The sequence below is a fragment of the Aeromonas sp. Y311-2 genome (assembly GCF_027706025.1).
Lineage (GTDB): Bacteria > Pseudomonadota > Gammaproteobacteria > Enterobacterales > Aeromonadaceae > Aeromonas > Aeromonas veronii.
Genome location: NZ_JAPDCL010000002.1, coordinates 171,105 through 286,447, shown reverse-complemented (window position 1 = coordinate 286,447; position 115,343 = coordinate 171,105). Strand labels below are relative to the sequence as shown.

Sequence of the window (115,343 nt, the reverse complement as noted above, 5' to 3'; positions counted from 1 at the left end):
GGGCCTGAGTCGTCATGACGGGCTGGGAAACAGATCCGGAAGTTAACATCGGTTGGCGCACCCCAATCGTCTTCAGAATCGGGCCTTAACTATCAGGCCTTCGAGATCAAGAAGATGGCGCAAGGCCAAGACAAGCGGGGTCAGACGGGCAGTGTAGCAGACCGCCCCCCCGCCCGAACAGGGACTATTTGTGTCGTTTTTACCGACTTTGGCACGCAAACCGTCCTGCATATTCAAACGCCTGACCAATTTTCAGCCATGCGAGGTAACAAAGGGGCTATTTGCCCCGTTGCTGCGGACTTTGCCTGTCCAGTTCATGGAGGTAATCGAGCTTCTGGCCAATCTGCTTTTCAAGGCCGCGATCGGTGGGCTGGTAGTACTGCTTGCCCGCCAGCTCGGGCGGAAAATACTGCTCGCCAGCGGCATAGGCGCCCGGCTCGTCATGGGCATAGCGATACTCGGCGCCATAGCCCAGATCGCTCATCAGCTTGGTCGGCGCATTGCGCAGGTGTACCGGCACCTCGAAGTCAGGGAGGTTTTTGGCATCATGAAGCGCCGCCTTCCAGGCGGTATAGACCGCATTGCTTTTCGGGGCGCAGGCGAGATAGACGATCGCCTGGGCGATAGCCCGCTCCCCTTCCGCCGGCCCAATCCGATGGAAACAATCCCAGGCCGACAGGGCGACCTGCATGGCACGGGGATCGGCATTGCCCACATCTTCCGAGGCAATCGCCAGCAAGCGGCGGGCAATATAGAGGGGATCGCAACCGGCGCTCACCATACGGGCGTACCAATAGAGCGCCGCATCCGGCGCCGAGCCGCGAATGGATTTGTGCACCGCCGAGATGAGGTCGTAGAAGTGATCGCCCCCCTTGTCGAAGCGGGCCACATGCTCCCCCACCACGGCGGCGAGCAGGGCACTGTCGATCACCCGCGCCCCTGTACTGTCGGTTTCGGCCATGTCGGCCAACAGCTCCAGATAGTTGAGGGATTTACGCCCGTCCCCATCCACCGCCTTGGCCAGCGCCTCTTTGACGCCGGGGGCGAAGGTGAGTGCCGGATCATTGAGACCACGGGGATCGGTCATCGCCTGATCGAGCATGGCGAGAATATCGCTCTCCTCCAGTCGCTTGAGCAGATAGACCCGGGCTCGTGAGAGCAGTGCGTTGTTGAGTTCGAACGAGGGGTTTTCAGTGGTGGCACCGATAAAGGTGATGGTGCCATCTTCGATGTGAGGCAGGAACACATCCTGCTGGCTCTTGTTGAAGCGGTGCACCTCATCCACGAACAGAATGGTGCGCACTCCGCGCCAGCTGTTCTCTTTGGCCTTGTCGATGGCGGCGCGGATCTCCTTGATGCCGGAGGTGACCGCAGAGAGTCGCTCCACTTCCGCCTGACAGTAGTGAGCCATCAACTCCGCCAGCGTAGTCTTGCCGGTACCGGGCGGTCCCCACAGGATCATCGAGTGGCAGTGACCAGCCAGAATGGCTTTGCGCAGGGGCTTGTCAGCCCCCAGGATATGTTGCTGACCGATATACTGGTCGAGGTTTTGCGGCCGCATCCGGGCCGCCAGCGGACGAAAGTCCGACGAGAAATCCAGCGACAAGTTACTCATCTGTATTGACCACCCAGCGTCACGCCACTCGCCTTTGACTGGCGCGGTGGCGAGCAATCCAACGACCGCTTGCTCATTAGCGCTGGTCGTCCAGCTCTACCCCCTTCGGGATCTTGAAAACAAATTCGTTGCCCTTGAGCACCGGCTTGCGGTTGAAGCTGCTCAGGGTGAATTCACTCCACTGCCCTTGCGCCTCTTTCACATCGAAACGACTGATGTTGTCTTGTCTGTCGAAGGTGACACGGAAGGAGGCGATCAGCTCATCCTTGTTGCGGCTGGTGACGGTGTAGACATCGCCCTGCTGGGTCACGTCATAGTTCTTCCAGAACTTGTCGTCATTACCGGCGATCAAGATAAAGGGGGTGTTGAGCACCGCATCTTTCAGCTTGAGGGCAGTGACCTGCTCGACGAAGGGATCATAGACCCAGACATCCTGACCATCTGCCACGATCAGGCTCTCGTCCGGCGAGGTAGTGTGCCAGTTGAAACGGTTTGGCCGCTGCACCAGCAGGTCGCCGCTGGCCTTTTGCAGCTCCTTGCCCTTGCTGTCATAGACGGTCTGGGCAAATTTGGCGGAGAAGAGGCTCACCCCCGCCAGCTTCTGTTTGAGATCGCTGGCCGCATCGGCCCACACCTGGCTGCTGGCCATCAGCAGCACGGTACCCATCAACAGTTGTTTTTTCATCACGCTCTTCATAAAGACGCTCTCGATAAAAGGCCACGCCCACGGAGGGCATGGCCAGGGATAGTATGAAACGGTGAGGCTTAGTCCCGCACCGGCGGCGGTGCCAACACGTCGCGCTGACCATTGCCACCCGGTGAGCTAACGATGCCCTGATTCTCCATCTGCTCGATGAGACGGGCTGCCCGGTTGTAACCAATCTTGAACTTGCGCTGGACGCTGGAGGTCGAGCCACGGCGGGACTCCACCACGAAAGCAACCGCTTCGTCGAACAGGGGGTCGAGCTCTTCATCGCCACCACTGCCATATTCGCCGCTGCCACCTTCGCCACCCGACTCACCGGAGAGGATCTCCTCGATGTAGTTCGGCTCGCCGCGCAGTTTCCAGTCCGCCACCACCTTGTGCACTTCGTGATCATCGACGAACGCACCGTGTACGCGGGTCGGGTTGGAGGTCCCAGCCGGCATGTAGAGCATGTCGCCCATACCGAGCAGAGATTCGGCGCCGCCCTGATCGATGATGGTGCGCGAGTCGATCTTGCTCGACACCTGGAACGAAATACGGGTCGGGATGTTGGCCTTGATAAGACCGGTAATGACATCCACCGACGGGCGCTGGGTCGCCAGAATGAGGTGAATACCGGCGGCCCGCGCCTTCTGGGCGATACGGGCGATCAGCTCTTCCACCTTCTTGCCGACGATCATCATCATGTCGGCAAATTCGTCCACCACCACCACGATGTGGGGCAGCTTCTCCAGCTCCGGCGGCATCTGATCCATGGAGTCACCCGGGCGCCACAACGGATCCAGCAGGGGTTCTCCCTCCTCGATGGCGGCCAGTACCTTGTCGTTGTAGCCCTTGAGGTTACGCACCCCGACCGCCGACATCAGCTTGTAACGGCGCTCCATCTCGCCCACACACCAGCGCAGGGCGTTGGCGGCGTCCTTCATGTCGGTCACCACCTCGGTCAGCAGATGCGGGATCCCTTCGTAGACCGAGAGTTCCAGCATCTTGGGGTCGATCATGATGAAGCGCAGATCATCGGGGGATGACTTGTAGAGCATCGAGATGATCATGGTGTTGACCCCCACCGACTTACCTGAACCTGTGGTACCGGCCACCAGCAGGTGCGGCATCTTGGCCAGGTTCACCACCACCGGCTCGCCGGCGATGTCCTGACCCAGGCCCATGGTGAGCGGGTTGCGGCTATCGCGGAAAGCATCGCAGTCAAGGGTTTCGCGCAGATAAACGGTCTGACGCACCCGGTTGGGCAGCTCGATCCCCACATAAGTCTTGCCCGGGATCACCTCAACCACCCGCACGCTGCTTGCAGACAAGGAGCGGGCCAGATCGCGCGAGAGGTTGGTGATCTTGCTCGCCTTCATGCCCGGCGCCAGATCCAGCTCGAAACGAGTAATGACCGGGCCCGGATAGACACCGACCACCTTGGCCTGCACGTTGTAGTCGGCAAGCTTGGCCTCCACCAGACGCCCCATGCGATCCAGCTCATCCTTGCTCATCATCTGGGTCTTGGCTGGCGGTCTGTCCAGCAGTTCGATACTCGGCAACGGCGGCATTGTTGACTGCGGACGACGCTTGGGCTTGGTTGGTGCGACGACTACCGGCGCGGCGACCTCGTCGTCCCCTTCGGCCCACGGCAGATCCAGATCGTCCTCATCATCGTCGTCGGCCACAGCCAGTACCGGCTGGCGGCGACCATTGGCGGCCGCCACCGCACGTTTCGGCTTGGCAGCCGGAGTCGGCTCGTCCTCTTCATCATCAAACTGTGGGTCGAACTCGAAGGTATCGTCGTCGAGTTCCGGCAGCCACTCTTCGGCGGCAGCCTTCTGATTCTTGGCCTTGGGCTTGCGAGTCCAGCTGGTGTGCGGCTCATCTTCCTCATCATCAAACGCGATGGCCCCTACCCCGCCTTCCAACAAGGGATCCGGCCCCTCGTTGCGAGGTTGACGCCAGCCACCGGTCAGCCAGCGGCCGAGGGTGGTCGGGAAGTGGTAAACAGCGCTGACCGAACCGGTACAGGCCGCGCCGATCTGCTCGACGATGGTGAGCCAGGACCAGCCGGTAAACAGGGTGATGCCGGTTGCCACGAAGCAGAGCAGCATCAGGTTGGCCCCGACGCCGCCAAACAGCGGCACCACTGCAGAAGCGATCACATCCCCCACCAGACCACCGGCGGAGAAGTTTTGCATATCGTTGAAGTTCATGCTGGCAATTGCCGACATGCCGAGCACGGTCAGGATAAAGCCGATGATCCGCACCCCCAGGGTGAGGTAATCCACATCGAGCAGACGGCTCGGGCGCCAGAACAGACTCCAGCCCAGCAGCACCACCAGCGGCGGCACCAGATAGGAGAAGGCACCAAAGGTAAACATGGTGATATCGGCGAGCCAGGCACCGGCACTACCGGCGAGGTTCTTCACCTCCCCTTGCCAGGAGGTCTGGGACCAGCCGGGATCAGCGGGATGATAGGACAACAGGGCAAGCAGAAGATAAGCAGCCATCAGGGTGATGGCGATCAAGACGGCTTCGAAGATCCGTTGTATACCTGATAAAGGAGTAAACAGCTTTTTATCGGCCAAACTCCGGCTCCTTTCTGAAAACATGTAATGCAGGAAATAAGGGGGCCTAGTATCCCCGAAAAGCCCATCGATTGTCAGCCAGAGCCTGATGGGACGGGGCCATATTTGCAATTATCTTTACAAGAAGAAACGAGCGGACCGGCCGCTCGTTTCTGACTGTCATGGTGTCTCATATGGAAAAGACACCACGGCATAACCTGCTTTATCGGGTGTTGATCACCAGACGACTGCTCTGCTTGACCTCTTCCATCACCACATAGGTGCGGGTGTCATTGACACCGGGCAGACGCAGCAGGGTTTCCCCCAACAGACGGCGGTAAGCCGACATGTCGCTGACTCGGGTCTTGAGCAGATAGTCGAAGTCACCGGAAACCAGATGACACTCCTGGATCTCTTCGAGTACCTGAACAGCCTTGTTGAACTGTTCAAACACATCAGGCGCCCCGCGATTGAGGGTTATCTCTACAAACACCAGCAGAGATGCGTCCAGATAATGAGGGTTCAGAATAGCGGCATATCCTTCGATATAACCTTGTCGCTCGAGGCGACGAACCCGTTCCAGACACGGTGTAGGACTCAGGCCAACTCGCTTGGACAACTCAACATTCGAAATCCTGCCATCCTTTTGCAGTTCATTAAGAATGTTGCGGTCAATCCTGTCCAAATCCTTTAGCCGACTCTTAGCTTCCATCATTTTATTCCATCCTTTGGCTATTTTTTGGTAAGAATCACCAGTCATTTTATAATTATGGTCACAAATCCTGTCAATACCTGAATATACTAGGCGCAAATGTTGGTTAACATTTTGGCAACATGAAACACCAATCTATAGACGAGGGATAGCATGATTATCGGTGTACCTAAAGAGATAAAAAACCATGAATACCGCGTAGGCATGGTTCCGGCCAGTGTACGTGAACTGACAGCACGAAACCATACTGTTTTCGTCCAAAGCGGTGCCGGAAACGGCATTGGCTTCAGCGATGCAGATTATATCGCTGTTGGCGCCGAAATTTTGGCCTCTGCAGCAGAGGTTTTCGCCAAAGCCGAGATGATCGTCAAGGTCAAGGAACCTCAGCCTGTCGAATGTGCCATGCTGCGTCCGGGTCAAACCCTGTTCACCTATCTGCATCTGGCGCCAGACTTGCCCCAGACCGAAGCCCTGCTGAAAAGCGGCGCCATCTGTATCGCCTATGAAACCGTCACCGACGGCCGTGGCGGCCTGCCCCTGCTGGCCCCCATGTCGGAAGTCGCAGGTCGCATGTCTATTCAGGCGGGTGCCCAAGCGCTGGAAAAATCGCGCGGTGGTAGCGGTGTGCTGCTCGGCGGCGTACCCGGTGTCGAACCGGCCAAGGTGGTGATCATCGGTGGCGGCGTGGTCGGCTCCAATGCGGCCCGCATGGCCATTGGCCTGCGCGCGGATGTCACCATCCTCGATAACAACGTCGATACCCTGCGCCGTCTCGATAACGAGTTCCAGGGAGCGGCCAAGGTGGTCTACTCCAACAGCGAGACGCTGGAGCGCCATCTGCTGGCGGCCGATCTGGTCATCGGTGGCGTGCTGGTACCGGGTGCCACTGCGCCAAAACTTGTCCGCCGTGACCACATTGCGCGCATGAAGCCGGGTTCTGCCATCGTCGATGTGGCCATCGATCAGGGCGGCTGTGTGGAAACCTCCCACGCCACCACCCACCAGGATCCGACCTATATTGTCGATGAAGTGGTGCACTACTGTGTCGCCAACATGCCGGGGGCGGTGGCCCGCACCTCGACCGTGGCGCTCAACAATGCCACCCTCCCCTTTATCATCAAGCTGGCCCAGCAAGGGTATCGTCAGGCACTGCTGAGCGACCCCAACCTGTTGCACGGGCTCAACGTGATGGAGGGCAAGCTCACCTGCAAGGAAGTGGCCGTGGCACATGGCCTTGCCTACACGGATCCCCTGACCCTGCTGAACTGATCTGCGCTGGCCTGCGCCAGTTGGAGATGAGTGAAAATCCGCCCGCGATGGGCGGTTTTTTTATTCCTTTATTTTGCATGTCACCCCTTGTGAACACGATTAGTGCAATCGACTCACCAGCCTTTGACCCCGGATCACGAATTACCTACAATCGCGCAAACTCATCACATCCCGGAAATGACATCATGAGCCAAGTCACTCACAGCAAATTGCTGATCTTAGGGTCAGGCCCGGCCGGTTACACCGCGGCCGTCTACGCCGCCCGCGCCAACCTCAATCCACTGCTCATCACCGGCATGCAGCAAGGGGGTCAGCTGACCACCACCACCGAAGTGGAGAACTGGCCAGGTGATCCGGAAGGGCTGACCGGCCCTGCCCTGATGGAGCGCATGAAAGAGCATGCAGAGAAGTTCGACACCCGCATCCTGTTTGATCACATCAACAGTGTCGAACTGACTCAGCGCCCGTTCCGCCTCAAAGGGGACAACGGCGAATACACCTGCGATGCCCTGATCATTGCGACCGGCGCCTCCGCCAAGTATCTGGGCCTGCCCTCCGAAGAGGCCTTCAAGGGGCGCGGCGTCTCCGCCTGTGCCACCTGTGACGGTTTCTTCTACCGCAATCAGGAAGTGGCGGTGATCGGCGGCGGCAACACCGCTGTTGAAGAGGCCTTGTATCTGGCCAACATCGCCAAAAAGGTGCACCTGATCCACCGCCGCGACGAGTTCCGTGCCGAGAAGATCCTGATCAAGCGTCTGCACGACAAAGTCGCGAGCGGCAACATCGTGCTGCACACCCACCAGACCCTGGACGAAGTGCTGGGCGATCAGATGGGGGTCACCGGTGTGCGCCTGCGCAACACTCAGGACAACAGCACCAGCGAGCTGCCGCTGATGGGCGTCTTCATCGCCATCGGCCATCAGCCCAATACCCAGATCTTCGATGGCCAGCTGGAGATGCAAAACGGTTATCTGAAGGTACGTGGCGGCCTCGACGGTTTTGCCACCCAGACCAGCATTGAAGGTGTCTTCGCTGCCGGCGACGTGGCCGACCACAACTACCGTCAGGCGATCACCTCTGCCGGTACCGGCTGCATGGCAGCCCTCGATGCCGAACGCTACCTCGACGCGCAATAAACAAGCGCAGATGTGATATAAGGCATACCAGTCGGTATGCCTTTTTTATTTAAAGGAGTCTAATGAAACAGAAGATATTGATTGTCGAAGATAGCCTGACCATCCGCCGTATGCTGACTCAGGCCATTGCCCAGCAGACAGGCCTCGAGATTGACGCCTTCGATACCCTCGAAGGTGCCCGTCACTGCCGGGGCGAGGAGTATGTGGTCGCGCTGGTGGACCTGACCTTGCCGGATGCGCCCCGTGGCGAAGCGGTCAACGAGCTGCTGGCTCGAGGTTTGCCGGTGGTGATCCTCACTGCCGACATCAGCGAGGATAAACGTGCCGCCTGGCTGGAAACCGGCGTGCTGGACTATGTGATGAAGGATTCGCGCCACTCGCTGCAATATGCCGTCAGTCTGGTGCACCGCCTCTATCTCAACCAGTCGATCGAAGTGCTGGTAGTCGACGACTCACGCACCTCCCGTCACCGCACCATGGCCCAGTTGCGCAAGCAGTTGTTGCAGGTGCATGAGGCCAGTCATGCCCGTGAAGCGATGGCGATGCTGGAGCAACACCCGGACATCCGGCTGGCACTGGTCGACTACTATATGCCGGATATCGATGGCATCAGTCTGGTGCGGATGCTGAGAGAGCGTTACAGCAAGCAGCAGCTCGCGATTATCGGGATCTCGGTCTCGGACAAGCGCGGTCTCTCTGCTCGCTATCTCAAGCAGGGCGCCAACGACTTTCTCAACCAGCCGTTCGAGCCGGAAGAACTGCAGTGTCGGGTCAGCCACAATCTGGAAGCGCTCGAGCAGTTCAACAGCATTCAGGAGTCAGCCAATCGTGACTACCTGACCGGTCTCTACAATCGGCGCTACTGGTTCAACGAAGGGCAAAAATGGTTTGAAGAATATCAGCGCCAGCAGACGCCTCTTGCACTCTGTGTGCTCGATGTGGATCACTTCAAGCAGGTCAACGATCACTGGGGCCATGCCATCGGCGATCAACTGCTCTGCCATCTGACCCGGCTACTGACCCAGTTCTTCCCCGATGCCATGATCGCCCGGTTTGGCGGAGAGGAGTTTGCCATGATGGTGCCTCACTGTACCGTCCCCGTGTTGATCAAGCGTCTTGAAGGGCTGCGTCAGCAGCTGCGCCAGCAACCCTTGTCACCGGAAACCCCGCTCTTTGTTCGCGCCAGTTACGGCGTGATCAGCGTCGGGCGGATATCCATGGACGAGGCGCTGAGCGTAGCGGATCGGCTGCTCTATCAGGCAAAGAACACCGGTCGCGATAAGATAGTCTCTCAAGAGACAGCTATCTGAATCCTCAGGGCATCAGTCCCGTGTATTACCGCCCGACAGACTTTCCGACAGGAGAGTCTGCGGGTTCCTTCCCTGCCACAGTCTCCCCATCACCATGACTATCGAAAGTCAGTAAGTCTTGTCGACCCGCACCCCATCATCGAAGTAGAGAATGCGCACCTTGTCCCCATTGGCAAAGACCATGGCGGGATCATAATCCTGGATCACGTTGATAAGGGCATTTTGCTCGTTGCGGATCAGCAGCTCCACCAACTTGTTTTCCACCACGGTTCCCTCGGACTGGTATTGCTGCGCAGCTGCAGCCCCCGCAAGCGCGCCGACGGCGGTGGCGATTTCACGGCCATGACCGCCGCCAAACTGGTTGCCCAGCAGACCGCCCAACACGGCACCACCAAGCGTCTTCCAGCCAGAGTGCTCGGACTCCAGGATCTGGCGCTGGGTAATATTGCGCACCGTTTCGACCTGACCAAACACCACCTGATTGACCGGCCGCGCGGTATTGCGCTGGTAGACCTCCGCCCCGGCGGGCGCCGTGACAAAGCAGAGCAAGCTGGATACTATCAGGATAATGGCCTTCATCTATGAACCTCGTTGCCTTATGTCTCGCTATCTTACCCAACTGGATGATGAGCTTTGCTGGTTTCCCGACCCCAGCCATGCGCTGGAAGAGCCCAACGGCTTGCTGGCGATCGGCGGGGATCTCTCCCCGGCCAGATTGCTGGCAGCTTATCACAAGGGGATCTTTCCGTGGAATGAACCCCACCAACCGACCCTGTGGTGGTCACCGGATCCCCGCGGGGTGATCCGTCCCGACCAACTCCATGTGGGGCGGACACTGCAGAAGATTATCCGCCGAACCCCATTCGATATTTCCGTCAATCGCGCCTTTAATGAAGTCATTACTGCCTGCGCCGCCCCTCGTCGCACTGCCGATGGCACCTGGATCAGCCAACCCATGATCGATGCCTACCAGCAGTTGCACCGGCTGGGTCATGCCCACTCTATCGAGATCTGGCAGGAGGGAGAGCTGCAAGCGGGACTGTATGGCCTCTCTATCGGCCGACTGTTTTGCGGTGAATCCATGTTCAGCCGGATTGATAACGGTGCCAAACTTGCCATGGTGGCACTCTGTCGCCACTTCGCCCGCCATCACGGCGCCCTCATCGATTGCCAGATGCAAAACCCGTTTCTGGCGACCCTGGGTATCGAGGAGTGGCCACGGGCCCGTTTTCTGGCTGAGCTCGCGCGCCTTGGCCATCAACCACTATTGGCTTCCTGCTGGCAAGAGGGGGAGATCAGCTTATGACTGAAGAAGTGATCCTCAAAGTAGGGCTGACCCCCAAGCATCCCTGCAGTTATCTGGACCATGAACAGGAGCAGTTGCTGGTGCTGATGGATCACAATCTGCTCAACGCCAACGGTTACGAACGATTGTTGACTGCCGGTTTTCGCCGCAGTGGCAACGACATCTATCGTCCCCACTGCCCGGCGTGCCATGCCTGCCAATCCCTTCGTATTCACAGTGAACACTTTCGTCCCAGCCGCGGCCAGAAGCGGATCCGCCAGCTCAACAGGGATATCGAGATCGTCCTGAGCTACGATGACAAACCCGAGTATTACCTGCTCTACGAACGCTATATCCGCGAACGCCACCACGATGGCAGCATGTATCCCCCCAACCGCAGCCAGTATCGCGGTTTTCTCCATTGTGACTGGATGCCGCCACTCTATCTGGAGATGCGCAAGGAGGGCCGTCTTATCGGCGTGGCCACCACAGACCTGCTACCCCACTCCTTGAGCGCCATGTACACCTTCTTCGATCCGGATTATGCCGATCGCTCCCTGGGCACCTTTGCCATCCTTTGCCAGCTCGATCTGGCCAGGCGAACCGGGCGAAGCTGGCTCTATCTTGGCTATCTGGTAGAGGCGTGTCGCAAGATGAATTACAAACGCAATTACCTCCCTCATGAGCTGTTAATTCAGGGGGAATGGAAAAATATCGACACCAAGCCCGAGTAAACTTTACACATAGCCTTAAATCCGGCATGATCCAGCGGTTTTTTGTTGTGGCTTATCAAGAGGATTCAATGGCTAAAGAAGACAGTATTGAGATGCAGGGCACTATTCTCGAAACCCTGCCCAATACCATGTTCCGTGTGGAACTGGAGAATGGTCACGTGGTTATCGCTCATATTTCAGGCAAGATGCGCAAAAACTACATTCGTATCCTGACTGGAGACAAAGTAACGGTAGCACTGACTCCCTACGATCTCTCCAAGGGACGTATTGTTTTCCGCTCTCGCTAAGCCAGGAATTCAGCAAAAAACCCCAACCTTTCGGTTGGGGTTTTTTGTCGTTTTCTGATCACTGACGCTTAGTGGGAAACAGCTTCAACATTGACCTGAAAATCAAAGCTGAGGCTGTCATTTACCAACTCAACCTTCACTATTCCCCCGTCAACCAGTGAACCGAACAGGATCTCGTTGGCCAGGGGTTTCTTGAGGTGCTCCTGGATTACCCGACCCATCGGTCTGGCGCCCATGGCTCTGTCATACCCCTTCTCCGCCAACCAGTGGCGAGCACGCTCGGACACCTCGAGAGAAACTCCCTTCGCATCCAGTTGAACCTGCAATTCGACAATGAACTTGTCGACCACCTGATGGATCACCGTCATATCCAGATGGTTGAACCAGATGGTGTGATCAAGCCGGTTGCGAAACTCCGGACTGAAGGTCTTGTTGATCACCGCCATGGCATCGTGGCTCAAATCCTGTTGCTGGAAGCCAATCGATTTACGCTGAGTCTCCTGCACACCTGCGTTGGTAGTCATGACCAAAATCACGTTACGGAAATCCGCCTTGCGCCCGTTGTTGTCGGTCAGGGTGCCGTTGTCCATCACCTGCAACAGCAGATTGAATACGTCCGGGTGAGCTTTCTCAATTTCGTCAAGCAACACGACGGAATGAGGATGCTTGATCACCGCATCAGTCAGCAGACCACCCTGCTCAAAACCGACATAGCCGGGAGGCGCACCAATCAGACGAGAGACGGTGTGACGCTCCATGTACTCGGACATATCAAAGCGCAGCATCTCGACACCCAGCGCCTTACCAAGCTGCTGGGTGACCTCGGTCTTGCCCACCCCGGTCGGACCAGCGAAGAGGAAGCACCCTACCGGGCGACGCTCGTTACCCAAACCTGAACGAGAGAGGCGAATCGCATCGGTCAGCACCTCGATGGCTTTATCCTGACCAAAAACCACCATCTTGAGATTGCGCTCCAGGTTCTTTAGCACCTCTTTATCCGAGGAAGAAACTGATTTCTCAGGAATGCGGGCGATCTTGGCTACGATGGACTCAATTTCTTGCACATTGATCACTTTCTTGCGCTTGCTCGCCGGCAGCAACCGCTGACCGGCACCCGCTTCGTCGATCACGTCGATCGCCTTGTCGGGTAAATGACGATCATTGATGTACTTGGCAGAGAGCTCGGCAGCTGCACGGATCGCCTTGGCGGTATAGCGCACGCCGTGGTGGGCTTCGTAGCGACTCTTGAGCCCCATCAGGATGCGCGTGGTGTCATCGATAGTCGGCTCAACAATATCGATCTTCTGGAAGCGACGGGCCAACGCACGGTCTTTCTCGAAGATCTGGGCGTACTCCTGATAAGTGGTGGATCCCACACAGCGGAGCAAACCATTGGAGAGCAGCGGCTTGATCAGGTTGGCCGCATCCAGCTGACCACCGGATGCCGCACCGGCACCAATGATGGTATGTATCTCGTCGATAAAGAGAATGGCCCCTTCCTGACGCTCAATCTGCTTGAGCAGTACCTTGAGGCGCTTCTCGAAATCACCACGGTATTTGGTGCCCGCCAGCAGAGACCCCATATCCAGCGAATAGATGGTACTGCCCGCAATCACCTCGGGGACATCCCCCTTGACGATTCGATAGGCCAGACCTTCGGCAATGGCGGTTTTACCCACGCCTGCTTCACCCACCAGCAGCGGGTTGTTCTTGCGACGGCGGCAGAGCACCTGAATGGTACGATTGAGCTCCTGATCACGGCCAATCAGCGGATCGATGCGCCCTTCCAGCACCAGCTGATTCAGGTTGGTGGCAAAGCTCTCTATCTGGGCGGCCGAAACATCATCATCAGACTCGGGATTGTTATTGCTGCCGAGATCCGGCTTGCTGTCCTTGCGAACCCCGTGGGAGAGGAAATTGACGACGTCGAGACGGCTGATCTCGGCTTTTTTCAGGAAATAGGCAGCTTGTGACTCCTGCTCACTGAAGATAGCGACCAGCACGTTGGCGCCGCTGACTTCGGTATTGCCGGAGGATTGCACATGGAAGACGGCACGCTGCAACACACGCTGGAAGCCCAGTGTCGGCTGGGTTTCACGATCTTCATCATCGCGCGGTATGAGCGGAGTAGTTTGGGTGATGAATGCGCGGATCTCCTTGCGCATCTGCTCAACATCGGCACCACAAGAGCTCAGCGCCTCATGGGCTGAACTGTTATCCAGAAGGGCTAACAACAGGTGCTCGACGGTCATGAATTCGTGGCGCTCGTCACGGGCCAGTTTGAAAGCCTCGTTCAGCGTCTTTTCTAGATCTTTATTCAACATAGGCACCTCCCCTAGTACAGCTACAATGTGGTGTCACACTCGCCATCAAGTCATCAGATTCAAGCCTTTTCCATAGTACAGAGCAGTGGATGTTCGTTGTTACGTGCATAGGTGTTGACCTGGACGACCTTGGTTTCGGCGATCTCTGCGGTAAACATGCCGCAGACACCCTTACCACTATAATGCACACTCAGCATGACCTGAGTCGCCTTGTCCAAATCCATACCAAAGAACTTTTGCAGCACCTCCACCACAAACTCCATGGGCGTGTAGTCATCGTTGTTCAACACAACCTTATACATGGGTGGCGGCTGCAGCTTTGTTTTCTCTGCTTCTGCAATCTCTTCATTAGCAAAGAGTTCTTTCTGCTTGCTCATAATCGCGCTTTGGTACCTCTAGATTACTACCGTCTAACACAAGGTTGTCAATAGACTTGTTAACCAGATCACATCAGCTGTTAACAACTTCTTGACTCGCTCAAAAGTTAGACTAGATTGGTTACTTGCTAATCTGTGCCCGTCTGCTATGGGCCCATGTCCCTAGTTATAAAGGGCTGGCGCAGGTTACTCAACGACTTCTGGGTAATCAATAAAAGGATGTAGAAGTATGGCAACCGGCACAGTTAAGTGGTTTAACAACGCAAAAGGATTTGGGTTTATCTGTCCGGAAGGGGGCGGTGAGGATATCTTCGCTCACTACTCCACGATTCAAATGGAGGGCTACAAGACCCTGAAAGCGGGTCAGGCTGTCAATTTTGAACTGCAACAGGGGCCGAAAGGAAATCACGCCTCTGTGATTGTGCCAAACGAAGCACAAAATATGTAAATAACGCCCGTTGGATAAATAAAAAACCGGTTCCTCTCTGAGCAACCGGTTTTTTATTGTCAGATTTCTGGCGAATCCTGCCTCCTCACGGGATCACAGGGTTATCACCAGCCATGATCAGTCGTGATATTCACTACAGGCGATCAGGGTATTTTCCATCAGGCTGGCGACCGTCATTGGGCCGACGCCACCGGGTACCGGGGTAATGAAGGCGGCATGGCTGCGCGCCGTCTCAAACTCCACATCCCCGACCAACGAGCCATCAGCCAAGCGATTGATGCCCACATCGATTACCAGTGCCCCCGGTTTGATCCACTCGCCAGGAATGAAGTTGGGCTTGCCGACAGCAACAACCAGCAGATCGGCACGGCGAACCTGCTCTTCCAGATCCCGCGTAAAACGGTGACAGGTCGTGGTTGTGCAGCCCGCCAGCAACAATTCGAGGGTCATGGGACGCCCCACTATGTTGGACGCTCCCACCACGACCGCATGCAGACCGTGCGTCTTCACGCCGGTGGTCTCGATCAGCGTCATGATCCCTTTCGGAGTGCAGGGGCGCAGCGCCGGAATACGTTGTGCCAGACGGCCGACGTTATACGGGTGGAATCCATCTACATCCTTGTCAGGCTGGATCCGCTCCAGCACCTGAGTGGTATCAAAGTGATCCGGCAACGGCAACTGAACCAAAATGCCATCTACGTGGCTATCCGCATTCAGCTGATCAATCAGCGCCAGCAGCTCTTCCTGACTGGCAGTGGCACTCAGGTCATAGGAGCGGGAGAGAAAACCCACCTCCTCACATGCCCGGCGTTTGCTGCCGACATAGACCTGAGAGGCGGGATCCGCCCCCACCAGAATGACTGCCAGCCCTGGAGCCCGTTTCCCTGCCGCCAACCGCTGTTGGACTTGCGCCGCGACCTGGCTGCGAATCGTTTGCGCAACCTGTTTTCCATCTATGATTTTGGCAGACATCGTTCTCCACTCACCATGTGTTCAACTGCCGCGCATTGTCGCATTTTTTTAGCCGGGATGTTAGCGGCAGACGCACACCAGACCTGTAGCGGGCAATAAGTAGGCACTTGAATTTACTGGGGGAAAAAGTCGTTGACGCTGCCCCTTACGCTTGGCTATGATGCCCGCCCGTTGCCCAGTACGACTCTTGTCGATATGCTGGTCAGGGATTTTCGGTGATTAGCGCAGTCCGGTAGCGCATCTGGTTTGGGACCAGAGGGTCAAAGGTTCGAATCCTTTATCACCGACCATGTTCATCGACTCGTCCCTAAGACGTGTTGATACAAAGCGCCCTTAGCTCAGTTGGATAGAGCAACGGCCTTCTAAGCCGTGGGTCGCAGGTTCGAATCCTGCAGGGCGCGCCATTGATACTCTCCTTTTCTTCTGGATTGGCGAGTGTTGATGAAGATTTTAGTGGTGGCTGTAGCTCAGTTGGTAGAGTCCCGGATTGTGATTCCGGTTGTCGTGGGTTCGAGCCCCATCAGCCACCCCATTATTCTGTCGATAATCGCCGCAAGGTGATGTCCATCGACCTGGTGCAGTGACTTCTGGTCTGCTCCACGAAAAACCGGCCTTGGCCGGTTTTTTTGTTTTGCGCTCCACAGCGCCTTGCCTTGTCTGCAAGGTCATCCTCCAGCTCGATAAACGCGGCTCCGCCCATTTGTCACGATGGCTTCTCCCCATCGATGACACAGCCACGCTCCCCCGCACATCAGCCTGCCCGGTTCTTTTTCTGTATTTCCCAAGCGCCATTGATATGCTGATCGCTCTTCTTCTCTCCTGCTTTCCGTTGGAGCTTTTCTATGCAACGCATTCTTTTTGTCGAAGATGATCCCGAGATTGGCCAGCTCATCAGCAGTTGGCTCGGTCGCCACGATATGGACGTGATCCTCGAGCCCAGAGGGGACATGGCGCTGGCCCGGGTCGAGGCCGAACAGCCCGATCTGGTGCTGCTCGATATCATGCTGCCAGGGCAAGATGGCATGTCCCTCTGTCGGGATCTGCGGCCGCGCTTCGACGGCCCCATCGTGATGCTCACCTCGCTTGATAGCGACATGAACCAGATCCTGAGTCTGGAGCTGGGTGCCAACGACTACATCCTTAAAACCACCCCGCCCCCCGTGCTGCTGGCCCGACTTCGGGTGCAGTTTCGTCAGCACCAGCAAACATCAACTCAACCTGCCGCCACCAGCAGTGCTCCCCAGCAGCTGCAATTTGGTCGGCTGCGGGTGGATGGTCCGGGACGAGATGTGCGCCTCGATGGCGAGAGCATTGCCCTCTCGACCGCCGACTTTGATCTGCTGTGGGAACTCGCTTGTCACGCGGGCCAAATCTTGAGTCGGGAAGCCCTCTTTCGCAGCTTGCGCGGCCGGGAGTACGACGGTCAGGATCGCAGCATGGATGTGGCCATCTCCCGCCTGCGCCGCAAACTGGGTGATAACCCCGACAACCCGGCCCGGATCAAGACAGTGCGTCAGAAAGGCTACCTCTTCGTCCCCCACGCCTGGGAATAACCCTCTTTCGGGAGCACCGCCATGCGCCGTCTCTTTATCCAGTTCTATCTGTTGCTGATAGGCTGCTTCACCCTCGCCATCCTGCTGGTGGGTGTGGTCTATCAGGTGACCGCCGAACGGGCGGGTGATCGCTATCTCGAACGCATGATGCAGGGATCCCTTGGCCTGTTGACCGGCGAGTTGGCAAGAACCCCGCCCGAGCGCTGGCCCGCTCGTCTGGCCGAGCAGAGCAGTCAGTTTACCCTCCCCCTCAAGATCGGCGAGCTGGTGCGCCAGCCCCTGACCAGCGAGGATCAGGCCTTTCTGGCCGCCGGCAATATTGTCATCGTCGAGGAGGATGACACCTTCCTGCAGCGCATCCCCGATACCGATCGGGTGCTGATTGTCGGCCCTGTACCCTACCTCTCTTACCTGCACGAGCTGCACTGGGTCGATATAGGGCTGTTGCTGGTGATCGGCCTATCCCTCGGACTGCCCATTCTGCTCTGGTTGCGTCCCCACTGGCGGGGTTTGCAGCAGTTGGAGCAGACCGCCCGTCGCGTAGGCGATGGGGATCTCTCCTGCCGAACCAATCTGCCACCGGGCAGTAGTCTGGCCCGGGTGGGACGCACCTTCGATCAAATGGCGACCCAATTGCAGGCCATGATTGCCAGCCGCAAGCAACTGACCGATGCCATCGCACACGAGTTGCGCACCCCGCTGGTCCGGTTGCGCTATCGGCTTGCCATGCTCGATCCTGCCCCTGCCGAGCAGGAGCAGCAGGCGCTGGAGCGAGATCTGGGAGTGCTGGACGCCCTGATCGAAGAGATGCTCACCTACGCTAAGCTGGATAGACCCGAGCTGCCGTTGCAGCGCGACGAGCTGGAGCTCAGTCACTGGGCACAAGCGCATCTTGGCGACTGGCAAGCGCTGGCCCCCGAGAAGAGGCTCACCCTCGATCTGCCGCCACGTCACATGCCCTGGTGCGGCGATCAGCGTCTGCTGACGCGCGCGGTGGAGAACCTGATCGGCAATGCTCTGCGCTACGCCGAGAGCGAGGTCACCCTCTCCATCTCGCGGCTACAGGAGAACTATCTGCTGGAGGTGAGCGACGATGGGCCGGGGATCGATCCGGCGCTGGCGCCCCAGATCTTCGAACCGTTCGTGCGCCTTGATCAGAGCCGGGATCGTCGCACCGGCGGCACCGGGTTGGGACTGGCCATCGTGCGCAGCATTGCCCGTCATCACGGGGGGGATGTGGCGTTGCTGGCCAGTGACCACGGCGCCCGCTTCTGCCTCACCCTGCCTGTACATTTGGATACAAACCGTCACCAACCGCTCACTGAAGGGCCGCAGCAACCGTCATAGGATGACTGTCATGGAGAACGCTCCATAACATCAACCCGAATAAGGAAATTGAACATGAAAAAGATCATTCCCCTGACCCTGGCTGCCGTCTTCGCCCTCACCTCCGGTTTCACCATGGCGGCCACCCCGACCAAGACAGCCACACCGCAAGCGACCCAGACCAAGGTGGTGAAAAAACACCATAAAACCACCCACGCCAAGACCCCTGCCGTCAAAGTCGCGCCGAAAACCAAGTGATCCAACCGGTCACTGGATAACACAGAGGGAGGCTGACGCCTCCCTTTCCATCTCTTCCCGAAATTTTCCTGACGAGCGCCTCCCTCGTCCAAACCGGATCCACGACCCGGCCCCCTTTGCGGGAAACGGTCAATGACCACAGGAACATGGCATGTGGCGTCATCTGCTTAAATGGCTCGGCCCCGTGTGCAGCTTGCTGCTGCTCGGCACCGCACTGACCGTGCTGTATCACCTGACTCAGGCATGGCACTGGCACGATATTCGTGTGGCCATCTGGTCCCAACCCCTGCCGCGACTGGCGGGCGCCCTGTTGCTGACCCTGCTCAGTTATGGTTGCCTCTGCAGCTATGACATGCTGGCGCTCCATGCGCTGGGCAAGCGCCTTCCCTGGCAACAGGTCAGCATCACCTCCTTTATCGCCTACACCTTCTCCAACACCCTGGGATTTGCCCTGCTGACCGGCACCTCGGTACGCTATCGCCTCTACTCTGCACTGGGGCTCGCCACCGGAGAAGTGGCCCGCGTGGTGCTGTTCTGCTCCATCACCTTTTTCCTCGGCCTGTTGGCGTGGGGAGGTGGCGCCCTACTGACCTGCGATGTATCACAGTTGCTGCCTGACTGGCCGCAATGGGCAGATACCCTGCTCAGGCTAGCGGGCGTCATGGCGCTGCTGTTGGTGGCCTGCTACCTCTGCTGGCCCGCCCCACGTCTCTCCTGGCGAATACACACCCTGACCCTGCCGGGCTTTCGGATACGTCTGTTGCAACTGTTGGCCGCGCTGGCCGACTGGATGGCCGCCGCCGCAGTGCTGTTTGTGCTGTTGCCTGCCGATAGTGTCCCCTACCCCGTGCTGCTCAGTGCCTTCGTGCTGGCCAGCTTCCTCGGGGTACTGGCCCACGTGCCGGGTGGGATCGGCGTGTTCGAAGCGAGCATGAGCCTGCTGTTGGCCAACTACCTGCCGGCCGACAAGCTGCTAGCCTCGCTGCTGCTCTACCGGTGTATCTATTACGTGCTGCCTTTCCTCTGCGCCCTGCTGCTCTTTACCAGTCAGGAGATGTTGCAACAGAAGGCTCGCTGGCAGCGGTTGCAGGGGATCATGAGCGCCATTCAGGAGTTTCTGCCCGCCCTTATCAGCGTCGGTACCTTCGCCGCCGGCAGCCTGCTGCTCTGCTCGGGCATGATCCCGACCATGCGCAGCCACATCGAAGTGTGGCTGCAGGTGTTGCCTCTCCACCTACTGGAGCTCTCCCACGTGCTCGGCAGCGTGAGCGGTATCCTCCTGATCCTGCTGGCGCGCAGCCTCTATCGCCGTCACGACGCCGCGTTTCGCATCACCCAGCTGCTGCTGGCTCTGGGTATCGCCTTCTCCCTGCTCAAGGGGGGGGACTGGGAGTCAGCCCTGCTGCTTGGCAGCTTTCTACTCATCATGACCCCCTGCCGCTCCCTCTTCTATCGCAAGGGGTCGCTGCTCTATCCCCAGTACACCCCAGGCTGGCTCATTTCAGTCGGCGCCGTGTTGCTGGGAGCGCTGTGGCTGCTGCTCTTCTCCTACCGTCAGGTGGAGTATGACCACGCCCTCTGGTTCCACTTCTCGCCCCACGGCGGGGCTGCCCGCGGCCTGCGCGCCATGGGGAGCGTGGTGGCCGTGCTGGCCGTGGCCGGGGTTGCCCAGCTGCTTGCGCCGCTGCGCATGGTCGGTGAAAAACCGGACAAGGAGACGCTGGCGCGCGCTCACGAGCTGGTGGTGCGCGAAGGGGGGATCCACGGCTATCTGGCCCAGCTGCAGGACAAGTCCCTGCTGTTCCACCCCGCCGGCGACGCCTTCCTGATGTATGGCATCGAGGGCAACAGCTGGATTGTGATGGGGGATCCGGTCGGCCGCCCCGATCAGATCGAAGAGCTGCTCTGGCAATTTCGCGAGCGGTGCGACGAGCACGACGCCAACCCGGTCTTTTATCAGGTCTCGGCCCGCTATCTTCCGCTCTATCTGGAGCTGGGGCTGATCCCCTTCAAGCTCGGTGAAGAGGCGATGGTCGATCTGGCCACCTTCGATCTGGCGGGCAGCCGGCTGCGCAACCTGCGCCAGAGCCACGCCAAGGGCAAGCGGGAAGGGTTGACCTTCGAGGTGGTCGAGGCAAGTGCCGTGGCCCCCCTGCTGCCCAGATTGCAGACCGTCTCCGATACCTGGCTGCAGAGCAAGATGGGCAAGGAGAAGGGCTTCTCGGTCGGCCGCTTCGAGCCTGACTACCTGACCTTGAGCCCGGCTGCGCTGGTGTGGCACGAGGGGCAGATTGTCGGCTTTGCCAACCTCTGGGTGAGCGACAACAAGGAGACCCTCTCCATCGATCTGATGCGCTACAGCCTGGATACCGGCACCGCCCCCATCATGGATTTTCTCTTTGTCGAGCTGCTGCTGTGGGGTAAGGCGCAGGGGTACGCCAGCTTCAATCTGGGGATGGCCCCCATGTCCGGCTTCAACGATCATCCGCTCAACAGCTATTGGGCCCGCCTTAGCAATACCCTATTTGTGCGTGGCAGCCGTTTTTACAACTTTCAGGGGCTCAGACGCTACAAGGAAAAATTTTCGCCCCGCTGGGAACCCCGCTACCTGCTCTGCAGCAGCAAGCTGGTACTGCCCAGAACCCTGACTCACCTGATCACCCTGATTAGCCGCGGCCCGTTGGGGCTGATCAAGAAATAGGAGCATGGCCAATGAGAGCCTTGATATTGCTGTTACTCAGTCTCGTACTGCCCGTTTCATCTTTTGCGGCGCACGCCGCCCCGGTCAAGGATGACCTGAGCCTGATTGAGCTGCCGGTCAAGCAGCCCTCCGACGCCCCCATGGTGATCTTTCTCAGCGGCGATGGTGGCTGGGCAGCCCTCGACAAGGGGTTGAGCACCCAGTTTCAGCTGCACGGCATGCCGGTCGTGGGCTGGAGCTCCCTCACCTACTACTGGAAGAAAAAAAACCCGGAGCAGGTGACCGCCGATCTGGAGCGGATCCTCGACGATTATCAGGCCCGCTGGCAGCGCCCCCGCTGGCTGCTGGTCGGTTTCTCGTTTGGTGCAGAGATTGCCCCCTTCGTCATCAACCGGTTGCCGGAGCACTATCGTCAGGGGCTGGTCGGGGCCGTGATGCTCTCCCCCTCTACCAGCTCGGACTTCGAGATCCATGTCAGCGACATGCTGACCCACAAGGCCCGCAGCTACCCGACCGAGCCGCAGGTGAAGACCATCCGGGATCTGCCGATGCTCTGCCTGCAAGGAGCCGATGACGATGACGGCGACCGCCTCTGCCCCCGTCTCAACCAACCCAATGTCACCAGCATCACCCTACCGGGAGGACACCATTTTGACGATAACTACCCCCAGCTCTATCAGGCCATCACCAAGCAGCTGAACGTGCCCTGAATCAGCAGCCTGTAGAGCATTAACCGGTATCACCACGGAATGCCTTTTAAGTACCGAGCAGGGCAAATCAGCGAGCAATAAAAAGGGCCTCTCTTGCGAGAGGCCCTTTAACTGAATTCGACAGCAAGTTTGACAGGATTAGGCTTGGGTTCGGCAGCAAGATCACTGCGGCTGTTCACTCCAATTGGCCAATCGGCTCAGCCAGATGCTGGGCTATCAACAATGAGGATTTGCAGTCCTATGCTGACAACCGCTCGGGATTGCGTCATAAAACAAAAGCCCTGATGTTTCCATCAGGGCTTTGCAATTTGGCGGTGAGGGAGGGATTCGAACCCTCGATACGTTGCCGTATACACACTTTCCAGGCGTGCTCCTTCAGCCACTCGGACACCTCACCAAATTTTTGCTCACTGCTTTATGTGCTTGAGCTGCACATTCGCTGGCGGACCATGCCGCGGCGACGGGGCGTAATGTAAGGGATACGATGGCTTTTGGTCAATGCAATTTTTTACTTTTTGCGTTCGTTTGCTCAATATCCGAACCAAGTGACCAAAAATATGCCGTTTCGTATCCCTTTCAATCAATTTACTGCCGCTTCGTGCAAATGTTCACCTTTGAGCGCCTCTTCCAGCGAGCCGTAAAATTCCAGCTTGCCGGGCTGCGGCCGCACCTTGGCACGGGCCAGGGTCTTGAGCGGTTGGAACTGCAACTCGGCCACCCGCAACTCGACACCGGCTTTAGCCATCTGCTTGCCAAAGTGGAGGAAGGCAGACAGGCCGCCCGCATCGAGGATGGAAACCGCCTCCATCTGCAACACCAGCACCTTGTGTCCTTTCACTTGTGATTCCAGCTCGGCAAAGACCCGTTCGGCCGCTGCGAAGAAGAGCGGGCCGTTGATCTTGTAGAGCAGGCCGTTGTCCGGCACCTCATGGGCATAGCGCTTGTGCTCGGCCAAATCATGCAGTTTGGTCATCTTGGCGATTTCGCGCATAAAGAGCAGGGAAGCCAGGATCACCCCGAAAGTGATGGCGATGACCATGTCGAAAATGACGGTGAGCGACAGGCAGACCAGCAGTACCAGCACATCGGATTTGGGCGCGCGACGGATCAGCTCCACCACCTTGTGCGCTTCACTCATGTTCCAGGCCACGATGAGCAGCAAGGCAGCCATGGCCGAGAGCGGCAACCAGGAGAGCCAAGGGGCCAGCACCAGAATGGCGGCCAGCACCACCAGCGCATGGACGATCCCCGAGACGGGGGACGTAGCGCCGGCACGCACGTTGGCGGCAGAGCGGGCGATGGCTGCGGTAGCGGTAATACCGCCAAAGAAGGGGGCGAAGATGTTGCCAAGCCCCTGCCCCACCAGTTCGGCGTTGGAGCTGTGTTTGCGACCGGTCATCCCATCGAGTACCACGGCGCAGAGCAGCGATTCGATCGCCCCCAGCATCGCCATGGAGAAGGCGGCAGGCAGCAGCCGCTCAACAGCCGCCAGGTTCCATTCAACTGGCAAGCCATCCGGTCCGGGCAAGGCCCAGGGCATCACCAGGGTCGGTGCGATGGGCGGGATCCCCATCCCTTGAGTGCCATCGGCCAGGGTATAGCTGAACTTGCTGCCGATGGTGGCCACATCCACCCCGAAGTAATGGAGGCCAAAACCCAGACCTACCCCGACCAGCACCGCGGGCAAGTGGCCGGGCACAGGCAGACGCAGGCGCGGCCAGAGTAGCAGCACGGCCAGCGTTGCGACCCCCACCAGGGTATCGCCCCACTGCCAGCTTGGCAGGGCGGCGGCCAGCGCCTCGACCTTGCCCAGATAGGTTTCCGGCATCTCGGGCACGCTCAGGCCGAAGAAGTCCTTGATCTGCAAGGTGGCGATCACGATGGCGATACCACCGGTAAAGCCCAGCGTCACTGACGGGGGAATGTACTCGATAAGGCGGCCAAGACGGGCCATCCCCATCGCCACCAGAAAGAGGCCGGAGATGAGCGTTGCCATCAACAGACCACCGACCCCGAACTGCTGGGCGACCGGATAGAGGATCACCACAAAGGCAGCGGTCGGGCCGGAGATGGAGTAGCGGGAGCCACCGGTCACTGCGATCACGATACCGGCAATGATGGCGGTATAGAGACCGTGTTGCGGCGGTACACCGCTGGCGATGGCCAGTGCCATGGCGAGCGGGATGGCGATGATGCCCACCGTCACACCGGCGATAAGATCACGGCCGAAGCGGGCCATGCTGTAGGGTTCATCAATACAGGACTGGCGTAAGGCTATGGCGAGCTTCACGCTATTTAAAGAGGCTTGCTTGTGCATGTATATCGTAATACCAGAAGAGGGAGATAAAGGCCGGAGAGATCCGGCGCCCGATCATCATCAAGGGCCGGCAGGGCTGTCGACGCGGCGATGGTATCCTGCGTAACCTTACTCCAGACGGGCCATTTTTTCGATGGGCAGGATCAATGAAACGCGCGCTCACCCATTATTTGGCCTATTTGCCGCCAAATCGCCGATCTTGGCTCCTGCTCTCCCCCTTTTTGCCACAAAGATTACCATTTGAGCCTCATCGAGTTGCCAGCACGTTCGCGACATCATGCTGTCATCATCAGGTTGATGCGAACCGAACCAATGCCCCCTGCGCCGGTTGGGGGGAGCGATGGCAAGGGACTGATTGTGCTGAAAATAAACCGCAAAGCGCAACTTTTGGGCAAACAGTCCGAAAATCCGGTTTTCGGGAAATTCGCGGGTTGACACCCGCCGCCCTGGTCATTAATATTCGCCCCGTCTTGACGAGACAGGCAATTCCTCCTTAGTTCAGTCGGTAGAACGGCGGACTGTTAATCCGTATGTCACTGGTTCAAGTCCAGTAGGAGGAGCCACTTTTCCCTCGTAGTTCAGTCGGTAGAACGGCGGACTGTTAATCCGTATGTCACAGGTTCAAGTCCTGTCGAGGGAGCCAAATTCTAAAGCCCAGCCTTTTGGCTGGGCTTTTTCGTATCTGCCTCAGAAGAGCCTAGAGAAGCCTGGATTACTCATCCCCACACTGGGGGCTGTCACGTCCACAAACAGGTCAATACCACGCCACAACCGAGCATGCTCACGGAGTGCTTGCTGATAGGCCCAAGTAGCGATGGCAGTAGAACGCTCGGCATCGACGCTGACCAGAGGGGCCAGCTCGTCCGTGAGGTACGCCCCATGGGTCAGGATATTCTGCTCGTACCAAGCATCCCTGTGCTCGGGAGCGGCAAGAAAATCCCGTTTGCTCCGATTACAGTTGGCGTGTGCCAGTACGAAGTTGTGACCCAAATCGATTGGATAACGACGCCAGGGGATGAAATGGTCTACCTCACCACTCCCGTGTATCGCCTTGTTACAGTAAAAACAGGTTCCCCCCTGCAAGTCCCTCAATACCTCTCCTACTCGCCCCAGCGCCTGACGGCTTGAACCAAATAGAAAATTCTCCAACCCCACACTGGGGCCAATCAGTGGCTGATTACCCTTGATGTCGCAGATAAGCTGTAACCAATGCTGTCGGGAGAGGGAGACCACCAGATCGTAAAAGCGGTGGAGACAGTAGAGAATGCCGGGGTTAAGGCAGATATGATCCGCGCCCCTTTGGTGCGGATAGAGGTGGCACTCCTCTCGCCCACCCAGGATCTGCAGACGCCACAAGGGTCCCTCAACAAGGATGCGCCGAACTCGGGCAAGAAGAGGCCGCCAGGCGTCGTGACGACGCAGTGCAGTCACCGAGCGGACACCCTCTTCACGCAGCCGCGACAACTCCGTCAGCATGATGACCTGACGACCGCTGCTCTGTTTGAGCAAGGTAGCCGTTTCTCCCGTCGCCGAGTAGGGCAGACTGTGCTGCCAATAAAGCTCCACAAACTTGGTGGCCAGTTCGTCCAGCGTAATAGTGCGCGCCGCAGTCAGATCATGGGTCTCGGTACTGCGCTCAATCGCGATATCTGCAATCCCGTGGAGCAAGGCGCACTTGTAAGTGGCCACAAAATCGCCTTCGGTAAAGATGCGTTGCAGATAGGCAATAAAAGCGAGTTGTTGCTCAGGGGAGGCGTGCATGTTCACCCCCAAGGATCAGACTCTGCCAACTCAAGCCGCTACGCGCCAAGGCATCCTCCTGTGGTTCTGACACATGGAGCAGTGTCATCCCCTCCTCCAATGCAAGCCGCTCCACCTCATCGACAGCTACCGGATACATGGCTCGCTCCCGCATCTCCTGCTCCGAGATAACCAGACGAAGACTCAGTACCAGATAACCATCTGGTGAGAGCAGCTCATGAAGACGTGCCAGCGCCAAGGGACGAGACTCCGGGGGTAGATGCATCCAGACAGCACTGAGCAAAATCAGATCAAAAGTACCGGTCACGCGAGAGAGAGCCGGCATAGCATCATTGACCCACGCCACCGCAGCCTCACAGGTATGACATTGCCCCTGCGCAACAAGTGCCTGACATGGCTCGACAGCGACCACCATGTTGCCCTGATGGAGCCCCGCTAAAAACGCGGCATCACGACCACTGCCGGCCCCTACATCGAGTAACCTGCGCGGTGCAGCAAGGAGCCAAGGCTCCAGCAGTGTGAGCCAGTCGCCGTGAACGGCGCGCGCAGATACCTGTTGGTAACGAGTCGCCAATTCGGTGGCATGGCACTGGTAGTAGTCGAGGGACACAATGCGTTCCGAACGGAGAAGGAAGTAAAATAATCTCACAAGATCAGTTAGTTGGCCATGGCTAGAATGACACTTTCCCAACATGAACGATTAATCGGGCAGCGGCATTTACAAAACCGGGTGTCCGCCAAAAGAACCGCGGCCAGAGGGCTCTGAATGATGCCATCATTCAACATTTCGGGTAATATTCGGCCAACTCACTGATCTCTTGGCACTTATTATCGCCATGAGAGGTCAACGCCAGATGGAGATGGCTATTAATGAACTCGACTGATGTCGTGACCCTGTTTGGGGATGACAAGATTCTTTCCTTTGACCTTGAACTGACCCGGGACGAAAAACTCCGTCATCTGGGGGCGCTCCTGGCTGGTCGTGAACTCAATCTCAAGGGCCCGCAGGATCTCGCACTCAAGGAGTTAAATGCGCTGGCACAAGGGGCGGATGTGATCCTTGGTCACAATATTCTCGATTTTGATCTCCCTTGGTTGGCCAAACAGGCTGTACGCCCTCAGTTACTTCTCGAAAAGCCGGTAATAGATACCCTCTATCTATCTCCCCTTGCCTTTCCCAAAAACCCCTATCACCGCTTGGTCAAGGATTACAAACTGGTTCGGGATACCCTCAATGATCCGGTCGCGGATGCAAGGCTCGCATTGCAGATTTTCTCGGAACAGCTGATAGCACTACAAGCCTTACCCCTGTCCCAATTGCAGCTTTATCAATATCTGTTCGACCAGGGAGTCATGGCGCAATTTAACACTCAGGGTCTGTCACTGGTGTTTGCAAGGCTTACGGGCCGTCCTCCAGTAAGGGTCTCCGAGCTACCCACCCTGATCAAGAGCATTGCCCATGAGAAGGCTTGCCCCAATCAGCTCAACCGAGTGATTGGCGATGCCCTGCGTCAACCTATGCTGCTGTTACCGTTGGCTTATGCCTGCGCCTGGTTGCCCGTTTCCGGCGGCAACTCTGTGCTGCCCCCCTGGATTTGGCGCCGCTTCCCCCAGACCGCAGAAATCATTCACACAGTTCGTGAACGTCACTGCGGTCATGCTGACTGCAGCTATTGTCAGGAGAACCACGACGCACGCCGCCATCTGCAGCGAATTTTCGAGCTCGACAACTTTCGCAACCTGCCTGATGGGACACCATTGCAGAAGACCTTGATCGAGGAGGCCATGGCTGGCGTCGCACTGCTCGGCATACTCCCTACCAGCGGCGGCAAGTCGCTCTGCTACCAGCTCCCGGCACTGGTGCGCAACCAGCGCAGTGGTGCGCTAACTGTGGTGATCTCCCCTCTGCAGGCACTGATGAAGGATCAGGTGGACAACCTTAAACACAAGGCCGGTATTGAAGGGGTTGCCGCTATCTCGGGGCTGCTGACGCTACCAGAGCGAGGCGCGATTCTTGAACAGATCCGCATGGGGGATATCGCCTTGCTCTATATCTCCCCCGAGCAGTTGCGCAACCGCACAGTCAAACAAGCAATACGACAACGTCAAATCGGTGGCTGGGTATTTGACGAAGCGCACTGCCTGTCGAAATGGGGACATGATTTTCGCCCTGACTATCTCTACTGCGCCAAGGCCATCGCCACAATTGCCAAGGAACAGCAGGTCCCCATGCCTCCTGTCTTCTGCTATACCGCGACCGCCAAACCGGATGTGATTGAGGATATTTGCGCCCAGTTTCTCGATAAACAGCCCCGACCTCTTCTCAGACTGGAAGGCGGGGTTGAACGTACCAACCTCGAATATGCCGTCGTTGAGTGTCCCGGCCTCAATAAACAGGGCCATATCCTTAACCTGCTCGAGCAGTTCTTTGGTGAGGAAAAGCCTGGATCCTGCGTTATCTACTGCGCAACGAAGCGCAGCGTGGACGAGCTGGCCGATTTCCTCGGTCAGCAACAATCCCTCCCTGTCTCACGCTTTTACGCCCGCATGGACAGTGCCCAGAAGAAAACCACCCTCGAACAATTTATCAATGGCGAGATCCGGGTCATCTGCGCGACCAATGCCTTCGGGATGGGGATCGACAAGGATGATGTGCGTTTGGTGATCCATGCCGATATCCCCGGCTCCCTCGAAAACTATCTACAGGAAGCGGGACGAGCTGGCCGCGATACAGCACAAGCCCACTGCGTACTGCTGTTTGATGAACAGGATATCGAGAAACAGTTCCAGCTCGAGGCCATGAGTGAAGTCAGCCTGCGCGATATCAAACAGATCCTGCGCGGAATAAGGCTCAGGGCCAGCAAAGGTGGCAAGCAGGATAACAACTTGCCACTGGTCGCCACCAGTGCAGAACTTATCAACCAGCCAGAGGTGGAAACCAGCTTCGCTGCCGATGACAGCAATGCGGATACCAAGGTCAAGACAGCTATTGCCTGGCTCGAACGAGCGGGCTATCTGGAACGTAGTGACAACATCACTCAGGTATTTCAGGGTCGTCCCCTGTTTGCCTCCACAGAAGAGGCAATGAAAAGGGTAGACAGTCTGAAACTGGCTCCCAAGGCCAAAGCCATCTGGCAAGCTGTTATCCAGGCGCTGATGAGTGCTGCCGATGATGATGGTCTCAGTGCCGATGCCATTGCCGAAGAGGCAGGCCAATACATGGCAGACAAAGGAAGTGGTGTTCAGGCCAGTGAAGTGATGCGGGTACTCACCCAGATGGCGGATGTCGGTCTTCTCTCTCAGGGGATGTTACTGACTACCTGGCTTCGCCCCAAAGGAAGAGACAATGCCCGGGTGCTCTGCGGGCAAGTACACAGCATTGAAAAGGCGATGCTGGACACCTTGCGTGAAAAAGAACCCGAACCTGATACAGGGCAAGGGCTGATCTTTAACATTCGACTGGTCAATCAGGCCATCAAAGATCTGGGGCATGAGCGGTGTAACCCTGGCTTGCTGCGCAATTTGCTGACCAGCTGGGCCCAGGATGGTCGCTCGGGGGGCGAGAAAGGCTCCATTGATGTCAAATATCTCTCTCGGGATCTTTACCAACTCACCTTCAACCGAACCTGGTCCCAGATTGAGCAGACAATTGATCAACGCCATCGCGTCACTGGCGCCACCCTCGATTTTCTCTACACCCTGTTGGCAAGCAGCGAAGAGAGTGTCCAGCGCCAGGTGATGCTGTCATTTGCCCTGGAGCAACTGGTCAAATACCTGCGAGAAGACATGGATGTGGCTCAGCTCATGAACAAGCGGGAGGCAAGCAGCCAGCAGGAGTGGTTGCTCAAAGGGGCAGAGCGGGCACTGCTCTACCTGCATGAGCAACACGCCATCGTGCTGCAAAATGGTCTTGCAGTGTTCCGAAGCGCCATGACCCTCACTCTGACGGCTGAGCGGCAGCAACAATACAACAAGGCAGACTATCAGCCGCTTGAGCATCACTATCGCCAGAAGGTGATTCAGATCCATGTGATGAATGAATACGCCCGCATCAGCCTGGAACACTTCAAGAAAGCCAAAAAGCTGGTGACAGACTACTTCTCCATGGAAGCTGACAAGTTCCTCGGTCACTACTTCAAAGGGCGCAACAAAATCCTGGAGCTGGCGACCAGCGAACACTCCTGGAAGCGCATTGTCGAAGATCTTCACAACCGTGCCCAGGAGCAGATCGTTCAGGCACCGCCCGAGCAAAACTTGCTGGTACTGGCAGGCCCGGGTTCAGGCAAGAGCAAGGTGATTATCCACCGCTGCGCCTACCTGATGCGGGTCAAGCAAATCTCCCCATCGCGGATCATGTTGCTCTGTTACAACCATAATGCGGCGATGTCCCTGCGCCGACGCCTGACCGAGTTGCTGGGGCGTGACGGAGCACGGGTCTCGGTATTCACCTTTCACGGTCTCGCGATGAGCCTGACAGGCAATGCGGTGCAAAACCGGACATCCGACGATATCGACTTTACCACCATCATTGATGACGCTATCAAGCTGCTCCGGGGAGAGCAGAACCAGCTCGGTCTCGAATTGGAAGAGCAGCGGGAAAAGCTGCTCGGTGGACTGCAATTTCTGCTCGTCGACGAGTATCAGGACATTGATGAACAACAGTACCAGCTTATCGCGGCACTGGTGGGCAAAAGCGAAGAGGATGAGGAGGCCCGACTGCATCTGATGGCTGTGGGTGATGATGACCAATCGATCTACGCCTTTCGCGACGCGAACGTCAGCTTTATTCGCCGCTTCGAGCAAGACTACAACGCCCAGACTCACTTCCTGACCTGGAACTATCGTTCCACCGCCCACATCATCGAGACCTCCAACCACCTGATTGAGCACAATCAGGATCGCATGAAGCGTACACACCCCATCGAGATTGACGACAGGCGCAAGATGGAAGTGGCTGGGGGACACTGGGAGGGGATGGAGACAGCACAGGGTCGCGTCATCATCCAGCAGTGCCAGGATGCAGCCCAACAGGCAGCCGAGGTCGTGAGACATATCGCGCTTATCCGTGAGAAGACTCCCACTTGCCCGCTGGAATCTATCGCCGTGCTGGCCCGTAATGGGCTGGAGAAGGAGGAACTGGCCTGGGTACGCTCGGCACTGGCAGATGCTGATATTCCCTATCGTTTTACTCTGGATAAAGAGAACGGTTTTCCTGTGCATCGCTGCCGTGAAATCTTGCGCTATCAGAATTGGCTACAACAGCAAGGTCATGCCCTGCTGACAGCGGAGCAACTTGCAGCCCCTCTCCCTCCACTCTCACTGGCCAACCGTTGGGAGGAGCTACTGCACGATCTGATTGCTCAGTGGCAAGCCAGCCAGGGAGAGCATGCTCTTTCTGCCCACCACTTCCTGATGTTCCTCTACGAGTATTTGAGCGAGCAAAAGCGCCAGATCCGCTTCGGTAAAGGGGTATTGTTAAGTACGGTACATGGGGTTAAGGGGGAGGAGTATCGCCATGTGATACTTCTCGACGGCGGCTGGCAACGCGCGGCGGAGCTATCGACCAGTAACCTGGAAGAAGATCGGCGCCTCTTCTATGTGGGGATGACACGTGCTATCGAAAGGCTGGTTCTCATGGCTCGCCACGATCAACGTAATCCCCATATTCCACTGATCGCCTCCCACTGCTACGTGCAGAGACCTAACGCAACCCGACCGGACAGACAACGTCGTTTCGCCATGATGGGTATGTCGCAACTGGTGTTGGGATATGCGGGTCACAGTGATGAAGGCCAGACTATTCACAATGAACTGAGAGCGTTGAAAGTAGGCGATGCCGTACGCATTGCCCCCGACAAACAGGACAGGCTCCATGTCTATCACCGCAGTCACAAGATCGCTCGCCTCTCCCTACAGGGAGAAGAAACCTGGAAATTCGATGTGAATACAATCCGCGAAGCCAGAGTGATCGCCTTGGTAGAGCGGCGTAAAGAGCAGGAAAAGGATGAGTATCAACCCAAGATGCGCAGCGAACGTTGGGAGATCCCCATAATCGAGCTGGAGTTATGAACCAAACTGGTAGCCCCCATGCTACCGGGATAGACCTTCACGACTTGCAGCACCAGCTGTGCCAGTACTGCAGTAGGTGATAGTGAAAGCTTGGTGACTTGACGACACGTCGCTGCCAATAGCCTCAATTCAGGTCATAATCACCCAGCTTCCCTTACCTTGGAGTTTTTATGCGTCGATTCAATTTCATGCTCAATGGCAGCAGATTGATGATGTTCCCCTTCTACATTGGCATTCTCATCTGCGTGGTATTGCTGATGGTGAAGTTTGCCATGCAGCTCTATCAGCTTTCTGTAAACATTTTCGAGATCCCCTATCTGGATCTCATTACCGGCGTGCTGACCCTGGTGGACTTTATACTGGTGGCCCAGATGCTGATCCTGGTTGCTATCTGTGGCTATGTGCAATTTATCCAGACGGAAGAGCAGCGCGCTTCCCTTAGCAGCAACTGGCTTAGCAAGATCAACTTTGCCTCCCTCAAGCTCATCGTCATCAACTCGCTGGTGACCATCGCCGGAGTGGAGGTGCTCAAGGCATTTCTCGAAGATGGCATCATCAATGAAGTCGATATGAAGTGGTCCGTGGTGGTGTTTCTCGCCTTCTCGCTGGCCGCGCTCATCTATGCGGTGACCGAGCGGATGGCGGAGCATAAATAGTCGAGTTTGATCACTGTGCTTGTTCAGCCTTGATTCACCAGCAATACAATTGATAACACTTTTCATTACTCTTACTGCGTTATAAACTTGGTCCCCCCGGGCTGCCCCACCGCCCGGGTGCTGGAGCCTTTATGACAAGCCTTTCTCTCTCACCCCGACAATTCTGGCAGTGGCTGGCCTACCACCATCAGGCCGCCGAGGGCACCCTCTATATGATGTTCTTCTCCGGCCTGCTGCTGTGGGAACCGCTGACCCCGCTCTGGTCGCTGGCACGCTGGAATCTGTTTTTGCATGTGATGCTCTCGCTCACCCTGTTTCCGCTGCTGTTTGGCGCCTTCTGGCTCTCCCATCGCAGCCTGCTGAGCAAAAGCCGCAAGCCATTCTTGCGCACCACCGGCCGCATCATCGAAGCCTTGCTGTTTATCTGTCTGGCCAGCGGCCTGCTGCTGGTGCTGCACGGCACCCCGGGCGATGCCATGGGCAACCTCGCCAGCTGGGCCCACTGGCTGAGCGCGTTGGCGTTAACTCCTCTGGTGCTGCGCCACGCCTGGCGCTGGACCATCTTGAAATGGCGCTCCTGATCCCATGTTGAAGTCATCGTTCTCTGCATATTTGTCACCCCTGCTGGCCCTCGTCCTGCTGCTGGCCAGCCCCTTTGCGTTGGCCCAGCAGATGGGCGCCGGGATGCTTGCCTATGAGGAGGGGCAAAGCCCGCGCCTCGTCACCGCCAACCTGAGCGCTGGCTCGGTCACCCTGCTTGAGCGCGATAGCGGCAAGCGCCTAAAAGAGGTGCCGCTGGGGGGCGATCTGCGCCAGCTGGCCCGCGCCGATGATGGCACCCTGCTGGTCACCGACTACAGCGGCGATCGCCTGCTGCTGCTGGATGATGATCTCGATCTGGAAAAGACGATCCCCACCGGCCACCGCCCCTATGGGGTCATCTTCGATGCCAAGCGGCAGTGGTTCTGGGTCACGCTGTTCGAATCCGCTCGCCTGCAAGCCTACGACACCGCGGGCAACCTCAAGCTGGATGCAGAAACCGCCGAGACCCCGCGCGGGCTGGCCCTGACCGACAACGATCGCCTGCTGCTCACCCACGCCATGACAGGCCAGCTCGCCATCTATGATCTCGCCAAGCTTGGCCACGGCGCCAAGGGATCTTCGCTTCCCAAGCCCAAGCTCATTACCCTGGCCGAGACCCACAGCGACACACCAAGTGACTCCCAGGGATTGCCGCGCCTGCTCGATGGCATCGCCCTCTCCTCCGATGGCAGCGAGGCCTGGCTGCCCCATGTACTGTGGAGCTTCAGCCACCCCTTCCAGTTTCAGAGCACCGTCTTTCCTGCCGTCTCCATCATCGATCTCGATGAGGAGAAAGAGCGGGTCGATGAAAGAAAACAGCTCTTTTTGCAGATCAACCTGCCAAGCGTCGGCAACCGCAGCCAGATTGTCTCCAACCCGTTTGCGGCGCGCTTCGCCGCCGACGGCAAGCGAGTCTATCTGACCCTGGCTGGCTCGGAAGATCTGCTGGTGTTCGATCTCTCCCGCAGCGGCAAATCCAACAACAACCGCCATCGCCGCAAGAAGTTTCAGGGGGGCGCCAAGGCGACCCAGCTCTTGCGCCACCTGCCGGGCCAGAATCCGCGGGATCTGCTGATCGACGGTGACCATATTCTGGTGCACAACGCCATGGGACAGGATCTCACCCGCCTCAATAGCGGCGGCAGCGGCCCGTTTGCCCGAGTCACCGTCGATGTGCCCCACTTCACCAAGCTGGTAGAGACGGATCCGCGCCCCGAACCGCTTCAGCGCGGCGAGCGGCTATTCAACCTTGGTAACACAGCGGCCAACTCACGCTTCCCCATGGCGGGGGACAACTGGATGAGCTGCAACTCCTGCCATCTGGACGGGTTCAACTTCACCAACCGCTATCTGATGGCTGCCCATCGCCAGAAGAGCGGCGACAACGCCATCAACGGCCACGCCAACCTCACCAACATGGTGGCGGGGGATTTTGTCGGCGAATACCTGCGCATGACCCAGCAGACCCAGGGCGGTATGGGCCATGACACCCGCGATGGGGCCGAGGCAGTTGACCCCGCCCAGCCTCAGCCCGAGGTGAAGGCGATGATGGAAGATCTGCACGCCTTCGTCACCGCCGATGGCAACCTCCCCTATCTTGCCAACTGGCTGCGGCTCGATGCCCCGCGCACAGATCCCGCCAAGGCGCCGACCACTCACCCGAAAGAGTGGCTCAACTCCGCCTCCTGCCAGAACTGCCACCAACAGGCGTTCAAGGACTGGAGCGAGAGCAACCACCGGCTGATGGGCAACTCCCACCCCTACTACAAGGTGGTGCAGGCGCTGGCCCGCGAAACCGAAGGGGAAGCGTTCGGCCAGTGGTGTCAGGGCTGCCACATGCCTCAGCAGGTGATGACAGGCCAGCTGGATCTGCCCAAGGGCTCCCACATGTTCGAGCAGGGGGGCGCCTCGCTGATTGCCGCCCACAAAGCGGGCGAACCTGTGGTGGAGGAAGGGACCGGCTGCGTGCTCTGTCATCGCATCTCCAAGGTAGAAGACGCGGGCGGCAACAGCGCCTTTACCGTGAATCTGAAAGACCGCGAGAGCTATGTGTTCGAGGATGCCGCGGGCGGCAGCCTCCAGCACTGGCTGGCCGAGCGGCAGATCAACGCCCGTCCGGCAGCCCACAAAGCCTCCTATCAGAAGGATTTCTACCGCGACGCGGCTCTGTGCAAGTCGTGCCACAACGAGTTTGCCCCCGGCACCGGCGCCAACATCGTCAACACCTGGGACGAGTGGGAAAAATCCAGCTTCGCGAACGCGGAGGATCCTGCCAAGCGGCGCACCTGTATCGACTGCCATATGAACCCGGAGCCGGGCAATGGCGGCGCGCCGGTGGCGGGCAAGTCCACCGAAAACGGCACCATGAAAACGCGGCTCTATCGCCACAACTTTACCGGCGCCCAGCACCAGCTGGTGGGGCTGCGCAACCCCGACCTTGAACAGGAGAGTCTGGCGCTGCTGCGCTCCAGCGCTACCCTCTCCGCCCGTATCGAACAGGCTGCAGATAAGAACCAACAACTGGTGGTGCGGGTCGCCAATACCGGCGCAGGCCATGCCCTGCCCACCGGGGTAGCCGATTTTCGTGAACTCTGGCTGGAGCTGACCGTCACCGACGCCAGCGGCAAGGTGGTGCTTGCCAGTGGCCAGCCGGTGGATGGTGCAGTCCCTGAGGATGCGCGACTGTTTAGAAAAGTGTTCGGCGATGCCGAGGGCAAGCCGGTAGGGCTCAAGTTCTGGCGTTACGCCAAGCTCTTGGAAGATACCCGCATTCCGGCCGATGGCTGGCGCGATGAAGCCTGGCCGCTGCCTGCAGATGCCCAAGGGCCCTTCAAGGCCGATATCAAACTCAATTTCCGCACCTACCCCAAGTGGGTCAATGATGCGGTGCGCGCCGCCGAGCCCAGCTTGCCGGAGCCACCCATAGTGCAGCTAAATCGGTTGCAACTGACCTTGCAGCCTCTCCCCGTCACGCCCGCTACGGAGCCTCAATCCTGATGTTTGCAAGTTTTCTGATTACCCTGCGCGAGGGGCTGGAAGCCTTCCTGCTGGTCGGCATCTGCCTCTCCTACCTCGCCAAGCTGGGGGCGAGCCGCTACAACAAGTTCATCTATCTGGGGGTGGGGCTTGGCCTTGTCGCCTCCCTTGTGGTCGCCTTCCTGTTCCAGGTGGTGGTGAGCCAGTTCGAGAGCGAGCGCTACAACCACCTGTTGATGGCGGGGATCCTGATGTTTGCCACTCTGGTGCTCACCTATATGGCGATCTGGATGCAAAAGCAGGCCAAATCCCAGGTAGGGGCCATGACGGCGCGTATCGATGCGGCCATCGATGGCGGCAACCTGTTTGGTCTGGTGCTGCTCGCCTTCCTTGCTGTGATGCGCGAAGGGTTTGAAACCGTGCTCTTCTTCTCCGCCCTGCTCTATTCCGGCCAAGGGGTCGATCTGCAATCCGGCCTGATGGGCGCGCTGGCGGGTCTGCTGGTCTCCATCGCGCTGGTGTGGGGGCTGCTGCGCTCCACCCGCAAGGTGGCGCTGGCCCCCTTCTTCCGCTGGACCGGCCTGCTTATCATCATCATTGCCGCAGGTCTGCTCTCGTCCGCCGTCAACATGTTGCAGGCGGCAGATATCATCACCTTCTGGACCACGCCGGTGTTCGACATCAGCCACATTCTCGACGATCAGGGGGTATTTGGTACCTTCCTGCGCGCCCTGTTTGGCTACAATGCCTCACCCGCTGGCTTGCAGCTGCTGACCTGGGCCCTCTATCTGGCGATCTTCGTTACCCTCTGGCAGCGCAGCTATCGCCCGCAGGTGAGCGCCGCATCCAGCAAGGGCTGAGCCCGCACGCCCTGTAGCAACAAGGGCACGGGGTAACAACATCATTCGGGAGCCGCGCCTTGGCGCGGTTCCCTTATCTATCAAGCAGTTTCGGAATAGGTCATGAGCGATAACAACAAGAAAAGCATTGCAGTGCTGGGCGCTGGCCCCGCCGGTTTGATGGCGGCCTGGCGCCTGCGCCGCGCCGGTTTTGCCGTCACCCTGTTCGAGCAGGAGCCGGTGGTCGGCGGCATGTGCGCCACCCAGACCTTCAAGGGACGCGATGGGGAGTATCGCTTCGACTACGGCGGCCACCGCTTTATCACCAAGAACCCCGAGCTGCTCGCCTTTATCGACGAGCTGATGGGGGACGACCTGCTCCACGCCGAGCGCAAGAGCGTGATCCGCTTTGGTGGGCGCACCTATGACTACCCATTGAACCTGCCCAACTTGCTCAAGACGGCGCCGCTCGCCCTGATGGCCGGTGCGGTGAAAGACTTGCTGCTGTTGCCCTTTGCCAAGAAGCCGGATGATTTTGCCAAGGCGAGCTTTGCCGAGTGGATCCAGAGCCACTTTGGTCGCACCCTCTACCGCCAGTTTTTCGAGGGCTACACCAGCAAGCTGTGGGGCATCAACCCGGACAAGCTCTCCGCCGACTGGGCCGGTCAGCGCATCAGTCTGATCGATCTCAAAGATGTGGCGCGCCGCCTGCTGCCAAGACGTAATGGCAGCATTTCGGTGCGCACCTATGCCCGCAAATACCGCTACCCGAAATATGGCTTCGGCCAAATTTTCACTACTCTGGGGGAGCGACTGGTGGCAGAGGGCGTTGAGCTCAAAACCGGCGCCACCATCACCCGCCTTGAGCAGGCCGATGGCCACATTGAACGGGTTTATTGGAAACAAGATGACGTTGAGCAGAGTGCCGCCTTCGATCAGGTGATCTCCACCCTGCCGCTGCCACTCACCTGCCAGCATCTTGGCTTGCCGTGCGATCTGCACTACCGGTCGCTTCGCTTCGTCAATATGCCGCTCAAGCAGGAGAACCTGTCGGACAACACCTGGCAGTACCTCTCCGACCCCCATATTCTGGCCACCCGCTTGCAGGAGCCGCGCCGCCGCAGCCCCTTTATGGCTCCCCAAGGCCAGACCTCGGTGATGCTGGAGATCCCCTGCAATCCGGGGGATGCCACCTGGCAGGCGCCGCTCTCTGATCTGCGCGGTCGGGTCACCGCCGATCTGGCGAGCCTCGGCGTCGATACCGCCAAGCTTGGCGATGAGACCTTCGAAGCGCGCAGTGAATACGCCTATCCGCTGATGGATCTCGGCTATCAGACACGCCGCAACGAAGCCATCAAGGCGCTGATGCCCATCACCAACCTCATCATGACCGGCCGTCAGGGGACATTCCGCTACATCTTCACTGACACCGCCATGGAGATGGGGATGATGGCTGCCGACATGGTGATCGACGGGGTGGACCGACGCCACGCCATCTTTAACCATCGCAATGAAAACACCGTGATCGAAACCCAGAGCGTGGCGTGAGGCTTGTCGGTGTCGAACAGGTAGACAGACGCCACGCCATCTTTAACCATCGCAACGAAAACACCGTGATTGAAACCCAGAGCGTGGCCTGAGTGCCAACCTCTTGGCATTAAGTAAGGAGAACAGGATGACCATTCGCCCGGGTTTACTCGCCCTCACCCTGCTGCTGACCCTGAGCGGGCAGGCACAAGCTTACTCCTACGCCGCCGCCGGCAAGGAGCCACTGATCGACGCCCGCGAGGCACTGCTGGGCGCCGCCACTGGCGGCAAGGATGCCAGCGCCACCTTGAGCGAGATTGCCGACGAACTGACCTATCTGGAGCAGCACCACAAGGTGGAGCTGCAAGGGCCGCTGGCCGCCGCCATCAAGGCCCAAGATGCCGCAGCCACCGCCGCCCTGCTCAACCGCGCCTACAAGGCGGAGATCGAGCGCCGCCTCGAAGGGGCCAGCCAGAATCTTGGCGACTACCAGACCGCCAAGGTGCTGGTGGTCAAGAGCAAGCGCTTCCTCGATTTGATCCTCCCCTCCCTCAGTGAAGGGGATCGCAAGGCGGCCGAACAGGCGCTGGCCAAGGTGCTGGATGCCATCGGCAACCCGGGGGTATTCGGGGTGGGCGCCAAGCCCGCCGATGCCGCCGCCTTTAGCGATGCAGAAAAAACGCTGATGGCCGTGCTGGCACCGCTTTGATGGCAACCTGCCAATCATTGCGCCATCTCGCTGTGACAAACGGTGGGTTTCGCTGCGCTCTACCCACCCTACGCACGGCCTACCGATAGATGCACCCGGACGCCGGTTTGCCCCCTTCTCCCCTTGCGGGAGAAGGGCTGGAGATGAGGGGGAAGGCAACGTATCGGCGTTGGCCTTCCCCCTGCTCCACCACCATTTGGCTGCTTATTCTGCTGCAACTGGCCTGGCTCGGCTGGCTGCTGGCCTTCCCGGTGGCCCTCGATTCCGATGATGCCCTCAATTTCGCCCACGGGGTGACGCACTTTAGCGTGCTGGAGTTCTCCCCCCACTTTCCGGGCTACCCCGCCTTTATCTGGCTGGCACGGCTGATCAATCTGGCGGTGGACGATCCGGCCCGCGCGGTGCAGTGGGCAAGTCTGCTCGGTAGCAGTTTGCTGGCGCCGCTCGCCGCCTTGCTGGCGGTCAGATTGTGGCAACGGCCAAGCCTGCTCGCCACAGTCTGGCTGCTGGTGCTGGCACTGCCGCTCACCCCGACGCTCGCCCTCTCCGGCCTTTCGGATGGGCCGGCGCTCGCCGCCTGGCTCGGGACGCTACTGGCCTTGCAGCAGCGCAGAATTGCGCTGGCGGGTCTGCTGCTAGGCCTTATGCTGGCACTGCGCCCCTCCTACTTCGTGTTGGCGCTGCTGCCCCTGTGGCTCGGGCTGGCGCAGCAGGGCACGCGCGTCAGGTTTGTGCTCCCCATATTGCTGGTGGGGCTTATCAGCCTGCTGTTTGTCTGGCAGGCCGATGGCTGGGCCTACTTCAGCGAGGGGCGCCGCTTTACCGACGGCCACTTTACCCTGTGGGGCAACACGGCGGCGGCCCATGGCGATCGGCTGCTGAGCTGGGCGAGCACCTTCAACGATCAGCTCACCCCGCTCTGGCCGCTGTTGATGGCGGCTTTGCTGGTACTGCCGCTTTGGCAAAGAGCAAAAAACCACCCTGCCGCCCTCTCCCCACTCTGGACACTCTACTGGCTCGCCCTGCTGCTCTGGACCCTGTTTGGCCAGAACCCCGACAATCCCCGCCATCTGGCCCCCATCACCCTGCTCGGTCTCGTGCTGCTGGCGGGTTGGCTGCCGCGCCGTGCTGAGTGGGTGGCCGCGGTGGCCGGATTGCTGCTGCTCGGCGCGACCTTCACCCTGCCCCGTCCGCCCGCCATGGTGCAGGCAGCAAGGCTGGCAGAAACAACGTGCCCGGCGCTGGTGACCCAGTGGGGGGTAAAATTGCTGCGGGAGACCACGGCACTGCCGGTCACGGACGGCTGGTACAAGGGGGATGCGGCGCTGGCGCTCTCTCGGGGAGCCTGCCGCCTCAGTCGCCGCCCCATTGCCGCAAGCGAAATGCCCACTGCGGTGCGCCAGCACTGGTTTGCCCCGCGCTTTGCCGCCGAGCCCGGACTCTGGCTCGCCATACCGGATCCATCGCCGCGACAAAACTGATAGACTGCTTTTTTCGCGCTTTTCAACCCGACGTTTCGCATCAACTGGACACCCTATGCCCCAATCGCCAACAGCTCAGGCTGCCGCCCTCTCCCCCCGTTTCCTGTTTATCCTGCTGGGTGCTCTGGCGGGTCTGACCCCGCTGGCGGTGGATATGTATCTGCCCGCTATTCCGGCCATCGCCCGGGATCTGGCCACCAGCATCGACGGCGCCCAGCTCACCATCAGCGCCTTTTTGGGCGGCTTTGCCATCGGCCAGCTCTTCTACGGCCCGCTGGCCGACAGCTATGGCCGCAAGCCGGTGATCCTGGCGGGGCTGGTGATGTTTGCCATCGCCTCGGTGGGCTGTGCCATGGCGGACTCCCTGCCTGAATTGCTGGCCTATCGGATGTTGCAGGCGGCGGGCGGCGCGGCGGGCTCTGTGGTGGTCAATGCCCTGCTGCGCGATCTGTTCGAGAAGGATGCGTTTTCTCGCGCCATGTCGTTCGTCATTCTGGTGATGACCCTGGCGCCGCTGGTGGCCCCTGTGGTGGGCGGCTATATCAGCGCCCACGCCGACTGGCGGGTGATCTTCTGGCTGCTGGTGGGGATCAGCCTGCTGATCTGTCTGGTGATGCAGTGGAAAATTCAGGAGACCCTGAAACCGGAGCACCGTCAGCCGCTTAATCTGGGCCAGATCCTCAAGAACTACTGGGGGGTGCTCTCCCATCGCGGCGCCATGGGTTATGTGCTGTGCGGCTCCCTCTCCAGCTCCGGCATGTTCGCTTTCTTAAGCGGCTCCCCTTACGTCTATATCGAGTACTTCAAGGTGCCGACCGAGCACTACGGCTGGCTGTTTGGCCTCAATATTCTGCTGATGATAGTGGTCACCTTCGTCAACAGCCGACTGGTGAAAGGGGTGGGCGCCGAGCGGATGCTGCAATACGGTCTGCTGGTGCTGCCCTGCGCGGGCGCTCTGCTGGTCTACAACGCCTGGAGCCAGACCGGCGGCCTGTGGGGCATCGTCATTCCGGTGGTGCTGTTTGTCGGCCATATCAGTCTGGTGGGCGCCAACGCCATGACCGGCCTGATGGGCCACTTCCCCCAATCTGCGGGCACCGCATCGGCACTGGCAGGCACCCTGCGCTTTGGTATCGGCGCCCTGGTCGGTATTCTGGTCAACCTCAATCCGCCCCACTCGCCGCTGCCCATGGCCATCGCCATCGCCTGCTGCGGCGTGGGTTCAACCCTGAGTTACTGGCTGCTGACCGGCAAGCGAGGCGATTGATCCCCCTCCCTCCTGTCAGGAAAACGAAAGAGGCTTCCGTCAACGGAAGCCTCTTTCGTACTGGCGCCCGGACGTTCAGAACTGGGCACTGTTGAGCCAGAGGTGCGCCCCTATGCTCACCAGATAACCGAGCAAGATGGCAGGCAGCCACTTCAGGTGGCCAAAGAAGGTATACATGCCGTGGGCCTGTCCCATCAGGGCCACCCCGGCCGCAGAGCCGATGGAGAGCAGGCTGCCGCCCACTCCGGCGGTCAGGGTCACCAGCAGCCACTGCCCCAGCGCCATATCCGGGTTCATCGAGAGCACGGCAAACATCACGGGAATGTTGTCGATGACGGAGGACAAGACCCCAATGAAGATGTTGGCCATGGTGGGATCCCCAGCGTCATACAACCAGTGTGAGACCAGCTCCAGATACCCCATAAAGCCCAGCCCACCGACACACATCACCACCCCGTAGAAAAAGAGCAGGGTATCCCACTCCGCCTTGGCTACCTTGTTGAACACGTCAAATGGCACCACAGAACCCAGACTGCGCAACCGCACCTCATCGCCATTGCGTTCATAGAGCGCACGCTTGCGGGCAAGGGATCGCGGCAGCGACTTGCGCAAATAGAAGCCGAAAAACTGCAGATAACCGAGCCCCAGCATCATGCCCAGCACGGGTGGCAGGTGGAGGAAACTGTGGCATAGCACCGCCGTGATGATTGTCAGCAAGAACAGCGCGACGATGCGACGGGCCCCCCGCTTGAGATCGACCACTTCGTTATCAGCCTCCGGCACATGGCGCGGCACCATCAGGCTCATCAGGATGGCCGGGACCAGAAAATTGAGCAGAGAGGGAATAAGCAGAGTGAAGAACTGGCCAAATTGCACCTTGCCCGCCTGCCACACCATCAGGGTGGTGATATCGCCAAAGGGACTGAACGCCCCTCCGGCGTTGGCGGCGATCACTATGTTGATGCAGGCAAGATTGACAAAACGCCGATCACCGTTGGCCACCTTCAACACCACAGCACACATCAAGAGCGCTGTGGTCAGGTTGTCTGCCACCGGCGAAATACAGAAGGCAAGCCCGCCGGTCAACCAGAACAGGGTGCGCAAGTGAAAGCCGGATCGCACCAGCCAGGCACGCAGGGCATCGAACAGCCGCCGATCCTCCATGGCGTTGATATAGGTCATCGCCACCAGCAGGAACAGCATCAGCTCGGCATATTCCAGCAGGGTATGGCGGAAGGCCTGCTCGGCGACAGGGCTCATCCCCTGCTGTGCATAGGCGATACCGATCAGGATCCAGATCACCCCGGCGGCCACCAGCACGGGTTTGGACTTGCGCAGTTGCAGATACTCTTCAGCCATCACCAGGGCGTAGGCCAACACAAACAATCCGACACAAAAAAGTCCGATGGCGGAGGATGTCAACAGAACAGGGCCACTACTGGCATGGGCGGGAGGGATAAACAGGGACAGCAGCAAAATAACAGGGGTGAGCGCAGACATGGTCTCTTCCTTTTAGAACCGTCTGGCAATGATGCTAGCACCTGGATGAAAAGAAAAATTCATCCAGGTCAATTAACGCTTAATTGGTTTGCTGTCGAAACGCGGGATTATTTCTTGCCGAAACCCGACTGCTTGAGGGTATAGCCTGCGCTGTTTTGCCAGGCATCCAGACCGCTGCGGTTATTGCCCGCCACCAGACTGGCGGCCAGACTCGGACTGTTGAACAGCTGATCGGCGGTAAAGACAAAGCCACCCTGACTGCGGGGCACTATGACCCCCTTCTCCAGCAGTTCGTGACGCAGCTCGATCACCGCTTCACGCAGGGAGGCGGCATCCTCGCCATTGGCGGTGGAACCGGCCAGCACCATAAAGCCCGGATTTTGCCGCTTGCCCACCGGATAACCGTGGGCCTCGGCCCCCTTGCCGTTGAAGTGGTAGAGCTCGCGCTCCCCCGGCCGGTTGTCGGAGAGTGCCTTTTGCAGGGTCATCAGCTCGTTGTAGATCTCGATGGGGACGACGGCAGCCTGCTTGTTGCCCTTGCTATCGATGATAAAACTGACTTGCTTGTGTAACATCCTTGCTCATCCTGTGACCCATGGAAGCCCCTATTCTAACCACCTCGGGCAAGCGGGATCCAGCGAGGATCCACTGCTCTTTTGCCGCCTTGATCACTAACTGGCACTCTTGATCAACCGTAAGGGGTGTTGATCAATGCTGGCCGTGCTAGCGTACCAAGCATGATGAAAGCCATTGACCATCAAACGGTTATCCCATGCTGACCCTGCGCAACCTCTGCAAGAGCTTCGATAACGGCAGTGAACGACTGCCGCTGTTCCACCATCTCGATCTCGCCCTCCCCGCTGGCGAGATCACCCTGCTGCTGGGCCAAAGCGGCTGTGGCAAGTCCACCCTGCTCAATCTGATCGCCGGGCTGATTGCACCGGATGAAGGGGAGATCTGGCTGGGGGAGACCCGGATCGACACCCGATCCCCCGACGAGCGGGCGCGCCTGCGGGGCCGCCATTTCGGCATCGTCTATCAGGATTTCAACCTGCTGCCGACCCTGAACGTGGCCGAGAATCTGGCCCTGCCGCTCGCCATCAACGCTCTACCACCGGATGAGACAAGGATTGACCAGTTGCTGCAGCGGCTCGATATGAGCCACAAGCGCCATGCCTGGCCGGAGCAGCTCTCCGGCGGTCAGCGACAGCGGGTGGCGCTGGCCCGCGCCCTTATCCATCAGCCCCAGTGGCTGCTCGCCGACGAACCCACCGGCAGCCTCGATGAGCACAATGCCGAACAGGTGATGGCGTTGATGGTGGCGGCGGTGCGGGACACCGGCGCAGGCTTGCTGCTGGTGAGCCACAACCCCGCCTATGCTGCGCTGGCCGACAGGGTGCTTCGCCTCGAAGGGGGCCAACTTATCGAACTAAAAGGGCCCCGTCATGACTAAACAGCGACTGCGCCTGCCGGAGTCACGCTGATGCTGCCACTTAAAGCGCTGCTGCGCCTCTATCGCAGCCACCCCTGGTTGCTGCTGATGAGTCTGGCCGGGCTGGTATTGGGAGTGTCGCTGGTGGTGGCCATCGAGCTGCTCAATCACAGTGCCCGCACCAATTTTGTCGCCGCCCGCAGCCAGCTGGCAGGGGAAGCCAACTACCGGCTGGCCCCCGCTGGCGGGCTGGATGAGCAGCTTTATGTGCAACTGGTGACCAGCCAGCCCGCCCTCGATGCCATGCCCCAGCTCCATGGCTGGCTCAAGGATGAAGAGGGGCGCAGCTTTCAACTGCTTGGGATGGATCTCTTCAACCCCGGCCCCCTGCGCCAGTTGTTTGGCGCCCGACCCGCGAGCGAACCCGCCTTTTCCCTCAACCGCGCCGACAGCATCTGGCTGGCTACCCCCGAGGCAGAGCGCCTTGGCTGGCAAGCGGGCCAGAGCCGACGCTTTGTGCTGGGCGGCAGCGATGGCGCCAGCGCCCGCCCCCTGACCCTGACGCTGGCAGGCACGTTTGAACCGGGCGCAGTGCCCATGGAGCGACTGCTGATAACCGACATCGGCCTCGCCCAACCGCTGCTGGGCAAAGCGGGTCGGCTCGATCGCATCGTCTTCAAGCTAAGCGACGCCGAGGCTCGCACTCTGCAGGCCTCCCTGCAAACCCGTTACCCGAACCAGCCCTTGTGGCTTGAACCCATCAGCCCGGTGCTCGATGCCAGCCAGCTTGGCGATGCACTGGCCCTCAACCTGACGGCGCTGTCATTGCTCGCCATGGCGGTGGGATTGTTTCTGGTGTTCAACGCCCAGCGATTTGTGCAGAGCGTACGTCGCCCCCAGCTGGCCCAGTTGATCATTCTGGGGATGGGGCCGAGCCGGGTGCTGCGTTGGCTCATCCTGGAGCTGCTTATTCTTGCCACCATCGGCACCCTGCTCGGGGTGCTGCTCGGCAGCCTGTTGGCGCTCGCCCTGATGGGGCAACTGACCCAGGCGCTGGCCGATCTCTATGGGCCCAACCCCATCGATCTGTTGCGCCTTTCCCCTGTGAGCCTGCTCAAGGCACTGTTGATCGGGCTGTTCGGTACGCTGGCCGCCAACCTGCCCGGCTGGTGGCAGCTGCTGCGCCAATCCCCCCTCGAACTGCGAGCGGAAAGCAGCCGCCCCCCCGCTCACCCGTGGCGACGGCGCGTGCTGGCCATCGCCATCTTGCTGCTGTGCGCTCTGTGCCTGTGGTTGCCGCAAACGGGTCTGACCGGCGCCCTGTTTATCGCCGGCGGCTGGCTGCTGGCCATGTCGCTCTGGCTACCCGATGCCCTGCGCGGCCTGCTTGGCTGGCTGCGACGCCGCGCGGGCGGCCCCCTCACCGCTCGGCTCGGGGTGGCCGAGACCCTCTATCACCTCGATCGCACCGCTATCGCGGTAATGGCGTTGCAGCTCGCCATCGCGGCGGCCATCGGCATCGGGGTCATGGTGTCGAGTTTTCGCTCCAGCGTGGAGATCTGGCTCGGCCAGCGTCTGGCCGCCGATCTCTATGTCACCGCCCCCAAGGGGGTGGCGGGCAACAAGGGCACCTTGAGCGACACCACCCTCGAGCCCCTGCTCGCCAACCCGCTGGTGAGGGCCGCCTCACGCCGCTCGGTGTACCCCGCCCGCTGGCAGGGGCAGCCCATCGAGTGGGCGCAAATGGACTTTATCCCCCAGCTTAAAGCGGCCTATCCGCTGCTGGCCGGACGCTGGCCGACCCGTCCCGACGAAGTGCTGGCGAGCGAACCGCTGACGGTGCGCCTCGGGGTCAAGGTGGGCCAGACGTTGGCGATCAGCGGCGAGCAGGGGCCAAGGCAGTTCACCGTCACCGGTGTCTATCAGGATTACGGCAGCGACAAGGGGCAAATTCTGCACGCCTTCGAAGGGGGGGCGGTGCAATCCCTCGCCCTCTTTAGCAACGACCCCGAGCAGCTGGCCGACCGCCTGCGCGAGCGCTATGGCGAGCAGCTCAATCTGCTCTCCGCCCCCGCCATTCACAGCGCGGCGCTCAAGGTGTTTGACCAGACCTTTGTGGTGACCGAGCTATTGAAACTGCTGATCCTCGGCATCGCCTTTGTCGGTATTGGCTCGGCCTTTATGGTGCTGGGACTGGCGCGCCGTGGCGAGTTGCAGACCTTGCAGAGTCTGGGCTTGAGCCCCCGCCACTGCCGCCAGCTGCTGGTGTGGCAAGGGGCGGGATTGGGGCTGCTCACCGCCCTGCTGGCCCTGCCGGTGGGGTATGGCCTCGCCTGGGTGCTGATCGAGGTGGTCAATCCCCGCGCCTTTGGTTGGCGCCTCGCCTTCGAGGCCGCCCCCCTTCATGCGGTCACCGCCCTGTTGCTGGCACCGGTATGTGGCGCATTGGCATCCTGGTATGCGGCAAGGAGAGTGGTATGAAACAGATCAAAGGGTGGCCGCTGGCGCTGGGTATGCTCTGGACGCTCTATAGCGGGGCTATAGCTGCCAGCGATCTGGGCGCCCTGCTCGGCGGCGGCAACGACAGTTTTAAAAAGGTGCAGCCGGGACAAACCATCCAGCTGCCGGAGGATCACGCGGCCCACCCCGATTACCGCTCCGAGTGGTGGTATCTCACCGGCAACCTCAAGGATGAACAGGGGCGCGAATATGGCATGCAGTGGACCCTGTTTAGGCAGGGTATCGAGCAAGAACTCCGCACCAGCAACCCCTGGCTCACCCCCCAGCTCTGGCTGGCCCAGTTTGCCATCACGGATCTCGACCGTGGCAGCCACCAGCAAGATGAACGGGCCAGTCGGCAGGGGCCGGGGCTGGCGGGGGCCAGCGGCGGTCAATATTGGCTCAGGGAGTGGCGGCTTGCCTCGCAAGGGGCGGCGCTCTTCCCCGCCACCCTCAAGGTGCAGAGCAAGATTGGCGAGCTGAACCTCACCGTCACTGCCGCCAAGCCGCTGGTGCTGCAAGGCAAGGCCGGTTATAGCGAGAAGAGCCCGGGCAACGCCTCCTTTTACTACTCCTACCCGCGCCTCACTCTTCGCGGCACCCTGACTCGCGATGGCGAGACCCGCACCGTGACTGGACAAGGGTGGTTTGATCACGAGTGGAGCAGCTCAGTATTGGCCGAGTGGCAATCGGGCTGGGACTGGTTTTCGCTGCAACTGGCCGATGGCCGCGAACTGATGCTGTTTCGCCTGCGCACCAAATCGGGCCGCGCTAATCCCGAAAACCAGCCAGAAAACCGTTACGGTATCTTGATTGAACGCGACGGCAGCAGCCGGGTGCTCGCCCCCGACGCGATTCGCCTTACGCCGGGCAACACCTGGCGCGGCCCCAAGGGGCAGGATTACCCCGTCGAGTGGCAGCTAAAGGCCGCCGGAATGAGCCTCACCATCAAAGCCCGTCAGCCCAATCAGGCCATGACCGGTCGCTTTGACTACTGGGAGGGAGCTGTCTCTGTCTCGGGGGATGCCAAGGGGGTCGGCTATCTGGAGATGACCGGCTACTGAACACCCTCGACAAAGGTGGCCGGTCTGATCGATGACCTAAAAACAAATCGCCCTTATAACAGGGCATAACCGTGATATTGCCCAGCCACTTCTGTCACTTGGCGCCAGTCGTCGAGGATGTCTTATCTGTTTATTTATCAAACACCCTCACCCACTCAACCCGCAGCCAACTTGGCTCAAGTCTGATCCTTGTCAAAAAACCCTTCAAAATCCGAGCGATAACTAACTTTTTACTCACTTTTATTGGTAGGTGTTTGATACCTTGCTCATCTGGCCCTCACAGCCCCAAAAGCAGCCGAGGTAAGCCCATGATTTACCCATTTTCAATCTGGTTAAAAGCAGTACTCGGGGAGCTGTAACCCCGTGCGGTAGCCATCCCGATCGTAGGGTGTCAATAAGCGAAGCGAATTGCATCACCTTATTTTAAAGACATGGTGAATAGACCAATTCTTTATCCTTACGTCTCGGTAAACGTTGGGCTTCGCAAGCTCAGCCCAACCTACCTTTCTGGTATGGGCCGATAGTCCACCGGGTTCTCGCCACCCTGATCGCACTGTTTACTCTGACCATAATACCTTGGTTACTTGGTTTAAAAAAAGATGTGCAATGACCATATCTATAATTACAAATTCAACAACCTTACGCCCATGTAAATTACATTTTAAATAAATGCAATTAAAATAAAGCCAAACTCTTCTTGCATGGAAAAATAGCTACATAAACTATCAGGCTCTTTGCAAAGCAACTTTTAACTTATAAGACAAAATGACAAGGCCTATTCATGAATAAGTTACCGAGAATTTTCATCGCGTCATCCTCAGAAAACCATGATCTTGCCAGTGCATGTAATCAAAACTTGGATAGATGTGCAGAAGGGACTGTATGGTCAAACGTATTTGAACCTGGTGGAAGCACTCTAGCATCACTCACAAATACAGCTAACAATGTTGATTTTGCATTATTTATTTTCAGCCCTGACGATTTAACAAGAATCCGTGGTGAAAGTAAACTAACAATTAGAGATAACATACTGTTTGAGTTAGGGTTGTTTATTGGTGCTATTGGCCAAGAAAGATGTTTTATCTTGAAGCCTAGAAACATAAAAGATTTACATATTCCAACCGACATTCTCAACTTAAACACTCAGACATATAACAATGAGCGTCTCGATGATCTTGTTTCCGTAGTCAATGCTGCATGTTTCTCATTTCAAACGCAGATGAAAAAACTTGGTTTTTTCAATACAAAGACCAACGATTTTATAAAATCTGAACGACATGAACACAGAGGATATGTACCAAATGATGATAACTTATTTCTCTTCTCCCTTTTACTATCAACAGCTAGTGGTGATTCACCAATGACTAAATTTCAGATAGAAAATGAATATATGCAAAAGATACTGAATCAGAACTCCTCCTCAAAGCAATTATCTTTGAATATTGGTTTAATTAAGCTTGAACAGGCTAACCTAATAGAAAGAAAAATTGACTGTGATTATAATGGGAACGAATACGTTGGTTTCCAAGTTACATCAGATGGAATTGAGTTTGCCATTTCAAATGAACAAAAAATCCACCAAGCCGTAAAATCGTTGACGACAGAAATCCCATTTTAAAAAATGGAATTTTAGGGTAACCGAAAAAGTGGCGGAGTTTTCAATCAGAACTTATTTATTTTGTTGCCCACCGGTCAAAGATTGAATAAACGCCAGGGTACGGCGATTAAACTGCTCCGGCTGCTCCACATTGCAGACATGGCCGCACTGTTCAATGACCGCCAGCGAGGAGCTGGCATCGCGGGCCACCTGTTCGCGTACCGGTGCCAGAAACATATGATCCTCCTCCCCCATCACATAGAGAGTGGGAATGGGCAGGGAGCGTTCGCGAAAATAACGCATCAGCGGGTTGACCTCGGTGGCGAGGCGGAACCAGCGCTTGAACTCTTTCTGGCACAGCTTGCGGGCCTCGCGCACAAAGAGGTTGCGCGACTCCTGATGGTGCTGGCGCGGCATGATGATGAAGGCAAACAGCCGGTAGAGCCACATATAGGGCAGGAAGTGCTGGCCGAGTCGGCCCAGCTGCACCAGCACCCGCGAGCGGATATCGAGCCTCAGGATAGCGCCCCCCAGTACCATGCTTTTCACCCGCTCCGGGCAGAGCTCGGCCAGATGGCGAATAAGGATGGTGCCAAGGGAGATGCCGACAAAGTGGGCGCGGCGGATATCGAGATGATCGAGCAGCCGAACGATATCTTCGGTCACTTCCCGAAAGCTGTAGTGGCCCTTGACCACCTGTTGCAGCTGGTGGGACTGGCCGTGGCCACGCAAGTCCAGCAACAGCACGTTGAAGTGCTCGCGATAGGCGCGCAGCTGCTTGAACCAGATGGAGGAGCTGCCACCGGCGCCGTGGACAAACACCACCCAATCCCGATCGGGACCCAGTTCGAAAGTCTTGTGATACAACATCCAATAGGCTCCCTTGGTGATGGGGGGTATACTCGGCTGCGCGCATATTAACAGAACAGACCCGCCGATAGATATGCGCCTGACATGACCCGGATCACCCCTTGCGCGAGAACTTTTCATGGATTTGACCCGTTTGCGCCACTTTCTGCTGACCCTGCCGGGCGCCACCGAAGATACCCCGTTTGGCCCGGAGATCCTGGTCTACCGCATCGCGGGCAAGATGTTCGCGCTGGTGGATTGGCAGGCCGAGCCGCTCACCATCAACCTCAAGTGCGAGCCCGAGCTGGCGTTGCTGCTGCGCGAGATCCACCCCGAGGTCAAACCGGGCTGGCATATGAACAAGCAACACTGGAACACAGTGACCCTGAACAGCACCTTGCCGGATGATCTGTGGCAGGGCTGGGTGCACCACTCCTATGAGCGGGTTGTCGCGGGTCTGCCTAAAGCCAAACGGCCACAGGCGCCGCGCCCCCTCTCCCCCACTGACGACCCAACCTTATGACCCCAGCACTTAGTCCAGCACTTTGCATTGTCCCCCTTAGCGAGGCACATATCCCCGCCCTCGTGAGCCTGTTTGAGCAGGCGGTGCGACGCTGCGGCCCCGAGCACTACAGCGCCGAGCAGGTGGAGCAGTGGGCCCTCGGTTCACAACATCCGGGCTTTGTCAGCCAGCTGCGTGAACACCACGGCTGGGTAGCGGAGCTGGCAAATGTGCCCCTCGGGTTTGTCACCCTGAGCCCCGATGGCCACCTCAGCCTGCTCTATGTGAGCGCCGACCATCAGCGCCAGGGACTAGGCAATCTGCTGCTCACCACGGCGCTCGCGGGGGCCCGAGGGCTCGGTCTGACACTCATCACCACCGAGGCCAGCGCCTTCAGTTATGAGCTATTTTTACGACATGGCTTTACGTTGACCGGGCTGGAGTGCGTGGAGCGGGGCGGAGTCAGTTTTACTCGCCATCGCCTGCACTGCTGCTTGCCAAGCTAGGGCAAGCCACTAAAATACGCTTAATTTTCGTATTGTTACTGTATTGAGGCAGCAACCATGGTGGTAGAAAGTGAAGGCTATATCTCGCTGATCGAGTATCTGGTGGAGAGTTTGGGATTGTTTGAATCCCAACAGCAGAACGATGGTGAAGAGACCATCGAAGATCTGGTCAGTGGCCGTGTTGCCAGCAACCTGATGGCCATTTGCGAGCAAAACCCCCAGCTCGATCCCAAGGTGCGTTTCGCCATCATGCAGGAGGCCGACGCCGTGGTCGCCGACCTGGAAGAGGTGCTCTCTGCCGTCTGGCTGCGCGCCCCGACCCCGGAACAGAAAACCTTCCTCATCGAGTTTATCGATCTCATCAAGAACCTGTTCGATAGCGCCATCGGCTGATCTGCCGTCCGGCTCTCCCGCCCAACGCAAGATTGCAAAACAGCAGATAAGGAAAAGGGCCGCCTTGGTGGGCAGCCCTGCTTGCTATCATTTTCAACCCGCCAGTGCGTTCATTCATCAGGCGGTTATCAAGGCAAGAAATGTGTCTGGACTTTGCATCCGATCCCTGGACGCTACCTAGTTAGTCCCGACTGGTCGCAATAAGTTCCCTCCTCCGACCATTTATTTTCACTTTTATTAAGAAATCGACTACAAACCTGTTCAGCGGTTCAGGCTGGGCGGCAAACAGACTCCAATGCCACCCAATCCGCAGTAACCATCCGGGTTTTTCTCCAGATATTGCTGATGGTAATCCTCGGCGTAGTAGAAGGGCGCCAGCGGCAAAATGCGGGTGGTGATGGCACGGCTGTCGCCGCTTGCCGCCATCGCCTGCTGATAGGCCGCCATGCTCTGCTGGGCAATGATCTGCTGGCTCTCGTCGCCATAGAAGATCACCGAGCGATACTGGGTGCCAATGTCCCCGCCCTGACGCATCCCCTGCGCCGGATCGTGCTGCTCCCAGAACAGTCTGAGCAGGTCGCCGTAGCTGATCACCGCCGGATCAAACACCACCTGCACCGTCTCGGCATGACCAGTCAGCCCGCTGCACACCTCTTTGTAGGTGGGATTCTGGGTCACGCCGCCCTGATAACCTGCCGCGGTGGAGTAGACGCCCGGCTGCTGCCAGAACAGGCGCTCCACGCCCCAGAAGCAACCCATGCCAAACCAGGCGATCTCCATGTTCTCGGGCCAGGGACCCTGGGTCGGGTTGCCGTTCACCGCATGCTGCTGACCAATCACCATCGCTTCGCGTCGTCCCGGCAGGGCATCTGCCGGTGAAATAATCTGTTCCATGAATTCTGTCCTTGTATAAAACCCTGTGAAATCACACAGCTGACGAAAAGGAGCATCGAAGATAGCAGTTTATCGCGCCGGATCAACCGGCGGGCCCCTCCCCGCTCGCCCCAACGGCCATCTGCACCGTCCGTCACCCTTTCCCGATCCGCACGGCCAAGCCGCCCCTCGTAGACCAGAAACGGCCAAAATCAATATTTAGTCTTGATTTGTGAATTAATTTTCATATATTGAGCCAATCGCTGTTTTTTTATGGAAGAAATATCAAGTGCGTGAACGCGAACCCAGTCTGGTCAATGCCTTCCGGCAATCCACCCCCTATGTCAATGTGCATCGGGGTGCCACCTTTGTGCTGATGATGGGGGGAGAAGCCATCTGCCACCCCAACTTCGCCAATATCGTCAGCGATATCGCCCTGCTGCAGACACTGGGCATACGCCTGGTGCTGGTGTTTGGTTCACGTCCGCAAAACGATGAAGCGCTGGCCCGCGCCGGTATCGAGGCCCAGTATCACAAGCGGATCCGGGTCACCGATGACGAGAGTTTCACCATCATCAAGCAGGTGTGTGGTGGCCTGCAATATGACATCACCGCCCAACTCTCCATGGGGCTCGCCAACACCCCGATGCAGGGGGCGCGGATCAGCGTGGTGAGCGGCAACTTCGTCACCGCCCAGCCGCTGGGGGTGGATGATGGCATCGACTTTTGCCATAGCGGCCGGGTGCGCCGCATCGACGTGGAGGGGATCACCCGCCAGCTTGATCAGAAGAGTCTGGTGCTCATCTCCCCCATCGGCTGCTCGGTCACCGGCGAGAGCTTCAACCTGAGTTCGGAAGAGGTGGCCCGCCGGGTGGCGGTCGATCTCAAAGCGGACAAGCTTATCTGCTTCAGCAGCACCCAGGGGGTGATGGACAGACACGGCGAGGCCATCTCCGAGCTCTTCCCCGAGCAGGCCGAAGAGCTGCTGGTGGAGCTGGAGCAGGCGGGCGAAGAGATGTCCGGCACTGCCCGCTATCTGCGCGCAGCGATCGCCTCCTGCCGTGGCGGGGTGCCCCGCTCCCATCTGGTAAGCTATCAGGATGATGGCGCCATGCTGCAGGAGCTGTTCAGTCGCGACGGCCTCGGCACCCAGATAGTGCGGGAAAGTGCCGAGCAGGCCCGCGCCGCCACCATCGAAGATATCGGTGGCATTCTGGATCTTATTCGCCCGCTGGAGGAGGAAGGGATTCTGGTGCGCCGCTCCCGCGAGCAGCTGGAGATGGAGATCGACAAGTTCACCATCATCGAGCGCGATGGTCTCATCATCGGCTGCGCGGCCCTCTACTGCTTTATGGAAGAGGCGATGGCGGAGATGGCCTGCGTCGCCATCCACCCCGACTATCGCAACTCCAACCGGGGGGATCAGCTGGTGGCCAAGGTGGCCGAGCGGGCCAAGCGGCTCGGCATTCGCCGCCTGTTCGTGCTCACCACCCGCTCCATCCACTGGTTCCGGGAGCGGGGCTTCGATCCGCTGGAAGTGGAAGATCTGCCGGTGGCGCGCCAGCGTCTCTACAACTGGCAGCGCCGTTCCAAGGTTTTGTCAAAGACCATTGCCTAAGTCATTGATTCTGTGTTGAGTTAGCCGACAATTTGAACTTTTTCACAAACTCGATTGACAGTGCAATCCAACGCAGGTTATTTCTAAATGCACTCCACCGCCCTGGTGGAGCCAGAAGAGGAGCGCTGCCCAGGCAGCCCAAGGGAGGACGCCAGCGTCCGGTGAACTTGGGTCAGGGGGAGCAGCGCCGAGACGAGTGAGGAGACTGGTAACCTCAACGTCGGCTGCGGGGGCTGAATCCCCCGGGTTGTCATCGGTAGTGATCATCCCCCACCGCGCCCTGTAAGGGGCGGTACGGGATGGGCTCTGCAGGTGGAGTGCTTCTGGCCGGGATAGCTTCGTTCATTCCTGCCATTTTCAGCCTCCTCCTCTCTTTTTTGCCCGATGGAACCGGAATCTTAAAATAAGACAGGAGTAAGCAATGAGCCCGATCAATGTCGCCAAGTTTGGCGGAACCAGTGTCGCCAACTTCCCGGCCATGAATCACTGCGCCGACATCGTGCTGGCCAATCCCGCCACCCGGGTGGTGGTACTGAGCGCCAGTGCCGGTGTCACCAACCTGCTGGTCGCTCTGGCACAAGGGGAGCTGGACGAGGCGGGCCGCGACGAGCAGCTGGCCAAACTGGCCGGGATCCAGCAGGCCATTCTGGCCGATCTCGGCAACCCTGTTGATGTGAGCGCCCTCATTCATGGCCAGCTGGACGAGATCCGCCTCATGGCCCAGCAAGCCCACCAGCATACCGATGCGGAGCTGGCCGATCGCCTCATCGCCTGCGGCGAGCTGATGTCTACCCGCCTCTTTACCGAGCTGCTGCGCCAGCGCGGCGTCAAGGCCCACTGGCAGGATGTGCGCCAGCTGATGCGCACCGACAGCCGCTTTGGCAAGGCCACCGTCGATCTGGCCACCACCCGCACTCTCTGCCAGCAGACGCTGGGCCCGCAGCTTGGCGACAGCCTTATCATCACCCAGGGCTTTATCGGTGCCGATGGCGATGGCCGCACCACCACGCTGGGGCGCGGCGGCTCTGACTACAGCGCAGCCCTGCTCGCCGAAGCGCTCGATGCCGCCAGTATCGAGATCTGGACCGATGTGCCCGGCATCTACACTACAGATCCGCGCCTCGTCACCCGCGCCCGCCCCATTCCCGAAATCAGCTTTGTCGAAGCAGCCGAGATGGCCACTTTCGGCGCCAAGGTGCTGCACCCCGCCACATTGCAACCGGCGGTGCGCCAGAATATTCCGGTGTTTGTCGGCTCCGCCAAGGACCCCGCCGCCGGTGGTACCTGGATCCGCGCCAGCACAGATTCAAGCCCGCTGTTTCGCGCCGTCGCCCTGCGCCGCCAGCAGGTGCTGGTGACCCTGCACAGCCTCAACATGTTCCACGCCTACGGCTTCCTGGCCGAAGTGTTCGGCATTCTGGCCCGTCACCGCATCTCGGTCGATCTCATCACTACCTCGGAAGTGAGCGTGTCGCTGACCCTGGATCACACCGGCAGCCAGAGCAACGGCGAACCGATCCTGAGCGACAAGGTACTGACCGAGCTGGGCCAGCTCTGCAAAGTGGAGGTGGAAACCGGTCTGGCACTGGTGGCGCTCATCGGCAACCGGATGAGCGAAGTGAACGGGGTGGGCAGTCAGGTCTTTGACGCCCTGCGCGAGCACAACATCCGGATGATCTGCTACGGCGCCAGCGCCCACAACCTCTGCTTTCTGGTCAAGGAGAGCGAGGCGGGCAATATCGTCAACCGCCTCCATCAGGAGCTGCTGGACTGATCCTCACCCGAGGCAATTCCGGCCATGCAACAGGGCGCCTGCAAGGCGCCCTGTTCATTTGTATTTCGCAGATGTGTTGGCTCAGGCAAGGCTGGTGGCTGGCAACTGACAGGCGACGGCTTCGCGGCGCAGCTGCTGCAAGCGGGCCAGCAGCCCGGTCTGGCCGAGCTCCGTCTCCTGAGGCGAGAGATTGTCCACCAGCAGCGGATAGTGATCCGTCACCGCCTGCATCAACCAGTCGAGGCGACGCAGGGTGAGCGGGCAGCAGCTCTGGCCGCTCAGATCATCGGCCACATCGAGCCGGTGGCTGCGATACATGTCCCGCCACCAGTTGGCGACCAGCGCGTCGTCGCTCGCCAGCGCGGCGCTCCACTCCCCTTGCAGGGCGTGCAGGCGGGCCAGCACGGGCGCGCTGGCCCCTTCACGGATCAGGTGATGGATCTCCCGTTTCACCCATTTCAGGCAGAGTTCACGCCAGTAGCGAAATTGCGGCAGAGGATCGGCCTCATCGAGCCAGAGTCCGGAGAGGGTACGGGTCTCCAGTCGCTCCGGCACATGGAACTGCGGGTCGACCAGACCATTGGAGTTGTATTCAAAGCGGGGATCGAAGGTCCACATATAGCCAAAGTCGAACACGCAGATCTGCTCGCCGTCATCGAGCAGGTTGCCCGGGCTCGGGTCCCAGTCAAACCAGCCCCAGCGGGCCAGCTCCCCCTGCACCTCCAGTATCTGGGCCAGATTGCGCTCGTTGAGCTGATGGACCGGCACGCCCCGCAACCAGGGGGAAACCAGCACACCGGCGCGCGCCGAGCCAAAGCTGGTGCAGACCACGTGGGAGAGGACAGTAGGATGCAGCTCGCGCAGCGCCTCGATTTCGCGCCGCCGCTCCAGCTCGGTCAGAAAGGCGGTCTTGCCATCGAGGTTGGCCACCAGTGAATCCTGACGGCGCCGCTTGAGGCACCAGTGATGCCCCTCCACCTTGAGGTGAAACACCTCGGCGGTGAGACCGTGGCGATAGACCTTGACCACAGCCGGATGGCTATCCTTCAGCTTGACCAGTTGGGCCAGCGGCAGCGGACAGTCGCGCTCGCGTCCGATCCGGATCTCTTCCTTGCTCTCCAGCATGCGCAGCAATCTGGCCTGACGTGCCATCACTTTGGGATTCATACATGTACCTCCAGTCGCTATCGAGAGACTAAACAGCAGATCCCTCCCAAGCCAGTGGCAAAACCCCATGATGACGCTTTCATCACATATTCCGAACAACCCCTCGATCGGGATCACAATTTGCAAGGTTGAGCTGTAACCAAATATTCATTAAGTGGTCATTAAATTGACAAGCTGAAACAAGGCCCGCACCATCGGGTCAAACTCTATGCGGATGAACGATCTCTCCCTCACTCGCTCAAAGGATGAGCTTATATGAATCGCCCCTCCTCAGGCTGCCCCCGCGTCCTGAGTCTGCCCTCTCTGCTGCTTGCCCTGCTGGGCGGATTGCTGCTGCTGACCCTGTTGTTGCCGCTGATCAATCCCGGCAGCTGGCTGGGCCGCGCCCAGCCGCTGGTGCTGGGCCCCGCCGACAATCCACTGGCCACCCTCACCCGCCACGCCCTGCTCTATAAAAGCGACAGCCGCGGCCTCTATCTGGTGGTGCGGAGCCAATGGCAGTTGCGAGGGCCGCTGCAAGCGGGGGACAAGGTGCGGGTGGAGCTGCTCAACGACAAGGGGGAGCGGATCGACCAGCTCAGTCAAGCGGTGGATAAGCGTCAGGTGTGCCGCAATAACCGCTGTACTCTGGATCTCAACAGCACCCTGCGCGCCCCGGACGATGCGCTGGCCAGCCGTTATCAGCTGCGCATCGGTCTGCTGCTCAAAGATCGCCCCGAGAGCGGCGACTTCAGCCAGATCCTGCAAACCCTGCCGGAGCAGGGCTTCAACCTCACCTATCTGGTGGTGAGCCTGACGCTGGTGCTGGCCCTGAGCGCCGCCGTGCTCAAAACGGTGCTGCCAAAGCTGCGCCGCAGCCTGCGCTGGCGGATCATCGGCAGCCTGCTGCTCGGCAACCTCACCTTCGTGCTGCTGCACGGCTTCGTGGTGTTCAAGCTGGGGGAGTTTCTGCTCTGGTCAGGCTTTCGGCCGGAGCACTACTATCTCGCCTGGGGCAGCATGGTGCTGGGCTGGAGCCTCTGCGCGCTGGCGGGCTTCAACCTCTATATGGGGCTGGTCTTTACCGCGCTTTCGGGCATCGGCCTGCTCGCCAACTTTATGAAGATCGCCATCTACGGCGTGCCGCTCGGCGGGGACGATTTTGGCAACCTGCTGGCGCTGCTGCGGATCCTGCTCGACCAGCACCCCATCCTGCCCATCTTCACCGTGTTGCTGGCACTGTTTCTCTGCTGGCGCTTTGCCCTGTCGCGCTGGGTGTTGCGCACTGCCGCCGCCACCGTCGCCTTCTTTGCCCTGTGCGTCTTTGCCACCCAGACCGGCAACAAGCTGCTGGGGGCCAACATTCGCTACGTGGATCGCGCGGTCAACTACCACAGGGACATCATCCGCTCCGGCCCCGGCCTCTATCTGTTCAATCTGGTGGACGAGATGCTGCAAAGCGGCAGCGTGTTTCGCTACCCCTTGCAGATCAACGAGCTGACCCCGCAGCTAAGCTATCCGCCCCAGGGCATAGCGCCGCGCTGGGATCTGGTGATCGTGCTGCAATATGAGTCGCTCTGGCTCGACTGGAAGGGGCGGATCTGCGCCCCGGCTCCCACCCTCTCCCTACCCGCCAGCGTGCAGCAGTGGCAAAAAACCATCCACTCCCCCACCACCGGCGGCATGACGGTACTGGCGGAGTTCGAGATGAACACCGGCCTGCCGGTGGGCTTGCTCAAGCAGGGGGTGGTGCCCTACTACTACCTCTCGCAGCAGGTGCCGGGGCTGGCCCAGAGCGCCAGACAGAGCGGCTACCAGACCCTGTTCGCTCACCCCTATGTGGAAAAATTCTGGGGCCGCGCCAAGGCGATCCCGGCGCTTGGCTATGAGGAGCGCTGGTTCGATACCCGCTTCACCACCCTTGAGCACAAGGGGCTCTATATCTCCGATGATGCGCTCATCGACCACCTGCTCAAGCGCAGCGAACAGGATGACAAACCGCTGTTTGCCTATGCGGTCACCATGCAGGGGCACGGCCCCTTCGATGGCCCCCGCTATCAGGGGCAGGAGCGCAGCGGCGCCTGCCCGAACCAGAGCGAGAGTGACACCCAGCTGCTCAACACCTATTACACAGGGGTGGTGGATGCCATGGCCTCGCTGGAGCGACTGCTCAAGACCCTAGACCAGTCAGGCAAGCGCTATCTGGTGGTGGCCTTTGGCGATCACCAGCCGTTTTTGATGTCCGCCGGCAAGGGGATTCACGGTGACAAGCCGGCGCGCGATGCCACCTACCAGATCCCCATGATGGCCTTCACCCGCGCAGATGATCCCCTCAATCTGGCGACCCAGTTTGCGCCGGTGCGCCAGCTCTACCAGATGGGTCAGGCCACCCGCCAGCTGCTGGCGGGGGATATCACCCCCATCGAAGAGAAGCCCCTGCTCCATCCGGTGCTGGGCGAGGAGAAAGGGTTCGACCCATCAAGCCTGGTGCCGCAGATCCGCGCCAGCTTCCGGCCCGATGCCCTGCCCTGATCACGCCCCACAAAAACAGACAAGGCCGCATCCGCGGCCTTGTTGTTGGACATTCATTTCGCCCTCATTCTGCTCGCCACCAGGGCTCCAGCAACGTGAGCTGCTGGCGGTCGAGATCGAGCGCCACCTCGATCCCCAGCGGCAACGTCAGCATGGGGTGGGTATGGGCGCAGTCAAACTCAGCCAGAATAGGGAAGCTTGGCTCCCCCACTACCTCCAGCAGAATATCAAGGGGGCGCTTGCCGCTCCCCTGATCGTTGAACAGCTCGTGCTTGCCGAGGATAAGCGCGCCGATCCGCTCCAACACCCCGCACAGTTTGAGATGGGCAAAGGAGCGCTCCAGCGTCTCGGCAGATTTCAGGCTGTCCTCCAGCAGCAAAATGTCGCCGTGCTCGATGGGCGGCATATAGGGGGAGCCCCAGATCCCCGCCATGGTGTTGAGATTGCCGCCGATCAGTCGCCCCTCAACCCGGCCAGAACCCACCGAGATCAGCCGATTGGGCTGGCACTGCTTGGCCCGGGTCTGATTCTCCCAGTCCAACCGTTCATCGCTCCACTGCACCGGGGTGGGCAGCGTGCAGGGGACGCCAGCTTCATCGGCCAGCGCAATCTGTAAAAAACTGGCCAGCGTCTCATCCACCAGCGGCGGCAACTCGCCAAAGGAGGCCACCAGCGCCGGGCCATAAAAGGTAACCAGGCCAGTTTGGGCATGTATGCCGAGCAGCAGCGCCGTCACGTCTGAGTAGCCAACGATGATCTTGGGATCGCGCCTCAGCGCCTCAAAATCGAGGTAGGGCAGCAGGGAGTTGGAGTTGCTGCCGCCAATCACCGACATGATGCAGCGCACTTCTGGGTCGCGAATAAGGGCGTTGAGCTCCTCGGCCCGCGCGGCAATGGAGCCGGAGCGCCAGTGATCCTGCTGGCCGGTGAGGCTGCCCGCCTTGAGCCTAAAGCCCTGCCCCTCAAGAAAGGCTCTGGCGCGGGCAAAACGGTTGGGTGCCCAGGCGGTCGCCGCGCTGGAGGGGGAGAAAAAAGCGATGGTATCGCCACGTCGGAGCAGCGGGGGAACCAATAACGTCATGACACACTCATCCTTGCCAATATCCAGCCATCACAGAGTCGTTGAGACTCCTACACAACCCCTTTGATCACAACGGGTTTATCACCATCGTTTAGAAATACAAAACACTTGATTCATTATTAACAGATATTCTAAACACCATCCCCTTCCTAGAATGACCTCATTGCGATGGCCAACCCCGGTTGGTTGTCAGAATGGTCGGCCTGACAGCCCGAACGTTCTCTTTCCCACTTTTTCTCTCTGACTTATCAATGAGGTGCCTGTCATGAACAAAAACGCATCCCCCAGCGCATTGGTTGTAGAAGGCGGCGCCATGCGCGGCATATTTGCCAGCGGCGTACTGGATGCGTTTATCGAGCATGACTATCGCCCCTTTGACTTCGCCATCGGCGTCTCGGCGGGGGCCACCAACTTGCTGGCTTATCTCGCCAGCCAGCATGGCCGCAGCCACGAGATCCTGACCAAACTGGCGTGCAGCCAGCAGTTTATGGATCCCCTGCGCTTTGCCAAGGGGGGCAATCTGGTGGATATCCACTGGCTGTGGAACACCAGCTGCCGCAAGTATCCCCTCGACATTCACGCCTACCGGGAGACCGGCATCCCCTTCTATGCGGTGGTGACCAATACCCTGACCGGCAAGGCGGAGTACATCCGGGTCAAGCCGGAGAACATGAACGAGGTGCTGCCCGCCAGCTGCGCCATTCCCCTCGCCTCCCACGAATACCCGGAGGTGCACGGGGTGCCGATGACAGATGGCGGGGTGGCCGACTCCATCCCGGTGATCGAAGCCTACCGCCGCGGTGCCCGTCACCTGACTGTGATCCTCTCCGAGCCCCTTGGCTATCGGCTCAAGCCGATGCCCTTCCCCTGGATGATCCGTACCCTGCTCAAGACCCGCCCCGCGCTGGCACAGGCGCTGGAGCAGCGGGATCGCAGCTACAACGAGGCGCTCGATTTTATCGCCAATCCGCCGGAGGACTGCCAGATCGAGGTGATCGCCCCGGCCGACTACTTCCCCGTCTCCCGTTTTACCCGCGATATCAACAAGCTGGAGATGGGATACGTGATGGGCAAGTGCGCAGGCTATCAGGCCGCCCTGCTCAATTGACAAGGGTTTTACAGGCATGACCCGACCTGCCGCGACGCACGCGCCGCCAACACAATAACAATCGGGTCCGTTGAGCAACATGAGTCATAAAAACAGACCGTGGCGAGGCAAGCGCGGCCAGAACCGGTGCCAGACACTCTTAGCGGCTTGCGCCTCATCCCTATGCCAGGGCATCTCACCCTCATACAAGGTGTTTATTTATGTCGTTTCTTCTCACCCATCCCGCGCTGGCGCAGCTGTTCGAGCGGCTGCTGCCCGATTACCGGATCATGGCGCCCGCGGCCGAATATCGGGGCGGCCGCTTCTCCGACACCGACAACGTCACCTACCACAGCATCCGCCATCCGGCCGATCTGGTGTGGCAGGAGAAGTCCCACTTCTCCCCAAAAGAGGTGGTGCTCCCCATCACCCAGACCCTGTTCCACTTCGACAATCTGGAGCTGCGCGAATCAAAGGTGGAGGCCAAACCCACCCTGCTGTTCTTGCGCAGCTGTGATATCCACGCTCTGCGCAGGCTGGATCAGGTCTACCTGAAAAATGGCCAGAACAGCGACGTCTACTACGCCCGGCTGCGCAGCAAGCTCAAGCTGGTGCTGCTGGAGTGCCGCGAGAGCTTCGAGAACTGCTTCTGCGTCTCCATGGGCAGCAACGAGACCCAAGACTACGCCGCCGCCATTCGTCTGAGCGATGAGGGTGCCCGTATCGAGGTGAAGGATCCCGAGCTGCTCGGCTACTTTGCCGAGCTCGGTAAATCCGACGACTTCACCCCGGAATTTGTCCAGAGCAACCCGGTCAAGGTACGCACTCCGGACAGTGTCTGTAACGACCCCCAGCGGATCCGCCAAATCCTCACCGCTCATCCGGTCTGGGCCGAGTACGACAGCCGCTGCATCGGCTGCGGCCGCTGCACCACCTCCTGCCCGACCTGCAGCTGCTACAGCGTGCACGACCTCACCTATGCGGAAAATCCCAAGCAGGGTGAGCGCCGTCGCCAGTGGGCCAGCTGCATGGTGGATGGCTTCAGCGACATGGCCGGTGGCCACGGTTTTCGCGCCAAGCATGGCGAGCGCCTGCGTTATCGCGCCCTGCACAAGGTCAACGACTACAAGGCCCGTCAGGGAGAGGAGCACATGTGCGTCGGCTGTGGCCGCTGCGACGATCGCTGCCCTCACTACATCTCCTTTAGCAACATCATCAACAAGATGACCGATGTGGTCGAACAGACCATCGCAGCCGACAACGCGCAGGGGGCGAACTGATATGTGCCAGTGCCAGCAAACCGCAACAGCAGAACCGCAGCAGGACTTGGTCGAAAACCGCCTGCTGCCCAAGGCCTACACCATTCTGGCCATCGAGCGCCACACCGAGCTGGAGTGGAACTTTCGGGTCTCCCGCGACTTTGATGTTCACTACGGCCAGTTTGTGGAGATCTCCCTGCCCACCGTCGGCGAAGCGCCCATCTCGGTCTCCGACTATGGCGATGGTTATGTGGATCTGCTGATCCGCAAAGTCGGCAAGGTAACCGATGCGCTGTTTGCCCTCGATGTGGGCGACAAGGTGTGGATGCGCGGCGTCCACGGCAACGGCTATCCGCTGGAGACCTACCGCAACCAGCACCTCATCGTGGTGGCGGGCGGTACCGGCGTCGCGCCGGTCAAGGGGCTGCTGCGCCGCTTCAGCAAACATCCGGAAGAGGTGAAATCCCTCGACATGATCCTCGGCTTCAAGAACGAGCAGGCGGTGCTCTATCGCCACGAGATGCCGCTCTGGGCCGAGCAGCAGAACCTCATCGTCACCCTGGACGAGGGCAAGGAGAGCGAGCAGTTTCGCATCGGCCGGGTCACCGACTACATCGACCAGCTGGATCTCGCTGACAAGGAGGATATCCAGGTGATCGTGGTCGGCCCCCCCATCATGATCCGCTTCGTGGTGCTCGCCTTCCTCGAACGGGGCATCCCCAAGGATCGCATCTGGGTCGACTACGAACGCCGCATGGCCTGCGCCGTGGGCAAATGCGGCCACTGCCGGATGGGCGACACCTATATCTGCGTGGATGGACCGGTCTTTCGTTTTGACCAGGCCCAGCATCTGATCGACTGAGGGAGAACACCATGAGTCTCGATATCGACATCATCAAGGCCCGCGCCAAGAACGAATACCGCCTCTCCAAGGTGCGCGGCGAAGCGATGATCAGCGTACGCATTCCCGGCGGGATCATGCCCGCCCACCTGCTGGCAGTGGCCCAGCAGATCGCCGAACAGTACGGCAACGGCTTGATCCACCTCACCACCCGCCAGAAGCTGGCGATGCCCGGCATCAAGTATCAGGACATGGACAAGGTCAACGCCGCCCTCGAACCCTTTATCAAGGAGATCGAGGTGGAGACCTGCGGCATCGAGGTAGAGGACACCACAGCCGGTTACCAGACCATCGGCGGGCGCAACATCGTCGCCTGTCAGGGCAACACCATCTGCCAGAAGGGCAATATCGACTGCACCGGGCTGGCTCAGCGGATGGAGAAGCACCTCTACCCCAACCCCTATCACCTCAAGATGGTGATCGCCGGCTGCCCCAACGACTGCGCCAAGGCCAACATGGCCGACTTCGGTATCCTCGGCATCGCCAAGATCCACTTCAATGCCGAGCGCTGCATCGGCTGCGGCGCCTGCGTCAAGGCGTGCAGCCACCACGCTGTGGATTGCCTCGCCATCAAGCATGGCAAGGCGGTCAAGGAGGAGAGCAAGTGCATCGGCTGTGGCGAATGCGTGCTGGCCTGCCCGACTATGGCCTGGCAGCGGGATCCCAAGCAGCTCTATATGGTCAAGCTGGGGGGACGCACCAGTAAGAAGACCCCCCGTACCGGCAAGCTGTTCCTCAACTGGGTGACCGAAGAGGTGCTGCACGCGGTGATCAAGAACCTGTTCGAGTTCGAGGCCGAGATGCTGGATGGCAAACCCATCTACCTGCACATGGGTCACCTTATCGACCGGGCCGGTTATCACAAGTTCAAGGAGCGGGTGCTGCGCGGCGTCACCCTCAACCCGGAAGCCATGGTCGCTGACCGCATCTTCTGGGCCGAAGATCAGTACGTCGCCAACATGCATGTCAAAGCGGTGCAATAGGAAAAACCTCGTTTGGGGAAGCGTGATCAAGTGGCCGACACCGGTGGGGATCTGTCGTGGGCCCGGGCGTAGATCACCCTTCCCCTTTTTTATTCCCGTCGGGGGATCTTTCCCCCGACCATCCGGGGTGCGTCACGGCGCGCCCTGCTATCTCGCCCGGCGCGGCATTGCGAGCGGGCCAGCATCCGGAGCCTGTTATGGACTTTCTCCCTCTCTTCTGTCAGCTGCAAAACAAGCCGGTCCTGATCGTCGGCGGCGGTGAGGTGGCGGTGCGCAAGGCGCGCCTGCTGCTCGATGCCAAGGCGAAGATCACCATCAATGCCCCGCATCTGGAACCCCAGCTGATGAGCTGGGCCGAGCAGGGTCGCCTGACCGTCTGCGCCGCCAGCTTTCATCCCGAACTGCTCGATGGCAAGTGGCTGGTGATCGCCGCCACCAACCAGCAAGAGGTCAACCAGCAGGTCTTTCATGAGGCGAACCTGCGCCAGATCTTCTGCAATGTGGTGGACTCTCCGGCCCACTGCAGCGCCATCATGCCCGCGATCATTGACCGCTCGCCGCTGATGGTGGCCATCTCCAGCGCAGGCGCGGCGCCGGTACTGAGCCGCCAGCTGCGGGAAAAACTCGAAGCGTTGCTACCGCAACACCTCGGCCAGCTCGCGGCGCTGGCGGGCAAGCTGCGCGAGCGGGTCAAACTCATTCCGGACAAGCTGGCCCACCGTCGCTTCTGGGAGCGGCTCTTTAGCCATGAGCGACTGGCATGCCAGCTGGCCCGCGGTCAGCAGCAAGCTGCCGAACAGAGCGTCGCAGAGCTGCTCGATGAGCAACCACAGAGCAAGGGAAGCGTCACCCTGGTGGGAGCGGGCCCCGGTGATGCGGGGCTGCTCACCCTGAATGGCTTGCAGCAGTTGCAGCAGGCGGATGTGGTGGTCTATGACCGACTGGTCTCGCAGGAGGTGTTGGCGCTTGTTCGCCGGGATGCCGAGCGGATCTTTGTCGGCAAGGAGGCGGGCCGCCACTGCGTGCCCCAGCAGGCGATCAACCAACTGTTGCTGGAACAAGCGCTGCTGGGCAAACAGGTGGTGCGGCTCAAGGGGGGCGATCCCTTTATCTTTGGCCGGGGTGGCGAGGAGCTGGAAACCCTGGCCGAGGCGGGCATCCCCTTCTCGGTGGTACCGGGCATTACAGCAGCCTCAGGCTGCGCCGCCTACAGCGGCATTCCCCTCACCCACCGCGATCACGCTCAGCGGGTGCAGTTCATCACCGGCCACGACAAGGAGGGCAATATCGCCCAGGAGTGGTCGGCGCTGGCGGCCCCCCGCCAGACCCTGGTGTTCTACATGGGGCTGGCCCACGCCGCCCGCATTCAGGATGCGCTGCAAACCCACGGCATGCCAGGTCACACCCCGGTGGCGCTGGTGGAGCAAGGCACCCAGCTCAGTCAGCGGGTGGTGCGCGGCGAGCTACAGCTGTTAGCCGAACTGGCCCGTCAGGTGAAAAGCCCGAGCCTCATCATCATCGGCACAGTGGTCACTCTGGCCGACAAGCTGGACTGGTATGGGGAAGCCAACGCCATCCACGGCATCTAGCCCCGCACGGCGATCAACCAATAGAGACAACAAAACAGAGAGCGGCCATGCCGCTCTCTGTTTTTGCATCAATGACCAAGCCGTGGCACGGCACGTCTGTTACTCGAGCCGGATGGGGCCGGTGTTCTGAACATCGCTGTCATTCCAGTCGCTCTCATCGCGAATACGCGGATCCCCTTGCAAGGTGTAGAGGATGGTGCCCTTACGAAACTGCAGCGCGCCATCGGCCCGTTTCGCCTTCACCTTGACTCCGTTGACCCACACCTGCTCCTTGCCATCCACCTGAATATTGGCCACCGTGGCGCCGGTCTCGCGGTTTTTGGCGATCCACTTGCCCTGATAGGGCGAGTCCCCCTTGGCCATCGGCAGTGCGGCGGCCTTGCCCGACGACCAGGCGTGCACGGTGCAAAAGCCGTGGGCCCGGCGATCATGCTTGATGACGTAATCCAGGGTGGGTTCGCTGGCGGGCAGGTCGAAGGTGATCCCGATGACTACCTTGCCGTTTGTGGCCGAATAGGCGGCGGGCGCCAGTGTTTTTAGGGTCGCCTTCTTGCCATTGATAAAGACGTTGCCCCCTTGTGACTTGACCCGGATGTCGGTGGGACAAGTGGCGCTGAAATTGGGCAGCGCCGCGAGGGCACTGCCGGCATGGGCGGTCATGGCCAACATGACAAGGGTCAGCAGAGCAGGTTTTTGATTCATAGTGATACGCCTTCAAGAGAAGAGAACATCGTCCGTGAGCGGTGTCGTTCCTGATGGCGGCACTCTAGCTTGACCCTCTCGGGCCACCCAGTTAAAAAAAATAAAACCGGTTAGCGGAATTATTAATAAATATAAATATTTAAAATCAATGAGTTGAATGATAACCCCGCCAGCCGCCACGTATCAGACAGGCAATAAAAAAGCCGATAACCCAGTTATCGGCTCATTGCTCATGCAGAGGCGGAAGCCCGATCAGACCACCACGGCGGTGCCACTGATGCTGACCATCAGCATGCTGCCGTTTTGCCCCACAACTTCGTAGTCGATATCGATGCCGACCACTGCGTTGGCACCAAGGGCCGCTGCGCGCTCTTTCAGCTCATCGAAGGCGATCTCGCGGGCACGGGCCAGCTCTTATTCATAGGCGCCGGAGCGGCCTCCGATGATGTCACGGATCCCGGCAAAGAGATCCTTGAAAATATTGGCGCCGAGAATGGCTTCGCCAACCACGATGCCGCGGTATTCACGAATGGTTTTGCCTTCCAGCGTGGGGGTCGTCGAGAGGATCATCTTGAACTCCTGTGAGTAGCAGAAGGGCTCAGACTACCCCAACTGCCCGAAAATCCCAACCGGGGGGTGACCTGTACGACGCCGACCTTAAAAATCACGACGGCCAGATAAAAAAACACCGCGCACGGGGCGCGGTGTTTGTTTCAGAGGGCCATTACACCGTTACGGGTTGTAAGAGACTACCGAGCCACTGAGGCCGGTCATCTGGGAGATCCGCCCCTGCATCCCCTGCAGTTTGGCCTTGGAGACATCCGGTCCGATAAAGACCCGGTTGAGCTGACCCTGCACCGGTGTGCGCGGCGAGGTGTGGGCAGAGTAGCCCGCCGCCCGCAGCTTGCTCACCAGCGCGTTGACGCTGTCGACGTTCTTGAAGGCGCCAAGCTGGAGGATCCAGCTACCCTGTGCCGGTGCCGCAGCAGGCGCGGGTGTGGTCGGCTGGGTCATCTTGCTTTCAATCAGATCGTCGAGGGACTTGATCTGACCCACCTGCGGCTTGGCCGGTGCGGGCGCCTTGGCCACTTCAACCGGTTTGGCTGGCGTCGGCTTGGGTGCTGGCTTGGGCGGTTCGACCGGTTTTTTGGCCACCACTTCCGGCTTGGGCTGTGGCTTGGGTTGGGCATTCTGTTGCGGCTGTACCGATGCGGCAGGGGTTGTCGCCGGCTGTGCACCGTTGACCTGACCGGCGAGGGTCATAGGGTCAGCCACCTCTTCCACTTGCCACTGTTGGGCCGCAGAGGCCTGTTGCTGGCTGGCCAGATGATCGGCGGGCAGGCTGCTGGCTGCCGAGACCTGCAGCGCAGGCTTGGCAGGCTCCAGCTCGGGGCGCAGCGGGATCTTGGCAAAGGCCTCCTCCTTTTGTGCCAGCTTATGACCATCCAGCAAGTCCGGCAGGAAAATAACAACCAGGGCCACCAGGATGACGGTGCCCACCAGACGGTTTTGAAACTTCGAGGCCAAGTTGAATCCTACCTTTACGTAACTCAATATGCGATTTGGCTCCCCGCCCGAGGGCCGGGGAGCCGGGGTGTGGCCTAGACGGCGACACCCGCCAGAATGTCGGCGACAGTGTAAAACGAACCAAACACAATGACCATATCGTCCGGACTCGATGCGGCCAACGCTGCCTGATAAGCGGCGCTGACATCATCAAACTCCCTGGCAGGCCCCTTTCCCTCCCCCAGCGCCGCAGCCAGCTGCGCAGCAGTGGCGGCGCGCGGGCCGGTGAGGCTGGCCAGATACCACTCGCCGATCAGACCATCGAGTTCGGCAAGGGATCCCGCCATGTCCTTGTCTTTGAGCATGCCGACCACGGCGCGGCGTACACCCGAGCAGGGCATCTTGCGCAATTGCGCTGCCAGATAGGCTGCCGAATGGGGGTTATGGGCCACATCGACGATCACCAGCGGCGCACTTTGCAGCTGCTGCATCCGGCCAGCCAGCCGGGCATTGGCAAGCCCGTCACGAATGGCGGACTCCGGCAGCGGCAAGCCGAGGGATTCCAGCGCCGCCAGCACGGTCACCGCGTTCATCAGCGGCAGCCCCGGTTTTGGCAGATCCCGCCACTGGTTGAGGCCGTGATAATCCCAACCGCTCTCGTGCTCATCGCCACGAAAATCGATACCGACCTGACGCAGGTTGGCGCCAAGACGCAGTGCTTCACTCGCGATAGTCGCAGGCGGATTGGGCTCGCCACTGATGGCGGGTTTACCGGCGCGATAGACCCCGGCCTTCTCCACCGCCACAGCTTCGCGGGTATCACCCAGCCAGTCGCAGTGATCGAGGGCAATGGAGGTGATCATCGCCACATCGGACTCCACCACGTTGGTGGCGTCGAGCCGACCACCCAGCCCCACTTCCAGCAGCAGCACATCCGGTGCGGCGCGGCAGAAGAGCCACAAGCCAGCCAGGGTGGCGAACTCGAAGAAGGTAAGGGCAATCTCGTCGCGAGCAGCTTCCACCTCGGCAAAGGCGGCGCAGTGATCGCTGTCGGGCAGCTCTTGCCCGTTGACCCGCACCCGCTCGGTAAAGCGCAGCAGATGGGGCGAGGAGTAGACGCCGACCTTATAGCCTGCGGCCATCAGAATGCTGGCCGCCATGGCACAGCTGGAGCCCTTGCCGTTGGTGCCCGCCACCGTGATCACCTTGAACGGCAGCTGGGTAAGCCCCATACGCCGGGCAACGGCACCGACCCGATCCAGCCCCATGTCGATATTGACCGGATGGATCTGCTCCAAATAAGAAAGCCAGTCGACAAGCGACCGGCTTTGGAATTGTTGCATGTTTGAACTCATCTTCACTCTTCGATGACGTGAGTATTCAGCATTTTGGCGAGCAGGCTGGCCAGACGGTTACGCATTTCGCGGCGATCGATGATGATATCGATGGCACCCTTTTCCAGCAGGAACTCGGAGCGCTGGAAGCCTTCCGGCAGTTTCTCGCGCACGGTCTGCTCGATAACGCGCGGGCCGGCAAAGCCGATCAGCGCCTTGGGCTCGCCCACGTTGATGTCACCCAGCATCGCCAGACTGGCAGAGACGCCACCCATGGTGGGGTCGGTCAGCACGGAGATATAGGGCAGGCCCGCCTTGGTGAGTCGGTCCAGCGCAGCACTGGTCTTGGCCATCTGCATCAGGGAGAAGAGGGCTTCCTGCATGCGAGCACCACCAGAGGCGGAGAAGCAGACCAGGCCACGGCCTTCCTTGATGCACTCCTCGACGGCGCGTACAAAGCGGGCACCGACCACGGAGGCCATGGAGCCCCCCATGAAGGAGAATTCGAACGAACAGGCGACAACCGGTACCCCTTTGAGGGTCCCTTTCATCACCACCAGCGCATCTTTCTCCGCCGTCTCTTTCTGAGCGGCAGACAAACGATCCTTGTAGCGCTTGGAATCCTTGAATTTCAGTACATCCTGCGGCTCCAGCTCGGCACCGATCTCGGTACGACCCTGCTCATCGAGGAAGCTCTCGAGACGGGCGCGGGCGCTGATGCGCATATGATGATCACACTTGGGGCACACTTCGAGGTTGCGCTCCAACTCTGCCCGGTAGAGCACCTGTTCACAAGCACTGCACTTGGTCCACACCCCTTCCGGAATGTTGTGACGACGGGGCGCAGTGATCTTGCTCTTGGGAAGAATCTTCTCAAGCCAGCTCATGGAATTCCTTAATGCTTTTGTGCCTGACAAAACGCATCGAGCCTAGATTGTTCAATGACTTAATAGCTCGATGGCAACAAATGACGGGTCATTAAACCACAATTTTTCGGGCGCAGTTACTAAAAACTGGTCGTACCCGGTGCCGAGTCCGGCAGCCACAGCGGGCCGAGCGGCAACTGCGGTAGAGCAAACTCGGCTGGGTAATCCACGTCGACCAGATAGAGGCCACCGGCCTTGGCGGTCGGCCCGGCCAGATTGCGATCCTTGGCAGCCAGCACCTCGGCAATCCACTCCACCGGTTTGAGCCCCTGCCCCACCAGCAGCAGGGAGCCGGTGATGTTGCGCACCATATGGTGCAGGAAGGCGTTGGCCTTGATGTCGAGCACGATGTAGGGGCCGGAGCGGCTGACACACAGATGGGTCACATTGCGCCACGGGGTGTTGGATTGGCAGGCGACGGCACGGAAGGTGCTGAAGTCGTGCTCCCCCAGTAGGCTCTGGCCCGCCTGGTGCATCAACTCCGCATCGATGGTCTCGTGGTAGTGGCTGACGCCACTGCCGAGGATCGCCGGCCGGTAGTTGTGGTTGTAGATGACATAGCGGTAGCGACGGGCGGTGGCGCTGAAGCGGGCGTGGAAGCTCTCGTCCACCTGCTTGACCCAGCGCACGGCGATATCCGGCGGCAGGTTGGAATTGAGCCCCAGGGTCCAGGCCCCTTCGGCACGGTTCGCCTCGGTATCGAAGTGGATCACCTGACCGGTCGCATGGACACCGGCATCGGTGCGTCCGGCACACTGGATGGAGACAGGGTGGTTGGCAATCCGGCTCAGCGCCGTCTCCAGTTCAGCCTGCACGCTGATCACTTCACGCTGACGCTGCCAGCCGAAATACCGGCTGCCGTCATATTCAATACCTAGGGCAATTCGCATGGATAAACTTGTCTTGTTGTGAAAACGCAGTGAAAGAAACGGGGCGGATTATACGCGCTCAGCCTGAAAAGTCCCACCACGCACGCAATTGGCCCAGATTGAGAGCCTGCGCGGCCATACTCGCACCGTTGCAACTCGCCAAAAGAAGAGGGCAGCCTGCTGGCTGCCCCCGTTTTGCTGATCCCGTGATGGGAAATGCTTTAGCCCAACCGCTTGAGCAACTTCTCGGCTTCGGCGCGCTGGTGATCGCTGCCCTGCTCCGCAGCCTCTTGCAGCAGCTCGCGGGCGCTATCCTTGTCATCAATCTCGAGGTAGGCACGGGCCAGATCCAGCTTGGCCCCCACACCGCCGTCGTCGGCATCCACGTCAAATCCGGTGGATTCCGGCAGCACCTCGGGGAAGCCATCGAGCCCCACATCCAGCGAGAAGCCCTGATACGGCTCCTGCTCCGGCGCGGTGGCATCCGCTTCGGCCAGCAGCTTGTCGATCTCGACGTAGCCACTCTCCTGTGCCTGCTCACGGGGCTGGAGATCTGCCGGATGTGATTCCACCTCGGCGAACGCATCTTCGAAATCGGAGAGCGCCAGCTCGTTGGGATCCCACTCCAGATCCAGCTCCGCTTCCTTCGCCTTGACAGGCTCAAGACCGAGCTCGGCCAGCATGGCATCCGCACTCTCGTCGGCGTCCTCTGCGGCACTGAGATCAATGGCGTTGTCATCTTTCCCTGTGGCGGGCTCGTCGAGGGCACTGTCGAAATCGCCGAGATCGAAGCTCGCCAGATCGTCGTCAGCGGCACCGACTTCGTCGATGGAGCTCAAATCGGGCTCGAGGTCGGCGGAGAGATCCGCATCCAGCTCGGCAAACAGGGCTGCCTGCAGCTCCTCTTCGCTCATGATCTCGTCAGCGGCCTTGGGCTTGGGGTTGAACTCGCTGGCCAGATCCATGGCGGGCTCGTTGGCCAGCGCGATAGGCTCATCCAGCGAGAGATCGAGATCCGGCACAAGGTCCGGGTCACGACTGGCTGGCTGGGCCGCCATCCGCTCGGGCTCAAAGCCCTGCAGCTCCATCTCGCCCTCGTCGCTGAACACCAGATCGACATCCGGCTTGGCGGCCGGCTCGTCAGGCTCCATCGGCATAAAGCCATCGGGGGTGTTGAGATCCGGCACCGGGCGCACCGGCTCGTTGTCGGTCACATCGACGCTCAGCAGATCATCAAACTCGCTCTGCTCCTGATCCATCATCATGGCGGTGGATTCGGAGAGGCTCTTCTCCTGCTCTTCCAGTTCGCGGCGGGCCCGGGCACGCAGCCACAGGGTCACCAGCGCCAAGACCAGCAGCACAGGCAGCAGAATGATCATGGCGAGGTTGAGCGGTGAGGAGAGCAGATCCATCAACCAGTTTTTCTCAGGCTCAGGCTCGGCTGCCACCGGCGGGACCGGTTGAGCCTTGAGCTCGGCAATCTCTTTTTGCAGCGCCGTCTGATCCTGCAGCTGGGCCTTGAGGGTCTCCACCTCTTCGGTCAGGGATTGCAGACGCAGCTTGAGCCTGTGGTTCATCTCGGTCACCTGGCCGAGCTGGGCATTGGCATCTTCCAGTGCCAGCGCCATCTCGGTGGCCGGTTTGCCCACCGGTTTATCCAGATCGGAAGGCAGAGGCGCCGGGGTGGTGCCTTCTGCTGCGCTCGGAGCAGGTGCTACCGCCTCTTTCGGCGCAGGCTCGCTCACCTTGGCCACTTCTTTGGTTTCAGCAGCCGGTTGCGGTGCCACCACCGGGGCGGGAATGGGGGCGGCTTTCGCCACTGGCAGCGGCGCAGGCGCAGCCTTCACCGGCTCGGTCTTGGCGGCTTCCACCTTCGCGGGCTTGGCGGCAGCCGGCTTGGCTGTATGGGCCTGCTTGTCAGCCAGATATTTGGGGCTTAACCCCTTCCAGCTGGCGTTGTCGCTACGGAACTTGGCGCGGGCCTGAGCATCAGTGATGACGCTCGCCTCGGCCGCGGTCGGCAGCAGAATGCGGGATCCCACCAGAATGTGGTTGATATTGCCATCGGCAAAACTGCGGGGGTTTTTCTCGTAAATCGCCACCATGGTCTGGTAGACGCTGACCCGATTGGAGGGGCGATATTTGCTCGCCAGGCTCCAGAGGGTATCGGTCGGACGAACAGGGCCATAGCTACCGGCATTGGCAGTGACCTGACGCACCACCGGCTGGGCGGTTGTACGCACCGGTTGTGCGACGGGTCTGGCGACCGGCTGCGCCAGTGGCTGGGAATTGACGGCGGGAGGTGCGGGTTCGTCAGGGCCTTTTAGCTCGACAAAAAAAGGCTCCCGCGCCGAGTCTTCAGCCTGGACGGTGCCCAGCAGACCCAATGCGAGTAGCGTTGCCAATGTTATGCGGGAATGTCCCATATTCGTTCCTTCGTATGACGGCCCTATCACATTGAAAAATCTGGATAGTTACCCCAAAACAGTCGGTTCAATATAAATCAGGCTCGCCTGGCAAGCCAGCAGTCCGACACATTTAGCACCCAACTTGACCCTGAGTGTAGGAAAAAACTTAATCAGTTGATATCGCAACAGAATCTTGAAGTGACGGAGTGCGGCATGGGTCACACCCTGGTTTGATCACAGGCCGGATGCGCAGCACTCCCTGCTGCGCATCTGTGGCATCTGACCAGCCTTACAGATAGTCGCGAACCAGCAGCTCGGCAATCTGTACACTGTTGGTTGCCGCGCCCTTACGAACGTTATCGGCCACGATCCACATATTGATACCACTCGGGTGAGAAATATCCTGGCGTACCCGACCCACCAGCACCTCATCCTTGCCGGTTGCGTCACGCACCGGGGTCGGATAGTCCCCTTCGTCATCAAACAGGGTCACACCCGGCGCACTGCGCAGCAGATCCTTGACCTGTTCGGCATCGAGCGGCTGGTGCAGTTCGACGTGTACCGCCTCGGCGTGGCCGTAGAAGACCGGCACCCGCACGCAGGTGGGGTTCACGGCAATGCTGGCATCCCCCAGGATCTTCTGGGTTTCCCATACCATCTTCATCTCTTCACGGGTGTAGCCGTTGTCGGTGAAGCTGTCGATCTGCGGGATCAGGTTAAAGGCGATCTGTTGCGGATAGAGGGTCGGTTCCACCGGACGACCGTTGAGCAGATGAGCTGTCTGACCTGCCAGCTCGCTGACCCCCTCTTTGCCGGAGCCTGATACGGATTGATAGGTGGCCACGTTGATGCGGGCAATGCCCACTTCGTCGTGCAGCGGCTTCAAAGCCACCAGCATCTGGATGGTGGAACAATTGGGGTTGGCGATGATGTTGCGATTGCGAAAATCGGCCAGCGCATCCGGGTTCACTTCCGGGATCACCAGCGGGATATCTTCGTCGTAACGGAAGCAGGAGGTGTTGTCGATGACGATGCAGCCGTGTTCGGCAGCAATCGGCGCCCACTTGGCAGAGACCTCTGCACCGGCGGAGAAGAGTGCGATCTGTACCTGGCTCCAGTCAAACTCCTCCACATCGAGGATCTCGAGGTTTTTGCCGCCAAAGCGCACGGTATCACCGGCGCTGCGGCTGGAAGCCAGCGGATAGAGGGTCGCTACCGGAAATTCGCGCTCTTCCAGGATCTCGATCATCGCCTGACCCACGGCGCCGCTGGCACCCAATACCGCTACGTTAAACTGCTGGCTCATTCTGTTCTCCTCTGATAATGCTGCAATGGCGCCGGGTGGCGCCATGGTCGGCAGGCTCCCGCACGGCGAGATGACGCTGCCTGATATGGCTGAGCCAGCGCAGTAGTATCTGCGCCAGCTCAGTAAAAAAGGGGGTCGAGGTAGCCAGTACGGCTCACCTCTTCCAGTTATCTTCCAACTCCTAGTCCCCGATTCAGGGGCGTGACAGCGCAAATCCCAGCTCGCCCAGCGCCTGGTCGGCAAACGCCCCCTCAACCTGCAGGGAGGATAGTTCACGGCGCTCGGGATAGTGTTTGCGCTGCTCGTCAAAGCTGCCGGGCAAGCCGAGTCGGGCCCGGAAACGGGCATCATCGCGGCGCACATCATAGACCAGATGAACCAGCTGCTTGATCAGCGCCTGATCCGGCGCGCGGCCCGGCACCACTGCCTGCACATCGGGGGCGGGCAACAGCCCACTCAAATCCTGACGAGGCTGGCGTCCCAGCTGCTGGCACAGCGCCTGGTAGAGCATCCAGGTACCGCGCGCCTTCCCCTCCAGGCTGTAACCAGCGATATGGGGGGTGGCAATCTCGGTATGGGGCACCAGCGCAGCCAGTGGCTCGGGCTCGTTCTCCCACACATCCATCACCAGTCGCAAAGGCGCATCGCCCAACTGGCGCGCCAGCAGGGCCCGGTTATCCCACACCTCGCCCCGGGAAGCATTGATCAGGATCTGCCCGGCAGGGCGCGCGGCAATCTGTTCGGCATCGAGCAGATGGTAGGTGGCATCCTGCCCTTCACGGGTAATGGGCACATGGAAGCTGACGATATCGGCACCAAGAGCGGTCTGATAATCGACAAAGCCCGCATCGGGGGTATTACGCGCCTTGGGTGGATCGCTGCGCAGTACCCGCATGCCGAGCGCTTGGGCCTTGCCAGCCACACACTCGCCGGTATTGCCCGCGCCAATCACCGCCAAAGTCATGGCCGAGAGGTCGAGTTCATAACGCTCCGCCAGCACCAGCAGGGCGGAGAGCACATAATCCCCCACCGAATACTTGTTGCAACCGGGGGCGCTGAAGAAGGGAATATTGCGGCTTGCCAGCAGGGCCTTGTCCACATGGTCTGTGCCTATGGTGGCGGTGCCGACAAACCCGAGTTTGGGGCTGGTCGCCAGCAAATCGCCGTTGACGCGGGTGACCGAACGCACCAGCAGCACATCGGCATCCAGCAGATCGTGTGCCTGCATCTGCCGCCCAGGCAAGGGGATCACCTCGCCAAATTCGGCAAACAGCTCCACGGCATGGGGCATATTCTCATCAACGACTATCTTCATCGGGCTCTCTTTGGTCACAACCGCCACGGGGGCGCCATTCTAGCGCAAAGCCGCCCGAGATTTCAGCCTGTGATGCAATCCGGCGCGAAAGGGGACCACATTGCGCGGCAGCCTCTCCATCAACCCGCTAAAACAGAGGATGTCGCCACAAATGTGTAAGCAGAGGTAACAAACGTGCTGCTCGGCTTTGTCCGGGCATGTCACGGTGGCACAATGCCCCTCTTTTTTCGCGATCGCCCATACCCACCATGCCGCCACACGCTTCGTCGCTCCCAACGTCAACCGCCTCACTCACCCGCAGCCAGGTGCTTGGCTTCACTGCCCTGTTGATCCTGCCCCTGCTGCTGCTCGCCACCCTGCCCTGGCAGCCTTTTCTGACCGGCTCCCTGCAATCAGGTTGGTTATGGTGGTCATACGCCCTCACCCGCATGGTCGATCTTCCCGGGATCGGGGTCAGTGGCGCCCTCTTGCTGTTGCTGACCCGCTACAAACTCAAACTGGAGCTGGCTCCCTTCATTGCGCTGGGGTGTGTGCTGGCAACCTTGCTCGCCAGCGACTGGGTGCTCAAGAGCCTGATCAAACACCTGACAGAAGAGCCCAGACCCTATCTGCTCTGGCTTGAGAGTCAGGCGCTGATCCCGGCCATCAAGCACTTCTACGCCAGTAGCATCGATGTGCGCACTGAACAGGTTCACGCCGCCAGCCAGTTGCTGGCCCTGCCAGAGTGGCTCGGCCACCACTGGCAGGCCGAGGTGAACTACGCCTTCCCCTCCGGCCACAGCATCGCCGCCATCAGCCTGGCCCAGTTCTTTGGCCTTATCTGGCTTGCCCGCGCCCCCACAGGCGTCTGGCTGCTGCCGTTGTGGGCGCTGGGGGTTGGTCTGTCGCGCATGGTAATGGGAATGCATTGGCCGGTGGATGTGCTGGCCAGCGCCCTGTTGGGCACGCTCACGGCGCTGATTGCCGCCCGCTGGTGGCTGCACAGATATTAAATCGAGCGCCACCTTGCCGCGGTATCCTGCGTGGGATGGGAGGACAAGCCTGTGCTTTTTTGCCATAATGCCGCCTCATTTTATCCCGACCGAGATCCCATGACCGACGCAGTTCATACCCTCAAGGGCCGTTTCCGTGGTTTTTACCCCGTCGTCATCGATGTTGAAACAGCCGGGTTCAACGCCAAGACCGATGCCCTGCTCGAAATCGCGGCTTACACCCTGAAAATGGATGAGCAGGGCTGGCTCGTTCCCGATCAGGTATTCCACTTTCATGTCGAGCCCTTCGAAGGGGCCAACCTGGAAAAGGCTGCGCTGGAGTTCACCGGCATCGACCCCTACAACCCGTTGCGTGGCGCTGTCTCGGAAAAAGAGGCGCTGACCGAGATCTTCAAGGGGATCCGCAAGGGGATGAAGGAGCAGGATTGCGGCCGCGCCATCATAGTGGCCCACAACGCCACCTTTGATCACGGCTTCGTGATGGCTGCCGCCGAGCGCGCAGGCCTCAAGCGCAATCCGTTCCACCCGTTTGCCACCTTCGACACCGCAGCCCTCTCCGGATTGGCGCTGGGTCAGACCGTGCTGGCCAAAGCGTGCCAGAGCGCCCGCATTCCGTTTGACAATAAAGAGGCGCACTCTGCCCTCTATGACACCGAACGCACCACAGAGCTGTTCTGTCATATCGTCAACCGCTGGAAGAGCATGGGGGGCTGGCCGCCAGCACATCCGGATGATGACACAACCGATGCCCCTGCCGACGATGAGGGACAAGAATAAACGGACGAAGGCTGCCACTGGCAGCCTTCGCTTTTTAGGGAAGTGATTGATTGCACGGCGCACCGGAAATCGCTATCAACGTCACTATCCACCGCTGCGCACGGGATGCACGGAGACAAACAGGTCACAAACCCTCATGTTGAGCAACCTTGTGCCACATGCTGCTGTGATATGAGGGGTTTGACTGATTTTTTACTCGACATTTGTCACATTTTTCGCAAACTAACTCCCCTTCACATGACAGACAGCAATAACAAACTATAAGGAAATCAAATGAATCCAGTTGTTATCGCAGTCGGGCTGATGCTGGTGCTCAGTCTGCTGCGGATCAATGTGGTGGTCTCGCTGGCGCTGGGGGCCATTGCTGGCGGCCTGGTCGGTGGGCTGTCGTTGACCGATACCCTCACCACCTTCAGCGGTGGCCTGGGCGGTGGCGCCGAGATTGCTCTCTCCTACGCCATGCTGGGCGCCTTTGCGGTTGCCATCTCCCGCTCCGGGATCACCGACCTGCTGGCCCGCAAGGTGATCAACCAGTTGGGCAAGGATGCCAGCTCGACCCGTATCATGTGGGTCAAAACCCTGCTGCTCTCTTCCGTGCTGGCCGTGGCGATCTCCTCCCAGAACCTGATCCCGGTTCACATCGCCTTTATTCCCATCCTGATCCCGCCGCTGCTGCATGTGATGGCGCAGATGCAGATCGACCGTCGTCAGGTGGCCTGTGTCATCACCTTTGGCCTGACAGCCACCTACATGGTGCTGCCGGTCGGCTTTGGTGGCATCTTCCTGAATAACATTCTGGCCAAGAACCTGATCGATAACGGCGTGCCCATCACCACCAGCCAGATCCCGCTGGCGATGGCCATTCCGGTCGCCGGTATGGTTTTGGGCCTGCTGATCGCGGTGTTCATCAGCTATCGCAAACCGCGCCAATACGATCTGGCCAAGATCCTGGACGCCGAGCCCGAAGCGGTCGAACTCAACCTCACCCACATCTGGGTGGCCCTGCTGGCCATTGGCGTAGCGCTGGGGCTGCAACTGATGACCAACAGCATCGTACTGGGTGCACTGGCCGGTTTTGTCATCTTCACCTGCGGCGGCGTCATCAAGTTTCGCGAAAGCCAGGATGCCTTCACTCAGGGGGTGCGTATGATGTCGCTGATCGGCTTCATCATGATCTCTGCCGCCGGTTTTGCCGCCGTGATGAAGGCAACTCACGGGGTCGACTCTCTGGTTCAGGTGGTCGCCTCCGGCATTGGTCAGCACAAGGGGATCGCCGCCTTCCTGATGCTGCTGGTGGGTCTGCTCATCACCATGGGGATCGGTTCTTCCTTCTCCACCGTGCCCATCATCGCCACCATCTATGTGCCGCTCTGTCTGCAGCTTGGCTTCTCACCAATGGCGATCATCGCACTGGTTGGTACCGCTGGCGCGCTGGGGGATGCGGGTTCACCAGCCTCCGACTCGACTCTGGGGCCCACCTCCGGCCTCAACGCAGATGGTCAGCACGACCATATCTGGGACAGCGTGGTGCCCACCTTTATTCACTACAACATCCCGCTGGTGATCTTCGGCTGGATTGCCGCCATGGTGCTCTGATAGCCCCTCGGGCTGCGAACTCTGCACGTCACAATGCACAACAAGAAGGCGACCAGATGGTCGCCTTCTTGTTGTATTCGACTAGATAAACAACAGCACGTTAGCTTGTGGTGACGGTGAAAAGGTACCGCTCGCTAACCCAGCGCAACCTCCTGCATGATGCTCCGATTGATAAAGTAGCGATGGCAGAACAGCAAAAAGTCCTGCAACGGCAAGGGCCTCGAGTAGAAATAGCCCTGAATTTCATCAACGCCGATGCTCAGCACCGCCTTCAGCTCATCGTTGTTCTCCACCCCTTCCGCCACCACCCGCACACCGAGTTGATGAGAGAGGCTGGTGATCGCCTCGACGAACAGGGCCTGACGGGTATCGTTGTCGATGGCAGTGATAAATGAGCGGTCAATCTTGAGCTTGTCGAAATAGAGTTCCCGCAAGTAGGAGAACGATGACCAGCCGGTACCGAAATCATCAAGGGCCACCCGCACTCCGATATGACGCAGGGTATCGATGATCTGCTTGCTCAGCTCGATATCATCCAGAGCAATCGTTTCGGTCAGCTCTACGATCAGCTGTTGCAGGCTTAGCGGCCCCTCCCTCATGTTCTCATCCAGCTGGGCTGCCAACCCTATAGTGAACATGGAACTCGAGAGGTTGACCGAGATCTCCAGCGGTTCAATCAAGTCGCTCGGGAAAATGGCGAGATCATGTTGCAAGCGCCGGAAGATCCATAACCCGAGCGCCTCCCCCAGCCCGTTATCTTCCGCCAGCGAGATGATATCGAGGGGCGGAATAAACCCGTACTCCGGGTGATTCCAGCGGATCAGTACCTCAGCCCCCAGTCGCACCCTACCTTGACCACGGACAATGGGCTGATAGTAGAGGCTCAACTGCAAATTGCTGTGGTGCTGGATCAGCTCGCGCAACTCGGTCGACAAACGGCGGTTGCGCAGATAGTGCTGATACATGCTGCTGGAGAAAACCACGTAACGATTCAGCCGCTTGCGCTTGGCACTGTCGAGGGCGATATCGGCAAACAGCAGCATCTCCTCCGGCGTGTGTACCGGTCGCACGTACTGGCTGACCCCCATAAAGACCCGCACCCGGTGGGCGGGATCAGTCGCCAAGGCAAGCCCGGCAAGTTCGTTACGCAGCTGCTCCAGAAATGGAAAGCGCAAATAGGTGGGCATAACGCCGGAAATAATGATGGCAAACTCATCGCTACCGGTTCGGGCGGCAAAGAGACCGTCAACCGATACCGCGCGGATCCGCTCGGCCAGTTGCGTCAGCAATGCATCCCCCACCTCGTAGCCCAGGCTGTCATTTACCTCCCTGAAATGGCCAAGATCCACCAGACAGACGGTCACGCTGCTGCGCCCCCCTTTATGTCCCGTCAGCTGCTTGAGGTGTTTGATCAAGGAGGCCCGGTTTGGCAAGCGGGTTAGCGCATCATTCCACGCAAGAAAGTGCTGGTGGCGCACTTCGCGAAACAGCATCAGCAGCATCACCACGGTCGCCAACATCAAGAAAGCCAGAATGAAGAAGTTCTGGATACGCGACGAGTTGAGTACCTCCCGCTGGGCAATAGCGGATGGACCGGTGAAATTTTTCACCATCACATCGCGGATGGCAGCCAGATCCCGAGCCAACTCCTCGGCGAAACGAGCAAGTTCTTTCGAATCTCGCTCTCCACTGACCACGGCCTGCTCATACTTCTCGAACAGGGCCATGATCTTCCCTACCGCTTGTTCAGCACCAAAGCGAGCTCGAACCTGCTTTGCCTCTTCACCGTGCAGGAAGACATCGAGACGGTTCCAGGCAATATCAAAACGCTTGTTCATCTCATTTTGACTGGTCGAACCGGTGCGATAGAGAGAGAGCGCCTCATCAAAGCCACGGATTTCCAGCTCCAGCTGCGCCAACGCCCAGGCGGAGAGTTGGGTATAGCGGGTCACAGCATTAAAAGCACGGTCATAGTTCCAGACCGACCAGATGGCGACCCCCAAAAAGGCAGTCACCATCAGGATCAAGCTCAGAAACTTGCCGCGCAGCATCTTATTTGCTCTCAATCGCCGTCAGTTGCCACACCATCCGGCTGTGATAGAGCTCCTTGTTCAGCTCCGGGTGTTCAGAGAGGGGATAGATGATCCAGAGCGGCCCTTTGTTGCGCAGGGTCAACACCTTGCCATCCTGCTTCTCGGCCAGCAATACCGCATATTTATCTCCATCTTCCAGCGGCACAGCCGCCCAGTAGTCATTGATGGCGACCGCCTTGACCTCCCCACTCTTGAGACCATACATCTTGACCAGATCTCGCAGCAGCACGCCACGATAGGTGTGATCCCCCTCGGTCCAGGGGGTCTGGGTCTTGACCTCTGTCTGAGGTAAGGCCTCAAACTCGGCCCGGGTCAACACGACCTCCCCTTTACCATTGCAACAGCCATCCCCCTTGATCTTGAGGAAGGGATCATCAGCCAACACCATGCCAGAAACAAGACAGCCGGATAACAGCAACATACTGCCAAGCCATCCACCCATGATAGACCTCCGTATCGTACTGTTTGTTTTATTGGTTTCACTCTGCCCAGCTACATGGCAACGGCAGAGTCACAATGCAAAACAATGTTGCTGCAACCAGCTCACCACATCAGGCAACCAGCATCAGGCTGTACCCGAATGCCACCAAAAGCATGGCATCCTGGCTCCGAATGTCACAACTGCATCGGAAAATATTCATGTCCCTTTGGCTCTCGACCTGGCTTATGAAACAGAAATATGACCCCCACACAGGCAAACTGACGGTGCAGTCCCTATCGCAGATACAAAAAAGGCCGCTCAATGAGCGGCCTTCTTCATAACGGGATCAGCAATCAGCTTTCGCGACGCTTGCCACCGAATTTGCGATCTTTGTTGAAGCCACCTTCACGGCGCTCCCCGCTCTTGTTGAACGGACGGTCCCCCTGGGGACGGCGATCCTTGTTGAAAGGACGGTCGCCACGGAACGGACGATCACCACGGGGCGGACGGCTGCTGGTGTTGCCACCGGCTGGCACTTCGGTGTAGCGGGTGATTTGCAGCGGACGCTGGCAAACACGGGCTTTCTTGATCACTTCCAGTACATCGGCGGTCATGCCTTTCGGCAGATCGACGGTGGAGAAGTCATCAGCGATGTCGATGTTGCCGATGAAGCGGCTCTCGATGTTCGCTTCGTTGGCGATGGCGCCCACGATCTGGCCCGGCTTGACGCCGTGATGGGCACCCACGTCTACGCGATAGCGCTCCATCTCCACATCCGGGTTGTCTTTCAGCGGACGCGGTTCGAGGGACGGCATGCGACGGGCAGGACGATCGCCACGGTCACCGAAGTCACGACCACCACGGTCGTTGAAGTCACGGCGCTCGAAGCCACCACGATCGTTGCCAGCGTTCAGCAGCGGGTCCGGAATGGAGTCATCCAGCAGCAGTGGTTGGTCACCCTGTACCAGCTTGGCCAGTGCGGCAGCCAGCTCCAGCGGATCGGCAGAATCTTCTTCGATCAGCTCGTTTACCAGGTTGTGGTAGATCTCGAGCTCTTCACCCATCATGGTTTCGCGGATGCGCTCCTTGAACTTGGCCAGACGATGCTGGTTGATGTCCTCGGTGCTCGGCATCTTCATCGGCTCGATAGCCTGACGGGTTGCGTGCTCGATGGCGCGCAGCATGCGACGCTCGCGCGGAGCAACGAACAGGATGGCTTCGCCTTTACGACCGGCACGACCGGTACGACCGATACGGTGAACGTAAGATTCGGTGTCGTACGGAATGTCGTAGTTCACTACGTGAGTGATACGCTCAACGTCCAGACCACGGGCGACAACGTCGGTGGCGATCAGGATGTCCAGCTGGCCCTGACGCAGCTTGTCGACGGTACGCTCACGCAGTTTCTGCGGGATGTCGCCGTGCAGCGCTTCACAGGCGTGACCACGGGCGGCCAGCTTGCCAGCCAGCTCTTCGGCAGCGTTCTTGGTACGTACGAATACCAGCAGGGCTTCGTAGGATTCCACTTCCAGCAGACGGGTCATGGCGTCCAGCTTGTGCAGACCGGTCACTTGCCAGTAGCGCTGGCGAATAGTGGTCGCGGTAGCAGTCTTGGAGGCGATCTTGATCTCTTTGGGCTGCTTCAGGTGCTTCTGGGCCACGCGACGGATCTGCTCCGGCATGGTGGCAGAGAACAGGGCAACCTGACGAGTGCTCGGGCACTGCTCCATGATCCAGTCAACGTCGTCGATGAAGCCCATACGCAGCATTTCATCAGCTTCGTCCAGTACCAGAGCTTTCAGGCCGGAGAGGTCCAGGTTCTTGCGACGGATCAGGTCCATCACGCGGCCCGGAGTACCAACGACAACCTGGGCACCGCGACGCAGAGCGCGGGTCTGGGTTTCGTAGGAGGCACCGCCGTAGATGGGCAGTACGTGGAAATCGGGCATGTGGTGGGCGTAGCGTTGGCACGCTTCAGCCACTTGCAGCGCCAGTTCGCGGGTAGGCGCCAGCACCAGGATCTGGGTGTTGCGGTTACCAGCTTCCAGACGAGACAACAGAGGCAAGGCAAAAGCAGCGGTCTTCCCTGTACCGGTTTGCGCCTGCCCCAGCAGATCGTGTCCCGCCATCAGGTGGGGAATTGCTGCGGCCTGGATTGGTGACGGGCGCTCATAGCCCACGTCCTGCAGCGCTTTCAATACAGGCGCGGCCAGTCCAAGCTCACTAAAAAGGGGCAGTTGTTCGGTATCAGACATAGATTCTTCCAGATTAAGGCAGGCGGCTAACACCGCGGAATAGCAAAAAGGCGGCGATTATAGCGCCACTTTGTTCTGCTGTCTTGAAAAATGTGATAAGCCTCTCAAGACGTTGGCAATTATAGAGGGATCTGGCGAGTATGGCTTGCTTATTTTGCACTCATAGTGCGTTATTGCAGATCACTCCTCGCTGGAGTCCTTGCCCCGCTTGTGTTTGAGCACCGCCATGGTCAGTCGGCTGGTGCACAATAAACGTTCACGTTCGTCCCGAATTTCAATCTGCCACACCTGGGTTGTTGCTCCCAGATGAAGCGGCGTGCAACGCCCGGTCACCACCCCTTCCCGCTTGGCTCGCAGATGGTTGGCATTCACCTCCAACCCCACACAGTAGCTATCTGGCCCGACCGCCATATTGGCGGCAATCGATCCCAAGGTTTCCGCCAGCACCACGGATGCGCCGCCATGCAGCATGCCAAGGGGCTGGTGAGTGCGATGATCCACCGGCATGGTCGCTTCAAGCCAATCGGCGCCAAAAGCCGTGTAGACGATATCGAGATGGGCCATCAGGGTGTTGCGAGAGGTGGCGTTGAGCCCCTCCAGACTCATGGGTTTACGCCAGATGGGCGCAATATCGTGACTCATTGCGAGCAGACTCCTTATGTAAGCGATGAATGCGTACCGATATGAGTGAAACTCCCTCCATCGGCAAAATGGTTCGGTTATATGAGTTGTTGGTTACCAGGTGACGTGTTAACAACGCAGCCCCGACCCGGAGCTGCGTGTTACACAATCATGCCCTTAAGCGGGATGTCACCAGGGGTAGGTAACGCCGGGCCACTCGGACCAAGGCACATCTCGCCCCGGCAAGCGGGGGGCTGGCCACTGCCACACCCTGGCGAGCCACTCGCGCAGCTGAATCTCCAGCTCCTCATCCGTGATGGGCGCCTCGGCCACCTTCCAGAAGAAGAGCTCCACCGCTACCTCAGGCAACACCGAGGGGTAAAGATAAACCCCGCCCCAGAATTGCGGCTCCCGATCCGGGCTCCAGAGGCCATAGGCAAAGGAGCGCTTGGCCAGAAACTCCGACTGCTGCCACTCCAGATCCCCTTCGTGCTGGCTCAGGCTGAAGTTGGCGGAGGGCCAGAGATCATGCGGGCGAAACAGCTGATGGAGCTGCTCGCGCTCGCGCAACATGGCGACAAACTCCACCACCGCCTGAGCGGGAGTGGCGGGTAACAGCAAGAAACGTGGATGCCGATAGGCCTTCGGCACCCGAAACCGCTTGGGGAACGTCAGCATCAGAGCAGCTCCAGCAGGGCTTGCAATGGATGTTTGAGCTTTTCCCCCTCCATCCGCTTGACCTGACTACGGCACGAATAGCCGGTCGCCAGACAGCGCGCTTTGGGTAGACGGGCGAGCGGGTCAGCCCAGCTCAACCCATAAATGCCCTTGGAGTTCTCCACCAGTTTGACATCGTGACCATAGGTGCCCGCCATACCGCAACACCCCACAGAGACCGGCTGCAAACTGGCCCCGAAGCGGCCAAACAGGGTGCTCCAGTCACCGTGAGTGGAGGGCTTGGCGGTCTTCTCGGTGCAGTGGGCAAAGAGATACCAGGGCTCGCTCCCCTCCTCGCTCTTGGTCTTGTCGATTCGAGCAGGCAACTGATCTACCGGCAGCGAGAGCAGCCACTCCTGCGGCAACAACACCTGAAAATCACCGCGGGCCGACCCCAGCGCCTTGGCATACTCATCGCGATAGCAAAGCACCATGGCCGGATCCACCCCCACCATGGGAATGCCAAGCGCCGCCACCTTGTTGAGGAACTGGGCGCTGTTGGCGGCGGTGCGGGCAAAGGCCCGCAGGAACCCCTTGATATGCTGGGGTTTACCGTTGGGTTTAAAGGGCAGCAAGTAGGGCTGGAAGCCGAGCTTGCTGGCGAGTTTCACCAGGTCGCGCACCACGGGGGCGTCGTAATAGCTGGTGAAGGGGTCCTGCACGATGAGCACCACCTGCTTGCGCTGCTCGGCACTCATCCGCTCCAGACCCGGCAGATCAAAATAGCGGGCGCGGTTATCGTGCAGGCTCTCGGCCAGGGTCGGCACCGAGAGCAGCGGCACATCGACCATGCCGATGCTCTTCTCGGTCGCCTTCTGGGCCCACTCTTTTTCGAGGAAGAAGTTGACCAGCTTCGGCGCCTTGGCAAGCAGCGGCGCATAGCTCTCCACCGTGCCGACGAAGTAATCCTTGGGGGCGCGCAGGTAGCGGCCGTGATAAAGCTGCATAAAGCGGGCGCGAAAATCGGGCACATCCACCTTGATCGGGCACTGGCTGGTGCACGCCTTGCAGGCCAGACAGCCCGCCATCGCCTCCATCACCTCGTGGGAGAAATCATACTCGCCGCGCTGTTTGGCCCAGCTGTTGCGCACCTTGTCCACCAGCTGTTTGAAGCGCACACCACCGGATTGCAGCGCCACCTCTTCCGCCAGCGGGTCAAAGCCCTGCTCCGCCAGCTGACGCAACCATTCACGCATCAGACCCGCCCGCCCTTTGGGGGAGTGGCGGCGATCACGGCTGATCTTGACCGAGGGGCACATGGGGGAGTCGGTCTCGAAGGTGAAGCAGAGACCATTGCCGTTGCAATCCATGGCGCGGGTGTAGCTGGTGCGCACCGCGAGCGGGATCTGGCGGTCATACTTGCCGCGCTTGGGGCCATCCACCGACACCAGCTCGGCGCCGCTACCGTAGGGGATGCAGATCTTGCCCGGGTTGATGCGGTTGGCAGGGTCGAATACCCCCTTGACCCGCTGCAGCTCTTCCCACAGCTCGCCAAAAAAGGCGGGGCTGTATTCGGAGCGAAAGCCCTTGCCATGCTCGCCCCACATCAGACCGCCATATTTGGCGGTCAACGCCACCACCTGATCGGAGATGCGGCGCAGCAGCACCTCCTGCTCGGGATCGCACAAATCCAGCGCCGGACGCACATGCAGCACACCGGCATCGACGTGGCCAAACATGCCGTAGTCGAGGCCGTGGGCATCCAGCAGAGCGCGAAACTCCATGATGAAATCGGCCAGGGATTCGGGCGGCACGGCGGTGTCTTCAGTGAAGGCCACTGGCTTCTTGCGCCCTTCGGCGTTGCCCAGCAGCCCCACCGACTTCTTGCGCATGGTGTAGATGGTTTCGATGCTCGGCAGGTGGTCACACACCTGATAGCCGATGATCCCCGCCTCCCCCTTGGCCAGCAGGTCGTCGATACGACGGCAGAGCTCTGCCACCTTGGCCTTGTGTTCCGCCTCGTCGGTATCGGCAAACTCGACGATGTTGAGTCCCTGCAGATCCTTGCCGGGCACATCCTGAATAAGTTCTTTCACCGAATGCCAGATGATGTCGGCGCGAGCCAGCCCGAGCACCCGGGAGTCCACCGTCTCTACCGAGAGAGCCTGCGCCTGCACCATAAAGGGGGCATTGCGCAGGGCGGAGGGGAAGCTGTCGTACTTGACGTTGACCAGGGTGCGGTAGCGCGGGATGGGGGTGATGTTGAGTTTGGCTTCGGTAATAAAGCCCAAGGATCCTTCCGAGCCGCACAGCACCCGGCTCACATCCAGCGTGTCGGTATCGGGTTGATAGAGGTGCTTGAGATCGTAACCGGTCAGAAAGCGGTTGAGCTTGGGGAAAGTCGCCTCGATGTCGGCGCGGCGCTCCTTGCCGATGCGATAGAGGGTGCGATAGATCTCCCCTTCGCGATTCTCCAGCGCCAGCTTGTCGGCCAGTCGCTCACCGGTCAGCGGCTCGGTGGCCATCAGGTCGCCGTTCTCCAGCACCGCTTTGAGCCCCAGCACGTGATCCGAGGTTTTGCCGTAGACCAGCGACCCCTGCCCCGAGGCGTCGGTGTTGATCATGCCCCCTAAGGTGGCGCGGTTGGAGGTGGAGAGATCCGGCGAGAAGAAGTAGCCGTGGGGCTTGAGATAGACGTTGAGCTGGTCTTTCACCACCCCGGCCTGGGCGCGCACCCACCCCTCATCCAGATTAATTTCCATGATCTGGTTCATATAACGGGAGAGATCGACGATAATGCCGCCGCCCAATGACTGACCATTGGTGCCGGTACCGCCACCACGAGGGAAAAAACTCAGGGAGGCGAACGCCGGCTCTGCGGCCAGCTTGAGCATTGCTGCTATGTCGTCCGCACTGCGCGGATAGAGAACCGCCTGAGGTACTACCTGATAGACGCTGTTATCCGTCGCCATCGCCAACCGGCTTGCATAAGACTTTTCGATATCACCACGAAATGCGCTGCGCTCTAGCAACTCAAGAAACTGCAGGGTTGTGGGTGACAAACTGTCCTGGTAATCGAGTCTCGGGATCATGAATCCTTGTTCCCATCCTTTGCTTGATGCCGGCACGCCGGCGACAACGACTGGCCAGCCGCCTGTCAATGGCAGTCAGGCCAGTCCGCTCACATGTGAGCGGGCAGTATATCAGCTAGAAAACCGCTTGCGCTTGGCAATATTCACCATTTGAAAGGAGGACTTTTATGGCTCACCACAGCCATGTTATCAGTACGCTGGTCACCACCGAAAAACAGGCGCTTACCCTGTCGCTGTTCGGTTGTATCACCTTTGCCATCTTCGGCATCGGCTACGGCCTCTTCGTCGGTTCCAACGCCATCATGCTCGATGGTATCTTCACCCTGTTCAGCATGGGCATGACAGGCCTCGGTCTTGTTACCGCCTATCTCGTTACCCGCCCTTCCGATGCGCGCTTCCAGTATGGCTACGCCCACTTCGAGCCCATCACCAACGTCATCAATGGCACCATTATTCTGCTGCTCTGCCTTGGCGCTCTCTATAGCGGCATCACCACCCTGCTGGATGGCGGACGGGAGATCGATCTCGGCCACGCCCTCATCTATGCCGCCGTCTCCACCTTCTTCTGCGCCATCATCTATCGCATCGAAGCCCAGGTCGCCGAGCAGGTAGACTCCGAGCTGGTGCGGGTCGACTCCAAGGAGTGGCTGGTGGATACCCTGCTCAGCGCCACCCTGCTTATCGGTTTCGTGGTCGCCATCGGCCTCGATGCCATCGGCTACGGCCAATACAACCGCTACATAGACCCGGTGCTGGTCTCGCTACTGGCCCTCTGTGCCACCCTCATTCCCATCAAGGTGCTCGGTCGCAACCTGCGGGAAGTGTTGAAGATCGCCCCCAAGGGAGATGTGCCACGGCAAGTCGAGCAGGAGATCGAGGCGCTGCGCCAGCGCCACGGCATCGAGTGCTACAGCCATCTGGCCAAGAGCGGTCGCCGCTTCGATCTGGAATTGAACATTCTGGTGGCGCCGGGTCAGGAGTGGCCCGTCGAACGTCAGGATGCCCTGCGCCAGGAGCTCTGGTCTCGCCTTGGCGACACCCTGGGCGATGCCTGGCTCTCGGTCTGTTTCACCCGCGAAAAGCGCTGGTTGTAACGACCGCACGGGGGAGCGCGGCACCGCCGCCTCCCCTGTCGCATCACAACCCCATCACGCCTCGCTGACGCTGCTCTTGCCAAATTGGCGCCAGCCGCTATCATCAGGGCTCATTTTTCACCCGAGGTTTTATTGCCCATCATGGACAATCCCCGAAGTTGCCCTTCGTCTCTCTCTGTCAAAGCCTATCTTTTTCTGCTTAATCAGCGCCTCTGAATAACACCTTTGCCTTGCTGTTACTGCGGCCATCGTGCGCCGTGATCACTGTTTGCTCTGTCTGTTTTTATTGAGGTCGTCACAATGGAATTGCTGCTGGATCCCCATATCTGGATCGGTCTGTTTACCCTGATCATTCTGGAAATTGTGCTGGGGATCGACAACCTGGTCTTTATCGCCATTCTGGTGAAAAAACTGCCCCCCGCCCAGCGGGACAAGGCACGCGTCATCGGCCTGTCGCTGGCCCTGCTGATGCGACTTGGGCTCTTGAGCGTCATGTCATGGCTGGTCACCCTGACCACCCCGATTTTGCACCTGTGGGATCACCCCTTCTCCGGTCGGGACCTGATCCTGATGGGGGGCGGCCTGTTCCTGCTGTTCAAGGCCACCTCCGAGCTACATGAGCGGCTGGAAGCCAAGCCCCAGGATGATGGCCCGGTCGGCGCCTACGCCAGCTTCGGCGTGGTGATCGCCCAAATTCTGGTGCTCGATGCGGTCTTCTCGCTCGACTCCATCATCACTGCCGTCGGCATGGTGGAACACCTGGGCGTGATGATGGCCGCCGTGACCATCGCCATGGTGGTGATGGTGCTCGCCTCCAAACCGCTGACCCGTTTCGTCAACGCCCACCCCACTGTGGTGGTGCTCTGTCTGAGCTTCCTGCTGATGATCGGCTTCAGCCTGGTGGCGGAAGGATTCGGCTTCCATATTCCGAAGGGTTACCTCTATGCAGCCATCGGCTTCTCGGTGCTGATCGAGTTTTTCAACCAACTGGCCCAGCGCAGCGCCATGCGTCACGAATCCAAGCAACCGCTGCGCGAGCGCACCACCGCCGCCATCTTCAAATTGATGGGCAGCAAGGCCTATCAGGATCAGCCGGATGACGATCTGGATGCCGCACCTGCCGAGCCGCTCAGCTTTGGCGAGGAGGAGCGCTATATGGTGACCGGCGTACTGTCGCTGGCCGAGCGCTCCATTCGCACCATCATGACCCCGCGCTCGGAGATGGCCTGGATCGATATCAACGACTCCAGCGACGAGATCCGCGCCCTGCTGCAGCGCGAGCCCCACAGCCTGTTCCCTATCTGTGACGGGGATCTGGACGAGGTGATCGGAGTGGTCAAGGCGCGGGACCTGCTGTTTGCCTTGAACGAAGGGCAATCTTTAAGTGAACTGGCCAAGCAGAACGACCCCATTATCGTGCCGCAAACCATCAACGTGATCCGTCTGTTGGCGGAGCTGCGCAAAGCCAAGGGGAGCCTTATTCTGGTCTCCGACGAGTTTGGCGTGATCCAGGGGCTGGTCACCACCCACGATCTGCTGGAGGCCATCGTCGGCGAGCTGCCGGATGAGGACGAAACCCCGGATATCGTGCGCGATGGCGAAGGGTGGCTGATCAACGGCAGCACCAACATCCACCATGTGGAGCAGGTGCTGGAGCACGAGGGGCTGGTAAGCGAGAGCGATGAATACGTGACCCTGGCGGGCATGCTGCTCTCCCACTTCGGCACTCTGCCCACCCCGGGTCAGCAGTTGCAACTGCAGCAGCTCAACTTCGAGGTGATCGAGGTGAGCGAGCGGCGTATCGAGCGGGTGAAAGTGATGCCCGCCACGGCTTGAGCCTGCCACCAGCAGAATACAGAAGAGGGCCAGACGGCCCTCTTTTTTATGCTTCAACTTTATGCCTCAACGCCTCTTTCCCGACGGTTTGCACTGATTGCTGCATCAAGCACAATTCTCTTGTGCAATTACCCCCCTTTTTCACAACAAGATGGCGGCATAAAGTGGCCTCACTTCCACCATGAGGAACTCAAGATGAGCCACGATCACCTGTTCTGCCCGCTGCGCCTCGGCCAGCTGCACCTTGCCAATCGCATCGTCATGCCCCCCATGACCCGCTCCCGTGCCAGTCAGCCGGGTGATGTGGCCAACGCCATGATGGCGAGCTACTACGCCCAGCGCGCCGAGGCGGGCCTGATCATCAGCGAAGGCACCCAAATCGACCCCATGGGCAAGGGCTATGCCTGGACGCCGGGGATCTACAGCGCCGAGCAGATCGCTGGCTGGAAACTGGTGACCGATGCCGTGCACGCCAAGGGGGGCACCATCTTCGCCCAGCTCTGGCACGTGGGCCGCGTCACCCATCCGGATAACATCGGCGGCGCCCAGCCCATCTCCGCTTCAGCCCTGCCCGCAGTGGGCGTCAAAGTGTTCGTCGATAACGGCAGCGATGCGCCGGGCTTTGTCGAGACCGTCACTCCGCGCGCCATGACTCAAGCCGATATCCATGCGGTGGTAGGCCAGTTCCGTCAGGCGGCTCGCAACGCCATCAGCGCCGGTTTTGACGGCATCGAGTTACACGCCGCCAACGGTTATCTGATCAACCAGTTCCTCGACTCCGAATCCAACGCCCGCACCGATAGTTATGGCGGATCGCTGGAAAACCGGCTGCGCTTTCTCAAAGAGGTGACCGAGGCGGTAAGTAGCGAAATCGGGGCCGAACGTGTCGGGGTGCGTCTTGCGCCGCTCACCACCCTCAACGGCACAGTCGATGCCAACCCGCAGGAGACCTATCTGGCGGCCGCCCGTCTGCTGGGCCAGCTCAACGTGGTCTACCTGCATATTGCCGAAGCGGACTGGGACGATGCCCCCCTGATGCCGGAGAACTTCAAGCAGGGTCTGCGGGATGCCTTCCCCAACACCCTGATCTACGCCGGTAAATATGATGGCGAGCGGGCACGCGCCGCCCTCGAAGCGGGCTGGGCCGACATGATTGGCTTTGGCCGTCCCTTCGTTGCCAACCCGGATCTGCCGAACCGGCTGCGCCACGGCTATCCGCTGGCCCCCCACGATCCGGCCACCCTGTTTGGCGGCGGCGAAAAAGGGCTGACCGACTACCCCGTCTATCAGGCCGATGACGCAGCAGCCAGCCGCTGATTACCAATGGCCAACCGGCCACGTAACGCAGGCCCCACTGGTTGGGGCCTGCCGTATTGTTGCGCATTAGCAACAGTGATATGACTGACCGAATCACTGTTGCAATGATCTCGTTGTTATCTCCCCTCGCTTTCACAAGGAGTCATCATGAATCACACCCAAGCCTGGTGCTGGCATGCCCCCGGTGAACCGACCCAGCTTACCCTCGCCGATCTGCCCTTGGCACCGCTCGCCCCTGACGAGGTGCTGGTGGCAAACCGGGTCATCGCCTTCAATCCGGTGGACTGGAAGCTGATCGAATATGGCCACTCCAACTGGCAGGATGGTCAGGTGCCCGGCGTCGATGGCATGGGCACTATCGTGGCCCTCGGCGCCAACGTCAGCCATCTGCGTCTCGGCGCCCGGGTCGCCTATCACACCGACCTGCGCCACCACGGCAGCTTTGCCCGCCACACCCGGGTACCGGCCCGCGCCCTGCTGCCGGTGCCCGATGCCCTGAGTGACGAGGCGGCCGCCGCCCTGCCCTGTCCCGGCCTCACCGCCTGGCAGGCGCTGGCCAAGCTGCCGCGCCTGCACGGGGAAGCGCTGCTCATCACAGGTGCTGGCAGCAGCGTCGGCCGCTTTGTGATGCAGCTCGCCCTCCAGCAAGGAGCGCGGGTCTTTGCCAGCGCCAGTCCACGCCACCATCAGTGGCTCAAACAGATCGGTGTGCAGGGTGTAGCCGATTATCGGGATCCCGACTGGCTGGCCACCCTGCAGGCCGCCAACGGCAACGAGCCGTTTGAGGGGATCATCGATCTGGTCTCCAGCCAGCAGGCAGAGAGCTTGCTGCCCGCGCTGGGCTACTACGGTCACATGGTGACTGTGCTCGGGCGTATCCCGCACAATCCGCTGCCCGCCTTTGCCCATTGCCATTCGTTGCACGAGATTGCACTGGGTGCCCAACACGCCTTTGGCTCGGACAAACAGTGGAGCCGACTGGTGGCCGCCGGTGTCGCCATGATGGAGCAGATGGCGAGCGGCGAGCTGACCCTGCCGCCGCTGATGGTCGGCGATTTCGAGGCGCTGCCCACCCTGCTCGAGCGCTTCAAGCGCGAAGGACAGGGCGAGAAGTTTCTGGTGCGAGTGGCATAACGCTGACCTTCCCTGATAACCACACCGACCATTGAAACGAAAGAGGCCCGCCAGTGATGGCGGGCCTCTCTTTATATAGTGCATGTCATCTCGACTTCATTGGCGCCTGACTCAATACAGGCTCACCCCGTGAGTTGCGGCATAACTGCGGATCTCCCGGGTCAGCCGCGCCTTGTCGGCCAGAGAGAGCCAGCTCGCCTCCACCGCATTGAGCGACAAGCGGCAGAGCTGGCTCATGGTCGCGCCAAGGCCATCGGCCAGCGCCACAAAGTTGGCATTCATATAGCCGCCAAAGTAGGCAGGGTCGTCCGAGTTTATGGTGACGCAAAGCCCCTGCTCCAGCAGCCGCAACACATTGTGCTGGGCCATATTGCCGAACACCTTGAGCCGGGTGTTGGAGAGGGGGCAGACGGTGAGCGGCAGCCGGGTATCCGCCAGATAGCGCAGCAGCTCGGGATCGTCTGCCGAACGCACTCCGTGATCGATGCGGCATACCTGCAGCTCGTTGATCGCCTGCCAGATGTAGTCGGCAGGCCCCTCTTCACCGGCGTGAGCCACTACCGGCAGCCCCAGCTCGCGGCATTTGGCAAAGACCCGGGCAAATTTAGTGGGCGGATTGCCCCTCTCCCCGGAGTCGAGGCCGATGCCGTGAATCCGTGACAGGAAGGGCATAGCCTCTTCCAACGTAACGAACGCTTCATCCTCGCTCAGGTGGCGCAAAAAGCTCATGATCAGCCGCCAGCTGATGCCAAACTCCTGCTCCCCGCGCTGCAGCGCCCGCTCGATGCCGCCGAGCACGGTAGCAAAGGAGATACCGCGGGCAGTGTGGGTCTGCGGGTCGAAGAAGATCTCCACATGCACCACCTTGTCGGCGGCGCACAGCTCAAGATAGGCCCAGGTGAGGTCGAAGAAGTCCTGCTCGGTCACCAGCACGCTGGCGCCGCGATAGTAGAGGTCGAGAAAGGATTGCAGGCAGTCAAAGTCATAGGCGGCGCGCACGCTGGCCACGTCGGGCCAGGGCAGTGGCACACCGTTGCGGCGGCCCAGCTCAAACATCAGCTCGGGTTCGAGGCTGCCCTCGATATGCAGGTGCAGCTCCAGTTTCGGCAGTCCGGCGATAAATTGCGCGGCGGTGAGGTGTTCGGGGGTGACTGGCTTGGGAATCGGGGTGTCCATGGCAACGGCTCCATCAGCAAAGTGATCCGGCGTCAGCCCCTCCACCAGACTGACCCGACGGCAGCTTTATTGTGCACCGAAGTGACGAGACAGGGGAGACTTGTCATCAAACAGACTTATAATGGCGTCACAAAAATCATAAATGATTGAACATCTTAACGATTGGCGGCTCGCCTGCGCCCTGACAAGGAGTTTTCATGAAGAAGAACGTCATCTGCGATATCGACGGTGTCATCCTGCACAACAACGATCTCATCCCCGGTGCCGACCGTTTCGTCCATCGCCTGCTGGAGCAGGGCAGCAAGCTCTTGTTCCTCACCAACTACCCAGCCCAGACCCAGAAAGATCTGCAAAACCGCTTCCGTTCCGCAGGTATCGAAGTGCCGGAGGAGTGCTTCTATACCTCCGCCATGGGCACCGCCGACTTCCTCAAGCGTCAGGATGGCAAGAAGGCCTATGTGATCGGTGAAGGGGCGCTGACCCACGAGCTCTACAAGGCCGGTTTCACCATCACCGATATCGACCCGGACTTCGTGGTGGTGGGCGAGACCCGCAACTACAACTGGACCATGATGCAACAGGGGGCCAAGTTCGTCGATCAGGGAGCCCGCTTTATCGCCACCAACCCCGACACCCACGGCCCCATGATGCACCCGGCCTGCGGCGCCCTGTGCGCCCCCATCGAGCGAATGACCGGCAAGAAGCCGTTCTATGTCGGCAAGCCGAGCGCCTGGATCATCCGTGCGGCGCTCAACCGGATGGAGGCCCACTCCGACGACACCATCATCATCGGCGACAACCTGCGCACCGACATTCTGGCGGGCTTTCAGGCCGGTCTCGAGACGGTGCTGGTGCTCTCCGGGGTGAGCAAGGTCGCCGATATCGACCGCATGCCGTTTCGCCCGAACCATATTTTCGACTCCGTGGTCGACATCGATATAGTCTAATCACCACCCAAGCGTTAAACAGGGCAGGTCTCTCCTGCCCTTGCAGGATCTGTTATGGAACCCATTCTGATCGCCGTGGCTTTTGGTTGCGGCATGGTAGTCAATCTGATTGGCCTGCCCCCCCTGCTCGGCTTTCTGGCCGCCGGTTTTATCCTTAACGGCATGGGATATGAAAATACTCCCGCCCTCAGCGAGGTAGCCGATCTCGGCGTCACCCTGCTGCTGTTCACCATCGGCCTCAAGCTCAATATCAAAACCCTGATGCGGCGCGATGTGTGGGGCACCACCAGCCTGCATCTGCTGCTCTCCACCCTGCTCTTTACCGTGGTGCTGCTGGTCTGCAAGGGACTGGGGCTTGAACTTGCCCTGTCGCTGGACTGGAAGCTGGCGCTGCTGCTGGGCTTTGCCCTCTCCTTCTCCAGCACCGTCTTCGCGGTCAAGGTGCTGGAAGATCGCAGCGACATGAATGCCCTCTACGCCCGCCTCGCCATCGGGGTGCTGGTCATGCAGGATGTGTTCGCGGTGGCGTTTCTGGCGTTTTCCAGCGGCAAGTGGCCCAGTATCTGGGCACTCTGGGTGCTGGGGCTGCCGTTGCTGCGCCCGCTGCTGTTCAAGCTACTGGAGCGTGCCGGGCACGGCGAATTGCAGGTGCTGTTCGGGGTGTTTCTGGCGCTGGTGGTCGGGGCCGCCGGTTTTGAAGTGGTCGGCCTCAAGCCGGATCTGGGGGCGCTGATCATCGGCATGCTGCTCGCCTCTCATCCGGCTGCGGCGGGATTGGCCAAGGCGCTCTTCAACCTCAAAGACCTCTTTCTGGTCTGCTTTTTTCTCACCATCGGCCTCAACGGCCTGCCGACCCACGACACCATGTTGCTGGCACTGGCGCTGGTGCTGGCCCTGCCGCTCAAAAGTGTCCTCTACTATCTGGTCTACAGCGGCGCTCACCTGCGGGTGCGTACCGCCCTGCTCTCGACCCTGGCGCTCACCAACTTCTCGGAGTTTGGCCTGATCGTCGCCGCCATCGCCGCCAAGGCAGGCTGGCTCTCCCACGAGTGGCTGGTGGCGGTCTCGCTGGCACTGGCGGCCAGCTTTATGATCTCCGCTCCCCTCAATGCCCAGAGCGAGCGCATTTACCACCGCATCGGCCACTGGCTGCGGGGATTGCAGGCGAGCAACCTCCATCCGGAAGACAGACCCATAGAGCTTGGCGATGCCGGGGTGATCATCCTCGGTATGGGGCGGATCGGTCAGGGAGCCTACTTCGAGCTGGAGAACAAGTACGGCAACGTCATCCTCGGGGTGGAGAACGACAGCGAGAAGCTGCCCACCCTGCGCGCCCAGGGGATGAACGTCATCGAGGGGGATGCCACCGATACCGACTTCTGGGACAAGGTGCTGCTCTCCAATCAGGTCAATCTGGTGCTGCTGGCGATGCCCCATCACTCGGGGAATCTCTACGCCATCGAGAAGCTGCGCAGCCACGGGTTCAACGGCAAGATAGCCGCCATCGTCCGCTTCGAGGATGATATCGCCTCCTTGCAGGAGCAGGGGGTGGATGCGGTGTTCAACGTCTACAACGAAGCGGGCAGCGGCTTTGCCCGTCATGTGATCCGCCGCTTGCAGCCACTTTGAGTCGTCGGGCTGCGGCTCTTGGCAAGGGAATGCACATCGTTTAAGTTATGCACAACCTCGTTTAATAAAACGAACAAACGCGGGGCCTGGATGGCCCCGTTTTCATATCCCCATTGCCAGGGAGGCACCATGAAGACCCTCAACGACTGGATTTTGCTCGATCGCCATGAGGCGGCCCCTACCCCGCTGATGCCAGCCCCCGAGCGCATTAAAGCGGGCAACCCGGCGCAAACGGTGTGGAACCACTACTCCGACCCAAGCCAGCAGTTTCACGTGGGCTTCTGGAGCTGCGAGCCCGGCCGCTGGACCATTCACTACACCGAGCACGAGTATTGCCAGCTGCTGGAGGGGGATGTGGTGATCCACGACAGTGAGGGCGGCCAGCTGGCCCTCAAACCCGGCGATCAATTCGTGATTCCGGCAGGCTTTGTCGGCGAGTGGGAGACCCTCACCCCCTGTCGCAAGGTCTATGTGATCTTCGAACCCGCCTCGGCTTGACGTTCACGTCACCCTGCCCCGTTGCCGCAGCCATTATTCTGTTGATCCGCTTGACGCTTACGGCATGATTTTCTGCGGTTTTCCCGCTTGCAAAAGGTTTTTCCGCTAGGCATTGTGTCTGACGAGGAATGTAAATGGAATTTCGAGCCCAAACGTGGGGGGCTCATATAAAAATCAAGAGGATTACCGCCAATGTGTTCAATTTTCGGCATTCTGGATATCAAGTCCGATGCAGTTGCCCTGCGCAAATCGGCGCTGGAGATGTCCAAGCGACTGCGTCACCGCGGGCCTGACTGGTCCGGCGTCTACAGCTCAGACAAAGCCATTCTGGTGCATGAGCGTCTGGCCATCGTCGACCCGGGCAATGGCGCCCAGCCGCTCTACAACCCCGAACGCACCCATGTGCTGGCGGTCAACGGCGAGATCTACAACCACAAAGAGCTGGAGAAAACCCTCAAGGTCGACTTCCAGTTCCAGACCAAATCCGACTGTGAAGTGCTGCTGGCCCTCTACAAGGAGAAGGGCCCGGCGTTTCTCGACGATCTCAACGGCATCTTTGCCTTCATTCTTTATGACGCCGAACAGGATGCCTACCTGATTGGTCGCGACCACATGGGAATCATCCCCCTCTATACCGGCCGCGACGAGCACGGCAACTTCTATGTCGCCTCCGAGATGAAGGCGCTGGTGCCGGTCTGCAAGAGCGTCGAAACCTTCCCGCCGGGACACTACCTCTGGAGCAAGGATGGCGAGCTAAAACAGTGGTACAAGCGCGACTGGATGGAATACAGCGCGGTCGAGCACAACGTCAGCGACAAGGCCGAGCTGAAAGCCGCGCTGGAAGCCGCGGTCAAACGCCAGCTGATGTGTGACGTGCCTTATGGCGTGCTGCTCTCAGGTGGGCTGGACTCCTCCGTCATCTCCGCCATTACCAAGCTCTATGCGGCGCGCCGCATCGAGGACGATGGCAAGAGCGAAGCCTGGTGGCCGCAACTGCACTCCTTTGCCGTCGGTCTGGAAGGGTCGCCGGATCTCGCCGCCGCCCGTAAAGTGGCCGATCACCTCGGCACCATCCACCACCAGATCCACTTCACCGTGCAGGAGGGTCTGGATGCCCTGCGGGACGTCATCTATCACCTCGAAACCTATGACGTCACCACCATCCGCGCCTCCACGCCCATGTATCTGATGGCCCGCTACATCAAGGCGATGGGGATCAAGATGGTGCTCTCCGGCGAAGGCTCAGACGAGCTGTTCGGTGGCTATCTCTACTTCCACAAGGCGCCCAACGCCCGCGAGTTCCACGAAGAGAACGTGCGCAAGCTCGCCTCTTTGCACCTCTATGACTGCCTGCGCGCCAACAAATCGATGGCCGCCTGGGGGGTGGAGGGTCGCGTGCCCTTCCTCGACAAGGAGTTCATGGACGTGGCGATGCGTTTGCAACCTGCCGACAAGATGTGCGGCAAGGGCAAGATCGAGAAGCACATCCTGCGCGAAGCGTTCGAAGATCTGCTGCCCCACGAAGTGGCATGGCGTCAGAAGGAGCAGTTCTCCGACGGCGTGGGTTATTCGTGGATCGACAGCCTAAAAGCCATGGTAGAACAAGAGGTGACGGATCAGATGTTCGAGGCGGCCGCATTCCGCTTCCCCATCAACACCCCGCTCACCAAGGAGGCCTACTTCTACCGCGCCATCTTCGACGAGCACTTCCCGCTGGAAGCCGCCGCCCGTACCGTGCCCTACGGCAAGTCGGTCGCCTGCTCCACCCCCACCGCGCTGGAGTGGGATGCCAAGTTCAAGGAGATGGCAGATCCCTCCGGCCGCGCCGTGATGGACGTGCACCAGCAGGGCTACTGAGCCTGCACGCCAAACCGGGCGGGTAACGCCAGATAGCAAAAAGCCCTTCACCATGGTGAAGGGCTTTTTCATCTCCCGCAGTCGCGCCCGCCAAATCACATCAGACCATCACAGATAGTTGATTTTTCATAAATATTTAATTTTTTACCGAGTGACCATGCATTGACAGGGAGCGCGTCGATTGACTATGCCTGAAGGGTGATCAACAGGATCACCAGGATGACAACAAGGATCGGGAGGGGGCATGGACGCTAACACTCTATCAAGGATCGGCCTGCTGACAGCACTGCTGGCCAGTCCGTCTGCAATGGCAAATGACAATGTCGTGGTACTGCAGCTTGGCAAGGCCTTCAGCAATGAAAAGCTCGACATCAACATCGCCGACGCCAAGTTCCACCACATGTTCTGGCGCTGGGGAGACTCAGGCTGTCAATTTGGGCTGGGGGTACGTGCCGGTACGCTCAAGGTAGAAGATGAAGAGACCGCCAGACTGGGGGGCGGCGCCCGTATCGAATGCCAATGGGGTAACTGGGTGACCTGGCTCCCCGGCGAAATGGTCTGGCTCAATCAGCATCAATTTGGTACCCGCGGCCACGGCTACAAGGATTACGGCGGCCCCTTCCAGTTCACTCTGGGTATCGGCCTCGGTTACGCCATCACCAAGAATTGGCTGATCGGCTATCAGTATGAGCACATGTCCAACGCCTATATGTATGACAAGAACCCGGGGCTGGACAGCCATACCTTCCATATCGAGTACCGGTTCTGATTACAGGCTTATGCCTTGGTCTGTAGACTACGCAACGGAATACAGGTGTGCATGGTCCAAAACGAGCAGACGATAACATCGTTCACCAACGGCAATGCCACCCAGAAGAAGAATATCGACGTGCAGCTAGAAGAAACGCAGGAGTGATAACTGGATCCGAGAATGGCCCCACAATGTGGGGCCATTCTCATTTCTGTCTGACAGCACACCGAAACATGGCCAGGGAAAGTCGCCGCATGAAGTGCGCCGTCAGGCAGAGCTGCATCCTACAAGAAGATCCTGTTACTCCACATGACAGGAAGGGTGAACCACTTAAAAAAGCGCTGTCGCCACTTTGGCGCCATTTAGGCAAAAGAAAAGGCCACTATATCTAGTGGCCTTCTGTAACTCTTTGATTTTAATGGTGCCCGAGGCCGGAATCGAACCGGCACGACGCGAACGTCGAGGGATTTTAAATCCCTTGTGTCTACCGATTTCACCACTCGGGCACCGCAATCGGTATCAAGCTCGCGTGGCGGGCTTGTCAATATGGAGGCACGTTCCGGAGTCGAACCGGACTAAACGGATTTGCAATCCGCTGCATAACCGCTTTGCTAACGCGCCATGCAAAAGAGAGTTGGCTCTCTATTGTCTGAATTTGGAGCGGGAAACGAGACTCGAACTCGCGACCCCGACCTTGGCAAGGTCGTGCTCTACCAACTGAGCTATTCCCGCATTGGTCTGGCTGACTGCCTGACTACGAGGACGCATTCTAGCGATGTTCCTCGCCCAGTCAACCAGAAATATTTAATTACCTGATCGTTCGGGCATTTTTTGCCCTTTTTGAACAGTTTTAGCGCCTTTGGCCGTTTCCTGCCTCAAATCAGCGGAAACCTCACCTTGCGGCGCAAGTGACTCACAGGTTGGCGTGGTGGGTCAAATCGCCCCAGGCCGCCTTCATGTACTGGAACATCGACCAGAAGGTGAGCACGGTGGCGACATAGAGCATCACATAGGCGAGCCATACCATCCAGACGTTGTATTGCCAGATAAGACCGGTGAGCGACACCATCTGGATCATGGTCTTCCACTTGCCAATCCAGCTGACCGCCACCGAGGAGCGTTTGCCGAGCTCAGCCATCCACTCACGCAGGGCGGAGATGATGATCTCGCGGCCAATCATGGTCATGGCGGGGATGGTCACCCAGATGGTGTTGTAGTGTTCGACGATAACCACCAGTGCGGCGGCGACCATGATCTTGTCGGCAACCGGGTCAAGGAAGGCGCCAAAGGCGGTGGACTGATTGAGCTTGCGAGCCAGATAGCCATCAAACCAGTCGGTGGCAGCGGCCAGAATAAAGATGATGGCGGCAGCCAGATAGGACCATTGATAAGGCAGATAGAACAGGATGACGAAGACGGGAATGAGCAAAATCCGGAAAAACGTCAACAGGTTAGGTATATTTGTCATTATTTTCAGCCACTTCTTGTACGTCGCTACATAGTGCGCCAAAGCCGATTTGCGATGCAACCGCACTGGCGCCCGTCTTGGTCTTTTTAATCCATCAATCTTCTCAAAATGCGAGGGCCATTATGGCATTTACGGCCCCCCCGCGTCACGGCTCTTGTGCATCAAGGAGTTAGCGATTTTGCCATGCTGCTAACCCTGCTCAGGCGCTGTGCAAGCCATCGTGGATGGTCTGGGCCAGCTCCTGACTGATGCCGGGTACCTTGGCCAGTTCATCCACGCTCGCCTTTTTGACCTCCTGCAGGCCGCCCAGATATTTGAGCAGCGCCTGCCGCCGCTTTGGCCCCACCCCCGGAATATCCTCCAGCGTGCTGCTGGTGCGGGCCTTGGCCCGTCTGGCCCGATGGCCAGTAATGGCAAAACGGTGGGATTCATCGCGAATATGCTGAATAAGGTGCAAAGCGGGCATATCTGCCGGCAAATGCAGTTCTTCGTGGCTCTCCCCCATGATGAGAGTTTCCAACCCCGCCTTGCGGGTGACCCCCTTGGCAATCCCCACCAGCAGCGGATATTTACCGCCGAGAAACTCCAGCTGACGGGCCAGGATCTCTTCGGCGCGGCGCAACTGACCGAGGCCACCGTCAATAAACAGCACGTCCGGCACCTTGTCCGGCTCCTGCTGCTTGCCAAAGCGGCGCTCCAGCGCTTGCTCCATCGCCGCGTAGTCATCACCGCCAGTGATACCGTCGATATTGAAACGACGATATTCCGATGAGAGCGGCCCCTCCCGGTTGAACACCACGCAAGAGGCCACGGTGCGCTCCCCCATGGTGTGGGAGATATCGAAACACTCCATGCGGGCGATGGGGCGCTCCAGCTCCAGCAGCTCTTCCAGCTGGTCGTAGCGGGCGGTGATGGTGCTCTTGTGAGCCAGCCGCGAGCGCAGCGCCGTCTCGGCGTTGATAGAGGCGAGCTTGATAAAGCGGGCCCGTTCGGCGCGGGTACGGCTCACCACCCGCACCTTGTAGCCTGCGGTCTGGCTCAGAGTCTCGGCGATGACGCTTTCGTCCTCAAGGGCCACATCGAGCAGCACCTCGCTCGGGATCTGCCGCCCCCCCTGCCCCGACAGATAGAACTGCAGCAGGAAGGATTGCACCACCTCGTCAAGCGGGGTGTCAGCCGGCACTTTCGGGAAGTAGCTGCGCGAGCCGAGCACCTTGCCCTGACGGATAAAGAGCACGTGAATGCAGGCCGCACCTTGCTGGAAGGCGACCCCCACCACATCCAGCTCGTCCAGTACGTTGCCGCTCACCGACTGCTGTTCGGTGACCCGGCGCAGCGCCAGGATCTGATCCCGATAGCGGGCCGCCTCTTCAAAGCGCAGATCGCCGCTGGCAGACTCCATCTTGCCAACCAGCTCGCCAATCACCTGCTGGTTCTTGCCCGCCAGAAACAGCTTGGCCAGCTCCACCTGCTGGGCATATTCGGCTTCGCTCACCAGTCCAGGAACACAAGGGCCAGCGCAACGCTTGAGCTGGTAGAGCAGGCAGGGACGGGTGCGGTTGGCATAGACCGCATCTTCGCACTGACGCACCGGAAATATTTTCTGCATCAGATGCAAACTCTCGCGCACCGCGCCGCCAGAGGGGTACGGGCCGAAGTACTCCCCCTTCACCTTGCGGGCACCGCGATGGACGCCGATGCGTGGATGCTGGTGCGCGGTGATGATGATCCAGGGGTAGGATTTGTCGTCCCGCAGCAGCACGTTGTAACGGGGCTGGTACTGCTTGATCAGGTTGTGCTCGAGGATCAGCGCCTCAGTCTCGGTGTGGGTGACGGTGACCTGGATATCGGCGATCTGTCGCACCAGGGTGCGAGTCTTGATGCTGTCGACGTTGGTGCGAAAGTAGGAGGCGAGCCGCTTTTTCAGATCCTTGGCCTTGCCCACGTAGATCACGGTGCCACCGCTGTCATACATGCGGTAGACGCCACTTTGATGGGTGACGGCGCTCAGAAACGCCTTGCTGTCGAAGAGAGGTTCGGGAGAGAGGATCATCAGCTACTCGGCTCACACAAAGGCAAAAATTGACGGGCAGAGCATACTGCCCCCGCCGCCTGAAAAGCAAAAGGGCAGAAAAGCAAAAAGGCGGCACGCGCCGCCTTTGTGACCACACGCCACCCGATTAGAGGGTATCGGCATCCAGCATGCCATAGCGAATGGCCAGATGGGTCAGTTCCACGTCACCGTTGATCCCCAGCTTGCTGAACAGCCGATAGCGGTAGCTGTTGACCGTCTTCGGGCTCAGGTTGAGCTGCTCGGAGATATCAGTCACCTTCTGCCCCTTGGTGATCATCATCATGATCTGCAGCTCGCGCTCGGAGAGGGACTTGAAGGGATTCTCGTCAGCGGAGGCAAACTGGCTGAGGGCCATCTGCTGGGCAATCTCCGGGGAGATGTAGCGCTGACCGGAGTGCACCAACCGGATCGCCTGGATCATCTCGTCGGGGGCTGCCCCCTTGGTCAGGTAACCGGCGGCGCCGGCCTGCATCACCTTGGTGGGGAACGGATTTTCTGAATGAATGGTCAGCACTATGATGCGCACATCGGGGCGGATCCGCAGAATTTTGCGGGTCGCTTCCAGACCACCAATACCCGGCATGTTCATGTCCATCAGGATCACGTCCGGATGGTGTTGGCGACAGAACGTAACTGCGGTCTCGCCGCTCTGTGCCTCACCCACCACCTTGATCCCGCGCACATCTTCAAGAATGCGTCTTATCCCTGTACGCACCAGCTCATGATCATCGACCAGGAATACATTTATCACCCAAACACCCCGTTTTATCTCGTTTTAGCCGCCCGGTTAGGGTTAACAGGGCGTCTTGCATCATAACCAAACTCGTCGCTTTGGCAAACCATGCACGCCAAAAGTTTGAGAAAACCCATGTTTAGCGTTTAAAATCAAATAATTATATAAAATTTCAAAACAAAAAACGGTGCCTTGCGACACCGTTTTTCATGACGTTAGTGCTGTGGCCATCACTTGGCCAAAAAGGCGCGCACCTTCTCCAGATCGGCCTGGGTATCCACCCCGACCGGCGGCGCTTCAAGGGCCTGGGCGACATGGATCTTCTCCCCGTACCAGAGCACCCGCAGTTGCTCCAGTGCCTCGACCTGCTCCAGCACGCTCGGTGCCCAGTCTACGTAACGCTGGATAAAGCCGGCGCGATAGGCGTAGATACCGATATGACGCTGGTAGTGGTCACCAATCTGCTCGTGACTGTTGGCAAAGCGATCCCGATCCCAGGGAATGCTGGCGCGACTGAAGTAGAGGGCGTAGCCATCCTTGTCAGTCACCACTTTCACTGCGTTCGGGTTGAACGCCTCTTCGGCATCCTGGATCGGCACCGACAGGGTCGCCATCGGCGCCGTGGCGGCGGCCAGATTATCCGCTACCTGACGAATGATGGCGGGCGGAATGAGCGGCTCATCCCCCTGCACATTGACGATGATGGTATCGGCGGCAAAGCCGTAGTGACGGCACACTTCGGCCAGACGCTCGGTGCCGGACTGGTGATCCGGTGAGGTCATGCACACCTCGACGCCGGTGCTCTGCAGTGCCTGCTGTACCCGCTCGTCATCGGTGGCAACGATCACCCGATCGGCACCCGATTGCAGGGCTTTCTCCACCACGTGTTGCACCATGGGCTTGCCATGGATATCAGCCAGCGGCTTGCCCGGCAGGCGGGTTGACGCATAGCGGGCCGGAATGACGACGACGAAACTCATGACGGCAGCTCATCGCTGTTGAGCGGACGGGCACGGTTCTCCAGCAGCACTGGGATGCCCTCTTCCAGCGGATAGGCCAGCTTGTCGAAGCGGCAGACCAACTCATGAACTGCTTTGTTGTAATGCAGCTTACCCTTGCAGACCGGGCAGGCGATGATGTCGAGCAACTTGATGTCCAAAGCCAAAACGATACTCCTTCAACGATGTCGCGCTGGCGGCTTCATCACGCCAGCGATGGATGTCGAGCAACCAGATATTCCATACGGGACCGCTATTGGTCCACTTCTCCCCCATTCAGGCGAGAGAGATTAATCTTGTGCCCCGGTCGTGCCCTTTGCCTTCGCCCCCAGCTTGTGCAGCAGGGTGTCGAGCAGAGAAGCAGGCAACTCGGCACTGACCGGCAGATACCACCAGTTATCGAGGGCAAACGCGCGGCACTTGACCGCATCCTTCTCGGTCATCAGCAGCGGCTTGCTGGCAAAGCGCCCCACCAGCTCATCCCGATCGAAGGGATGATGATCGCCGTAGGCGGCCTGTTGATCCAGCTGATAGCCGAGCCCTTCGAGGGTGGCAAAGAAGCGGGGCGGATGACCGATCCCAGCCAACGCATCGACCGGCCCCGACAAGGGGGCAGCCAGCGGGGCATCGTCGCGCACCCGGCGCGGGGTGTCGGCTACCAGTTGCATGGGGTACTCCCCCTTGCCCGGCTCGCCGCCGTTGCAGATGATGGCGTCCACCCGTTTGAGACGAGTGACCGGCTCGCGCAGCGGCCCCATGGGCAGCAAGCAGGCATTGCCGAAACGGCGCGCTCCGTCCACCACCACCAGCTCGATGTCGCGGGCCAGCGCATAGTGCTGCAGACCATCGTCGGTGATGATGATATCCACCTCACCGCTCTGCTCCAGCAGTCGTACCGCGTCGGCCCGTTTCGGGGCTACCACCACCGGACAACCGCAGCGCCGGGCAATCAGCACCGGCTCATCTCCGGCCTGCGCCGTGGTGCTGGTCTCATCCAGACGATAGGGGTAATGGGGCGCCTTGCCACCATAACCACGGCTCACCACCCCGGGGCGATAGCCGCGGGCTTGCAACTGCTCCACCAGCCAGACCACCACCGGCGTCTTGCCGTTGCCCCCGACCGAAATATTGCCCACCACGATCACCGGCAAGAAGGAGCGATACCCCTTGCGCCAGCCGTGACGATAGGCGTAGCGGCGACTGCCGCTGATGATGGCAAACAGCAGGGCAAAGGGGGCCAGCAACCAGCGCCAGCCACTTTTGCGATACCAGAGCCGTTCCAGCATCAGGCCTTGCTTCCCGCGTTGCCAAACTGAATGGCGCGCAGCTGGGCATAGGTGCCGCGCTGCTCCATCAATGCTTCGTGGTTTCCGCGCTCGACGATATGGCCTTCGTCGATCACCAGGATCTCGTCTGCCTTCTCGATGGTGGAGAGACGGTGGGCGATCACCAGCGAGGTTCGCGCCTTGCAAAGCTCGTCGATGGCCGCCTGAATGTGGCGCTCGGATTCGGTATCGAGAGCCGAGGTGGCCTCATCTAGCAGCAAAACAGGCGCATCGCGCAGCAGAGCCCGCGCAATGGCAACACGCTGGCGCTGACCACCGGAGAGGGATGCACCGTTCTCGCCAACCACAGTGTCATACCCGTTGCTCATCTTGCTGACGAACTCGTCGGCGTGAGCGATACGGGCGGCCTGCACGATCTGGTCGCGGCTGTATTTGTCTTCTGCCGCGTAGGCGATGTTGTTGGCCACCGAGTCGTTGAACAGGTGGACATGCTGGGAGACCAGCGCGTACTGCTTGCGCAGCTCGCTCAACTTATATTCGCGGATGTTGATGCCGTCCAGCAGGATCTCGCCCTGATCGATGTCGTAGAAACGGGTCAACAGGCTGGCAATGGTACTCTTGCCAGAGCCGGAACGGCCCACCAGCGCCACCGATTTACCCGCCTCCACCTTGAAGCTGACGTTGTGCAGCGCCGGGGTGTCCTTGGTCGGGTAGGTAAAGGTGACGTTGCGAAACTCGATCTCGCCGCGGGCACGTTCCAGAGTGCGGGTACCGGTATCCTGCTCCGGCTCGCTGTCGAGCAGGCCAAACAGGCTGTGGCAGGCGGTGATGGCCCGCTGGAACTGGTTGTTGACGTCGGTCAGGCTTTTCAGCGGCTTGAGCAGCATCATCATGGAGGTGATCATGACGGTAAACGTACCGGCAGTCAGCTCGCTGCGCACACTGTCGATGGTAGCTACATAGAGGAAGGCAGCCAGCGCGATGGAGGCCACCATCTGCACCACAGGGCTGCCGATGGCATCGGCGGCGACCATCTTCATGGTTTGCTGGCGCATGTTGTTGCTGACCTGGAAGAAGCGTTTCTCTTCCACCTTCTGGCCACCAAACATCAGCACCTCTTTGTGCCCTTTGAGCATCTGCTCGGTGGAGGTGGTGATATCCCCTACCGCCTGCTGGATGTGACGGCTGATCTGGCGGAAACGGCGGCTGATAAGGCCGATGATGACCCCCACCAGTGGGCCAACCACCAGGAAAATCACCGACAGCTGCCAGGAGTGCCAGAACATCAGGCCGAGCAGGCCGACCACGGTCGCCCCTTCCCGCACCAGGGTCACCAGCGTGGTGCTCGCCGCCGAGGAGACCTGACTGGCGTCATAGGTCACCTTGGAGAGCAGATGACCGGTGTTCTGACGGTCGAAGAAGCTCATCGGCATTGCCACCATGTGATTGAACACCTGCTGTTGCAGACGCATCACAACGTGGTTGCCGACCCAGGCCATGCAGTAGTTGGAGAGAAAGTTGGCGACACCGCGCAGGGCCACGATGCCGAGGACGAAGAAGGGCATCCATTTCAGAACGGTGCTGTCGTTGCCATTGATGCCCTGATCGATCAGCGGCTTGATGGAGTAGACAAAGGTGGTATCCACGGCGGCGTAGCCCAGCATCCCGATGATGCCACCGACCAGGCCCAGCTTGCGATCACGGACATAACCGAGCAGGCGTTTGAATACTGGCCAGCTCTCTTGTGAGGTTTCTTGTTGCATGAATAGCCGTTAGTAATGGAAATGACGGGCTATTCTAGCCAAAGCGCAGGCTTACACCAAGCGCCGCCACCTATATCGCATTCCTACACGGCAGAAATGGCGGATTATTGCTCAAACCACACTCGCGGTCTCCACCACTCGCCACTGCGCCGGTACCAAGGCCCCAGATCTCGCTCGGCGGTGACGCTCAAGCCCGCTGCGGTGGGTTCGACCAGCATCGCCCCTTGCTGACCGGTGATCCACTGGCGGGCATCCCGATAGCGGGCCACTACATCGGGACGGGGAAAGCCCCACTGATTCATAAAGCCGGCGCTGTGGATCACCTCCTGCGCCGCTACCGCCGCAACAAAAGGGGGCGTGGAGGAGGTGCGACTGCCATGATGGGGGCTCACCAGCAAGGTGCTGGCCAACCCCTCCCCCTCCAGCGCCACCAGCCGCTGCTCGGCTTGCCGCTCGATATCTGCGCTCAGTAGCACGCTGCGCTCGCCATCGCTGATGCGCACCACGCAGCCATCGTTATTGCGCCCGCCACCGGGGCGTTCTGGCCAGAGCACTGCAAACGAGAGCCCCTGCCAGCGCCACTGTTGCCCACGCTGGCAGAGCGTCGTTCCCTCACTGAAGGGATAAGAGGAGAGCTCGTGACGCACCGGCATGGCGCTGAGCAGTCGCTTGCGATTGCCGGCATGGTCCCGATCCTTGTGGCTGATGATGAGGCGATCAATCACCCGGATCCCCAAATGGCTTAGCTGGGGCAGGATCACCGCATCCGCCATGTTGTAGCCTCCGGGATAGCGATCACCGGTGTCATAAAGGATGGCACGCTCCCCCTTGCTGATCAGCACCGCCAGCCCCTGCCCCACATCCAGCACACGCAGTTGCCAGCGGACAGGCGTTGGCCAGAGCGCCAATAACAGCGCACACAGACCCGGTAGCCAGAGCCCGCGTGCCGGGCGCCACTGCGCGGCGAACCAGAGCAGCAACAGCAAGGTGCAGAGTGGCAGCCACCAGCCGGGTAGTGGCCACCACAGTTGCAGTTGATCGGAAAGCCAATTCAGGATCGTCAGCACCCACCCGAGCCCCAGATCCGCCAGCCAGAACAGGACATAGGCAAGCGAGGTGGAGAGCGGCGCCAGCAGCACACCGATCAGGGCCAGCGGGATGATGGCGATACAAAAGAGCGGCACAGCCAACAGGTTGATCACCATGGCAAGGGGCGCTATCCCCTCAAACAACGCCAGTTGCAGCGGCAGCAGACCGAGCAACAGCCAGAGCTGGATCTGCCAGAGCCCCGGCTTGTCGTGGACATATCCCACCAGCAGCAAGATGGCCACCGCCAGAAACGAAAGCCAGAAGCCGGCCGAATAGAGGGCGAAGGGATCCCAGAGGGTCAATACCACAAAGGCCCACAGCCAGATGCGCCAGGCCGGCCACTCCCGCCGACTCCAGCGCAGCACACTCCACACCAGCACCATGATCAGGGCCCGCTCGGTGGCTACCGCAAACCCTGCCAACGCGCTGTAGACGGCGGCAAACAGCAGGGAGGTGATGATGGCGCCGCGCAGGCCAAACAACCTGCCCAGCCACCACCCGAGCACCGCCACCAGCGCAATGTGCTGCCCTGAAATGGCGATGATATGGGTCAGGCCGCTGCCGCGAAACAGCTCCCACTGGGCATCCGTGATGCCACTCTGCTCGCCAAAAGTGAGCGCCGCCAGCAAGGGAGCATAATCAAGCGGACGCCAACTCTCGGTCGCCGCGCCCAACCAGCGTTCGCGCCACCCCGCAGGTGCCTGTTGAATATCTATCACCCGGCGCAAATTGCCGGTGGCGGTGATCCCCTTGCCCAGCAGCAGACGCCGCCCATCCAGCCCCGCCTCGTTGGCCAGACCGTGAGCCGGTTTCAACGAGGTCACCAGGGTGATACGGCTGCCCACTGTCATGGCGGGTAATGCCTGATAGGCATTGACCCGGATCAGGGGCTCAGGTGTCACCGGTTGCTCGTCGAGGGTGCTCACCCGCAGCAGCAGCCGGACAAATTTATCCCCCTCGGGCTCTGCACTTTGCAGCTCTGCGGTTATCATGTGGCTCGTCTGATCGCCCAACCGCTCCAGCCAGGCCAGCCGATAGGCAAGATTGGCCTGCATCCAGAGGATGCCGAGCAGGAGAAACAGCCACCGCCAGGCACGGCAATATGCAAGGGGGATCAGCAGAGACAGCAACAGGCCCCCCCATGCGAGTGAAGGTAACCATGGCCAGAGCAGTGAGGAGCTTGCCCCCAGGGCAAACGACAACAGACGTAGATCCATGGAGCAAGTATTTAGCAAGGTTTCAATATGCCCAAACGACTCATTAAACGCTGGATGCCCGATCAGCAAACCCTGAAAGAACACAAGCACCTGCGGCTGTTCGGCAAACTGCTGCTCGATGCCAACCTCTGGCACCTCAACCGCCGCTCGGCTGCCGGGGCATTTGCGGTGGGCCTCTTCATGGCCTGGGTGCCGCTCCCCTGCCAGATGCTGCTGGCCGCCGGTGGCGCCATCCTGTGCCGGGTCAATCTGCCGCTCTCGGTGGCGCTGGTCTGGCTCTCCAACCCCTTTACCATGCCGCCCCTGCTCTATGGCGCCTATCTGGTAGGTTGCCAGTTGCTGGGACATTCGGCGCAGCAGATAGAGATTGAGTTCACCTGGGAGTGGCTGGTCTCGGTACTGGGCACAGTGGCACCGCCGCTGTTGCTGGGCTCGCTGATCCTGGCCCTGCTCAGTTCCCTTATCGGCTACACCCTGATCCGTACCTTCTGGCGGATCAGCACGGTGCGCCAGTGGCAAAAACGCAAGATGGCCCGCCCATGCTGAGTCGCTGGTTTGCCCGCTTCAAGCTCGATCCCGATACCCTGCGCCAGCAGAAGTGGTTTGCCCTGTTTGGTGAGCGACTGCTTGCCCCTGCCCTCTGGCAAGGGGGCACCCGCGCCCTGAGCGGCGCGGTGGCGGCCGGGATCTTCGCCTGCTGGTTCCCCATCCCGATGCACTCGCTCATCGCAGTCGGTCTGGCGCTGGCATTCAGCCTCAACCTGCCGCTGGCGCTGCTGGCGGTCTGGTTCAACAATCCGCTGACTTTGCCGTTCATGTATCTCTACGCCTATCGCACCGGTTGTCTGGTACTGCACCAGACGCCGGAGCCTTTCCACCTCAACTGGACCCTCCACTGGCTGGAGCAGGAGGCTGCGACCCTGGTGCCCCCCTTCCTGCTCGGCAGCCTGCTGCTGGCGGTACTCACCGCCCTGAGCGGCGGCGCCCTGACCGCGCTGCTGCTGCAACTGCGCAAACTGTGGCAAGGTGCCCGCCACCAGTGAGCCCACCTTCCCATCGTTTGACGATCAGCCGTTGGCGATCAAAAAAGCCCGTCACCAAGGTGACGGGCTTTTTCATGGCATAGTGCTGCATAGTGCCAGAGCATCAGGCGATGCGATTACAGCACCTTGGCAATGGCCTCGCACAGGGGATCGATATTGGCGCGGGTAATACCGGCGACGCTGATCCGGCCTGAGCCGACGATGTAGATGGCAAATTCGCTCTTGAGGCGCTCCACCTGATCCTTGGTGAGGCCGGAGAAGGAGAACATGCCGTTCTGCTCGCGGATAAAGCTGAAATCCTGGCTCACGCCGAGGGCAGCCAGCTTCTCTACCAGCAATTCGCGCATCTCGCGAATACGCACCCGCATGGCGGCCACTTCTTCGACCCACTCGGCATAGAGAGCCGGATCGCTCACCACGGCGGTGACCACAGCGGCACCGTGTGACGGCGGGTTGGAGTAGTTGGCACGGATCACGGTCTTGACCTGAGTGAAGGCCACATCGGCGATCTCCTTGGTCGCGCTGACCAGCGTGAAGGCGCCGACCCGCTCGTTATAGAGGCCGAAGTTCTTGGAGAAAGAGCTCGCCACCAGCAGCTCGTCATGGCACTCGGCGAAGATGCGCAGACCTTCGGCATCCTCTTCGATACCACGGGCAAAACCCTGATAGGCAAAGTCAAACAGCGGCAACCAGCCGGCGGCCGCACTCTGCTTGGCCAGTGCGCGCCACTGATCGCTAGTGGGGTCGATACCGGTCGGGTTGTGGCAGCAACCGTGCAGCAGCACCAGCTCACCCGGCTGCACTTCGGCCAGCGAGGCCTGCATAGCGGCAAAGTCGAGTCCCTTGGTGGCGGCGTCGTAGTACTTGTACCACTTGACGGTCAGGCCCGCGGCCTGGAACACGCTGACGTGGTTGG

Annotated in this window: 92 protein-coding genes, 9 tRNA genes, 1 pseudogene and 1 riboswitch (1 of these 103 only partly in view); of the genes and pseudogenes, 55 read left to right on the top strand and 47 right to left on the bottom strand. The window is 59.6% G+C overall.

The window, feature by feature from the left end:
- Positions 1-277 precede the first annotated feature (277 nt).
- The 4 genes from OKC42_RS03300 to lrp form a co-directional block, all read right to left on the bottom strand.
- Positions 278-1,615, bottom strand: coding sequence for a replication-associated recombination protein A (locus OKC42_RS03300; RefSeq protein WP_021230553.1), 1,338 nt, complete (start codon positions 1,613-1,615; stop codon positions 278-280).
- A gap of 76 nt (positions 1,616-1,691) precedes the next feature.
- Positions 1,692-2,300, bottom strand: coding sequence for an outer membrane lipoprotein chaperone LolA (gene lolA / locus OKC42_RS03295; RefSeq protein ID WP_041202312.1), 609 nt, complete (start codon positions 2,298-2,300; stop codon positions 1,692-1,694).
- A gap of 80 nt (positions 2,301-2,380) precedes the next feature.
- Positions 2,381-4,897, bottom strand: coding sequence for a DNA translocase FtsK (locus OKC42_RS03290; RefSeq protein WP_270819055.1), 2,517 nt, complete (start codon positions 4,895-4,897; stop codon positions 2,381-2,383).
- A gap of 202 nt (positions 4,898-5,099) precedes the next feature.
- Positions 5,100-5,591 (bottom strand): leucine-responsive transcriptional regulator Lrp, encoded by a 492-nt coding sequence (lrp, locus tag OKC42_RS03285; RefSeq protein WP_270819054.1) that lies wholly within the window; start codon positions 5,589-5,591, stop codon positions 5,100-5,102.
- Between the two features lie 150 nt (positions 5,592-5,741).
- Between lrp and ald the strand changes: the two genes are divergently transcribed.
- The 3 genes from ald to OKC42_RS03270 all read left to right on the top strand — a co-directional run bounded on the left by ald (position 5,742) and on the right by OKC42_RS03270 (position 9,303).
- Positions 5,742-6,857, top strand: a complete 1,116-nt coding sequence (gene ald, locus OKC42_RS03280) for an alanine dehydrogenase (protein ID WP_005337098.1) — start codon at positions 5,742-5,744, stop codon at positions 6,855-6,857.
- A gap of 185 nt (positions 6,858-7,042) precedes the next feature.
- The gene (gene trxB / locus OKC42_RS03275) at positions 7,043-7,993 is read left to right on the top strand and encodes a thioredoxin-disulfide reductase (RefSeq protein WP_019445530.1); all 951 of its coding nucleotides are present in this window, start codon (positions 7,043-7,045) and stop codon (positions 7,991-7,993) included.
- A 62-nt stretch (positions 7,994-8,055) separates the two neighbouring features.
- A complete protein-coding gene (locus OKC42_RS03270) occupies positions 8,056-9,303 on the top strand; it encodes a diguanylate cyclase (RefSeq protein WP_064338140.1) in 1,248 nt (415 codons plus the stop codon).
- Between the two features lie 108 nt (positions 9,304-9,411).
- Here OKC42_RS03270 and OKC42_RS03265 read toward each other — a convergent pair whose 3' ends face one another.
- Positions 9,412-9,882 (bottom strand): glycine zipper 2TM domain-containing protein, encoded by a 471-nt coding sequence (locus tag OKC42_RS03265; protein ID WP_064338141.1) that lies wholly within the window; start codon positions 9,880-9,882, stop codon positions 9,412-9,414.
- A gap of 19 nt (positions 9,883-9,901) precedes the next feature.
- Here OKC42_RS03265 and aat point away from each other — a divergent pair, with 19 nt between their 5' ends.
- From aat to infA, 3 genes are all read left to right on the top strand, one after another.
- On the top strand, positions 9,902-10,609 hold the full coding sequence (gene aat / locus OKC42_RS03260; protein WP_064338142.1) for a leucyl/phenylalanyl-tRNA--protein transferase: 708 nt from the start codon (positions 9,902-9,904) through the stop codon (positions 10,607-10,609).
- Positions 10,606-11,322, top strand: coding sequence for an arginyltransferase (locus tag OKC42_RS03255; RefSeq protein ID WP_005351203.1), 717 nt, complete (start codon positions 10,606-10,608; stop codon positions 11,320-11,322). Before aat ends, OKC42_RS03255 begins: the two co-directional genes overlap by 4 nt.
- 68 nt (positions 11,323-11,390) lie before the next feature.
- Positions 11,391-11,609: a translation initiation factor IF-1 gene (gene infA / locus OKC42_RS03250; protein ID WP_005300033.1), complete on the top strand. Its 219-nt coding sequence runs from the start codon at positions 11,391-11,393 to the stop codon at positions 11,607-11,609.
- 68 nt (positions 11,610-11,677) lie between these two features.
- On the opposite strand, the gene clpA is transcribed toward infA, so the two are convergent.
- Both clpA and clpS read right to left on the bottom strand, forming a co-directional pair.
- On the bottom strand, positions 11,678-13,933 hold the full coding sequence (gene clpA / locus OKC42_RS03245) for an ATP-dependent Clp protease ATP-binding subunit ClpA (protein ID WP_005337110.1): 2,256 nt from the start codon (positions 13,931-13,933) through the stop codon (positions 11,678-11,680).
- 59 nt (positions 13,934-13,992) lie between these two features.
- A complete protein-coding gene (gene clpS / locus OKC42_RS03240; RefSeq protein ID WP_005337111.1) occupies positions 13,993-14,310 on the bottom strand; it encodes an ATP-dependent Clp protease adapter ClpS in 318 nt (105 codons plus the stop codon).
- A gap of 229 nt (positions 14,311-14,539) precedes the next feature.
- On the opposite strand from clpS, the gene cspD reads away from it, so the two are divergent.
- Complete coding sequence (gene cspD / locus OKC42_RS03235; RefSeq protein WP_005300025.1) at positions 14,540-14,758, top strand: cold shock-like protein CspD; 219 nt, start codon at positions 14,540-14,542, stop codon at positions 14,756-14,758.
- 117 nt (positions 14,759-14,875) lie between these two features.
- Here cspD and folD read toward each other — a convergent pair whose 3' ends face one another.
- Positions 14,876-15,730 carry a bifunctional methylenetetrahydrofolate dehydrogenase/methenyltetrahydrofolate cyclohydrolase FolD gene (gene folD / locus OKC42_RS03230; RefSeq protein WP_064338144.1) on the bottom strand — a complete coding sequence of 285 codons (855 nt, stop codon included), beginning with the start codon at positions 15,728-15,730 and terminating at the stop codon, positions 14,876-14,878.
- 213 nt (positions 15,731-15,943) lie between these two features.
- Here folD and OKC42_RS03225 point away from each other — a divergent pair.
- From OKC42_RS03225 to OKC42_RS03190, 8 genes are all read left to right on the top strand, one after another.
- Positions 15,944-16,020, top strand: a tRNA-Pro gene (locus OKC42_RS03225).
- Between the two features lie 37 nt (positions 16,021-16,057).
- Positions 16,058-16,134 (top strand) — tRNA-Arg (locus tag OKC42_RS03220).
- 52 nt (positions 16,135-16,186) lie between these two features.
- Positions 16,187-16,262, top strand: a tRNA-His gene (locus OKC42_RS03215).
- Positions 16,263-16,572: 310 nt separating this feature from the next.
- A complete protein-coding gene (rstA, locus tag OKC42_RS03210) occupies positions 16,573-17,283 on the top strand; it encodes a two-component system response regulator RstA (RefSeq protein WP_199428074.1) in 711 nt (236 codons plus the stop codon).
- Positions 17,284-17,304: 21 nt separating this feature from the next.
- Positions 17,305-18,630: a two-component system sensor histidine kinase RstB gene (gene rstB / locus OKC42_RS03205; protein ID WP_270819053.1), complete on the top strand. Its 1,326-nt coding sequence runs from the start codon at positions 17,305-17,307 to the stop codon at positions 18,628-18,630.
- Between the two features lie 54 nt (positions 18,631-18,684).
- Positions 18,685-18,867 (top strand): hypothetical protein, encoded by a 183-nt coding sequence (locus OKC42_RS03200; protein ID WP_076494658.1) that lies wholly within the window; start codon positions 18,685-18,687, stop codon positions 18,865-18,867.
- A gap of 151 nt (positions 18,868-19,018) precedes the next feature.
- On the top strand, positions 19,019-21,568 hold the full coding sequence (gene mprF, locus OKC42_RS03195) for a bifunctional lysylphosphatidylglycerol flippase/synthetase MprF (protein WP_270819052.1): 2,550 nt from the start codon (positions 19,019-19,021) through the stop codon (positions 21,566-21,568).
- An 11-nt stretch (positions 21,569-21,579) separates the two neighbouring features.
- On the top strand, positions 21,580-22,278 hold the full coding sequence (locus OKC42_RS03190; protein WP_120414448.1) for an AcvB/VirJ family lysyl-phosphatidylglycerol hydrolase: 699 nt from the start codon (positions 21,580-21,582) through the stop codon (positions 22,276-22,278).
- Between the two features lie 309 nt (positions 22,279-22,587).
- Here OKC42_RS03190 and OKC42_RS03185 read toward each other — a convergent pair.
- The 3 genes from OKC42_RS03185 to OKC42_RS03175 form a co-directional block, all read right to left on the bottom strand.
- Positions 22,588-22,675, bottom strand: a tRNA-Ser gene (locus tag OKC42_RS03185).
- Between the two features lie 183 nt (positions 22,676-22,858).
- Positions 22,859-24,595, bottom strand: coding sequence for a C4-dicarboxylic acid transporter DauA (gene dauA / locus OKC42_RS03180; protein WP_204383407.1), 1,737 nt, complete (start codon positions 24,593-24,595; stop codon positions 22,859-22,861).
- A gap of 159 nt (positions 24,596-24,754) precedes the next feature.
- Positions 24,755-25,033 (bottom strand): hypothetical protein, encoded by a 279-nt coding sequence (locus OKC42_RS03175; RefSeq protein ID WP_128821555.1) that lies wholly within the window; start codon positions 25,031-25,033, stop codon positions 24,755-24,757.
- A 49-nt stretch (positions 25,034-25,082) separates the two neighbouring features.
- Here OKC42_RS03175 and OKC42_RS03170 point away from each other — a divergent pair.
- Both OKC42_RS03170 and OKC42_RS03165 read left to right on the top strand, forming a co-directional pair.
- A tRNA-Asn gene (locus OKC42_RS03170) sits at positions 25,083-25,158 on the top strand.
- A 4-nt stretch (positions 25,159-25,162) separates the two neighbouring features.
- Positions 25,163-25,238: transfer RNA gene (locus OKC42_RS03165), tRNA-Asn, on the top strand.
- A gap of 44 nt (positions 25,239-25,282) precedes the next feature.
- Here the strand turns inward: OKC42_RS03165 and OKC42_RS03160 are convergent.
- The gene (locus OKC42_RS03160; RefSeq protein WP_270819051.1) at positions 25,283-26,356 is read right to left on the bottom strand and encodes an HNH endonuclease; all 1,074 of its coding nucleotides are present in this window, start codon (positions 26,354-26,356) and stop codon (positions 25,283-25,285) included.
- Positions 26,340-26,966, bottom strand: a complete 627-nt coding sequence (locus OKC42_RS03155; RefSeq protein WP_270819050.1) for a class I SAM-dependent methyltransferase — start codon at positions 26,964-26,966, stop codon at positions 26,340-26,342. The genes OKC42_RS03160 and OKC42_RS03155 overlap by 17 nt, the downstream gene beginning before the upstream one ends.
- A 260-nt stretch (positions 26,967-27,226) precedes the next feature.
- Between OKC42_RS03155 and OKC42_RS03150 the strand changes: the two genes are divergently transcribed.
- The 9 genes from OKC42_RS03150 to OKC42_RS03110 all read left to right on the top strand — a co-directional run bounded on the left by OKC42_RS03150 (position 27,227) and on the right by OKC42_RS03110 (position 42,462).
- Positions 27,227-32,425, top strand: a complete 5,199-nt coding sequence (locus OKC42_RS03150) for a RecQ family ATP-dependent DNA helicase (RefSeq protein ID WP_270819049.1) — start codon at positions 27,227-27,229, stop codon at positions 32,423-32,425.
- Positions 32,426-32,595: 170 nt separating this feature from the next.
- On the top strand, positions 32,596-33,081 hold the full coding sequence (locus tag OKC42_RS03145; protein ID WP_005333692.1) for a YqhA family protein: 486 nt from the start codon (positions 32,596-32,598) through the stop codon (positions 33,079-33,081).
- A 131-nt stretch (positions 33,082-33,212) separates the two neighbouring features.
- Positions 33,213-33,662: a hypothetical protein gene (locus OKC42_RS03140; RefSeq protein WP_159158718.1), complete on the top strand. Its 450-nt coding sequence runs from the start codon at positions 33,213-33,215 to the stop codon at positions 33,660-33,662.
- A gap of 4 nt (positions 33,663-33,666) precedes the next feature.
- Positions 33,667-36,660 (top strand): YncE family protein, encoded by a 2,994-nt coding sequence (locus OKC42_RS03135; RefSeq protein WP_270819048.1) that lies wholly within the window; start codon positions 33,667-33,669, stop codon positions 36,658-36,660.
- On the top strand, positions 36,660-37,499 hold the full coding sequence (locus OKC42_RS03130; protein ID WP_270819047.1) for an FTR1 family iron permease: 840 nt from the start codon (positions 36,660-36,662) through the stop codon (positions 37,497-37,499). Before OKC42_RS03135 ends, OKC42_RS03130 begins: the two co-directional genes overlap by 1 nt.
- A 102-nt stretch (positions 37,500-37,601) precedes the next feature.
- Positions 37,602-39,026 carry an NAD(P)/FAD-dependent oxidoreductase gene (locus OKC42_RS03125; RefSeq protein WP_199428657.1) on the top strand — a complete coding sequence of 475 codons (1,425 nt, stop codon included), beginning with the start codon at positions 37,602-37,604 and terminating at the stop codon, positions 39,024-39,026.
- Between the two features lie 127 nt (positions 39,027-39,153).
- Positions 39,154-39,714: a hypothetical protein gene (locus OKC42_RS03120; RefSeq protein ID WP_199428658.1), complete on the top strand. Its 561-nt coding sequence runs from the start codon at positions 39,154-39,156 to the stop codon at positions 39,712-39,714.
- A 200-nt stretch (positions 39,715-39,914) separates the two neighbouring features.
- A complete protein-coding gene (locus tag OKC42_RS03115) occupies positions 39,915-41,195 on the top strand; it encodes a hypothetical protein (RefSeq protein ID WP_199428662.1) in 1,281 nt (426 codons plus the stop codon).
- 55 nt (positions 41,196-41,250) lie between these two features.
- Positions 41,251-42,462, top strand: coding sequence for a Bcr/CflA family multidrug efflux MFS transporter (locus tag OKC42_RS03110; protein ID WP_270819046.1), 1,212 nt, complete (start codon positions 41,251-41,253; stop codon positions 42,460-42,462).
- A 75-nt stretch (positions 42,463-42,537) separates the two neighbouring features.
- Here OKC42_RS03110 and nhaD read toward each other — a convergent pair whose 3' ends face one another.
- Complete coding sequence (gene nhaD / locus OKC42_RS03105) at positions 42,538-43,962, bottom strand: sodium:proton antiporter NhaD (RefSeq protein ID WP_005361260.1); 1,425 nt, start codon at positions 43,960-43,962, stop codon at positions 42,538-42,540.
- 107 nt (positions 43,963-44,069) lie between these two features.
- The gene (locus tag OKC42_RS03100) at positions 44,070-44,537 is read right to left on the bottom strand and encodes a DUF4357 domain-containing protein (RefSeq protein WP_005333716.1); all 468 of its coding nucleotides are present in this window, start codon (positions 44,535-44,537) and stop codon (positions 44,070-44,072) included.
- A gap of 197 nt (positions 44,538-44,734) precedes the next feature.
- On the opposite strand from OKC42_RS03100, the gene OKC42_RS03095 reads away from it, so the two are divergent.
- The 4 genes from OKC42_RS03095 (at position 44,735) to OKC42_RS03080 (ending at position 50,575) form a co-directional block, all read left to right on the top strand.
- Positions 44,735-45,415, top strand: a complete 681-nt coding sequence (locus OKC42_RS03095) for an ABC transporter ATP-binding protein (protein WP_199428659.1) — start codon at positions 44,735-44,737, stop codon at positions 45,413-45,415.
- A 30-nt stretch (positions 45,416-45,445) separates the two neighbouring features.
- The gene (locus tag OKC42_RS03090) at positions 45,446-47,875 is read left to right on the top strand and encodes an FtsX-like permease family protein (RefSeq protein ID WP_270819045.1); all 2,430 of its coding nucleotides are present in this window, start codon (positions 45,446-45,448) and stop codon (positions 47,873-47,875) included.
- Positions 47,872-48,957, top strand: a complete 1,086-nt coding sequence (locus OKC42_RS03085; RefSeq protein WP_199428661.1) for a lipocalin-like domain-containing protein — start codon at positions 47,872-47,874, stop codon at positions 48,955-48,957. Before OKC42_RS03090 ends, OKC42_RS03085 begins: the two co-directional genes overlap by 4 nt.
- Positions 48,958-49,738: 781 nt before the next feature.
- Positions 49,739-50,575 carry a TIR domain-containing protein gene (locus OKC42_RS03080; protein ID WP_201941675.1) on the top strand — a complete coding sequence of 279 codons (837 nt, stop codon included), beginning with the start codon at positions 49,739-49,741 and terminating at the stop codon, positions 50,573-50,575.
- A 51-nt stretch (positions 50,576-50,626) separates the two neighbouring features.
- On the opposite strand, the gene OKC42_RS03075 is transcribed toward OKC42_RS03080, so the two are convergent.
- Positions 50,627-51,424, bottom strand: a complete 798-nt coding sequence (locus tag OKC42_RS03075; protein WP_201941677.1) for an alpha/beta fold hydrolase — start codon at positions 51,422-51,424, stop codon at positions 50,627-50,629.
- A gap of 118 nt (positions 51,425-51,542) precedes the next feature.
- On the opposite strand from OKC42_RS03075, the gene OKC42_RS03070 reads away from it, so the two are divergent.
- The 3 genes from OKC42_RS03070 to OKC42_RS03060 are packed head-to-tail and all read left to right on the top strand — an operon-like array spanning position 51,543 to position 52,804.
- The gene (locus tag OKC42_RS03070) at positions 51,543-51,926 is read left to right on the top strand and encodes an MmcQ/YjbR family DNA-binding protein (RefSeq protein ID WP_005333730.1); all 384 of its coding nucleotides are present in this window, start codon (positions 51,543-51,545) and stop codon (positions 51,924-51,926) included.
- Positions 51,923-52,411 (top strand): GNAT family N-acetyltransferase, encoded by a 489-nt coding sequence (locus OKC42_RS03065; protein WP_201941679.1) that lies wholly within the window; start codon positions 51,923-51,925, stop codon positions 52,409-52,411. The genes OKC42_RS03070 and OKC42_RS03065 overlap by 4 nt, the downstream gene beginning before the upstream one ends.
- Positions 52,412-52,468: 57 nt before the next feature.
- Positions 52,469-52,804, top strand: a complete 336-nt coding sequence (locus tag OKC42_RS03060; RefSeq protein ID WP_005333735.1) for a DUF3802 family protein — start codon at positions 52,469-52,471, stop codon at positions 52,802-52,804.
- Between the two features lie 261 nt (positions 52,805-53,065).
- On the opposite strand, the gene msrA is transcribed toward OKC42_RS03060, so the two are convergent.
- A complete protein-coding gene (msrA, locus tag OKC42_RS03055) occupies positions 53,066-53,698 on the bottom strand; it encodes a peptide-methionine (S)-S-oxide reductase MsrA (RefSeq protein WP_005352745.1) in 633 nt (210 codons plus the stop codon).
- A gap of 268 nt (positions 53,699-53,966) precedes the next feature.
- On the opposite strand from msrA, the gene argA reads away from it, so the two are divergent.
- Together argA and lysC are read left to right on the top strand one after the other, a co-directional pair.
- Positions 53,967-55,295, top strand: coding sequence for an amino-acid N-acetyltransferase (gene argA / locus OKC42_RS03050; protein WP_042055633.1), 1,329 nt, complete (start codon positions 53,967-53,969; stop codon positions 55,293-55,295).
- Positions 55,296-55,402: 107 nt separating this feature from the next.
- Positions 55,403-55,626, top strand: a riboswitch (Lysine riboswitch).
- A gap of 90 nt (positions 55,627-55,716) precedes the next feature.
- Positions 55,717-57,069 carry a lysine-sensitive aspartokinase 3 gene (lysC, locus tag OKC42_RS03045; RefSeq protein ID WP_201941681.1) on the top strand — a complete coding sequence of 451 codons (1,353 nt, stop codon included), beginning with the start codon at positions 55,717-55,719 and terminating at the stop codon, positions 57,067-57,069.
- A gap of 81 nt (positions 57,070-57,150) precedes the next feature.
- Here the strand turns inward: lysC and OKC42_RS03040 are convergent, their stop codons facing one another.
- Positions 57,151-58,236, bottom strand: coding sequence for a hypothetical protein (locus OKC42_RS03040; protein WP_270819044.1), 1,086 nt, complete (start codon positions 58,234-58,236; stop codon positions 57,151-57,153).
- Positions 58,237-58,491: 255 nt separating this feature from the next.
- On the opposite strand from OKC42_RS03040, the gene OKC42_RS03035 reads away from it, so the two are divergent.
- Positions 58,492-60,747: an LTA synthase family protein gene (locus OKC42_RS03035; protein ID WP_270819043.1), complete on the top strand. Its 2,256-nt coding sequence runs from the start codon at positions 58,492-58,494 to the stop codon at positions 60,745-60,747.
- 64 nt (positions 60,748-60,811) lie between these two features.
- Here OKC42_RS03035 and OKC42_RS03030 read toward each other — a convergent pair whose 3' ends face one another.
- Positions 60,812-61,828, bottom strand: coding sequence for a S66 family peptidase (locus OKC42_RS03030; RefSeq protein WP_159158706.1), 1,017 nt, complete (start codon positions 61,826-61,828; stop codon positions 60,812-60,814).
- Positions 61,829-62,093: 265 nt separating this feature from the next.
- On the opposite strand from OKC42_RS03030, the gene OKC42_RS03025 reads away from it, so the two are divergent.
- The 5 genes from OKC42_RS03025 to cysG all read left to right on the top strand — a co-directional run bounded on the left by OKC42_RS03025 (position 62,094) and on the right by cysG (position 67,647).
- The gene (locus OKC42_RS03025; protein WP_005333746.1) at positions 62,094-62,936 is read left to right on the top strand and encodes a patatin-like phospholipase family protein; all 843 of its coding nucleotides are present in this window, start codon (positions 62,094-62,096) and stop codon (positions 62,934-62,936) included.
- 200 nt (positions 62,937-63,136) lie between these two features.
- Complete coding sequence (gene asrA, locus OKC42_RS03020) at positions 63,137-64,195, top strand: anaerobic sulfite reductase subunit AsrA (protein WP_159158704.1); 1,059 nt, start codon at positions 63,137-63,139, stop codon at positions 64,193-64,195.
- A gap of 1 nt (position 64,196) precedes the next feature.
- Positions 64,197-65,036 carry an anaerobic sulfite reductase subunit AsrB gene (gene asrB / locus OKC42_RS03015; RefSeq protein WP_159158703.1) on the top strand — a complete coding sequence of 280 codons (840 nt, stop codon included), beginning with the start codon at positions 64,197-64,199 and terminating at the stop codon, positions 65,034-65,036.
- Positions 65,037-65,047: 11 nt separating this feature from the next.
- Entirely contained in the window at positions 65,048-66,058 is a 1,011-nt protein-coding gene (gene asrC, locus OKC42_RS03010) for a sulfite reductase subunit C (RefSeq protein ID WP_150388917.1), read from the top strand.
- A gap of 197 nt (positions 66,059-66,255) precedes the next feature.
- Positions 66,256-67,647 (top strand): siroheme synthase CysG, encoded by a 1,392-nt coding sequence (cysG, locus tag OKC42_RS03005; RefSeq protein ID WP_270819042.1) that lies wholly within the window; start codon positions 66,256-66,258, stop codon positions 67,645-67,647.
- A 99-nt stretch (positions 67,648-67,746) separates the two neighbouring features.
- Here cysG and OKC42_RS03000 read toward each other — a convergent pair whose 3' ends face one another.
- The 9 genes and pseudogenes from OKC42_RS03000 to OKC42_RS02960 all read right to left on the bottom strand — a co-directional run bounded on the left by OKC42_RS03000 (position 67,747) and on the right by OKC42_RS02960 (position 78,013).
- On the bottom strand, positions 67,747-68,349 hold the full coding sequence (locus tag OKC42_RS03000; RefSeq protein ID WP_199428373.1) for a hypothetical protein: 603 nt from the start codon (positions 68,347-68,349) through the stop codon (positions 67,747-67,749).
- A gap of 252 nt (positions 68,350-68,601) precedes the next feature.
- A pseudogene (locus tag OKC42_RS02995) lies at positions 68,602-68,919 on the bottom strand (heavy metal-binding domain-containing protein).
- 162 nt (positions 68,920-69,081) lie between these two features.
- Entirely contained in the window at positions 69,082-69,876 is a 795-nt protein-coding gene (dedD, locus tag OKC42_RS02990; protein WP_270819041.1) for a cell division protein DedD, read from the bottom strand.
- A gap of 74 nt (positions 69,877-69,950) precedes the next feature.
- Positions 69,951-71,210 carry a bifunctional tetrahydrofolate synthase/dihydrofolate synthase gene (folC, locus tag OKC42_RS02985; protein ID WP_199428375.1) on the bottom strand — a complete coding sequence of 420 codons (1,260 nt, stop codon included), beginning with the start codon at positions 71,208-71,210 and terminating at the stop codon, positions 69,951-69,953.
- A gap of 2 nt (positions 71,211-71,212) precedes the next feature.
- Entirely contained in the window at positions 71,213-72,076 is an 864-nt protein-coding gene (accD, locus tag OKC42_RS02980; protein WP_005333765.1) for an acetyl-CoA carboxylase, carboxyltransferase subunit beta, read from the bottom strand.
- 119 nt (positions 72,077-72,195) lie between these two features.
- Positions 72,196-73,005 (bottom strand): tRNA pseudouridine(38-40) synthase TruA, encoded by an 810-nt coding sequence (truA, locus tag OKC42_RS02975; RefSeq protein WP_040066446.1) that lies wholly within the window; start codon positions 73,003-73,005, stop codon positions 72,196-72,198.
- Between the two features lie 200 nt (positions 73,006-73,205).
- Positions 73,206-75,410 (bottom strand): FimV/HubP family polar landmark protein, encoded by a 2,205-nt coding sequence (locus tag OKC42_RS02970; protein WP_150388913.1) that lies wholly within the window; start codon positions 75,408-75,410, stop codon positions 73,206-73,208.
- A gap of 271 nt (positions 75,411-75,681) precedes the next feature.
- Positions 75,682-76,698: an aspartate-semialdehyde dehydrogenase gene (locus OKC42_RS02965; protein WP_040066449.1), complete on the bottom strand. Its 1,017-nt coding sequence runs from the start codon at positions 76,696-76,698 to the stop codon at positions 75,682-75,684.
- A 193-nt stretch (positions 76,699-76,891) separates the two neighbouring features.
- Entirely contained in the window at positions 76,892-78,013 is a 1,122-nt protein-coding gene (locus tag OKC42_RS02960; RefSeq protein ID WP_150388912.1) for a 4-phosphoerythronate dehydrogenase, read from the bottom strand.
- A 248-nt stretch (positions 78,014-78,261) separates the two neighbouring features.
- Between OKC42_RS02960 and OKC42_RS02955 the strand changes: the two genes are divergently transcribed.
- From OKC42_RS02955 to OKC42_RS02945, 3 genes are all read left to right on the top strand, one after another.
- Positions 78,262-79,005 (top strand): phosphatase PAP2 family protein, encoded by a 744-nt coding sequence (locus OKC42_RS02955; RefSeq protein ID WP_150388911.1) that lies wholly within the window; start codon positions 78,262-78,264, stop codon positions 79,003-79,005.
- Between the two features lie 99 nt (positions 79,006-79,104).
- On the top strand, positions 79,105-79,782 hold the full coding sequence (gene rnt / locus OKC42_RS02950) for a ribonuclease T (protein ID WP_005333780.1): 678 nt from the start codon (positions 79,105-79,107) through the stop codon (positions 79,780-79,782).
- 273 nt (positions 79,783-80,055) lie between these two features.
- Positions 80,056-81,378, top strand: coding sequence for a Na+/H+ antiporter family protein (locus tag OKC42_RS02945; RefSeq protein WP_005361308.1), 1,323 nt, complete (start codon positions 80,056-80,058; stop codon positions 81,376-81,378).
- Between the two features lie 134 nt (positions 81,379-81,512).
- On the opposite strand, the gene OKC42_RS02940 is transcribed toward OKC42_RS02945, so the two are convergent.
- From OKC42_RS02940 to ydiJ, 6 genes are all read right to left on the bottom strand, one after another.
- A complete protein-coding gene (locus tag OKC42_RS02940) occupies positions 81,513-83,429 on the bottom strand; it encodes a putative bifunctional diguanylate cyclase/phosphodiesterase (protein WP_150388910.1) in 1,917 nt (638 codons plus the stop codon).
- Position 83,430: 1 nt separating this feature from the next.
- A complete protein-coding gene (locus tag OKC42_RS02935; RefSeq protein WP_150388909.1) occupies positions 83,431-83,913 on the bottom strand; it encodes a molybdopterin-binding oxidoreductase in 483 nt (160 codons plus the stop codon).
- 332 nt (positions 83,914-84,245) lie between these two features.
- Entirely contained in the window at positions 84,246-86,147 is a 1,902-nt protein-coding gene (locus tag OKC42_RS02930; RefSeq protein ID WP_005337260.1) for a DEAD/DEAH box helicase, read from the bottom strand.
- A 180-nt stretch (positions 86,148-86,327) separates the two neighbouring features.
- Entirely contained in the window at positions 86,328-86,789 is a 462-nt protein-coding gene (locus OKC42_RS02925) for a hotdog fold thioesterase (protein ID WP_005352771.1), read from the bottom strand.
- Between the two features lie 168 nt (positions 86,790-86,957).
- Positions 86,958-87,446 (bottom strand): hypothetical protein, encoded by a 489-nt coding sequence (locus tag OKC42_RS02920; protein ID WP_129503821.1) that lies wholly within the window; start codon positions 87,444-87,446, stop codon positions 86,958-86,960.
- Positions 87,446-90,517, bottom strand: a complete 3,072-nt coding sequence (ydiJ, locus tag OKC42_RS02915; protein WP_190973229.1) for a D-2-hydroxyglutarate dehydrogenase YdiJ — start codon at positions 90,515-90,517, stop codon at positions 87,446-87,448. The genes OKC42_RS02920 and ydiJ overlap by 1 nt, the downstream gene beginning before the upstream one ends.
- A gap of 167 nt (positions 90,518-90,684) precedes the next feature.
- Here ydiJ and OKC42_RS02910 point away from each other — a divergent pair, with 167 nt between their 5' ends.
- From OKC42_RS02910 to OKC42_RS02895, 4 genes are all read left to right on the top strand, one after another.
- Positions 90,685-91,611, top strand: coding sequence for a cation diffusion facilitator family transporter (locus OKC42_RS02910; RefSeq protein WP_005361338.1), 927 nt, complete (start codon positions 90,685-90,687; stop codon positions 91,609-91,611).
- Between the two features lie 300 nt (positions 91,612-91,911).
- Positions 91,912-93,447: a TerC family protein gene (locus OKC42_RS02905; RefSeq protein ID WP_064338218.1), complete on the top strand. Its 1,536-nt coding sequence runs from the start codon at positions 91,912-91,914 to the stop codon at positions 93,445-93,447.
- A gap of 195 nt (positions 93,448-93,642) precedes the next feature.
- Positions 93,643-94,764, top strand: coding sequence for an alkene reductase (locus OKC42_RS02900; RefSeq protein WP_111900571.1), 1,122 nt, complete (start codon positions 93,643-93,645; stop codon positions 94,762-94,764).
- 147 nt (positions 94,765-94,911) lie between these two features.
- Positions 94,912-95,898 carry a zinc-binding dehydrogenase gene (locus OKC42_RS02895; RefSeq protein ID WP_111900572.1) on the top strand — a complete coding sequence of 329 codons (987 nt, stop codon included), beginning with the start codon at positions 94,912-94,914 and terminating at the stop codon, positions 95,896-95,898.
- A gap of 111 nt (positions 95,899-96,009) precedes the next feature.
- Here OKC42_RS02895 and OKC42_RS02890 read toward each other — a convergent pair whose 3' ends face one another.
- Positions 96,010-97,074 (bottom strand): adenosine deaminase, encoded by a 1,065-nt coding sequence (locus tag OKC42_RS02890; RefSeq protein ID WP_111900573.1) that lies wholly within the window; start codon positions 97,072-97,074, stop codon positions 96,010-96,012.
- Positions 97,075-97,271: 197 nt separating this feature from the next.
- Between OKC42_RS02890 and OKC42_RS02885 the strand changes: the two genes are divergently transcribed.
- From OKC42_RS02885 to OKC42_RS02865, 5 genes are all read left to right on the top strand, one after another.
- Positions 97,272-98,021: an HAD-IIA family hydrolase gene (locus OKC42_RS02885; RefSeq protein WP_005337281.1), complete on the top strand. Its 750-nt coding sequence runs from the start codon at positions 97,272-97,274 to the stop codon at positions 98,019-98,021.
- A 54-nt stretch (positions 98,022-98,075) separates the two neighbouring features.
- The gene (locus OKC42_RS02880; protein WP_150388907.1) at positions 98,076-99,650 is read left to right on the top strand and encodes a cation:proton antiporter family protein; all 1,575 of its coding nucleotides are present in this window, start codon (positions 98,076-98,078) and stop codon (positions 99,648-99,650) included.
- 129 nt (positions 99,651-99,779) lie between these two features.
- On the top strand, positions 99,780-100,148 hold the full coding sequence (locus OKC42_RS02875; RefSeq protein ID WP_064338224.1) for a cupin domain-containing protein: 369 nt from the start codon (positions 99,780-99,782) through the stop codon (positions 100,146-100,148).
- Positions 100,149-100,340: 192 nt separating this feature from the next.
- Entirely contained in the window at positions 100,341-102,005 is a 1,665-nt protein-coding gene (asnB, locus tag OKC42_RS02870; RefSeq protein WP_005361356.1) for an asparagine synthase B, read from the top strand.
- Positions 102,006-102,249: 244 nt separating this feature from the next.
- Positions 102,250-102,774 (top strand): acyloxyacyl hydrolase, encoded by a 525-nt coding sequence (locus OKC42_RS02865; protein WP_150388906.1) that lies wholly within the window; start codon positions 102,250-102,252, stop codon positions 102,772-102,774.
- A 401-nt stretch (positions 102,775-103,175) separates the two neighbouring features.
- Here OKC42_RS02865 and OKC42_RS02860 read toward each other — a convergent pair.
- The 11 genes from OKC42_RS02860 to OKC42_RS02810 all read right to left on the bottom strand — a co-directional run bounded on the left by OKC42_RS02860 (position 103,176) and on the right by OKC42_RS02810 (position 113,384).
- Positions 103,176-103,262, bottom strand: a tRNA-Leu gene (locus OKC42_RS02860).
- A 41-nt stretch (positions 103,263-103,303) separates the two neighbouring features.
- A tRNA-Cys gene (locus OKC42_RS02855) sits at positions 103,304-103,377 on the bottom strand.
- A 35-nt stretch (positions 103,378-103,412) separates the two neighbouring features.
- Positions 103,413-103,488 (bottom strand) — tRNA-Gly (locus OKC42_RS02850).
- 181 nt (positions 103,489-103,669) lie between these two features.
- On the bottom strand, positions 103,670-104,224 hold the full coding sequence (gene pgsA, locus OKC42_RS02845) for a CDP-diacylglycerol--glycerol-3-phosphate 3-phosphatidyltransferase (protein ID WP_031227442.1): 555 nt from the start codon (positions 104,222-104,224) through the stop codon (positions 103,670-103,672).
- 199 nt (positions 104,225-104,423) lie between these two features.
- Entirely contained in the window at positions 104,424-106,277 is a 1,854-nt protein-coding gene (uvrC, locus tag OKC42_RS02840; protein WP_199428408.1) for an excinuclease ABC subunit UvrC, read from the bottom strand.
- A gap of 127 nt (positions 106,278-106,404) precedes the next feature.
- Positions 106,405-107,049, bottom strand: a complete 645-nt coding sequence (gene uvrY, locus OKC42_RS02835) for a UvrY/SirA/GacA family response regulator transcription factor (protein ID WP_005337448.1) — start codon at positions 107,047-107,049, stop codon at positions 106,405-106,407.
- A 212-nt stretch (positions 107,050-107,261) separates the two neighbouring features.
- Positions 107,262-108,011 carry a 3-deoxy-manno-octulosonate cytidylyltransferase gene (gene kdsB / locus OKC42_RS02830; protein ID WP_005337458.1) on the bottom strand — a complete coding sequence of 250 codons (750 nt, stop codon included), beginning with the start codon at positions 108,009-108,011 and terminating at the stop codon, positions 107,262-107,264.
- Positions 108,008-108,196 carry a Trm112 family protein gene (locus tag OKC42_RS02825; RefSeq protein ID WP_005347033.1) on the bottom strand — a complete coding sequence of 63 codons (189 nt, stop codon included), beginning with the start codon at positions 108,194-108,196 and terminating at the stop codon, positions 108,008-108,010. Before OKC42_RS02825 ends, kdsB begins: the two co-directional genes overlap by 4 nt.
- Before the next feature lie 123 nt (positions 108,197-108,319).
- On the bottom strand, positions 108,320-109,315 hold the full coding sequence (lpxK, locus tag OKC42_RS02820; RefSeq protein WP_199428409.1) for a tetraacyldisaccharide 4'-kinase: 996 nt from the start codon (positions 109,313-109,315) through the stop codon (positions 108,320-108,322).
- The gene (gene msbA, locus OKC42_RS02815) at positions 109,315-111,078 is read right to left on the bottom strand and encodes a lipid A ABC transporter ATP-binding protein/permease MsbA (RefSeq protein ID WP_157160501.1); all 1,764 of its coding nucleotides are present in this window, start codon (positions 111,076-111,078) and stop codon (positions 109,315-109,317) included. Before msbA ends, lpxK begins: the two co-directional genes overlap by 1 nt.
- A gap of 104 nt (positions 111,079-111,182) precedes the next feature.
- Entirely contained in the window at positions 111,183-113,384 is a 2,202-nt protein-coding gene (locus OKC42_RS02810; RefSeq protein WP_199428410.1) for a DNA internalization-related competence protein ComEC/Rec2, read from the bottom strand.
- A 27-nt stretch (positions 113,385-113,411) separates the two neighbouring features.
- On the opposite strand from OKC42_RS02810, the gene OKC42_RS02805 reads away from it, so the two are divergent.
- Entirely contained in the window at positions 113,412-113,930 is a 519-nt protein-coding gene (locus OKC42_RS02805) for a DUF2062 domain-containing protein (protein ID WP_005350890.1), read from the top strand.
- Positions 113,924-114,427 (top strand): DUF2062 domain-containing protein, encoded by a 504-nt coding sequence (locus tag OKC42_RS02800; protein WP_139741415.1) that lies wholly within the window; start codon positions 113,924-113,926, stop codon positions 114,425-114,427. The genes OKC42_RS02805 and OKC42_RS02800 overlap by 7 nt, the downstream gene beginning before the upstream one ends.
- A gap of 116 nt (positions 114,428-114,543) precedes the next feature.
- Here OKC42_RS02800 and OKC42_RS02795 read toward each other — a convergent pair whose 3' ends face one another.
- A protein-coding gene (locus OKC42_RS02795) for an amino acid aminotransferase (RefSeq protein WP_005350888.1) crosses the window boundary here: on the bottom strand, positions 114,544-115,343 show its 3' portion. 391 nt of this gene lie beyond the right edge of the window; the window shows 800 of its 1,191 coding nt (coding positions 392-1,191); its start codon lies beyond the right edge, outside the window — the gene reads right to left on this strand; it ends in the stop codon at positions 114,544-114,546.

Excerpts from the sequence above, each read along its gene's own strand:
- OKC42_RS03070 (WP_005333730.1), top strand. The coding sequence starts at position 51,543 with ATGGATTTGACCCGTTTGCGCCACTTTCTGCTGACCCTGCCGGGCGCC.
- trxB (WP_019445530.1), top strand. The coding sequence starts at position 7,043 with ATGAGCCAAGTCACTCACAGCAAATTGCTGATCTTAGGGTCAGGCCCG.
- ald (WP_005337098.1), top strand. The coding sequence starts at position 5,742 with ATGATTATCGGTGTACCTAAAGAGATAAAAAACCATGAATACCGCGTA.
- OKC42_RS03030 (WP_159158706.1), bottom strand. The coding sequence starts at position 61,828 with ATGACGTTATTGGTTCCCCCGCTGCTCCGACGTGGCGATACCATCGCT.
- OKC42_RS03000 (WP_199428373.1), bottom strand. The coding sequence starts at position 68,349 with ATGAATCAAAAACCTGCTCTGCTGACCCTTGTCATGTTGGCCATGACC.
- OKC42_RS02910 (WP_005361338.1), top strand. The coding sequence starts at position 90,685 with ATGGCTCACCACAGCCATGTTATCAGTACGCTGGTCACCACCGAAAAA.
- OKC42_RS02960 (WP_150388912.1), bottom strand. The coding sequence starts at position 78,013 with ATGAAGATAGTCGTTGATGAGAATATGCCCCATGCCGTGGAGCTGTTT.
- OKC42_RS03080 (WP_201941675.1), top strand. The coding sequence starts at position 49,739 with ATGAATAAGTTACCGAGAATTTTCATCGCGTCATCCTCAGAAAACCAT.
- dauA (WP_204383407.1), bottom strand. The coding sequence starts at position 24,595 with ATGCACAAGCAAGCCTCTTTAAATAGCGTGAAGCTCGCCATAGCCTTA.
- OKC42_RS03065 (WP_201941679.1), top strand. The coding sequence starts at position 51,923 with ATGACCCCAGCACTTAGTCCAGCACTTTGCATTGTCCCCCTTAGCGAG.
- OKC42_RS03270 (WP_064338140.1), top strand. The coding sequence starts at position 8,056 with ATGAAACAGAAGATATTGATTGTCGAAGATAGCCTGACCATCCGCCGT.
- aat (WP_064338142.1), top strand. The coding sequence starts at position 9,902 with ATGTCTCGCTATCTTACCCAACTGGATGATGAGCTTTGCTGGTTTCCC.
- OKC42_RS02930 (WP_005337260.1), bottom strand. The coding sequence starts at position 86,147 with ATGTCTGATACCGAACAACTGCCCCTTTTTAGTGAGCTTGGACTGGCC.
- OKC42_RS03100 (WP_005333716.1), bottom strand. The coding sequence starts at position 44,537 with ATGTTACACAAGCAAGTCAGTTTTATCATCGATAGCAAGGGCAACAAG.
- lysC (WP_201941681.1), top strand. The coding sequence starts at position 55,717 with ATGAGCCCGATCAATGTCGCCAAGTTTGGCGGAACCAGTGTCGCCAAC.
- OKC42_RS02800 (WP_139741415.1), top strand. The coding sequence starts at position 113,924 with ATGCTGAGTCGCTGGTTTGCCCGCTTCAAGCTCGATCCCGATACCCTG.
- OKC42_RS02945 (WP_005361308.1), top strand. The coding sequence starts at position 80,056 with ATGAATCCAGTTGTTATCGCAGTCGGGCTGATGCTGGTGCTCAGTCTG.
- OKC42_RS02900 (WP_111900571.1), top strand. The coding sequence starts at position 93,643 with ATGAGCCACGATCACCTGTTCTGCCCGCTGCGCCTCGGCCAGCTGCAC.
- OKC42_RS03120 (WP_199428658.1), top strand. The coding sequence starts at position 39,154 with ATGACCATTCGCCCGGGTTTACTCGCCCTCACCCTGCTGCTGACCCTG.
- OKC42_RS02920 (WP_129503821.1), bottom strand. The coding sequence starts at position 87,446 with ATGCTGACGTTCCCCAAGCGGTTTCGGGTGCCGAAGGCCTATCGGCAT.
- OKC42_RS02880 (WP_150388907.1), top strand. The coding sequence starts at position 98,076 with ATGGAACCCATTCTGATCGCCGTGGCTTTTGGTTGCGGCATGGTAGTC.
- OKC42_RS02810 (WP_199428410.1), bottom strand. The coding sequence starts at position 113,384 with ATGGATCTACGTCTGTTGTCGTTTGCCCTGGGGGCAAGCTCCTCACTG.
- OKC42_RS03200 (WP_076494658.1), top strand. The coding sequence starts at position 18,685 with ATGAAAAAGATCATTCCCCTGACCCTGGCTGCCGTCTTCGCCCTCACC.
- OKC42_RS02935 (WP_150388909.1), bottom strand. The coding sequence starts at position 83,913 with ATGGGTGGATGGCTTGGCAGTATGTTGCTGTTATCCGGCTGTCTTGTT.
- OKC42_RS02940 (WP_150388910.1), bottom strand. The coding sequence starts at position 83,429 with ATGCTGCGCGGCAAGTTTCTGAGCTTGATCCTGATGGTGACTGCCTTT.
- asnB (WP_005361356.1), top strand. The coding sequence starts at position 100,341 with ATGTGTTCAATTTTCGGCATTCTGGATATCAAGTCCGATGCAGTTGCC.
- OKC42_RS02805 (WP_005350890.1), top strand. The coding sequence starts at position 113,412 with ATGCCCAAACGACTCATTAAACGCTGGATGCCCGATCAGCAAACCCTG.
- ydiJ (WP_190973229.1), bottom strand. The coding sequence starts at position 90,517 with ATGATCCCGAGACTCGATTACCAGGACAGTTTGTCACCCACAACCCTG.
- uvrC (WP_199428408.1), bottom strand. The coding sequence starts at position 106,277 with ATGATCCTCTCTCCCGAACCTCTCTTCGACAGCAAGGCGTTTCTGAGC.
- truA (WP_040066446.1), bottom strand. The coding sequence starts at position 73,005 with ATGCGAATTGCCCTAGGTATTGAATATGACGGCAGCCGGTATTTCGGC.
- asrC (WP_150388917.1), top strand. The coding sequence starts at position 65,048 with ATGAGTCTCGATATCGACATCATCAAGGCCCGCGCCAAGAACGAATAC.
- OKC42_RS02955 (WP_150388911.1), top strand. The coding sequence starts at position 78,262 with ATGCCGCCACACGCTTCGTCGCTCCCAACGTCAACCGCCTCACTCACC.
- nhaD (WP_005361260.1), bottom strand. The coding sequence starts at position 43,962 with ATGTCTGCGCTCACCCCTGTTATTTTGCTGCTGTCCCTGTTTATCCCT.
- msrA (WP_005352745.1), bottom strand. The coding sequence starts at position 53,698 with ATGGAACAGATTATTTCACCGGCAGATGCCCTGCCGGGACGACGCGAA.
- lpxK (WP_199428409.1), bottom strand. The coding sequence starts at position 109,315 with ATGCTGGAACGGCTCTGGTATCGCAAAAGTGGCTGGCGCTGGTTGCTG.
- OKC42_RS03060 (WP_005333735.1), top strand. The coding sequence starts at position 52,469 with ATGGTGGTAGAAAGTGAAGGCTATATCTCGCTGATCGAGTATCTGGTG.
- OKC42_RS03150 (WP_270819049.1), top strand. The coding sequence starts at position 27,227 with ATGAACTCGACTGATGTCGTGACCCTGTTTGGGGATGACAAGATTCTT.
- rstB (WP_270819053.1), top strand. The coding sequence starts at position 17,305 with ATGCGCCGTCTCTTTATCCAGTTCTATCTGTTGCTGATAGGCTGCTTC.
- cspD (WP_005300025.1), top strand. The coding sequence starts at position 14,540 with ATGGCAACCGGCACAGTTAAGTGGTTTAACAACGCAAAAGGATTTGGG.
- lrp (WP_270819054.1), bottom strand. The coding sequence starts at position 5,591 with ATGATGGAAGCTAAGAGTCGGCTAAAGGATTTGGACAGGATTGACCGC.
- rstA (WP_199428074.1), top strand. The coding sequence starts at position 16,573 with ATGCAACGCATTCTTTTTGTCGAAGATGATCCCGAGATTGGCCAGCTC.
- mprF (WP_270819052.1), top strand. The coding sequence starts at position 19,019 with ATGTGGCGTCATCTGCTTAAATGGCTCGGCCCCGTGTGCAGCTTGCTG.
- OKC42_RS03255 (WP_005351203.1), top strand. The coding sequence starts at position 10,606 with ATGACTGAAGAAGTGATCCTCAAAGTAGGGCTGACCCCCAAGCATCCC.
- OKC42_RS02875 (WP_064338224.1), top strand. The coding sequence starts at position 99,780 with ATGAAGACCCTCAACGACTGGATTTTGCTCGATCGCCATGAGGCGGCC.
- OKC42_RS03110 (WP_270819046.1), top strand. The coding sequence starts at position 41,251 with ATGCCCCAATCGCCAACAGCTCAGGCTGCCGCCCTCTCCCCCCGTTTC.
- folD (WP_064338144.1), bottom strand. The coding sequence starts at position 15,730 with ATGTCTGCCAAAATCATAGATGGAAAACAGGTTGCGCAAACGATTCGC.
- OKC42_RS02925 (WP_005352771.1), bottom strand. The coding sequence starts at position 86,789 with ATGAGTCACGATATTGCGCCCATCTGGCGTAAACCCATGAGTCTGGAG.
- OKC42_RS02890 (WP_111900573.1), bottom strand. The coding sequence starts at position 97,074 with ATGGACACCCCGATTCCCAAGCCAGTCACCCCCGAACACCTCACCGCC.
- OKC42_RS03300 (WP_021230553.1), bottom strand. The coding sequence starts at position 1,615 with ATGAGTAACTTGTCGCTGGATTTCTCGTCGGACTTTCGTCCGCTGGCG.
- clpA (WP_005337110.1), bottom strand. The coding sequence starts at position 13,933 with ATGTTGAATAAAGATCTAGAAAAGACGCTGAACGAGGCTTTCAAACTG.
- OKC42_RS03160 (WP_270819051.1), bottom strand. The coding sequence starts at position 26,356 with ATGCACGCCTCCCCTGAGCAACAACTCGCTTTTATTGCCTATCTGCAA.
- OKC42_RS03095 (WP_199428659.1), top strand. The coding sequence starts at position 44,735 with ATGCTGACCCTGCGCAACCTCTGCAAGAGCTTCGATAACGGCAGTGAA.
- asrB (WP_159158703.1), top strand. The coding sequence starts at position 64,197 with ATGTGCCAGTGCCAGCAAACCGCAACAGCAGAACCGCAGCAGGACTTG.
- asrA (WP_159158704.1), top strand. The coding sequence starts at position 63,137 with ATGTCGTTTCTTCTCACCCATCCCGCGCTGGCGCAGCTGTTCGAGCGG.
- OKC42_RS02965 (WP_040066449.1), bottom strand. The coding sequence starts at position 76,698 with ATGAGCCAGCAGTTTAACGTAGCGGTATTGGGTGCCAGCGGCGCCGTG.
- OKC42_RS02905 (WP_064338218.1), top strand. The coding sequence starts at position 91,912 with ATGGAATTGCTGCTGGATCCCCATATCTGGATCGGTCTGTTTACCCTG.
- OKC42_RS03190 (WP_120414448.1), top strand. The coding sequence starts at position 21,580 with ATGAGAGCCTTGATATTGCTGTTACTCAGTCTCGTACTGCCCGTTTCA.
- cysG (WP_270819042.1), top strand. The coding sequence starts at position 66,256 with ATGGACTTTCTCCCTCTCTTCTGTCAGCTGCAAAACAAGCCGGTCCTG.
- OKC42_RS03025 (WP_005333746.1), top strand. The coding sequence starts at position 62,094 with ATGAACAAAAACGCATCCCCCAGCGCATTGGTTGTAGAAGGCGGCGCC.
- rnt (WP_005333780.1), top strand. The coding sequence starts at position 79,105 with ATGACCGACGCAGTTCATACCCTCAAGGGCCGTTTCCGTGGTTTTTAC.
- OKC42_RS03035 (WP_270819043.1), top strand. The coding sequence starts at position 58,492 with ATGAATCGCCCCTCCTCAGGCTGCCCCCGCGTCCTGAGTCTGCCCTCT.
- OKC42_RS02895 (WP_111900572.1), top strand. The coding sequence starts at position 94,912 with ATGAATCACACCCAAGCCTGGTGCTGGCATGCCCCCGGTGAACCGACC.
- pgsA (WP_031227442.1), bottom strand. The coding sequence starts at position 104,224 with ATGACAAATATACCTAACCTGTTGACGTTTTTCCGGATTTTGCTCATT.
- OKC42_RS03135 (WP_270819048.1), top strand. The coding sequence starts at position 33,667 with ATGTTGAAGTCATCGTTCTCTGCATATTTGTCACCCCTGCTGGCCCTC.
- OKC42_RS02865 (WP_150388906.1), top strand. The coding sequence starts at position 102,250 with ATGGACGCTAACACTCTATCAAGGATCGGCCTGCTGACAGCACTGCTG.
- OKC42_RS02885 (WP_005337281.1), top strand. The coding sequence starts at position 97,272 with ATGAAGAAGAACGTCATCTGCGATATCGACGGTGTCATCCTGCACAAC.
- kdsB (WP_005337458.1), bottom strand. The coding sequence starts at position 108,011 with ATGAGTTTCGTCGTCGTCATTCCGGCCCGCTATGCGTCAACCCGCCTG.
- OKC42_RS03085 (WP_199428661.1), top strand. The coding sequence starts at position 47,872 with ATGAAACAGATCAAAGGGTGGCCGCTGGCGCTGGGTATGCTCTGGACG.
- OKC42_RS03125 (WP_199428657.1), top strand. The coding sequence starts at position 37,602 with ATGAGCGATAACAACAAGAAAAGCATTGCAGTGCTGGGCGCTGGCCCC.
- folC (WP_199428375.1), bottom strand. The coding sequence starts at position 71,210 with ATGAGTTCAAACATGCAACAATTCCAAAGCCGGTCGCTTGTCGACTGG.
- accD (WP_005333765.1), bottom strand. The coding sequence starts at position 72,076 with ATGAGCTGGCTTGAGAAGATTCTTCCCAAGAGCAAGATCACTGCGCCC.
- OKC42_RS03075 (WP_201941677.1), bottom strand. The coding sequence starts at position 51,424 with ATGTTGTATCACAAGACTTTCGAACTGGGTCCCGATCGGGATTGGGTG.
- OKC42_RS03140 (WP_159158718.1), top strand. The coding sequence starts at position 33,213 with ATGACAAGCCTTTCTCTCTCACCCCGACAATTCTGGCAGTGGCTGGCC.
- OKC42_RS03040 (WP_270819044.1), bottom strand. The coding sequence starts at position 58,236 with ATGAATCCCAAAGTGATGGCACGTCAGGCCAGATTGCTGCGCATGCTG.
- OKC42_RS03265 (WP_064338141.1), bottom strand. The coding sequence starts at position 9,882 with ATGAAGGCCATTATCCTGATAGTATCCAGCTTGCTCTGCTTTGTCACG.
- infA (WP_005300033.1), top strand. The coding sequence starts at position 11,391 with ATGGCTAAAGAAGACAGTATTGAGATGCAGGGCACTATTCTCGAAACC.
- OKC42_RS03145 (WP_005333692.1), top strand. The coding sequence starts at position 32,596 with ATGCGTCGATTCAATTTCATGCTCAATGGCAGCAGATTGATGATGTTC.
- clpS (WP_005337111.1), bottom strand. The coding sequence starts at position 14,310 with ATGAGCAAGCAGAAAGAACTCTTTGCTAATGAAGAGATTGCAGAAGCA.
- OKC42_RS02970 (WP_150388913.1), bottom strand. The coding sequence starts at position 75,410 with ATGGGACATTCCCGCATAACATTGGCAACGCTACTCGCATTGGGTCTG.
- OKC42_RS03090 (WP_270819045.1), top strand. The coding sequence starts at position 45,446 with ATGCTGCCACTTAAAGCGCTGCTGCGCCTCTATCGCAGCCACCCCTGG.
- OKC42_RS03130 (WP_270819047.1), top strand. The coding sequence starts at position 36,660 with ATGTTTGCAAGTTTTCTGATTACCCTGCGCGAGGGGCTGGAAGCCTTC.
- msbA (WP_157160501.1), bottom strand. The coding sequence starts at position 111,078 with ATGCAACAAGAAACCTCACAAGAGAGCTGGCCAGTATTCAAACGCCTG.
- lolA (WP_041202312.1), bottom strand. The coding sequence starts at position 2,300 with ATGAAAAAACAACTGTTGATGGGTACCGTGCTGCTGATGGCCAGCAGC.